Here is a 115,343-nt window from a genome sequence, read left to right on the forward strand (position 1 = left end):
CGCCAAGGTCTTCATCGTCGACGCGGCGGGTCTCGAGGGGCTGCTGCGGATCGCCAGCTTCATGGCGCTGGGCTTCAGCCTGATCGGCATCGGCTGGGTCTATTCGCGCCAACTGCGGGCAAAGCCTGCCGCGGTGTCGAATAGTTAACGGCCCGGTGATAGGATGCGCGCCATGACCGCGGTCTATATCACCATCGACACCGAATACTCGGCAGGTCTGGCCGTGCGCCTCGGCACGCATGCGCGCGCGGAGATTTTCGACCGCTCGATCACCTGCCGCACGAGCGAAGGCGACGTCGGCATCGTTCACCAGATGGAAGTGATGGATTCGCACGGCTTGAAGGGCGTATTCTTCGTCGACCCGATGCCGGCACTGATCTGGGGAACGGGCGCGGTCGCCGCGGTCGTCGAACCGATCCTCGAGCGCGGGCACGAAGTGCAATTGCACCTTCACCCCGAATGGCTCGAGATCGCCGGAGATGCCAATCCGCTCGGCAAGCGGACCGGAAACAATCTGTACCAGTTCACCGAAGCTGAGCAGGTCGAACTGCTCGGACTGGCACGCGACCACCTGGTTGCCGCCGGGGCCCCTCCCCCGACCGCGTTTCGCGCAGGCAATTACGGGGCCGACGATGCGACCTTGCGCGCGCTGCGCACGGTCGGCATCCGCTACGACAGCAGCCATGTGCCGGGGATCGCAGCGTCCGACTGCCGCATTTCGCTGTCGCAGGCCGACCAGAGCGTGGTGCGCCACGAAGGCGCGATCGAAGTTCCGGTCGGCTCGATCCCCAGTGTCGGCGGTCCACGCCACGCGCAGATTACCGCGCTATCGCATTGGGAGCTCGAGGCTGCGCTGCGCTACTGCGTGAGCGAGAAGGTGGAATCCTTCAACCTCGTCAGCCATAGTTTCGAGCTGATGAGCCGCGACCGAACCCGACCAAACAGGATTTTGACCCGGCGCTTTGCCGCTTTTTGCCGCAGTCTCGCCAATATGACGGGGGCAGACAGCGCCACCTTCCGCAGTCGTCCGCCACAGGTGGGGGACGAGACGGGCGCTGGCGCGATGCGGCAGAACCCGGTTCGCAGCATTGCGCGAATGGCGGAACAATTCGTCGCGAACCGGCTTTACGGGGCGAAGTGAAAGCCCAAAGCTCATTGTCCGCGCCTTACGAAGTCGCCTTCACCATTGGCTCGCGACGGCTGCTGACGGTCAAGCGCGATGTCGCCACGCTGGCATTCTCGCTGCACGACATCTTCGACGGACGCGTGCCCGCGGTTCCTCAGCTCACCTCGGTCGAAGGGTTGCGCATCCTCTCGGCACCCGTCAGCGCCGAAACCCGGCTGCTCGAGGTGATGCCGGGATTTCTGGTCGGAGCGCGCGAAACCTACGAGCGCAGCTACATCGACATGGCCGGAACCTACGATGCCTATATGGCGCGTTTTTCGGGCAAGACCCGGTCGACACTGAGGCGCAAGCGACGCAAGTTCGAGGAGGCGGAGGGCGGAACCCTCGATCTGCGCTTGTATCGCACCCCGGACGAGATCGAGCGCTTCCTGCAACTGGCCCTGCCGCTGTCCCGCCTGACCTATCAGGCGCGGCTGCTCGATGCCGGACTGCCGGACGACGAACAGGCCCGTGCCGCCATGTACCGGCTCGCGGAGGCAGATCGCCTGCGCGCCTTCCTGCTGTTTCTGCATGGCGAACCTGTCGCCTATCTCTACCTTCCGATCGAGCGTGACACGCTGGTCTATGCCCATCTCGGCTACGACCCGCGTCATGCGGATTTTTCGCCCGGCACGGTCCTCCAGCTGGCGGCGCTCGAACAGCTCTTTGCCGAACGGCGCTTCCGCTATTTCGACTTCACCGAGGGCGACGGGGCGCACAAGGCGCAATTCCGCACTGACAGCGTCCGCTGCGCCAGCTTCCTCATGTTGCGTCCCAGCGTTGCGAACGGCGCGCTGCTCGCCAGCCTCGCAGCCTTCGATCGCGTAGTTGCGTGGACCAAGTCTCTGGCGGAGAGGACCGGCGCCGATGCCTTGGTCCGGCGAGCGCTGAGGGCATGAAAAAGGCCGGCGGGTTGTACCCGCCGGCCCCATTTTCCGGTTCTGGCGCTGTGCTGACCGGGAACGATATTCGCACTCAATCAGCCAGCGACAGTGTGCGAATTCAGGCGCCTTCGACTTCGGTCAGGTCGACCTTGAGGCCCGGGCCCATCGACGAGCTCAGCGTGACCTTGCGGACATACTTGCCCTTGGCACCCGAGGGCTTCGCCTTGACGATCGCGTCGGTCAGCGCCTTGAAGTTCTTCTTCAGGTCTTCATCCTTGAACGACAGCTTGCCGATGCCGCTGTGGATGATGCCCTGCTTCTCGACGCGGAATTCGACCTGGCCGCCCTTGGCGTCCTTCACGGCCTGCTCCACGTTCGGCGTGACGGTGCCGAGCTTCGGGTTCGGCATCAGGCCCTTGGGGCCGAGCACCTTACCGAGACGGCCGACGACACCCATCATGTCGGGGGTCGCGATCACGCGGTCGTAGTCGAGATTGCCGGCCTGCATGTCTTCCATGAGATCTTCCGCACCGACCTTGTCGGCGCCGGCGGCGAGTGCCTTCTCGGCATTGTCGCCCTTGGCGAAGACCGCGACGCGGACGTCCTTGCCAGTGCCGCTCGGGAGCGAGACCATGCCGCGGACCATCTGGTCGGCGTGGCGCGGATCGACGCCGAGGTTCATCGCGACTTCGACAGTCTCGTCGAACTTCGCCTTGTGTTCGCGCAGCGTGGCGATTGCTTCGTCAACGCTGTAGAGCTTTTCACCGTCGAGCTTGGCGACGAGCTGCTGCTTCTTGGTCTGCTTTGCCATGGTCTTAGCCCTCCACCACGTCGAGGCCCATCGAACGCGCGCTGCCTTCGATGATCTTGGTGGCCTGTTCGATGTCGTTCGCGTTCAGGTCGGCCATCTTCTGCTCGGCGATTTCGGCGAGCGCCGAACGCTTGATGGTTCCGGCCGAAACCTTACCCGGCTCCTTCGAGCCCGACTTGAGCTTGGCGGCCTTCTTGATGAGGAAGCTGGCGGGCGGGCTCTTGGTGACGAAGGTGAACGAGCGGTCAGCATAGACGGTGATCGTCGTCGGGATCGGCATGCCCTTTTCGAGGCTGTCGGTCGCGGCGTTGAACGCCTTGCAGAATTCCATGATGTTCACGCCGCGCTGACCCAGCGCAGGGCCGATGGGCGGCGAGGGATTGGCGATGCCCGCGGGCACCTGCAGCTTGATATAGCCGTCGATCTTCTTGGCCATGAATGGCCTCCTTTCTCACTGTTGCCGAACCTCTTTCGACGTTCGGCTCATGGTAAGCGGTCAAGCGGTCTGCCCCATGCGATGGGGTGCGGACCTTCCGCGCGGTTTCCCGAAGCTGGCTTGGGAAGGCGCGCACATAGCGATTTGGCGTGGGAATGCAAGCGATTCGCGGTCCGGACGGTGTATCGGGGCATTACTTGGGAAGCTGGCTGTCGCTCCACTTGCAAGGTGCTGGATCGAGGCTCTCAAGGGGAGTGCCCCTGCAGAACTTTGTCGATGTCTGGCAATATATGCCGCATGGTATGTGCTGGCAGAACCGGTCGAGGGCAAGGCCGGCTTCGGCACCACGCTGCTCACCCGCATCGTCCCGCAGATGCTCCGCGGAACGGCGACGCGCTCGTTCGCCGATGGCGAGCTGACCTACCACCTCGAAGTTCCCGCCTCCGCCGTTTTGGCGAACCCGCAGGATACAGACTCGGCGGCGCTGGCCGCCCGCCTCGTCGATGAAGGGTTCGGTTCGGACTAGGCCCACGACGCCCTCGGGTCGACCGGGTTGGCTCCGCATTGCCCGTTCCCCGATCGACCGCAGTGCCACGCCTGTCGAAGGCCCATGGCATTCGGTTTTCTTGTGGTATAGTCACACCCTTATGTGGAGAGGTATCAGCTCGATCGTAATCGCCGCACTGATGTGCGGTGGTTTGTCAGTCTCTGCTCAAGGGCAGAAGCCGCCGGAATCGAGCGACTTGCGCATGCCCGGCCTCCCAGCGGCGGAATTCGACGAAACGCTGGCAATCGGCGGCGAGGAGATCGGCGCGCGCAAGTTGCGCAGCCGGATGACGGTGGACGTCATGGTGAACGGGACCGGGCCGCACAAATTCGTCGTCGATAGCGGCGCGGATTCCTCGGTCGTCGGCGAGAGGCTTGCCGGCAGGCTGGCCATGCCAGCGGGCACGCCGGCGATGTTGCACGGCGTTACCGAAAGCAAGCTGGTCAATCGCGTGATGGTCGACGAGATCGTCCTCGGCCCCACCGCCACGACCGACCTCGAGCTTCCCGTCCTCGACGAGCGCGACCTTGGCGGAGACGGGATGATCGGGCTCGATGCACTGGTCGAACAACGTTTGCTGATCGATTTCGAGAACCGCCACATCAGCGTCGACGATGGCTTCACTCAGGGCCTGGTGATGGATGGCCTGATCGTGGTGAAGGGTCGCCTTCAGAAAGGCCAGCTGATCCTGACCGAAGTGAAGGTCGGCAAACAGAAGGTCGACGCGGTGGTCGATACGGGGTCCGAAATCACCATCGGCAACCGCGCCCTGCGCGACAGGCTGGCACTCAAACGGGTCGGCAATTTCAGCAAGATCAAGGTCTACGGCGTCACCGGCAACGAGATGGAGCTCGATTTCCTGCTGGTGAAGGAATTGAAACTGGGCCCGATCCTTCTGCACAATGTGCCGATCGCCTTTGCCGACATCCCGCCCTTCGAAGTCTTCGGACTGGACGAAAAGCCCTCGCTCCTGCTCGGCACCGACCTGATGGAAAACTTCCGCCGCGTCTCGCTCGACTTCAAGGATCGCAAGGTGCGTTTCCAGCTCAAGAAGTGCGACAACACTTCGCTCGTCCTGCGAACCACGACCATCGCATCGCGGCTCGCGGCCGATCGTTCGACCGCCTGCAGCTGACTGCATCGTCGATGCCTACCGTGCCGAAGCGACCAGAGGACTGGCGCGCCTCGATTTCGCTGAGCCGCGCCTTCTGAATCGAAAGGCCCCGCCAGGCAAAGCCGTGCGGGGCCTCATTCAAACCATCAAATGCATGATGTTTATTTGACCAGTTCGACCTGTTCGAAGTCGAGTTCGACCGGCGTCGCGCGGCCGAAGATCGAGACCGAGACCTTGACCTTCTGCTTGTCGAAATCGAGTTCCTCGACGAGGCCGTTGAAGCTGGCGAAGGGCCCGTCGAGCACCTTGACCTGATCGCCGATCTCGTAATCAACGCTGATGTCCTTCTTGGGCGCCGCGCGGGCTTCTTCGACACCACCGAAATAGCGCGCCGCTTCGCGTTCGGAAATCGGCTGCGGCTTGTTGTTGTTGCCGAGGAAGCCGGTCACCTTCGGGGTGTTCTTGACCAGGTGGTAGACATCGTCGGTCATGTTCAGCTTGGCGAGCACGTAGCCGGGCATGAACTTGCGTTCGACCTGGACCTTCTTGCCGCGCTTGACCTCGGTGACCGTCTCGGTCGGGACTTCGACCGCCTCGACGCCCTCGGACAGGCCCAGGCGCTCGGCCTCCGAAATGATCGCGTCGCGAACCTTGTTCTCGAAACCCGAATAGGCGTGGATGATGTACCAGCGTGCCATGTTCTAACTACCCTGTCGAAATGCGGCTCAGGCGAGCGTCAGCAGCCAGCGCACGACCGCGCTGAACAGCGTGTCCACGCCGAGGAAGAAGACCGAGAGGATGACCATCATGATAAACACGAAGATCGCCGTGCGCACCGTTTCCTCGCGCGTCGGCCATACGACCTTGCGCCCCTCGGCCTGCACCTGCCGGAGGAATTCCGCCGGGCTGGTCTTCTTCTGCTCTGCCATTGCTCACGTCTCTCGTAAAAATCGTGCCGCCTTCCGTCACGTCCCTTTCAGGTAGGGTCTCTCGCCGCCCCGATGCAAGACCGGGAGGGGCTTTTTCGATTCCCAATGTCGGAAGACAGCGCCGCACTAGTCGCGCGCGGCGGAAAAGGCAAGCGGGTGGACACACGGAAATCGGCCCTTTCCAAGCCGCGTCCGCGCCTCTAGCTTCCCCTCGATCCACCCACACGGGACGCATGAGGGGATAATCCATAATGTCTGCAGCCGAACCAGCCAGCCTGGGCGAGCGACTGATTCAACCGGTCACCAATATTTCCGACTTCATCTGGGGCGGGACCTGGAATGGCGAAAGCGTGATTCCGATCCCGCCGCTCGCCGTGGTCCTGCTCGGCGTTGGCCTATGGTTCATGGTGGGGCTGAAGTTCTACCCGATCACGCGCTTCGGCAGCGCGGTGAAGGGGCTCTTCGCAGGCCGCAAGCAGGCGGGCGAAGGCGAGATCTCGCCTTTCGCGGCGCTGTCGACTGCGCTGTCGGGCCAGGTCGGCACCGGCAATCTTGCCGGCGTCGCCACCGCGATCGCGCTGGGCGGCCCGGGTGCGGTCTTCTGGATGTGGATCACCGCTTTGTTCGGCATGGCGCTCGCCTTTGCCGAGGGCAGCCTCGCCATCCGCTATCGCGAAACGACCAGCGACGGGATCAAGCGCGGCGGTCCGATGAGCTATATCGTCATGGGCCTCGGGCCCAAGTGGACCTGGCTCGCCATAGTCTTCGCGCTCGGCACCCTGTTCTCGGGCCTGGTCACGGGTAATTCGATCCAGGCCAACGCCATGGCCGACGGGATGAACGAGCTGTTCGGCATCCCCGAATGGATCGGCGGCCTGCTGACCGCCGCCGTGGTCTTCGTCGTCATCATCGGCGGCATCAAGTCGATCGGCAATGTCGCCGAGAAGGTCGTCCCGTTCATGGCGGCGACTTACATCGTCATGGCGCTGATCGCGCTGGCGCTCAATTTCCAGGATCTGGGCGAAACCTTCGGGCTCATCTTCCACGGGGCCTTCAACCCGCAGAGCGCGGTGGGCGGCTTCACCGGTGCGGCGATCATCATGGCGATCCGCGCAGGCGTGGCGCGCGGCCTGTTCTCGAACGAGGCCGGCCAGGGTTCGACCCCGATCGCGCACGCCGTCGCCCAGACAGACGATCCCGAACAGCAGGGTCGCATGGCGATGCTGGGCACCTTCATCGACACGATCGTCATCTGCACCATGACCGCACTGGTCATCCTGACAGTCGAAGGCAACTTCACCGCCAATGGCCAGCCGGTGATCCACGCGTGGCAATCGGATCGTGTCGGCTTCGAGATGACCAGCGGCGCCTTCGCCGCGGCCTTCCCGTTCGAAATCGGCTCCATCCCGCTCGGAACGCTGATCGCCTCGATCGCGCTGATCCTGTTCGTCTTCACCACGCTGCTGACGTGGAGCTATTACGGCGAGCGGGCGATCACCTTCCTCTACGACCGGGTCAAGGGATCGAACCGTGAAGGCGAGAAGAAACTGCACATGGCCTGGCGCGTACTGTGGTGTGTCGTGATCTTCATCGGCGCCGCGCAGCCGAGCGAGCTGGTTTGGCGCCTCGGCGATATCTCCAATGCCGCGATGGCGCTGCCCAACCTGCTGGCGCTGGCCCTGCTCAGCGGCGTTGTCTTCGCGCTCGCTCGGGGTGACCGGAGTGCCGGACCGACGTACACCGCCGAAACGCCCGAGGAACCCAAGGAATACTGACCGGGTTCTCGCGTGCATAAAGAAAGGGGCCGGAAGTCGCAGCGACTTCCGGCCCCTTTTCTTAGATCCAGCGCCTGCAATCCAGACGCTGGCAACACCTCAGCGCAGGCCGAACAGCCGAGCGAGGAAACCCGGCTCCTCCATCGGCTGGATCCGCCCATGTGCCTGATAGCGCAGCGAGCTGTCGCTATAGGGCTTGGGCTGCACCCAGCGGTCGGGGCGGCTGCTGTGGAAAGACAAGCTCGACATGGTTTTCTCCATGAATCTCTTCCCACCGTCCTGCCGATAAAAACCCTAGGCTGCGTCTGCGGTTCCCGCACCTGCCCCGCCGCGGCTCCACACGAGCGCCAGCAGGGCCAGCGCGGCGAGCGGCATGAGATTGATTCCAAGGGGAAAGGCGAGCGCGCGCGTCGCGTATGGCGCGAAGTACAGCAGTATCAGCGCGAGCTTCTCATAGGGGCGGAACCCCGTCGCCAGCCCCTCGGCGACCAGCCACAGCGTGGGAAACAGCAGGAAGGGCAGGTCGTAGTTGAAGAGATAGGGTGATGCGAGCGCGCTCGCCGCAAGCACTGCCGCGCCTACTCCGCGTGGATCGCCTGCAAACCGGCGATGGGCGAGTACTGCGGCCGCCACTGCGACCACCGCCGAGAGCGTGCCTGCCGCGAGCCCCACACCCTCTCCGCCAAGCAACCTCGCCTGCGAAAACAGAGTGCTCATCCGCAGCAGGAAATCGGGGTTGGTCCCTTCCAGCAACAACCCGCTCGCGTGCCAGCTGCTCGTATAGGCGATCAGCGTCGCGCTTCCGAAAGTAAGCCATGAGAGGGCGAGGAGGCCGAGCGTCACGGCGCCCGCAGCAAGAAAGGCGCGCCAGCGTTTCCCCGCAGCAAACCACACCGGCGCGAGCACCGCCAGATGCGGCTTGATCACCAGCGCTCCGATTGCGGCGCCTGCCGCCGCCGGACGCCTGTCCAATCGGTCGGCAGCCACGATCAGCAAGGCGCCCGTGAGCAATCCCGTCTGGCCGTGCCCCGCGGCAATCAGCGCGCCGGGATAGGCGATGACGAGTGGCCACAGGCGGGGAAAGGCGCGAATGCCCGCCCACGCCCACAGCGACCATGTGCCCACAACCCAGACGATCCAGGCAATCGGGAACGGCAGTACCCCCAGCGGGGCAACGGCAAAAAGGAAGGGAGGCGGATTGACGAAGGCGAACCAACCCTCGCTCCCGGTCGCCGTCTGGACGCGCTGCTGCACCGCGAGATCGTAGGCTGCCGCCGGATCGCCCGCCACGGTCGCCTTTCCCGCGCCCCAAAAGGCGAGGAAATCGGTGCCCTCGGGTCCCATCGCCTTGAGATAGGAATTGACCAGCAACGCCATGCTGGCGAGCGCGAGCAGCAGCGCGTAGCCGCGCACCCGCTCGCGCGTCAGCCAGTCTGCCCGGCGCAGCCAATCCATCGGCGTGTCCCCTTCCCTCGCAGCAAGTCGTGCAAGGGGTAGCGCGCCAATCTCCCACTAGCCAGTTGGGGTGGACGGCAATCCCCGCCCGCGCCTTCCGTCACCCGGCCTTTGACGCGATCCAGCGGTCGATCTTGGCCTCCAGCACCGGCAAGGGCAGGCTTCCGGTATCGAGCACCTCCGCATGGAATTCGCGGATGTCGAAATCATCGCCCAGCTGCGCTTCGGCCTTCTTGCGCAGTTCCTGGATCTTCAGCGCACCGACCTTGTAGGCCAGCGCCTGGCTGGGGATGGCGATATAGCGTTCGACCTCGGCCACCACTTCGGTGCGCGTCATGCCCGAATTCTCGAGCATGAAATCGATTGCCTGCTCGCGCGTCCAGCCCTTGGCGTGGAGCCCGGTGTCTACGACGAGACGCATGGCTCGCAGCTGCTCGTCCTGCAGCGTGCCGTAGCGGTTCCACGGATCCTCGAAGAAACCCATCTCGTACCCCAAGGTCTCGGAATAGAGTGCCCAGCCCTCGACATAGGCGGTATTTCCTCCGAAGCGCATGAATGCGGGCAGCTTTTCGTTCTCGCGCGCAAGGCTGATCTGGAAGTGGTGACCGGGAGCGCCCTCGTGCAGATAGAGCGTGACATTGCCCGTCGTCAGCCGGCTCGGTAGGTCGTAGGCGTTGAAGTAGAAGGTGCCGGGGCGCGAACCGTCGGGAGCACCCGACTGGTAGGACCCACCGGCCTGGAACTGTTCGATCGACGGATCATAGGGCTTGATATCGAGCGGCGTCTTGGGGACGAGCGAGAAATAGTCGCCGATCTTCGCATCGACGTGTTTGCCGATATCGTAGTACGTCTGCGTCAGCGCCTCGCGGCTCTCGGGCTTGAATTTTGCGTCGGTGCGCACGTAGTCGAAGAATTCGTTGAGCGTGCCCTTGAAGCCGACCTCTTCCTTGATCGCTTCGAGGCCCTGCTTGATCCGCGCGACTTCGGACAGGCCGAGATTGTGCAGATAGTCGGCGGTGAGCGGCAGCGTCGTCGTTTGCTCGATCATCTGCGCGTAGAGCTTGTCGCCGCCCTTCATCTGGCTGAGGCCGACGCTTTCGCGAGCCACGGCCAGGTATTCGTCGCGGAGGAAGTCGCGCATACGCGCATCCGCGGCGTAGATTTCCTTGGTCTTCGCCTCATAGGCTGCGGTCAGCCGTGCCTTGTCCTCTGCCGAGAAATCCTCGGGGAAGTTCTTGACCGGCTTCATGTACTGCGAATCCGCGATCGGGATCGCCAGCATGGTGTCGAATTGCTCGACCACATTGCCCATGGTCAGCTTCGTCTCGAGGACCCCGCTCTCCATGCCCTCGCGGAACTTCTCGATCGCGCGGCCCGAGATGGCGATGTAATCGTCGTGGCGCGAGAGGTTGTCCTCGTAATTCGCCAGCGTCTTGAACTGCGCCGCCGAATCGCCGCTGGCGAAGTTGGGATAGAAAGTGTGGAAGCCCGAGAAATGGTTGACCGGGCGCACTTCGGTGAGCGCTCGGATCTCGTCGGTCTGGCCGCGGAGTGCGGATTCTTCCTGATACTTGAAGACGTCGTAGGCCAGCTGGTCGGTTTCGCTCAGCTTGCTGCGATCGATCAGCTCGAGCTTGGCGAGGTTGAGCTGGGTATCGAGACGGCCCGCATAGAAAGAGGAATCGGTCAGGAAATCGCCCAGCCGGTCCGCATCCTTATCATCGCCGCGGAACAGGCGGCCCAGCGGGTTGAGTTCCAAGCTGCGCTTGTCGGCATCGGCAAACAGAGCGAACAGCTTGTCATGCTCGCTCGCCGGCGCGGTGGCTTCCTCGCCCTCGTGGTGATCGCGCGCAAGGGCCGGACCGGCAGCAAGGACGAGCGCGAGAGCGGCACCCGAAGCGAGGGCGTGACGAACGAGTTTCATGCAAATTACCCCTGTATTGCGTATTGCACCGGCAATACAGGGGCTGCACTCACTCGCAAGCACGGCCCCATGACCGTGCAATGTCACTCGATGGGCGTCTTCTTCCGATCAGCCTCTCGGTTTACGCCGCGACCTCTTCCTCACGCCGACTGGTGCCGATCGGACGATCGCCCGAATAGGCGAATTCGGGAGCATCGTAGGCGATGGCAGGGATTTCCTCGCGCTCGCGCCAGTAGTCCTGGTTGTGCCGCCATTCGGCCTTGTCGCCGCGGCGCGGCATCGCATCGAGCCCGCGCATGAGATAGCCCGGATTGAAGTTCTCGCTCTCGATCCACGGCAGGATGTCCATGCCCTCGTCCTCTGGGCGCATCTGCACTTCGACTCTGTCGACACCCCGGTCGCGCATATGGTTGAGCAGGCCGCAGACGAAATCGCCCATCATGTCGACACGCAACGTCCAGCTCGCGCGGAAATAGCCCATCACCCAGGCCATGTTGGGCACGCCGGTGAACATCATCCCGCGATAGGTGACGGTGTCGGCCCAATCGACCGCATCCCCGTCGACGGTGAAGGGAATGCCGCCCATCACCAGCAGGTTAAAGCCGGTACAGGCGACGATCAGATCGGCTTGGATCTCCTCGCCCGACGAGGTTCGGACGCCGGTTTCGGTGAAACGGTCGATCGTGTCGGTCACGACGGTCAGCTTGCCCGCGACCGCCGCCTTGAAGACATCGCCTTCGGGACAGAAGGCCAGCCGCTGCTGCCAGACGCGATATTTGGGCGTGAAATGCGGCTCGAACTCGAAATCGGGCTTGCCGGTGAAGGCGCGCACCAGCTCCTTGAGCTCCTCGAACACGACTTCGGGCTCGTCCTGGCAGCGCCGGGTAAGCTGGTCCTGATCGTACATGATCTGCTGGCGCACGATACGATGCACGGTCGGCTCGTCGACGCCGATCTCGCGCAGGCGGTCTGCGAGTTCGTTCTTGTTTTCACTGCAGAAGAAATAGGTCGGCGAGCGCTGGAGCATGGTCACATGTGCCGCTTTCTCGGCGAAGGCCGGGACGACTGTCGCAGCGGTCGCGCCCGAACCAATCACCAGCACGCGTTTACCACTGAAATCATAGTCGGGGACCCAGTTCTGCGCATGGACGAAATCTCCCTTGAAATCGCCCAGCCCCTTCGCCTCCCATTCGGGCGGGACATAGGGGTTCTCATGGTCGTAATAGCCCTGGCACATCCACAGGAAGTTGCAGGTGAAGGTCAGCTCCGCCCTGTCGTCGAGCCGGGTGGCGGCGACGGTCCACAGGCCGGTGTCGCGCGAATAGGCGCAGGAGGTGATCTGGTGACCGTAGCGGATGTGTTCGCCGATCCCGTTCTCGTCGATCACTTCGCCCATATATTTGAGGATTTCCTCGGCGCTCGCGATCGGCGCGCCGACCCACGGCTTGAAGCGATAGCCGAAAGTGTAGAGGTCACTGTCGGATCGCACGCCGGGGTATTTATGCGTGTCCCACGTCCCTCCAAACGTGTCCTTCATCTCAAGGACTGCATAGCTCGCCCAAGGGCATTGCTCCTGCAGGTGATAGGCAGAACCGATGCCCGAAATCCCAGCTCCGACGATCAGCACATCCACATGGGTGGCTGCTTCATCGCCCTCGATCGCGCCGACAACATTCATTCACCTCTCCTCTCGCACAGGTGTTTATCACACCTGAGAGCAGGGCACTGCATTGATCCGCGTCAAATCGTGGCAAAGACCGCCGACTATTCGATCACCCGGCCACGGACCATGACCCATTCGACGTTCTCGAGGCTGGACGTGTCCTCGATCGGGTTGGCATCGACGGCGATGATGTCCGCTGAATAGCCAGGGGCGATGCGGCCGATCTCGCCTTCCATGCCGAGCACCTTGGCGGCTTCGGTCGTCGCGCTGGCGAAGGCCTGCCGATGGCTCATGCCCTGCGCGACCATCAGCGCGAACTCACCCGCATTGTTTCCGTGGCTATAGACCCCGGCATCGGTGCCGAAGGCGATCGGGACGCCCCAGCGCAGCGCCTTGCCCATGAACACGCGGGCGGTTTCGGCCACCGCCTCGATCTTGGCTTCAACCACCGGCGTGTAGATGCCCTTGCCGAGCCGATCGGTGACGCCCTTGAAGGCCATCAGCGTCGGGACGAGCACGGTGCCGTTCTTCTTCATCTCGCGCGCGGCTGCCTCGTCGAGATAGGTGCCGTGCTCGATCGTATCGATCCCTGCGCGGCTCGCCGCCTCTATTCCCCGCGCGCCATGCGCATGCGCCATGACCTTGAGGCCGAGCGAATGCGCGGTATCGGCGATGCTTTTCATCTCGGCATCAGTGAAATGCGCCTCGAGCCCCCGGCCCTGCTGGCTCAGCACACCACCTGTCGCGGTGATCTTGATGACGTCGGACCCGTTCTGGCTTGCAAGGCGGACCTTCTCGGCGCATTCGACCGCGCCGGTGCAGGTGAAGCCGGTATCCAGCACTTCGTTGACCTCGGGCCGGAAGCCGCTGACGTCGCCATGGCCGCCGATGATCGACAGGGGCACGCCCGCCGCGACGATGCGCGGGCCTGGGATGTAGCCTTCCGCCGTCCCACGCCTCAGGGCGAAGCCGTTCTCCGGCCCGCTCCCCGCTTCGCGCACGGTGGTGAAGCCGGCGAGCGCGGTCAGTCGGGCGTTCTTGGCGCCGACGATCGCGCCCCATTCGTCGGGCTCGACCGCTTCCTTCCAGAAATCTCCGCCCGGATCGCCGGTCAGGTGAACGTGGAGGTCGATCATGCCGGGCGCCAGGATCTTGCCCGCGAGGTGCACCATGGTCGCGCCGTCGGGCACGCCGGTGAAGCCGTCTTCGATGCTGACGATCCGCCCGTCGGTGACGGTCACCGTCGACTGCCCCAGCGGTGGGCTGTCGGCATCGACGATCACGCCATCGGCGTGGATGATGGTGGTGTCTGCCAGCGCGGGCGTGGCAACCAGCGCCCCGGCGAGCGCAAGAACGGTGGCGAACTTCATGGTATCTCTCCCTCGGAAGCGAGAGATGCATGCCTGCGATGTCGAGGGCAAGCGAAAGCGGGACCTAGAAGGTGTAGCCGATCCCCAGCGCGCCCATCCACTGGTCGGCATCGCCACGGATCGAGGTGAAGGGCGAGCGCTTGGCATCGCCCAGCATGCGCGAGTAGCCGCCGAGGACGATCAGGGCGAGACCGCCGTTGGCAAGATCGCCGTCGAGGTCGATGGCGCCGAGCAGGTTGACACCCGCGCTTTCGAAGCCGCCTTCGGCCTGAAACGCAGGCAACGGCCCCCCGGCGGGCACAGAGTAGTAGTAATCGGCATAATCGTCATCGACATGCGTCGCGCTGACCGAAAGCGAGATCGCTGCGCCGCGGCTGACTGGCGTAAAATAGGTGATGGTCGGCGACACGGTCATCCCGTCATGGGCGCCCGCGACATCCCAGAGCGCATCGAGATTGAAGCTGAGGCTATCGTAGGGGTTGAGGAGCCCGGGAAAGCTCACGCCGACGGTGGGCCCGACCTCGAACGCCGTATCGAGCTCGCCGTAGCTCTCGACCACGGGATCCTCGATCTGCGTCGCGCGGTTGCGGTTGAGCTTCGCCGCGACGCCGGCGGAAAAGGCAACCTCGCCATCGGCATCGGGGATGAAGTCGAGCGCCAGCCCGCCCGGTCGCGGATTGATGCCGACACCGCCGAGACTGCCCTGGATGATCGGCAGCGGCGAGACCACGTGATCGTCGGACCCCTTGTAGCTGGGCGAATAGACCGCCCCCGCCCCGATGCTGAGCCAGTCTCCGTCGAACACAGAGCCTTCATAGGCATCCGCTGCCGTTTCGCTGTCTCCGGCCTCCTGTGCATATGCGGGCGAAGCAATGACAAGCACGGCGGAAAGCGCGGCGGCGGAGATGATTTTCATCGATTTTCCCTGAGTTCCCTGTTTGCTGACCAACACCCGTCGCGAGGGCGTGTTCCCGATGGCGCCGGTCTAGACGATTGCCGCGCCCATGCTTCACGCCTAAGCCCTGCCCTCGATGAACGGGCGCGCGATAGACTTGGCAGTGGTCGGCGGTGGGCTGGCGGGCGGATTGTCCGCGCTCGCCGTGCACCGCGCGCATCCCGAAATGCAGATCGCCCTGTTCGAGGCGGGGGAAACACTTGGCGGCAACCATCGCTGGAGCTGGTTCGGCAGCGATCTCGACCCCGCAGGCGCGGAACTGCTGTCGCTGTACCGCCGGACCGAATGGAACCAAGGCTACGACGTCGCCTTCCCGGGCTATCAGAGGACTCTGGGCGCCGGCTACCGTTCGCTCGCCAGCAGCGATTTCGACGAGACGATGCGGCGCGAGCTTCCGCCGCAGGCAATCCGCCTGCGCAGCCGGGTTTCGCAGCTCTCCCCCGACGGCGTGACGCTCGAGAGCGGCGAGCGCATCGCGGCGCGCGTTGTGGTCGACTGCCGCGATTTCGAACCGTCGCCGCATCTGCGCGGCGGATGGCAGCTGTTCATGGGACGCCATCTGCGATCCCGCGAACCGCATGGCCTCACCCGGCCGATCATCATGGACGCGCGCGTGCACCAGCACGGCGCCTATCGCTTCGTCTATACCTTGCCGCTTTCGCCCGACGAGCTGTTCGTCGAGGACACCTACTACGCCGACAGCCCGGAACTCGACCGCGACGCGCTTTCGCAGCGGATCGATCGCTATTGCGAGGCGATGGGCTGGCGGGGCGAAACCATCGGCGGCGAGACCGGCGTGCTGCCCGTCATCACCGGGGGCGATTTCGCTGCCTATCACACCGGCCTCGGCGAGCCCGGCATCGTGCGCAGCGGCGCGCGCGCCGGGTTCACCCATCCGCTGACCAGCTACACACTGCCCTTCGCCATCGCCAATGCGCTGGAACTGGCGCGTCATGCCCATCTGCCGGGCGACCGGATCGCCAACCTGTTCGATCACCGCGCCCGCGACCACTGGCGCGCGACGGGTTTCTACCGCAGTCTCGGCCGCATGCTGTTCGACGCGGCCCGGCCCGAGGAACGATACCGGGTGTTCGGGCGCTTCTATCGCCTGCGCGAACCGCTGGTCGAGCGCTTCTACGCCGGACGCTCCACGGCCGCAGACAGGCTGCGCGTCCTCTCGGGAAAGCCGCCGGTGCCCGTATTCGCCGCCATCCGGGCGCTGCTTGGCAAGGGCAGCCCGCTCGTCCATGAAAGGTCGCAATGAACGCCGAGATGACTACCCCCGTTACCCCGAGCGACGCGACGATGCCCGATGCCTCCTCCGCCGGGGACAAGAGCGCCTGTGTCATCGGCGCCGGCTTCGGCGGCCTCGCGCTGGCGATCCGGCTGCAGTCAGCAGGTATCCGGACAACGGTAGTCGAGGCCCGCGACAAGCCCGGCGGGCGCGCCTATTTCTGGGAGAGGGACGGCTTCACCTTCGATGCCGGGCCGACCGTCATCACCGATCCCGATTGCCTGAAGGAACTCTGGGCGCTGTCGGGGCACGACATCGCCGAGGATGTCGAGCTGATGCCGGTCATGCCCTTCTACCGCCTCGCCTGGCCCGACGGCACACAATTCGACTATTCGAACGACGAGGAGCAGCTGTTCCGCGAGATCGCGCAACTCAATCCGGCCGACGTCGCCGGCTACCAGCGCTTTCTCGACTACTCCGAGGCAGTCTATCAGGAAGGCTACGTCAAGCTCGGCCACGTTCCCTTCCTCGATTTCAAGTCGATGCTCAAGGCGGCCCCCGCACTGGCCAAGCAGCGCGCCTGGCGCAGCGTCTATGCGACCGTGGCGAGCTATGTCGAAAACGAGAAGCTGCGCGAGGCGCTGAGCTTCCACACCCTGCTGGTCGGCGGCAACCCGATGAAGACCAGCAGCATCTATGCGTTGATCCACAAGCTCGAGGTCGACGGCGGCGTGTGGTGGGCCAAGGGCGGCACCAACCAGCTGATCGCGGGCATGGTGCGCCATTTCGAACGGCTCGGCGGGACGCTCCGCCTGCACGATCCGGTGGTCCATATCCACACGCTGGGCAAGCAGGTGACCGAAGTGGAAACGCATTCGGGCTGGCGCCAGCGCTTCGATGCGATCGCCAGCAATGCCGACATCATGCACAGCTACAAGGACCTGCTCGCAGGGTCCAAGCGCGGCGCGGACTATTCGCGCAGCCTCGCGCGCAAGAGCTTCAGCCCGAGCCTGTTCGTGGTCCATTTCGGGATCGAGGGCAGCTGGCCGGGCATTCCGCACCACATGATCCTGTTCGGACCGCGCTACAAAGGGCTGCTCGAAGACATTTACGACCACGGCGTGCTGCCGCAGGATTTCTCGATCTACCTGCACCACCCGACCGTCACCGATCCGTCGATGGCGCCCGAGGGCATGAGCACCTTCTATGCGCTCATCCCGGTGGCGCACATGGGCAAGCTGGCCCTCGACTGGGAAGAGATGGGACCGTTGCTCGAGAAGCGCATCCTCGAAGAGCTCGAGCACCGGCTGATCCCCGGCCTGCAGGATCGCATCGTGACCAAGTTCCACTATGCCCCGCGCGATTTCGCGATGGACCTCAACGCGCATATGGGGAGTGCCTTCAGTCTCGAGCCTCTGCTCACCCAGAGCGCCTGGTTCCGTGGGCACAACCGGGACGACGTGCTTGACAATTTCTACCTCGTCGGCGCTGGGACGCACCCCGGCGCCGGAATCCCCGGTGTGGTCGGCAGCGCCAAGGCGACTGCCGGATTGATGCTGGAGGATTTGGCGGGATGAGCCGCGAGATGAAACGACTTGCCGTCTATTGCGGATCGGCCTCGCCCGAGGATCCGCGCTTTATCCAACTGGCCTACGACGTCGGCAAAGGCCTGGCGGAGCGCGAAATCGGCCTCGTCTATGGCGGCGGTCGGCTGGGCCTGATGGGCGCGGTGGCACGCGGCGCGCTGGAATCGGGCGGCGAGGTGATCGGCGTCATCCCCGATGCGTTGGCTAATTCCGAAGTGGCCAACCACGACTGCACCGAACTCTACACCGTCTCGGGCATGCACGAACGCAAGCAGCGTTTCACCGATCTGTCCGATGGCTTCGTGACCATCCCCGGCGGCGTCGGCACGATGGACGAGCTGTGGGAGGCGGTCAGCTGGGCACAGCTGGGCTACCACACCAAACCCGTGGGCCTGTTGAACGCTTTCGGCTTCTACGACCACCTCATCGCCTTCAACCGCCACATGGCGGACGTCGGCTTCGTGCGCCCGGCACACCAGGGGATCATCCTCGATGCCGAAACGCTCGATGCACTGCTCGGCAAGATGGCCGGCTACGAGGCGCATACGCCGATCTTCCAGATGAAGGCCGACGACCTCTGAACAAGCCGCGCCCCCTCGTGCCTTCGCGCTACATGCGGCCCACGCCGGCGCGGGCGGGGGGCGGGCGCGATCGCGCGATGCTGGTCGAGAAATCGCTCGAATCGATCGAGCAGGGCTCGCACAGTTTCGCCGCCGCCTCAAAGCTGTTCGACAAGGCGACGCGCGAGCGCAGCTGGCTGCTCTATGCCTGGTGCCGCCGCTGCGACGACATTGCCGACAACCAGGACAAGGGCGGGCCATTGGGCGACCAGGGTACGCCGAAGGATGCCGAGGATCGTGTCCAGGCACTTCGCATCCTCACCAAGCGCGCCTTCGAGGAACAGCCGACCGCCGACGCCGCCTTCGACGCCTTTGGCCTCGTCGCCGACGAATGCGGGCTGACGCTGGCGGAGGCGAACGACGTGATCGCCGGATTCGCGCTCGACGCCACGCGCTGGAGACCAAAGACCGAAAAGGATATGCTGCGCTATTGCTACCATGTCGCCGGCGCGGTCGGCATCATGATGGCGCGGATCATGGGTGTGCATCCCGACGACGGCGAGACGCTGGATCGCGCCTGCGATCTCGGCCTCGCCTTCCAGCTCGCCAACATTGCGCGCGACATCGTCGAGGACGACGCTGCCGGCCGGTGCTACCTCCCCAAGAGCTGGCTCGACGAGATGGGCTGGGAAGAGGGCGAGCATGCCCTGCCCGAGAACCGTTTCCGCCTTGCCTGGTTGATGCCGCGGCTCGTCGCGTTGATGGAAAGGCACGAGGCGGCGGCCAGGCTGGGCACGAAGCGACTGCGCTTCCGCCAGCGCTGGGCTGTGCTCTCCGCCGCGCGCATCTACGGCGCGATCGGACGCAAGGTTCTCACCCGCGGCCAGCTCGCCTGGGACAGCCGCACGCGCGTCGGCTCGGTCGAGAAGCTGTGGCACATGACCGCCGCCTTCTTCGAGGCGGTCTGGAATCGTCCGAGGGGCCCGCGCGAGCCGATCATCTGGTCGCGCCACGATTTCAAGCCCGTCGCGGGCTGGTAGCTTGATGCGCAGCGACGCTACGGCTAGCGCGCTCGCATGATCAGCAAACTCCTCATCGCCAATCGCGGCGAGATCGCCTGCCGCATCATCCGCACCGCGCGCGAGATGGGCATCGCCACCGTGGCGGTCTATTCGGACGCCGACGCAAGGGCGTTGCACGTACGCAGCGCCGACGAGGCGGTGCATATCGGTCCCTCGGCCGCTGCCGAAAGCTATCTCGTCGGCGAGAAGATCATCGCCGCAGCGAAGCAGACCGGAGCGCAAGCCATCCACCCCGGCTATGGCTTCCTGTCGGAGAATGCGGGCTTCGCGCAGGCAGTGATCGATGCCGGGCTGACCTGGGTCGGACCGAAGCCCGGCAGCATCGAAGCGATGGGCCTCAAGGACGCCGCCAAAAAGCTGATGCGTGAGGCGGGTGTTCCGGTCACCCCCGGCTACGAAGGCGAGGACCAGTCGGTCGAGCGCTTGCAGAAAGAAGCCGACGCGATCGGCTATCCCGTGCTGATCAAGGCCGTCGCGGGCGGCGGCGGCAAGGGCATGCGCAAGGTCGATGCTGCGCAGCAATTCGTTGAAATGCTTGAGTCTTGCAGACGCGAGGCGAAGGCGAGTTTCTCCAACGACGAGGTCCTGCTCGAGAAGTGGATCACCTCGCCCCGGCATATCGAGGTGCAGGTCTTCGGCGACAGCCATGGCAATGTCGTCCACCTGTTCGAGCGCGACTGTTCGCTCCAGCGCCGCCACCAGAAAGTGATCGAAGAAGCGCCCGCGCCGGGCATGGACGAGGAAACGCGTGCTGCAATATGCGGTGCAGCAATTCGTGCAGCAAAGGCGGTCGACTACGAAGGTGCCGGCACGATCGAATTCATCGCCGATGCGAGCGAGGGCCTGCGCGCCGACCGCATCTTCTTCATGGAGATGAATACCCGCCTGCAGGTCGAGCACCCGGTGACCGAGGAGATCACCGGCGTCGACCTGGTCGAATGGCAGCTTCGCGTGGCGAGCGGCGAGCCGATCCCGCTGCAGCAGGACGAGCTCTTCATCGACGGCCATTCGATCGAGGCACGCCTCTATGCTGAAGACCCGGCGGGCGGCTTCCTGCCCTCGACCGGCGCGCTCGACCATTTCGACCTCGGCGTCGAAGGCCGCATCGAGACCGGTGTCGAGGAAGGCGACATGATCTCGCCCTTCTACGACCCGATGGTGGCCAAGCTGGTCGTCTGGGGCGAGAGCCGCGGCGACGCCATCGACCAACTCGCCGAGATCGCCGAAGGCGTCGAGATCTGGCCGGTGAAGACTAATGCAGCCTTCATCGCAAATTGCCTGCGCGACGAGGATTTCGAGGACGCCAAGCTCGACACCGGCTTCATCGAATCGAAGCTCGACAGCCTCGTTTCCTCAGACGAGGCGGATGACGCCATCTGGCAGAGCGCAGCCGACTTCATCGCCCTCGCCGAAGTCGAGGAGCATGAGGACTTGCCCATCGGCCTGCGCCTCAACGCCCCCGGCGTGCTGGCGACCACGCTCACGCACAAGGGCGAGACACGAAAGGTGTCGGCGGCTCGTTCGGGTCCCGATCTCGCAACAACCGGTTTCGTAGACGCGGCGCGCGCTGTGGTCTTCGTCGACGGGCAGAGCTTCACCTTCGAACGCCAGTCGCGCGGCTCGGGCGCCGCCGCAGCCGGCGATGGCGCGATCGTCGCGCCCATGCCGGGCAAGGTCATTGCGGTCGACGTGGCTCAGGGCGACACCGTCACCGCCGGCCAGCGATTGATGGTGCTCGAGGCGATGAAGATGGAGCACGCGCTCACCGCGCCCTTCGACGGCACGGTGACCGAGCTGTCGGTCAGCGAGGGCGGCCAGGTGCAGGTGGAGGCCGTGCTCGCCGTGGTGGAGCCGAGCGAAGAATAAGGCTTCACAAACCTTCCAGTCATTGCGAGCGTAGCGAAGCAATCCAGAGGCGGATCATTCTGGATTGCCGCGGCGCCTGCGGCGCCTCGCAATGACGGGAGAGCCGGGTGAGTTGGGAGCGTGAACTAGAGGAACTGCGCCATCGCGAAGCGCTGGCGGAGGCGATGGGCGGCGACGAGAAGGTCTCTCGCCAGCACGGTCGCGGCAAGATGGACGCGCGCGCGCGGCTCGCGGCCTTGGTCGACGACGGTTCCTTCCGCGAGATCGGCAAGATCGCCGGGCGTGGCTCCTATGACGAGGAGGGCAACCTCACGGGCGTCCTCCCCGCCCCCTTCCTGTTCGGCAAGGCCGAGATCAACGGACGCCCCGTCGTCGCCACGGCGGACGACTTCACCATTCGCGGCGGCGCGGCCGATGCCGGGATCAGCCGCAAGATGGTGCAGGCCGAAAAGATGGCGCACGAGCTGAAGCTCCCCATCATCCGCATGATCGACGGCACCGGCGGCGGAGGCAGCGTCAAGACGCTCGAGATGATCGGCGCGACCTATATCCCGGCCGTGCCCGGATGGTCCGATGTCGTGACCAATCTCGACACCGTGCCGGTGGTGGCGCTAGCGCTCGGCCCGACTGCCGGGCTCGGCGCCGCGCGGGTCGCGGCCAGCCACTATTCGATCATGGTCCGCGGCCTCAGCCAGATCTTCGCCGCCGGACCCGCCGTGGTCGACGGGCTCGGCGAAGCCTACAAGGGGTCCGAGGATCACCAGCAGGCCAAGGAGGACCTCGGCGGCAGCGGCATCCACACGCGCAACGGCGTGGTCGACGACGAGGTCGGCTCCGAGGCCGAGGCCTTCGCCCGGGCGCGCCACTTCCTGTCCTTCATGCCCGAACATGTCGGCCAGCTCGCCCGCCGCTCCAACTGCACCGATCCGGTCCACCGCCGCGAGGAAGCGCTGCTGAGCCTCGTCCCGCGCGAGGAGAAGCAGGTCTATTCGATGCGGCGCTGCATGGAGATGGTCTTCGACCAGGGCACGGTGTTCGAGATCGGCCGCATGTGGGGCCGCGCCTGCATCACCGCGCTCGCCCGGCTAGACGGCTGGCCGGTGATGGTGCTGGCGAGCGACCCGTCCTATCTGGGCGGGAGCTGGGACGCGAAGACCAGCGAAAAGGTCGAGCGCTTCGTCAAGCTCGCCGACCTGTTCCGCCTTCCGATCGTCCATCTGGTCGACAACCCCGGCTTCATGATCGGGCGCGAGGCCGAGATGGCGGGTACGATCCGCTACGGCGTCCAGGCGATGAATGCGATCTACAAGGCTACGGTCCCGCTTGCCTCGGTGGTGCTGCGGCGCGCCTATGGCATCGCCGGCAGCGCGATGAGCAATGCCGAGACCTATCAGTACCGCTTTTGCTGGCCTTCAGGCGACTGGGGCAGCCTGCCGATCGCGGGCGGGCTCGAGGTCGCCTACAAGTCGGAGCTCGAAGCAGCCGAGGACCCGGCGGCAGAGCTTGCGGCGATCCGCGAGCGGCTCGACAAGGTCACCTCGCCCTTCCGCAGCGCCGAGCGCTTCAACGTCGAGGACATCATCGACCCGCGCGACACACGCCCATTGCTATGCGAATTCGCGGGACTTGCATGGAGGCGCCTGGGAAGCGAGTAAGCGGTCGGGGGGAATTCATGACAGAGACCGCAATCGCCGCGCCGTCGCACCGCAAGGTGATCATCGCATCGTCCCTGGGGACCGTGTTCGAGTGGTACGATTTTTACCTCTACGGCCTGCTCGCGACGATCATCTCCGCGCAGTTCTTCTCGGGCGTCAACGACACCACCGCCTTCATCCTCGCGCTCGGTGCCTTCGCGGCTGGCTTTGCCGTGCGGCCCTTCGGTGCACTGGTCTTCGGGCGGGTGGGCGATCTCGTGGGGCGCAAATACACCTTCCTCGTGACGATGGGATTGATGGGCCTGTCTACCTTCGCAGTCGGCCTGCTGCCGAGCTATACCAGCATCGGCGTGGCTGCGCCGCTTCTGCTCGTCGGCCTGCGCCTGCTGCAAGGCCTCGCGCTCGGCGGCGAATACGGGGGTGCGGCGATCTATGTCGCCGAACACGCACCCGAGGGGAAGCGCGGGTTTTACACCAGCTTCATTCAGACCACCGCCACGCTCGGCCTGTTCGCCGCGCTGCTGGTGGTCATCGGACTGAGGAGCTGGATGGGCGAGGAGGCCTTCGCCGACTGGGGCTGGCGCGTGCCCTTCCTGCTGTCGGCGATTCTGCTCGGCGTATCATTGTGGATCCGCCTGCAGCTCGCCGAAAGCCCGGTCTACCAGGCGATGAAGGAGGAAGGCGAAACCTCGAAGGCGCCCCTGTCCGAGGCCTTCGGTCGCTGGGGCAACCTCAAGTGGGTGCTTGTCGCGCTGCTCGGCGCCGTCGCGGGGCAGGCGGTGGTCTGGTACACGGGCCAGTTCTACGCGCTGTTCTACCTCGAGAAGGTACTCAAGGTCGATGGCGGCACGGCCAACATACTGATCGCCATCGCGCTCGCCATAGGCACACCGTTCTTCCTCGTCTTCGGCTGGCTGTCCGACCGCATCGGGCGCAAACCGATCATCATGAGCGGGCTGGCACTGGCCGCACTGACCTATTTCCCGCTGTTCGGCGCGCTCACCGGGGCGGCCAATCCCGCACTGGCCGATGCGCAGGCGCGCGCGCCGGTCGTCGTCAGCACCGCGCTCGACGAATGTTCGGTCCAGTTCGATCCGATCGGCAAGACCGCCTTCGACACCAATGGCTGCGATATCGCCAAATCGGCGCTGGCCAAGGCGGGTGTGCCCTATACCGACGGCTCGCTCAGCGACGCGCCGGGGCTCGCGAGAGTCAGCATCGGGACCCGCACTGTCCACATCCGTCCTGGCTCGGGGACCGACGAGCTCACCGCGGCGCTGGCCGAAGCAGGCTATCCCGCCAGGGCCGACCCGGCGCGGATCGACAAGCCGATGGTCGTCGCCATCCTCACCGCACTCGTGCTGCTGGTGACCATGGTCTACGGGCCGATCGCGGCACTGCTGGTCGAGCTCTTCTCCGCGCGCATCCGCTACACTGCGATGAGCCTGCCTTACCATATCGGCAATGGCTGGTTCGGCGGCTTCCTGCCGACCATCGCCTTCGCCATGGTCGCGGCAACGGGCGATATCTATGCCGGACTTTGGTACCCGGTCGGGGTGGCCTTGCTGAGCCTGGTGGTGGGGCTGCTGTTTCTGCCCGAGACCTTCCGGCGTTCGGTCCATCACAGGACCGAGGACGCGAACTAGTCTTCCTCGTCGGGCTCGGGCGGTCCGAACAGCGAACCATTTTCCGAATAGAGCACGAAGAGGAGGCTGGTCGTAGCGGTCACCAGCAGCGCCAGCGCGAGCGGCCGGGCCGTGCCGTCATAGGCATAGCCAATCCCGGCGCCCAGCAGTGCCCCCGTGGTCATCCGCAGGAAGCTCTGCGCCGAGGAGGCGGCACCCGCGATATGCTTGAACGGCTGCATTGCGATCGAGCCGAAGTTCGCCCCGATGAAACCGAGTAGGCTCATATTGGCGGCCATCAGCGGGACGAAAGTCCACAGCGTTTCATCGGGCTGATTGGCGAACCACAACTGCAGACCCGCGACCAGGATGAACAGGAACAGCGCCGTATGGCTCACGCGGCGTGCGCCCACGTGTTCCACGATGCGGCTGTTCGACCAGTTGGCGATCGCCATGCACCCCGCGCAGATGGCGAACAGCAGCGGGAACTTCTCGCCCGCACCGAATGCCTCGCCGATCAACTGCTGCGAGGAATTGATGAAGCCGAACAGGCCGCCGAAGACCAGTGCGCTCGCCAGCGTGTAGCCAATGGTCGAGCGAAGCGTGACCGCGCTGCGCATGTTGCGCGCGATCACCGAGACATTGATCTCCTGCCGGTCTTCCTCGTGCAGCGTCTCGGGCAGGCGGACATAGACCCAGGCGCTCATCACGCAGCCGAGCACAGCCATGGCCACAAAGATCCACCGCCAGTCGCCGAGCAACAGGAGCACGCCTTGGCCGATACTCGGCGCGACCGCCGGCACGAGCAGGAATATCACGAAGATCAGGCTCATCATCCGCGCCATCTTGTCCCCGCCTACGCGGTCGCGGATGATAGCCGGCGGAAGCGCGATGATCCCGGCGGCGAAGAACCCCTGCAGCGCTCGCAGCGCGATCATCTGCGGGAAAGTGGTGGCCGCGGCGCAGGCCAGCGACAGCACGATGTAGAAGCCCAGCGCGGTGAACAGCACGGGCCGCCTGCCATAGCGATCAGCGAAGGCGCCTGGAACCAGAGTCCCGAAGCCGGCCGCGAGCAGGTAGACGCCGACCACGAACTGGCGCGAATTGCCCTGGGCCCCGAGGCTGGTCGCCAGATGGTCGAGCGCAGGCAGGATCGAGTCGATGCCGAAGGCATTGCAGGCCATCAGCAGCGCCATCATCCAGATCAGCTCGCGCTCGCCGATCCGCTGGCCGTGGGCGGCTTCGGCAATCGGGCGTTCGCCGCCGGCAAGGGGTTCGCTTCGCATCTGCACAAAAAGGCAGGTGACGGACAAGGTTCCGCTTTGCAACCCGCCCGACTATCGTGAGCTGCAATGAGTGACGCGAAAGACACGGATGGCGACGGCGAGGCCGACGGCCTGCGCAAGATCATCCATGTCGACATGGACGCGTTTTTCGCCAGCGTCGAACAGCGCGACAATCCCGATCTGCGCGGCAAGCCGGTTGCCGTCGGCGGGTCGGGCGGGCGCGGAGTCGTGGCGGCGGCGAGCTACGAAGCGCGCAAGTTCGGCGTGCGCAGCGCCATGCCCTCGGTCACGGCCAAGCGGTTGTGCCCCGACCTCATCTTCGTGCGCCACCGCTTCGACGCCTACAAGGAAGCGAGCCGGCAGATACGGACGATCTTCCATCACCATACGGAACTGGTCGAACCGCTGAGCCTCGACGAAGCCTATCTCGACGTGACCGAGGACAAGCTCGGAATCGGCAGCGCCACGCGCATCGCCGAGCTGATCCGGCAGGAAATCCGCGCCAAGACCAATCTGACCGCTAGCGCGGGCGTCTCGTACAACAAGTTCCTCGCCAAGATCGCCAGCGACCAGAACAAGCCCGACGGAATGTGCGTCATCCGTCCGGGCGAGGGCGCGCAATTCGTCGCCAAGCTGCCGATCCGCCGCTTCCACGGCGTCGGGCCCAAGGGCGCGGAAAAGATGGCACGACTGGGAATCGAGACTGGCGGCGACCTGGCGGCCAAGGATATCGCGTGGCTGCGTGCGCATTTCGGCAGCTTCGCCGATTATCTCTACCGGGCCGCGCGCGGAATCGATCTGAGGCCCGTGCGTTCGAGCCGCATTCGCAAGTCGGTGGGGGGCGAGCGCACCTTCAGCCGCGACCTCTCCTCGGGCAGCGAGTTGCGTGAGACGATGGAAGACATCATCGATATCGTCTGGGGCTATATTGAGCGCGCCGAGGCGAAGGGCCGCACGGTCACGCTCAAGATGAAGTATACCGACTTCCAGATATTCAGCCGCGCGAAAACGGTCGACCGGCCGATCGCGGACAAGCAGGAATTCGCCGCTATCGGCCGTGCGCTGCTCGAGGAAGTGCTTCCGCTGCCGATGCCGATCCGGCTGATGGGGCTGACGCTTTCTAAGCTCGAGGGCGATACGAGCGAGGAGCCGCGCCCCGACGCGCAGCTATCGCTGCTCTAGAACCTGCGTGCGCGCCACAGATCGAGCCGCGCCCTTGTCCGCGGGCTGAGCGGCTCTGGCAGCGAATGGGTCGGGAAGAATCTCGCTTCGACGACTTCGCGGCCGTCCGCCTGCGGCATGCAATTGACCGTCCCGTCGAAGATATGGGCGCGATGCGGCGCACCCGACAGCTCCTCCACGATCACGCCGACCAGCGTGAGCCCTTCGATCTCGCAGCCTGCTTCTTCCAGAAGTTCGCGGCGGGCCGCATCCTCGGGACTTTCGCGACGACCGACGCCGCCCCCTGGAAAATACCAACCGGGCGGGCCGTAGCTGTGCCGTACGAGGAGAATCTGGCCATCGAAATCGCGCCCGATCACGCTCACACCGTCGCCGGCCCTGCCGCTCCGCTGCCGCCAGTGATGGCGCAGACGATGGGCGACCCTCAACGCTAGATGGTGCAACCTCTTGGGGATCAGGCGAAGCATGTCACCGGTTGTGTAGCCGCGCCGAGCAGCCGTGCAACCGGAAGATCGTGTTTTCCCGCAACCGCTTGGTTGAACACCGCGCGCTTGTCCTCTCCGCGGATCACGAAGACCAGCGCATCGCTCGACAGCAGCGCCGGGATCGTCAGGCTGATCCGGTCGAAGGGCGCCTCGGGCGGCAGCGGGTCGGGCGTCAACCGAAGGATGCTGCGCGGCTCATCAATCCGCGGATCGGTATTGGGAAACAGCGAAGCGATGTGGCCGTCCGCGCCCATGCCAAGCCAGGCCAGCGCGAAATGCGGCACCGCCTCCATCTCGGTCAGCGTGACGACCTCCACCCCCACGGGCTCGAACAAGTCGCGCAGCTTGCCGGTATTCGATGCCGGGTGATCCTCGGGCACAACACGGTCGTCACCCGGCCACACGACCAGGCGGGTCCAGTCGATGTCGTGATCGAGCAGCGCCTCGATAATCGGGAAGGGCGTCGATCCGCCGGGAACGGTGATGGTCACCGGCCCCTCGTGCGTGCCCATCTGCTCGCTCAGCCGCGCCGCGAGCCAATCGGCAATCGCGGAATCGCTGCATTTCTCGACGATCGTGACGTTGTCCATCGTCCCTAGATACACCAGGGCCGCCCTTCCCCAAGAGGAAAGGCGGCCCCAGCGCTGGTACGCATAGCTATGCGCTCATTTGCTGGTCTGGTTGAGGAACCAGACGCGCTCCTCGCACTGGTCGATCCAGTCGTCGACCACGCCGCTGGTGGCGTTGTCTCCGGCCTCTTCCGCGGCGTCCTTCACCTCGACCAGCCGCTCGTGCAGCTTGCGGTTGTCGTCGCGCAGTTCGGCCACCATCGCATCGGCGGTCAGCGTGACGTCGTCCTGATCCTTGATCCGCGTCTGCTTGCCGACGCTGCCGATCGACGTGAGCGTATATTCGTCGTTCTTGCGCACGCGCTCGCCGATCGCATCGACCGTGCCGAGCAGCTGGGCCGCCTGCTCGTCGAACAGCAGGTGCAGGTCGCGGAAGCGCGGACCTGCGACATGCCAATGAAAGTTCTTGGTCTTGAAATAGAGCGCCACCGTATCCGCCAGCGCACCGTTGAGCGCCTCGACAAGAGCAGCTTTCGAATTGTCGCCGACTTCGGCCATGGGATTCCCCTTTCGTCAAACTTGGATTTATCCAACCAACGAAAGGACGGGATGTCGGTTTCCCGATGAAAAGATCTCGCTGTGATCGGATTATCCGATGATACCGCGAGCGCTCAGGCCCGTCACTGCCGCGAGGAGGAACAGGATCGCCGCCAACGCGAGCCGCAGCCCCCGCAACGGCAGCTTCCGTTCGAGTGCGCCCGCCATGGTCCAGCCAAGCGCCAGGGCAGCGCTGCCGCCGATGGCGCCTCCGAGGCCCGCCAGCGGCCATCCGGCGAAGACCACGGCGAAGGCGGCGACGAGGAAGCGCGAAGCGTCGGTCAGTTGCCTCGCAAACAGCACGATCGCGATCGCGCCGAGCGATCGGGTTGGCTCCTGCGGGACCTTTTCGCGATTGGGCCAGGCACATTCGAAGGCTGCCAGCAGCAGCGCGATGGCCACAAACATGCTCGCGGCGCTTTCCGACATGGTCTGCGCGAGCCATGCGCCGACCCAGGCGGCGGCGAAGGCCGAGAGTGCCGAGCTTGCAAGCCCCACGACCAGCAAGCCGCCCGATGCCCCCAGCCTCTCCGCGAGACGCGCCACCAGCAACTGGTCGCGCGCACCAAGCGCCGTGAGGAAGGTGGCGACCATCGTAAATAACAGTGAAGTCACGCTATTCCCGTCCCCGCTTCGTATCTGTTGTCTCGACCCTGCAGCCTGCGATAGCAGGGACGCAAGGAAAACGCACAGGGGAGGCGGGAATGAAGCTTGAACAGGGCATGGCGGCGGTCGTCACCGGCGGCGCATCGGGGCTAGGCAAGGCGAGCGCGCAGGCGCTGGCGGATGCCGGGCTCAAGGTCACCATCTTCGACGTCAACGAGGAAGCGGGCGAAGCGCATGCCAAGGCGATCGGCGGGACCTTCGCGCGCGTCGACATCACCGATGAGCAATCCGTCGTCGACGGCTTCGAGACGGCGCGCGCGGCGCACGGCCAGGAACGTGTGACGGTGCATTGCGCCATGACCAGTCGCCGCGGCAAGACGCTCGGCTGGGACAAGGAGAGCGGCGGCTACAGGCGGCTTTCGACCGAGGATTACGCCTTCGGGGCCGAGGGCATCCTCGTCGCCTCTTACCGCATCGCCAGCCACTCGGCGCTCGGCATGGCCAATTCCGAACCGCTGAACGAGGATGGCGAGCGCGGCTGCATCACGCTCACCGCCAGCGTTGCTGCGCAGGACGGCCAGATCGGCCAGGTCATCTACGGCAGCTGCAAGGCGGGCGTGAACGGCCTCGTCCTGCCGATGGCGCGCGACCTGATGGACATCGGGATCCGCGTGAATTCGGTCATGCCGGGGATCTTCGCCACCCCGCTCATGCTCGGCATGAAGGACCGCAACCCGCAGATGTGGGACCAGCTCAACGCCTCGGTCCCCTTCCCCAAGCGGCTCGGCCATCCAGAGGAATTCGCTTCGCTGATCCTCGAAATCGCACGCAACTCCTACATCAACGGCCACCAGTTCCGCCTCGACGGCGCGATCCGGATGCCACCCAAATAGCCGCAGCGGAGGATAGCCCGCCCCCCGGGTCTTCCCCTCTCCCGTCGGCGCGATAGAAGGGCGGCATGACGACGAAACGCGAATGGGTGAGTTGGGCGATCGGGCGGATCGAGGCGGACTTCAACCGGTCCGCCGATACGCATCTGCTGCCCCTACCGGTGCCAGCGCTGCCCGACATCGCCATATACCTGAAGGACGAATCGAGCCATCCGACCGGCAGCCTCAAGCACCGGCTGGCGCGCTCGCTGTTCCTTTACGGATTGTGCAACGGCTGGATTTGCGAAGACACGCCTGTGGTCGAGGCCTCCAGTGGATCGACCGCGGTTTCGGAAGCCTATTTCGCGCGCATGCTCGGGCTGCGTTTCATCGCGGTCGTCCCCAAGTCCACCGCGCAGGCGAAGATCGACGCGATCGCCTTCTATGGCGGCGAGTGCCATTTCGTCGACGGCCCGGCCGAAGTCTACGAGGCGGCGCAATCGCTCGCCGACGATCTCGGCGGGCATTACGTCGACCAGTTCACCTATGCCGAACGCGCGACCGACTGGCGCGCCAACAACAACATCGCCGAATCGATCTTCACCCAGATGGCGCGCGAACCCCATCCGGTGCCGCACTGGATCGTCTGCGGTGCGGGAACGGGGGGCACATCGGCCACAATCGGCCGCTACGCGCGCTACAATCGATTTAATACGCGCGTCTGCGTGGCCGACCCCGATGGCTCGGTTTTTCACCGCCATTGGGCCGATCGTTCGGTCGAGCGGGTCGAGCACCCATCGGGCTGTATCGAAGGGATCGGCAGGCAGCGGGTCGAGCCGAGCTTCCTGCCCGATGTGGTCGACCGGATGGAGGCAATTCCCGACGCCTGTTCGATCGCTGCCGCGCACGAAGTTAGCGAACGGTTGGGGCGGCGCTGCGGCGGATCGACCGGGACCAATGTCTGGGCCTGCGCGATGATCGCCGCAGACATGGCCGAACGCGGCCTCAGGGGCTCGATCGTATCGATCCTGTGCGACGATGGCGCGCGCTATGCCGACACGATCTTCGACGAAGGCTGGCTCGCGGCCAAGGGCCTCGACATCGCGCGCGAGCGCAGGAAGATCGCCCATTTCTTCGACACCGGCACCTTCGCCGCCGGCTGATGCGGAACGACCGGGCGCGGCGCTGGAGCGGGTGAAGGGAATCGAACCCTCGTCGTCAGCTTGGGAAGCTGCTGCTCTACCATTGAGCTACACCCGCGGAGCGCAGGCGCGCTTGCCCGACCTTGCCCGTCCGGTCAATATGGCGCGTCGCGTGCAGGCCTCCTGGGCAGGGTCGCACATGCACCTCCCCCGACCGCTCCTCAGGAACGCTTGAGCCACAGAAACGCTTTCTCGGGCGAAGGGAAGGTTCATGGCTGCACGCGCTTACTGGCAGGGACAAATCAGGCTGGCGCTGGTCTCGATCCCGGTCGAAATCTATTCGGCCACCAAATCGGGGGCCAAGATCCGCTTCAACCAGATCCACGAGCCGAGTGGGAAGCGGATTTCCTACGAGAAGGTCGTCCCCGGGATCGGCCCGGTCGACCGCGACGAGATCATCAAGGGCTACGAGGTCTCGAAGGGCAATTACGTCCTCCTCGACGACGAGGAGATCGAGGCGGTCAGGATCGAGAGCAAGAAGACGCTCGAGCTGGTCCAGTTCGTCGATGCCTGCGAGATCGACCCGCTCTATTTCGAGAAGCCCTATTACATCGCGCCGCAGGACGAGCTGGCCGAGGAAGCCTTCGTCGTGCTGCGCGACGCGCTGCGCAAGGCGAAGAAGGTGGCGCTCGGCCAGCTCTCGGTCCGCGGCAGCGAGAAGCTGGTCGCGATCAAACCCTGCGGCAAGGGGCTGCTGCTCGAGACTTTGCGCTATGCCGACGAAGTACGGCAGGGGCAGGCCTTCTTCGACAATATCGACGATACCAAGCCGAAGAAGGAACTGCTCGATCTCGCCGCCAAGCTGATCGAAGACAAGAGTGCGCCCTTCGATGCCGGGGAGTTCGAGGACCGCTACGGCGCCGCGCTGAAGAAGCTGATCGACAAGAAGGCCAAGTCGAAGGGCAAGCGGGCCGTCATCGAGGATGTCGACGAGCCAGAGAGCGGCGGAGGGAACGTCATCGACCTGATGGCGGCATTGAAGAAGTCGGTCGGGGACACGTCGCCTCCCGCGAAGTCGGCCCCCAAGCGCAAGAAGAGCGCTTGAACGGATGGAACTCAACGACCCCGTCCTTATACACTGGCTCGACCTCGACATGCTCACCCGGCTTGGTGTGGCTGCCGCGCTCGGTCTGTTGCTCGGCCTCGACCGTGAATGGCAGGGGCATGCTGCCGGCCTGCGGACGCATGGCCTGATCTGCTTCGCCAGCGCCGCGATGACCGTCGCGATCATTGCGCTCTCCTACCAGTTGAACGGCACGCGAATGGACCCTTTGCGCATCTTCGAGGCGACCGGCGCATTCATCGGAATCATTGGCGCTGGCTTGATCGTGTTCGGCAAGGGCGAGGTGAAGAACCTCACCACTGCGGCGCATCTGTGGCTGACAGCGGTTGTCGGCATCGCCTGCGGTGCCGCGCTGTGGCCATTGGTCGGGATTGCCGCGGTGATATCGGTCGTCATGCTTACGCTGCTCGGCTTCGTCGAGAAGCGCTGGTTCCCGGAGGCGGAGGCGGAGAGCGATGGCGAGCGCTAACCTCCTTGCCGAATATAACGCGAAGCGAGATTTCGGGAAGACGCCCGAACCCTCGGGCGAGGCACGGGCGAGCCAAGGCGGCGACCTGTTCATCGTCCAGAAGCACGATGCCACACGCCTTCACTGGGACTTGCGGCTGGAAGTCGACGGAGTGCTCAAGAGTTGGGCGGTGACGAAAGGACCCTCGCCCGATCCCGAGATCAAGCGCCTCGCCGTGCGCACCGAGGACCACCCGCTGTCCTATGCAGAGTTCGAAGGCACCATCCCCAAGGGCGAATATGGCGGCGGCACGGTGATGCTGTGGGATCGGGGCAGCTGGGCCCCGGTCGAAGGCAAGAGCGCCAAGGACCTAGACAAGGGCCACCTCCATTTCACGCTCGAGGGCGAGCGGATGAAGGGCGAATGGTTGCTCATCCGGCTCAAGCAGAAGCCCGGAGAGAAGCGCGAGAACTGGCTGCTGCGCAAATTGCAGGACGATCACGCGCAGGCGGGCGACGCGCTGGTCGAGCGCGAGTTGACGAGCGTGCTCACCGGACGCTCGATGGCCGAGATCGCGGCCGACAAGCGGGGCGAATATCCGCTCGCGGGCAAAAAGGACGAGGCCTTCATGGCGCAGATGCGCAAGGCATCCTCGCACAATGCCAAAGAGGTGAAGCCGAAGCGCCGGAAAGCCGCCCCGCTGCCCAAATTCCGCAAACCGCAGCTGGCGACCCTGGTCGACGAGGTCCCTGCCGGAAACGGCTGGATGCACGAGATCAAGTTCGACGGCTATCGCGCCCTGCTCGCCGTCAAGGGCGAGGAGGTGCGCGTCTATACCCGCAGCGGCAAGGACTGGACCGACAAGTTCGGCCCGCTGGTCGAGGCCGTCGCCGCGCTCGACCTGCCGGCCTGCCTGATCGATGGCGAGATCGTCGCCACCGATGCCAAGGGCAACCCGGATTTCTCGACGCTGCAGCAGGTGCTGAAACGCGGGCACGGCAGCCAGACGGCATCCGACCGGCTGGCCTTCCATGCCTTCGACCTGCTCGAACTCGATGGCGAGGATCTGGCGCCGCTGCCCAATATCGAGCGCAAGGAGCGGCTCGAGGCGCTGCTATCCGGGGCCGAGCCGCCGATCCATCTCGCCGACCATGTCCTCGGCGCGGGGGAGCAGCTTTACGCGACGATGTGCAAGGCGGGGCAGGAAGGCATCATCGCCAAGAAGATCGACGCCCCCTATCGCCAGGCGCGCAGCCGCGCCTGGGTGAAGGTGAAATGCACGCGGCGGCAGGAGTTCGTCGTGGTCGGGTGGAAGAAGAGTTCGGCGAAGGGGCGCCCTTTCGCATCGCTCCTGCTGGCCCAGCACGAGGGCTCAAAAGGCAAGGAGGAACTTGTCTACAAGGGCAATGTCGGGACCGGCTTCACCGCCGACGAGCTCGACGATCTCGCCGCAAAAATGAAGCGGCTCGAGCGCAAGACCGCGCCGGTGGAGGCCGACAGGGCCAGCGCGCGCGGCGTCACCTGGCTGACCCCCAAGCTGGTCGCCGAGATCGCCTTCGCCGAGTTCACCGCAGAGGGGAATGTGCGCCATGCGAGCTATCTCGGCCTGCGCGACGACAAGGAGGCCCAAGCGGTCAAACCCGAGGCCGCCGCCGCGGCTCCCAAGGTCGAAGAAGAGGTCGCGATATCGAGCCGCGACCGCGTGGTCTTTCCGGATGGCGGCCAGACCAAGGGCCAGCTCGCCGACTACTACGTCGCGGTCGCGCCGCTCATGCTGGCCCATGCCGCGCGGCGCCCGATCAGCCTGGTCCGCTGCCCGCAGGGGCGCGCGAAGAAATGCTTCTTCCAGAAGCACGACAGCGGCGGCCTGGGCGATGCGGTCCATCATGTGCCGATTCGCGAAAAAGACGGCGGTACGGAGGATTACCTCTATCTCGATAGCGCGCGTGGCATCCTCCAATGCGTCCAGATGGGGACGATCGAATTCCATGGCTGGGCATCGCGCAGCGACGATGTCGAACTGCCCGACCGGATGGTGTTCGATCTCGATCCCGACGAGGGACTCGGTTTCGACGAGGTCGGGCAGGCCGCGCGCGACATCCGCGCGCGCCTATCGGATCTCGGCCTCGTCAGCTTCGCCATGCTCTCGGGCGGCAAGGGCGTGCACGTCGTCGTCCCGCTCGAACGCGGGCATTCGTGGGACGCGCACAAGGATTTCGCGCGCCGCTTCGCCGAAGCCCTGAGCCTCGCCGAGCCCGACCGCTTCACTGCCACGATGAGCAAGGCCAAGCGCAAGGGGAAGATCTTCATCGACTGGCTGCGCAACCAGCGCGGATCGACCGCGGTGCTGCCTTATTCCGCCCGCGCGCGCAGCGGCGCCCCCGTGGCAGTGCCGATCGCCTGGAACGAGCTGAAGGAGATGGAGCACGCCCACCCCTATTCGATCGACCAGGCCGAGGCTCTGATCCGCCGCGCGCGCTCGAAATCGCTACAGGGCTGGGGTTTCGCCGAGCAGCGCCTGCCAGACCTCTGACCAGCGGGGGGGGGGGGGGGGCTGCAATGCCAGTCCCCATCCTTTGCGGTTGATTTCGGACCTCTCGTGCGTATGGGCCGTTGCCAACAAAAGAGAGGATTTTTTCGATGCGCCAGGTTGACCATTTCATCGTCGGCGGAGCGGGCGGCTCCGCCACCAGTTCTTCGGGCCGCACCCACAAGATCTGGAACCCCTCGACCGGCGAAGTGCAGGCCGAAGTCGCGCTGGGCGATGCCGCGCTGCTCGAACGCGCGGTCGCCAATGCGAAGAAGGTCCAGCCCGAATGGGCGGCGACCAACCCGCAGCGCCGCGCGCGCATCATGTTCGCGTTCAAGGAACTGGTCGAAAAACACAAGCAGGAGCTCGCTGAACTGCTGTCGAGCGAGCACGGCAAGGTGGTCGACGATGCACATGGCGACGTCCAGCGCGGGCTCGAGGTGATAGAATTCGCCTGCGGCATCCCACAGGCACTGAAGGGCGAGTACACGCAGGGCGCAGGCCCGGGCATCGATGTCTATTCGATGCGCCAGCCGCTCGGCATCGGTGCGGGCATCACCCCGTTCAACTTCCCGGCGATGATCCCGATGTGGATGTTCGGCATGGCGATCGCGGCGGGCAACGCCTTCATCCTCAAACCCTCCGAGCGCGACCCCAGCGTGCCGGTGCGCCTCGCCGAATTGTTCCTCGAAGCGGGCGCGCCCGAGGGCCTGCTGCAGGTCGTCCACGGCGACAAGGAAATGGTCGACGCGATCCTCGACCATCCCGACATTCCCGCGATCAGCTTCGTCGGCTCCTCGGACATCGCGCAGTATATCTACGCGCGCGGCAGCGCGAATGCGAAGCGCGTGCAGGCCTTCGGCGGTGCGAAGAACCACGGCATCGTCATGCCCGACGCCGATCTCGACCAGGTGGTGAACGATCTCGCCGGGGCGGCCTTCGGCTCGGCGGGTGAGCGCTGCATGGCGCTTCCGGTGGTCGTGCCGGTGGGCGAGGACACGGCCGACAGGCTGCGCGAAAAGCTGATCCCCGCGATCGAGGGCCTGCGCGTCGGGATCTCGACCGACAAGGACGCGCATTACGGCCCCGTCGTCACCCCCGAGCACAAGGCGCGCGTCGAAGGCTGGATCGACACCGCCGAGAAGGAAGGCGCCGAAGTCGTCATCGATGGACGCGGCTTCACGCTGCAGGGTTACGAGAAGGGCTTCTTCGTCGGCCCGACGCTGCTCGACCGCGTGACGACCGACATGGAAAGCTACAAGGAAGAAATCTTCGGGCCGGTCCTCCAGATCGTCCGCGCGAAGGATTTCGAGGAGGCGGTTCGCCTGCCGAGCGAGCACCAATATGGCAACGGCGTCGCCATCTTCACCCGCAACGGCCACGCCGCGCGCGAATTCGCGTCCCGGGTCAATGTCGGCATGGTCGGCATCAACGTGCCGATCCCGGTCCCGGTGAGCTATCACAGCTTCGGCGGGTGGAAGCGTTCGGGCTTCGGCGACATCGACCAGTACGGCATGGAAGGCCTGCGTTTCTGGACCAAGTCCAAGAAGGTCACCCAGCGCTGGCCCGACGGCGGCGGCGACGGATCCAACGCCTTCGTCATCCCGACGATGGGATAAGAGAGGCTGCGAGCGCGTTGGGGAGGGATGATGACACGCAGATTTCTCTCCCCCGCCCTGCCCTTCGCCCTGCTGCTTGCCGCCTGCTCGGGAGGTAGCGACGATGGCGACCAGGCGGATGCATCCGATGCCATGCCGGTCGAAGCCGACGGAGGGATCGGCGATGGCGCCGTTCCACCGCAGCCGGTCCGGAGCGACACCATTCCGGCCGCCTTCGTCGGCGTCTGGGACCATGCGAAGGGAGCCTGCGATCCCAACTCCGAAGCGCGGATGGAAATAGGCCCCAAGACGGTCGGCTTCTACGAATCGCACGGTGAGGTCACGGGCGTCGAGGTAGACAGCCCGGAGCAGATCGTCGTCAGCCTGGCCATGGAGGGCGAGGGCGAGACGTGGCAGAACGCAACGATGTACACGCTGGGAGCCGATGGCAAACAGCTGACGACATCCTCGGTGAACGGGGAACAATACGAGCCGCTGACACTCAGGAAATGCGAATGAGGAGCCGGATCATGCGAACCGCAATTTTCGCCGTCCTAGCCCTGCCGCTCGCGGCCTGTGCGGGAAATGTCGGACCTGCCGATCCGGACACGGGCGCGCCTCCGCCATCCTTGGACGGAAGCTGCGATGCCGAGGCGGCCCAATACCATGTCGGCCATGACGCGACGGCGGAGATGGGCGCGGCGATCCTCAAGGACAGCGGTGCCGCCACGCTGCGCTGGGGGCCGCCCAACTCTGCCTGGACGATGGATTACCGTACCGATCGCGTGAACGTGCGTTACGACGAGGCGCAGGTCATCACCGAAATCACCTGCGGATGAGCCGCGAGCACGCCTTCACCGGTTCGCCCTACGAGGCGCAGTTCGGCTTCGCCCGCGCGGTACGGGAGGGCAACCGCATCGTCGTCGCCGGGACTGGCCCGGTCGAGGACGACGGCTCCTCCACTCCCGGCGGTGCCGCCGCGCAGGCCGAGCGCTGCTTCGTCCTGATCCTTCGCGCTATCGAGCAGCTCGGCGGGACCGCGCAAGACGTGGTGCGCACGCGCATGCTGCTGACCGACCCGGCGGACCAGGACGCAGTGGGCGCAGTCCACGCCAGCTTCTTCGGCGAGGCCTGCCCTGCCGCAACCATGGCCGGCGTCGCCTGGCTGTGCCGCGAGGAATGGAAGGTCGAGATCGAGGCCGAGGCGATTGTCCCCGAATGACCGCCTCACCCCTTCCCTAGCGTCACCGGCAAGGCTAGAGCGCGCGCCATGACTACGAATGCAGGACAATTCCAGCTCACCGAAGAGCAGCTCGCGATCCAGGAAATGGCGCAGCGCTTCACCGCCGACAACATCACCCCGCACGCCGCCGAGTGGGACGAGAAAAGCCACTTCCCGCGCGACGTCATCAAGCAGAGCGCCGAGCTCGGCTTCGGGGCAATCTACGTCTCCGAAGAGAGCGGCGGGATCGGCCTCGGCCGGCTCGAGGCGGCGCTGATCATGGAGGCCATGGCCTATGGCTGCCCCGCGACCAGCGCCTATGTCTCGATCCACAACATGGCCGCATGGATGATCGACCGCTTCGGCGGGCAGGAGGTCAAGGACAAGTACCTGCCCGACCTCGTGACGATGGAAAAGATCGCCAGCTACGCGCTGACCGAGCCGGGCAGCGGTTCGGATGCGGCGGGCCTCAAGACCAGCGCCAGGCTCGACGGCGACCACTACGTTCTCAACGGCACCAAGCAGTTCATCTCTGGCGGTGGCTTCAACGACGTATACGTCACCATGGTCCGCACCTCGGACCACAAGACCAAGGGCATCACCTGCCTGGTGATCGACAAGGACACGCCGGGCGTGTCCTTCGGCAAGCCCGAGAAGAAGCTCGGCTGGAACGCCAGCCCCACCGCACAGGTGATCTTCGAGGACGCGCGCGTCCCCGTGGCCAATCGCGTCGGCGACGAGGGCGAAGGCTTCCGCTTCGCCATGATGGGCCTCGACGGCGGCCGCCTCAACATCGGCGCCTGCTCATTGGGCGGGGCGCAGCGCTGCCTCGACGAGGCGGTCAAGTACACCAAGGAGCGCCAGCAGTTCGGCACGCCGATCGCCGACTTCCAGAACACGCAGTTCATGCTCGCCGACATGGCCACCGACCTCGAGGCGGCGCGTGCGCTGCTTTATCTCGCCGCGGCCAAGGTCACCGACAACGCGCCCGACAAGAGCAAGTTCTCCGCCATGGCCAAGCGCCTTGCCACCGACAACGGCAGCAAGGTGGTCAACGACGCGCTCCAGCTGTTCGGCGGCTACGGCTATCTCAGGGAGTATCCGATCGAGCGCTTCTGGCGCGACCTGCGCGTGCATTCGATCCTCGAAGGCACCAACCAGGTCATGCGCATGATCGTCGGCCGGGAGATGCTCCGCCAGTGACCGGCCTCGCGATGACAGCCCTGGTGGTGCCCGATTACGACGAGGCGATCGCCTTCTTCCGCGACGCCCTGGGCTTCGCTCTGGAGGAAGACAGCGATCTCGGAGGGGGCAAGCGCTGGGTGGTCGTGGCAGGTTCGCACGGCGCCAAGCTGCTGCTGGCCCGCGCGGCGGACGAGCGACAGCGCGCCGCCATCGGCAACCAGACCGGCGGGCGCGTCGGCTGGTTCCTCGACACCACCGACTTCGCCGGCGACCATGCGCGAATGGCCGCATGGGGCGTCGAATTCACCGACGGACCGCGCGAGGAGCCCTATGGCACGGTCGCGGTCTTCAACGATCCCTGGGGCAACCGCTGGGATCTGATCGAACGCAAGGAAGCTGCATGACCGACCAGGTCCATATCCACACCCACGGCGGCGCCGGCCATATTTCGCTCGACCGCCCCAAGGCGCTGCATGCGCTGACGCTCGACATGTGCCACGCGATGAGCGCGGCGCTGACCGATTGGGCGGGCGACGATGCGATCAAGGCCGTCGTCCTCGACCACGCCGAGGGCCGCGGTTTCTGCGCCGGCGGCGATATCAACCTGCTGCGTCACTCGGCGCTGAACGATAGCGGCGCGTCAGGCCGCGCCTTCTTCCACGACGAATACCAGCTCAACCACCAGATGATGACCTACGCCAAGCCCATCGTGGCTTTCATGGACGGCATCACCATGGGCGGTGGCGTGGGCATCGCGCTGCCCTGCAAATACCGCGTCGCGACCGAGCACACGCGCTTCGCCATGCCCGAAACGGGCATCGGCCTGTTTCCCGACGTCGGCGGCGGCTGGCACCTTGCCCGACTTGGCGGCCGGCTCGGCCAGTTCCTCGCGTTGACCGGCGCTCGGCTCGACGGCGCGGAATGCCTGTGGGCGGGTATCGCGACGCATTACCTGCCGAGCGAAAAACTCGCCGAAGCCAAGGCGCGAATCATCGAGCATCCCGAACGCATCGCCGGGATCCTGTCCGAGCTTTCGGTCACCCCGCCGCCTGCGCGGATCGAGGCCAATGCCGAGCGGATCAAGAAGCATTTCGCCTCCGATCGCTACGAGGACATCCTCGCCAGCCTTGAGGCAGATGACAGCGAATGGGCGGCCAAGGAACTCGCCACATTGCACAGCAAGAGCCCGCAGACCTGCAAGATCGCGCTGCGCCAGCTGGCGGAGAGCGCCGAGCTCGACGACTTCGCCGACAATATGGCGATGGAATACCGCATCGCGAGCCGCGTGCTGACCCGCCCCGATTTCGCCGAGGGCGTGCGCGCGGTGATCGTCGACAAGACCAACGACCCCCAATGGGATCCGGCGACGCCCGAGGGCGTGAGCGAGGAGCTGCTCGACAGCATCTTCGCCCCGCTTCCCGCAGACGAGGAATGGAAACCCTTATGAGCTTCGAAACCATCACCGTCGAACAGCGCGACGCGGTCACGCTGATCACCCTGAACCGCCCGCAGGCATTGAATGCGCTCAACAGCAAGGTGCTGGAAGAGCTGATCGAGGCCTTCGCCGCCTACCAGGCCGACGCCAGCCAGCTTTGCGCGGTCCTGACCGGTTCGGGCGACAAGGCCTTCGCCGCGGGCGCCGACATCAAGGAAATGAGCGAGAAGGCGGCGGCCGACTTCTACCTCGAGGATTTCTTTGCGCCCTGGACCAGCGAGATCGTCAAGAAAACCCGCAAGCCGTGGATCGCCGCGGTCAACGGCTTCGCGCTTGGCGGCGGCTGCGAACTCGCGATGATGGCGGACTTCATCATCGCCAGCGAGAACGCCAAATTCGGCCAGCCCGAAATCAAGCTCGGCGTCGCCCCCGGAATGGGCGGCAGCCAGCGCCTGACCAAGGCCGTCGGCAAGTCGAAGGCGATGGAAATGTGCCTCACCGGTCGCATGATGGGCGCCGAGGAAGCCGAGCGCAGCAATCTCGTCGCGCGCGTCGTGCCGCATGACAGCCTGCTCGACGAAGCGATGAAGACCGCCGCCCAGATCGCCTCGATGCCCCCGATGGCCGCGATCGCGAACAAGGAAATGGTCAACGCCGCCTTCGAGACCAGCCTCGACCAGGGGCTGGTGATCGAGCGCCGGATTTTCCAGATCCTCACCGCGAGCGAGGACAAGAAGGAGGGCATGGCCGCCTTCGTCGAAAAGCGCGAGGGCAAGTGGACTGGGAGGTAATCCTCAAAGGTCTGGGTCTTGTACTATTCGGCCTGCTGTTCGTCCTCGTCGGACTGGATGGCTGGCGACATCGCCGCCAGGAGCGCATCAGCTTGATCGAGGCAGCGATCCTCAGGGCAGGTGACGACGAAGAGCCCCTGCCTCTCGATCGATGGGACCGGACAATGGCATATGTCCAGCCGGTCCTCATGCTAATTTTCGGACCGCTCATGATCCTAGGTGGCGTGGCGATCCTTTCACTTCTGGGAGAGTGACATGAAAATCGCCTTCATCGGCCTCGGCAATATGGGCGGCGGGATGGCCGCGAACCTCGTCAAGGCGGGGCATTCGGTCAACGCCTTCGACCTCTCCGAAGAGGCGCTGGCGGCTGCCAAGGGAAACGGTTGCGAGACCTTCACCGATGCGGCCGAGGCCTGCGCTGGCGTCGACGCGGTCGTCACCATGCTGCCCAACGGGGCAATCGTGAAATCGGTCTACGAAGGCAGCGTGATCGGCAAGGCACCCGCGGGCGCCGTTCTGCTCGACTGTTCGACCATCGACGTCGCCACCGCCAAGGACGTGATCGCGAAGGCCGAGGGCGCCGGGTACGACATGGTCGACGCCCCCGTCTCTGGCGGCATCGCGGCGGCCAATGGCGGCACGCTGACCTTCATGGTCGGCGGCACCGACAAGGCCTTCGCGCGCGCCGAGGAGGTGCTGAAGGCGATGGGCAAGGCGGTGATCCACGCGGGCGATGCCGGCGCGGGCCAGACCGCCAAGATCTGCAACAACATGCTGCTCGCCATCACCATGATCGGCACCGCCGAGGCCATGACCATGGCCAAGAAGCTCGGGCTCGATCCGCAGAAATTCTACGAAATCTCGAGCCAGTCCTCGGGCTACAACTGGTCGCTCAACGCCTATACGCCGCTCCCCGGCGTCGGCGTCGAGAGTCCGGCCGACAAGAATTACCAGGGCGGTTTCGCCACCGCGCTGATGCTCAAGGACCTGCGGCTCGCGATGGAAGCGGCGGGCAGCGTCCACGCGACCACCGTGCTCGGATCGACCGCGGCGGAGCTCTACGAGAAATTCGCCGAGGACAATGGCGGGCTCGACTTCAGCGCGATCATCAAGACGCTCTGATCTCGTCCAGCACCCGCGCGAGCCATTCGCGCGGGGCCTTCCGCCGGCCGATGTCGGCGACGAATTCCTGACCGCGCGCGACGCTCTTCAGCCTGCCGCCGCGCAGCCAGCGCTCGGGCCGGTCGTGATAGCTGAGCCCGCCTCGATCGAGCCATGCGGGCCGGTTCCAGAGCGAGGGCGGCCCGCCGGCTATGGTCAGTCGCAAGGCATCGCTGGCGCTGTTCGCCTGCACCCCGCGCCCGGCATAGACAACGTCGTTGGCGGCATGGAGCGCGAGCGCATGCGGATGGCCGCGCTCGACCAGGTGCCCGGGCACCGCGCGGGTCAGGTCGATCACCTCCTCGACCTCGAGATAGCCGTAGATGCGGTGGTGCGGATCACTCCCGTCCTCGCGGAACAGGCCGAAGAAGAGAAACACGTCCCCCACCCCGACCCCGCGATTGGCGAGATGCGTCTGCGCCGCGCCGCACTGGCCGAACAGGCAGGTCCCGTCGGCGAGGAACATGGGGTCGTGATGGCACAGGTCCCCTGCGCCGAGCCGCCCCCGGCTCGCCTTGTGCGCATGTTCGCCCAGACCGAGATCGCCATAGGTCGTGCGCGATGCCGCGCCGGCCGGGATCGGCAGGCTGACCGGACGCCCCGCGACGATCGGCGAGGGCCCGCCTCCCGAAGAGCTGTCGAACCCCTTGCGAGAAAAGATAATCCGCATGGCCGCATGCCGTGCCCGAGCGGCAGGAGAGTGACAACCGCCGCATTCGTCCCTATTTGCGCGGCCATGACTACCGAAAACGATGGCAAGGTGACCGCGCTCATCATGGCGGGCAAGCGCTCGGGTGCACTCGATCCGCTCGCAGAGCGCGCAGGCGTGGCGCAGAAATGCGTGGTTCCGGTCGGTGGAATGCCGATGATCGAGCGGGTGGTGATGAATGTCGCCGCGAGCCCGCGCATCGGCGAAATCCGCGTGGTCGCACACGAGGCGGACGAAATCGCGGCGATTCCCTCGATCGCGAAACTGGTCGCCGAGGGTCGGCTGGTGTTCAAGCCGGGCGCCTTCAACCTCGTCGACAGCGTCTTCGCCGGGGCCGAGGGCGCCAGCTATCCGATCCTCATTACCACCGCCGACAACTGCCTGTGGCTGCCCGAGGATTTCACCGAATTCGCCGACAAGGCGATCGCCAGCCGTGCCGGAGCTGCCGCGGCATTGGCGCGCAAGGAAGACGTGAAGGCCGCCGACCCGCAGGGCCAGGCCAAGTTCTACGAATTTTCCGACGGCGGCTATTCGAACTGCAACGCCTACTGGATCGGCGATCCCAAGGCGTTGTCGGCGGCCGAGATCATGCGCGGTGGCGGGCAGTTCGTGAAATTCCCCAGCCGCATCGCCAAGGCCTTCGGCGTGGTCAACCTGATCCGCTTCTTCCTGGGCTGGGGGACCAAGGAGAAGCTCTTCGCCCAGGTCTCTCGGCGCTTCGGCTTCACCATGGTGCCGCTCGAGATGGACCACGGCTATTGCGCCATCGATGTCGACAACGAACGCACCTTCCAGGTGACAGAAAAGCTGCTGACGAAGCGGCTCGCCACGGCCTGACGCCGGTCGCCGAGCGATGGGACGCCTGATCCGCAACATCGGCTGGCTGCTGACCGGGCGCGGCGTGAATGCCGTGCTCAGCCTGGTCTACCTCGCCTTGGCGACGCGGACACTCGGCCTCGACGGCTTCGGCTATTTCGCGCTGATCGTCGCCATGGGGCAGACGGTGGTCGGCATCGCCAATTTCCAGACCTGGCAATTCGTCGTCCGCTGGGGCGCGGGCGCCGAAGGCCCGGGCGAGGCGACCGGCTTCGCCATCGCCCTCGACCTGATGTCGATCGCGCTGGGCGCCGTGCTGGCGGCGGGACTGTGCTGGTCGGCGCAATTCTGGCTGCCATTGCCCGCCGAGCTGCTGTGGGTGGCTTTCGGCTATTGCCTGGTGTCGCTGCTCGCGATCCGCACCACCCCGACCGGACTGCTGCGCCTGCGCTTCGAATACGGCAAGGCAACTGCCGCCGAGGCCGTCCAGCCCGTCGTCCGCGCGCTGGGCGCGGTTCTCGCCGCAATCCTGTTGCCCACCGTGTTCGGCTTCATCCTCGCCTGGGCCGCAGCCGAGATCGCGGTGGCGGCCACGCTGTGGATCGTCGCCGGCAGGGCCGACCGGATCGACCTGTCGCAGATCAGCTTCTGGCGCATTCCGCGCGACCACCCCGGCGCCTGGAAGTTCGTCTGGTCGACCAATCTGACGGGCAGCCTCAACGTCGGTTCGAAGCAGGTCCTGATTCTGCTCGTCGGCGCCATCGGGGGCGAGGCCTTCGCGGGCGGTTTCCGCGTCGCCAGCCAGCTTGGCCAGGCACTGGTCAGCCTCGCGCAGACCGTGTCCAAGGCAATCTATCCCGAACTCGTCCACGCGCAAGATGCCGCGCACGACATGGCGCGGAGGATGGCCAATATCGCTTTGATCGGCGGGGGGATCGCGGTGCTGGTCGCACTGTTCTTCGGTCGCCCGGGGCTTGTCCTCATTGCCGGGCCTGAGTTCAGCGTGGTCTACTGGACGATGGTCATTTTGGCGATCGCCGGCGCAATAGAACTGGTCGGCGCCAGCCTCGAATCGCTGCTCGTCAGCGCCGGCCGCGCCGGAACGGCCTTCGCCATGCGCGCCGTGCCGACGGTGCTCGGCCTCGCACTGCTGCAGGTTGCGATGGACTGGAACGGGCTCAAGGGTGCCGCCTTCACCGTGCTCGGCGCGAGCGCGCTGTCGGTCATCGGCTTCTGGGTCGCGGTGATCTCGCTCAGCCAGATCGCAATTACCGTCACCGCCAGGCCCGGCGAGGACGAAACGGCCTAGCGTACCCCGAGAACCTCGGCCTCGGCACGCAGGCGCTCGGCAGAGGCGGGATTGGCCGCGATCGCATCGGCCAAGGCCTTGCGCGCCCGGTCGGGCTGGCCGAGCGTCATGCGCGAGCGCATCAACATCACCCAGCCGTCGAGATTGGACGGATCGGCGGCCAGCTTGCTCTCGAGCCGGGCGACCATGCCCTCGGCCATCTGGCGCTGCTCGCCCGGCGGAATGGACGAGGCCGCGGCGATCTGCGTGGCATCGGGGCCAGGGATTGCATCGGTCGCGACCATGCCCTGCGCGCCGTCGGGCGCCGCCTGGCGCGCTGCCTGCGCGCTGCGCAGCCGCGCCGCGACGTCGATCTTGTTGATCGCGGCAACCTGTTCGATCGTCCGCGCGAGATCGGCTTCCCACGGCGCCCCCTGCGGCGTCTCCTCGAGCAGCGCCAGCCAGTCGTCGATCGCGCCCTTGTGATCGCCCTCGAGATCACGCTTCACGGCGAGGAAATAGCGCGCCCGCGGATCGGCCGGGTCGAGCTCGATCGCCCGCCGGAAGGCGTCCTGCGCCGCCTCCGGCAGCGGTTCGCGCTGGCTGTCCATCACGAGCGCTTCGCCAAGCGCCGACCATAGGACAGCCCGCTCCGGTTCGAGTTCGGTAGCGCGGCGATAGGCCTCGGCCGCAGCCCCGAAATCGCCTTCGTCGAAATGCGCGAAGCCGAGCTCCTGCCAGGCCGCCGCATCGCGCGGATCGTCGGCCACCCGCGCTTCGAGCGCCGCGATCGCTGTCGTCGCTTCGGGTTCCGCGCCCCCTTCGCCTTGGTCGAGCGAGCGATAGCCGAGCGCGACCACCACGCTCGCCATCGCCAGGCCCAGCAGCAGCACGCCGCCCCGCACGCGATTGCCTGTCGTATTCTCGGCCATCCCATCCCCCTCGCCATGTTGGCTATCGCCTCGGCGCCATACAGGCAATTGCCACCGCCCGCGTTTGCCTTATGATACCCACACATAACCAGAACAATGGGTTCGCAAGCCTCCGGGGGGGATTGCGGTTTGGGCGATAAGGTTCGTGTTGCGATTGTTGGGTCCGGCCCGGCTGGCCTGAGCGCGGCCGCTCATGCGGCGGCGCGGGGGATGAGTCATGTGCTGCTCGAAAAGACCGATCATCTCTCCGACACCATCTACAAGTACCAGAAGGGCAAGCATGTCATGGCGACGCCCAGCAGTCTGGTGCTGCGCAGCGACCTCGGCTTCGAGGCTGGAAAGCGCGAGGCGATCCTGGATACGTGGGACCGGCAGATCGCCGATGGCAAGGTAACGGTCCGCCTGAATGCCGAAGTGACCGGCATCGCGGGACAGAGCGGCGCTTTCGCCCTGACGCTCAAGGACGGATCGACCATCGACGCGGAGGCGGTGGTGCTGGCCATCGGCACGCAGGGCAATCCCAATTTGCTGAAGCTGCCCGGCGCGGAGCTGCCGCACGTCCAGTACCAGCTCGACGATCCGACCGCCTATGTCGACGAGCACATCACCGTGATCGGCTCGGGTGACGCGGGCATCGAGAACGCCCTGGGCCTCGCCGCCGACGCAGCGCAGGGCAATATCGTCACCATCCTCAACCGCGGGACCGAATTCGCCCGCGCCAAGGGCGCAAACGTCAAGCTGCTCGAGGAAGCAGAGGCCGACGGGCGCATCTTCGTGCGACGCGAGACCAGCCCTCTCGAAGTGCGCGAGCGCGAGATCGTCCTCGAAACGCGCGACGGACAGCAGGCGATTCGCTGCGATCGGATCATCGCGCGGACCGGTTCGCAGCCGCCGCGGGCCTTCATCGAAGGCTGCGGCGTCGAATTCACCAGCGCCGATCGCGCGGCCTTTCCAAAGCTGTCCCCCAGCTTCGAAACTACCCAGGCTGGCATCCACGTGATCGGCGCCCTCGCAGGCTATCCGCTGATCAAGCATTGCATGAACCAGGGCTACGACGTCATCGAGTTCCTCGATGGCAACACCGGGTTGAAGCCCGCCGACGAGCCCATCCTAGCGGAGAAATTCGCCGGCCTGCCGGGCCGTCACACGGTCGACGAATGGCTCGAGATCTTCCGGACGCGAGTCATCATCCTGCAGGAGCTGAGCCCGCTGCAGATGCGCGAACTGATGCTCGACAGCACGGTCCACGCCTACGCGCGCGGGGAGGTGATCTTCACCCGCAACGAGCCCGGCTCGTCGATGTTCGCCATCGCCGAAGGATCGGTGCTGGTCGAAGTGGACCCAGACGATCCATCGGTCACCGTGCCGATCGAGACCGGCTCGATCTTCGGCGAGGTCGGGCTGATTTCGGGGCGCAAGCGCGGCTCCACCATCCGCGCCGCCGAGCCCACGGTGGTGGTCGAATTCTCGCGCCTCGCCGCGCTCAAGCTGCTCGCCACCGCGCCTTCGGCCAACCGCGCGGTCAACCGCATCTCGATCGAGCGGCAGGTGCTGCAGATCTTCGGCGCCGGCCTCACGCCGGCGGACATTGCCGACCTCGTCGAGGAAGCGGAGGTGGTTTCGGTTCCCGCCGGCGAAGTGGTGATCGAGGAAGGCGCCGAGGACAAGGACATCTACATTGTCCGCGTCGGCTCGATGGTGGTGGAGAAGGACTTGGGCGGCAAGCCGGTGTTCCTCTCCTACCTCCCCGCCGGGTCCTATTTCGGGGAAATGGCGGTGATCGACGGTTCGAAGCGCAGCGCCAGCGTTCGCGCCGCGATCAAGAGCGAGGTGATCCGGTTCCCCGGCGAGGCATTCAACGCTTTGCTCGACGCCAAGCCCGAAATTCGCGAGCGTGCGCTGGCCGACATGGCCTCGCGGCGCGAGATCAACGACTTCATCGAGAGCCGCAAGGCAAGCTTCGGCGGGGCGGTCGACATGTATTCCCAGACCGCGCAGTTCCTCGTCGACAACGGCCTGGGCGAAGCAACCGACGTGCTGCTGATCGACGAGCAATTATGCGTCGGCTGCGACAATTGCGAAAAGGCCTGCGCCGACAGCCATGACGGGCTTAGCCGGCTCGACCGCGAGGCGGGGCGAACCTACGCGCACCTCCACGTGCCGACCTCGTGCCGCCACTGCGAACATCCCCATTGCATGGCCGATTGTCCGCCCAACGCGATCCACCGGGGCCCCGATGGCGAGGTGGTGATCGACGAGACCTGCATCGGTTGCGGCAATTGCCAGCGCAATTGCCCCTATGGAGTCATCCGCATGGACGCCAAGCCGCCAGCCAAGCCGGGCTTGCTGAGCTGGCTGTTGTTCGGCGCCGGCCCCGGCCCCGGCGAGGCGAGCTATGCCTGGCGCAAGCGCAAGGCCGCTGAGGCGGGCGAGAGCGCCAAGCTGGCGATCAAATGCGACATGTGCAGCGGGATCGAGGGCGGTCCGGCCTGTGTCCGCGCCTGCCCCACGGGCGCGGCCATCCGCGTCAGCCCCGAACGCTTCCTCACCGTTGCGCGGCTCGAAGAGGAGGTCGACTGATGGCCTCGCTGTTTTCGCGCCGGGAAGGTTCGGCCCACGCCGAAATCGAGGAGCGGCGTTCCGCCACCCACGAGAGCTTCCTCTCCCACCGAGCCTATTTCTGGGCCCGCGTCTCCGGTTTCCTGAGCCTGTTCGTGGTGCTGACCTATGTCCTCGTCGACGTCGAACCGCGCCACAATGGGGGCAGCTGGTACGGCTATACGCTGGGCACGGTCGGCGCGGGGCTGATCGTATGGCTTTCCTGGCTCGGCGTCCGCAAGCGCCGCCCCACGCCGGGCAGCTGGAGCCTCAAAGGCTGGACCAGTGCGCATGTCTATCTCGGCATGTCGCTGGTGGTCATCGGCACGATGCACACCGGCTTCCAGCTCGGCTGGAACGTCCATACGCTCGCCTGGGTGCTGATGATGCTGGTGATCCTTTCGGGTGCCTATGGCATCACCGTCTATGCCACGCTGCCGCAGGCCTTGTCGGAAAACCGCCGCGAAATGACGCGCGAGCAGATGATCGAAAGTCTCGCCACGATCGACCGGCAGCTCGAGGCCGCCGCGCAGCCGCTGGCGCGCAAGGATGCCGACATGGTCATCGCCACGCTCGAACAGGATGTCTTCGCTGCGGGCATCATCGCACGATTTCGCGGGCCCGGCGGCCGCGATGCCACGCGCAGGGCGCTGGATCACATTTCCACCGACCGGGCCTACGACGACGATGCCGACGACCTCGCGCAGCAGAAGGTTCGCGCGCTGCTCGGCAAGCGCGCCGCGCAGATCGACCAGATCCGCCGCCAGATGCAGATCAAGGCGCTGCTCGAGGTCTGGCTCTACATCCATGTGCCGCTGACCATCGCGCTGCTGGCGGCGCTGACCGCGCATGTCGTCAGCGTGTTCTACTATTGGTGAGGGGCGGATCGTGAGCTTCCTCATCCGCACGATCGACCATACCGCCACGGGCCGCGAGATCGTGCGCGACCGCGAGGTCGAGGGCGACAGGCTCGCCATCGGCCGGGCGACCACCAACGATGTGGTGGTCGCCGATCTTTCCGTCGAGCAGCATCATGTCGTCGTCACGCCGACCAAGCGTGGCCTGCTCTCGCTCGAGGCCGCGGGCAATCGCGATTTCATCTTCGACGGGCATCGCCACAAGGCGGTGACCGCCGATCCCGCGCGGGGCGGAGCGCTGACGCTCGGCCTCTACACGCTGACCTTCGCGCGCGAAGCCGACGGGCGGACGCTCGTCACGGTGACGCAGGAGGAGCGCGAGTTCGGCGATCGCGACGCGGTGCGCGGCTTCGATCTCGCGAGCGCCATGCCCGGCAAGCGCGCTGCCGCATGGATCGGCGTCCTCTTGATCCTCGGCGCGTTTCTGGCGGTCCCGATCTGGAGCGGCCTGGCGCGCTCTGACAAGCAGCCCGGGGCGGACGGGCCCGACCAGGTCGCCTGGGATACGAGCTGGAGCACGGGCAAGCTCAGCCTCGCGCACCATTCGCTCGAGAACAATTGCGAGGCCTGCCACGTCGAGCCCTTCGTCTCGGTGCGCGACGAGACTTGCCTCTCGTGCCACAAGGACATCGGCGATCATGCCAAGCGCGACCGTCTGGCCGGCGCGCGCGGGCCGATGGGCACGGGCGAGGCACTGTTGTGGCAGGTGGCCGAGACCTTCGGCAAGGAGGGTCCCGAAGCCTGCACGACATGTCATACCGAGCATGAAGGCGCGGGCCGGATGGAACCGGCAGCGCAGCAATTCTGTTCGAACTGCCATGACGCCATGGATACGCGGCTGAGCGACACCGCGCTGGGCAACGCACATGATTTCGGCACCGCGCACCCTGAACTGCAGGCGGTGGTTTTCGCCGAAGTCGGCAGCGACGAGACGCGCCGCGTGACGCTCGACGGCAAGGCACGGGAGGCCAGCGGTCTGCGCTTTCCTCACGCCATGCATCTGTCGGAGACCAACGGCGTGGCGCGCATGGCGGGGAACCTGCCCGGCTACGGCGAGGCGCTCGTCTGTTCCGATTGCCACAGCCCCACCGCCGATCGCAACGGCTTCCTCCCGGTCGAGATGGAAAGCGCCTGCGAGGATTGCCACAGCCTCGTCTACGACAAGGTCGGTTCGACCTTCCGCACCCTCCGCCACGGCGACGTCGCGCAGATGCGTGCCGATCTGATCGCGATGGACCGCGCCCCGCGCGCACCCTTTACACGCGGGCTGCGGCGGCCGGGCGAATTCAAGCGGGGAGGGCGCTATTTCCAGGACTTCGGCAGGCCGACGCGCAATTATCTCGGGATCGCGCAGGCACTGTCTGAAGACGGGGTCTGCGGCGAATGCCATATCCCGACAACCGTGGCGGGCGAGGCTTCGGTGATGCCGGTGTTCCAGCGCGACCACTACTTCCTCAATGCCCGTTTCGACCACGAGGCGCACGAGCAGGAAGACTGCACCAGCTGCCATGCCGCGGATACATCGAGCAAGGCCACCGACCTGCTGATGCCGACCCTGGCTACCTGCCGCGAATGCCACATGGGCGCCGAGGCGGTGAAGGCCGAAGTGCCCTCCACCTGCGCCATGTGCCACAGCTATCACCCGCCGGATTTCCGGCGCCGGAAGGACGGGCCGCTGAGTCCGAAGCCTGGCCGGATCGCCGGCCTGCTATCGATTGCCCGAGGAAGAGAATGAAGCCCGGTCGCGAGACACGAGGAGAGATCTATTGCTGATTGCGCAGCTGACCGATGTGCATATCGGATTCGATCCCGACGCGCGGCCCGAGGAGCTCAACCGCATCCGCTTTCGCGCGGTGCTCGAACGACTCGAACAGGCGCCGCACAAGCTCGATTTCCTCGTACTGTCGGGCGACCTCACCGATCACGGCGATCGCGACAGCTTTACCAAGATCGCGGCGGTTCTGGGGGACATGCCGTGCCCGTTGCTGCCGCTGGTCGGCAATCACGACGATCGCGAGGAATTGCGCCGCGCCTTTCCGGACACGCCCTGTGAGGACGAGTTCCTCCACTATGTCGTCGAACAGGACGGTCTCCGGATCATCTGCCTCGACACTTTCGAAGAAGGGCGCCACGGCGGAGCTTTCTGCTCCCGTCGGCGCGACTGGCTGAAGCGCCAGCTCGCGGCGGGCGGCGACAGGCCCTGCGTGATCTTCATGCACCATCCGCCGATTGTCAGCGGGATCGACTGGATGGACCCGGCCCCCGACGAACAATGGATCGCGCATTTCGCCGAGGCGGTGGAGGGTCACCAGCACGCCGTCCGCGCGATCCATTGCGGGCATCTGCATCGCCGCGTCACCGCGCGCTTCCGGGGTATCCCGCTGGGCATCACTCCCTCGGTCGCGCCGCTGGTCGCGCTCGACCTGCGTCCGATCGACGAGAACCGCGCCGACAGCCGCGCGCTGATCACCACCGAGCCGCCGAGCTACGCGCTGCATTACTGGGACGGCGAGGACCTGGTGACGCATTACGAGAGCTGCGGCGAATGGGAAGTGCTCGCGCATTTCGGCGAGCATCTGAAGCCGATGGTGCGCGAGATGAAGGCCGAACGGCGCTAGTCGCCCGCCGCCGCCCGGTCACGGTCGAGCCAAGGGCCGCGCCCTCCGACCCAGGCGTGCATGTCTGGCTCGTCGCTCACCTTCCACGGTACGCCGGCGCGGGTGAGGAAGAGCCGTTCCATTTCCTCGCGATTGAACGGCCGTGATCCGAGCCGGCCGAATACCGCCATCTGCCCGCCGGTCTCGTCGACCCCGCGATCGCGATCGAGACCCTTGCTCAGCGCCAGCGCCGCCCCCTTGGTCTTGGCCCAGGCGATCAGTTCGGGCTTGGGCGCGGGGCTGAAGCCGTAAAAATTGGGCTGGCTGTCGGGGCTGGTGAGCTGGAGCACCTTGAGCCCGTTCTTCCCGTCGGCGACATAGGCGAACAGCGTCGCATTGGTCGAACCGACGATGACGTCCTCGGCATCGTTTAGCGTACCGTCGAGCGTCACGCGCTGGTAGATTTTCGGCGCCAGCGGATTCTTGACGTCAAGGATCACGAGCCCGTCGCGCTTGGCGGCGACATAGGCATAGGTGCGCGCAACATAGACTCGTCGGGCGTCGGCCAGCGGCACCGTGGCCTGCGGCAGCGCGACCGGGTTGCGCATGTCGGTGACGTCGAACAGCTTCACGCCTTCGGCATCGGTGACCCAGAGATAGCGGAACTGGATGGTCGAGGCGCGCGCGTCGGTGAGCTCGCGCACCGCCATCAGCTGCGGGCTGGTCGGATCCGAAAGGTCAACGGTCACCAGCCCCGCCCTCGCCGAGATATAGGCGATGTCACCGGCGAGCGTGATGTGCCGGGCGCCGGTCAGGACACCATCGGGGTTCCATGATGTGTGGCCGTCGGCGAACTTGGTTCGCTTGAGCCTGTTGTTGCGGAACTCGCCGTCGGCCATGGTTTCCACATTGACCAGCACGAGGCCCTCCACGGCGTCGGTGATCACCGCATAATCGTAGATCGGCTTCATCGCCTGCTCCTGATTGACCTGGAGCAGGGTCATCGGCGTGCCGTCGGGGTTGAGAACCGGGTTGCCCTCCGCATCCTTCACTTCGGTCGCGGCCATCGCCTTGTTGCGATCGGGTCGGACGGGCTGGGTGGTGGCGAGCGCCATGCAGGTGGCGTTGCTGGTCTTCACATGCGTGTCGTGGCCCAGCGCGCTGAAGGGCGCCGTGAGGATGCGCTCCGAGACTCCCTTGTTGGCGATCGAAGCGACGTCGTAGACGCGGAAGCCGCCCTTGCCTTCGGCGACGAACATGTATTCGCCGCGCAGTTGCAGGCAGCCAACGCCATCGCGCGTCCCCTCGTGGACATTGGCGAACTGTTCGAAGGCATGCGTCTCGCCGCCGACGTCCTTGTCGAAGGTCTTGCCGCGGATCCAGTCCTTCAGCTCGCGGCCGTTGTCCTCGACATGCATGCGCCAGTAGTCGGGATAGGCGTAACGGTGGAGGTAGCTGCCGATCACCGCCTGCGGTTCGTCCCATTCGGTGACGCGCACCGCCTCGAAGCCCGTGTCAAGCCCGACCCAGGCGTTGAGGCCGACGAAATTGACGAAATTTGTGCCGAGCAGGAGCAGCTGGCTCATGATCGCATTGTTGTCGTCCCCGGCCGAGAGGTGGCAGTCGGTGCAGGTCTTGGTCTCGGTCAGCCGGACCGTGTGCGGGAAGTGCGGCGCGAAGGCCTGGCTCGAATAGCCCGAAGCCGCGACCGGCGGCTGCTGGACGTAAATTCGTTCGCGATTGATATTGGTCGAGGACAGCACCAGCGCGCTGGTCGAGCGGATCGGCGCGATCTGGTTGCCCTTGGTGGTCTGGTGGCGCCCCAACTGGAACATCTGGTCGCGCGCGACCTGCGGATTGTAAGTGGCGAAATTGCGCGTCTCCTCGCCGCCGTAGCGATGCGACTTGGTCTTCCAGTTGGCCTCGATCGGCAGGTGGCACCCGCCGCAGCTGGTGGTCCAGGAAAGGTGGCAGGTGAAGCAGGCCATCTCCTCGGTGCCGTGCGCGCGATCTTCGGGCGCGATCCCGGTGCCGAATTCGAACAGGCCGGTTTCCGCGCCCTGCTTGCTCATCAGCTTGGCACGCGCTGCCTTGGCGTTGAAGTGGCTCGAGGCGGGATCGACGCTGTCCCTGACGAGGCTGACCTCCCACTCGAGCCGGGGATCGACGATCGAGCGCTGGACGAGCACCCGCCTTCCGTCGTCGCCATAGGTCCATTCGAAGCGCCGCTGGCCGTCGGGATTGCGCAGCAACGACAGGTCGGTACCCTTGGGCGGCGCAGCGGGCCCGCTGGTCAGCAGCGTGGGATAGGCATCGGGCGTGCCGTGGCAGTCCTTGCAGCCGATCTCGACCGCATTGGCGACCTCGCCGTAGATGAGGCCATTGCCGTGGCTGTCCTGCCCAAAGTGACAGTCGGCGCATTGCAAACCCTTCTCGGCATGGATGTCCATCATGTGGACCGTCTTGCCGGGGTTGGTGCCGGGCTCGACGAACTTGCCCTCGCCCTGCTTGCGCCATTTCTCGGGATCGTCGGGGGCGACGATCTGGCCGTCCTTGTCGAGCAGATTGCCGTCGCGGTCGCGCTTCAGGATCGCGCGGAAGTTCCAGCCGTGCCCGTGATAGTCGGCGAACTGGGTGTCCTTTAGCTCGGGATTGAGATCGTAGACGTTGCGTAGGAAATCGAGATCGGCCCATTTGCCCTTGGGCGCGGCGCCTTCGGGATTGCGGTCGAGCACTTCGCGAACCTCGGCGGCGGTCGGGTATTTCTGCTCCTTCGGCCACATATGCGGCGCGTCGCTCTCGTAATCCCACATCGTGTAGCCGAGATAGGAATTCAGGAAGATGTTGGGCTGGTGCATGTGGCAGTTCATGCACTGCGCGGTCGGAATCGAGCGCGTGAAGCTGTGCCTTAGCGGGTGCCCCCTTTCCTTCTCCGCGGCGGCAGCTTCCTCGTCATGCCCCGGCTCCTTCACCGCCCCATGATCGCCGCCATGCGCATCGCCGCGCGCGCCTTCGTAGAGCGAGGCGATGGTCGGATCGACCGTCACGCTCTGCCCGTCGCGGCCATATTGCGCGTATATCAGCGAATGGCGCGGTTCGCGGTCATTGGCATAGACCACGTGGCATCCCGCACAGCCCGAATGGCGATAGTCGCCCGGCTGGTCATTGGTGCCCATGAACCACATGAAGGGATCGTTGAGGCGCGTCTTGTGGATGTTGAGCACGGGGATCGCGACGCGCAGCCCCGTGGCGGGGCCACGGTTCGACTGCTTGAGGTCGGGCCGGCCCGGCTCCTCTAGCCGCTGGATGCTGCCGGTCGGGTTGGGCAGGCCGATCTCGGGGAACTGGCTGGCGATGTTGCGTCCGCCGCGTTCGAACACGCGGAAGATATCGCCGGGCGGGATGACGTGCCAGGTAGGCAGCGGGTAAAGCGCCGCCAAGGCACCGCGCGCCTCCTGCTTCTTGGTCACGCTGGCGACGGGCGCGCCGGGGCTCTCGATCTTCGCCGCCTCGCCCTCGCGCGTGTAAGCCTCGCCGACGATGTAGCGTTTGAACGGCAAGATGCCGTTGTTGTAGGCCGCCCCGCCCCACAGCATCGCGCCTGTCGCCATGATCGAGCGTTCGGCCGCCTCGATCGTCTCGATGTGGCAGGCACCGCAGGCCTCGCGCACCACGCGATAGTCGCTGGGATTGACGAAGCGGATGAAGACCGGGTCTTCCTTGTTGAGCAGCGCATAGCTTTGCTTGGGATTGGCCGAGGAGGGCCAGTGCCAGCTTTCGGGATATTTCGGCAGGACATGCGCGGCATTGCGCGCGGCGACATAGGCCGGGTCGTCATGCGGCAGTTCGCTGTTGCCCATGACGCTCGCATTGCCGCCGTGGCAGTCGACACAGCCGAGCCGGACCGCGGGCGTTTCGTGCATGGTCGGCTGGTCGGTGCGGATGTGGCAGGAGAAGCAGCCTTCGGACTTGGCCGCCATCTCCTCCTCGGTCTGGACCCGGGGCGCAGCCGCTGCGGTAACGAGGCTGTAGTCGCGCTCGACCGGCTTTTCCTCTTCCGCCGCGCGTAGTCCCACCGCTCCCGCGAGGAGCATGAAGGCGAGCCCAAGGAGGAGGCGGGAGAAGCCGCGCATCAGTAGCTCAGGATCACGTTGGCGAGCACCGAGTAGTAGGTGCCCGGATTACCGAGTGACGTGAACAGGTCGTCGAAGCCCTTGCCCGAGACCAGCGCCGCGCCAGACAGGCGGAAGACGATGTTCTGCGTCGCCTTGGGGCGCCAGATCGCCGCGGCGGAAAGGTCCCAGCCGATCGATTTGGGGATCGAGCCCTCGTTGCGCAGCGCCTGCAGCGTGGCGGTGTTCTCGAACCACAGATGGTTGGCATTGGCCGAGAGGCGAAGCTCGGGGGTGAGGTCGAAATCGGCACCTGCGCCGAGCAGCATCAGCCCGGGATTGTTGAAATTCGACTGCCCCTGCTCCTTCGAGCTGCGCAGCGAATTGAGGATGCCGTTGCGCCCGTTCACGCTGATCACTCGCCCGCCGCCGGCAAAGGGGATCGTCTGGCGGATCCAGTACGAGGTGTCGGCGCCGGCGAAGACGGGATTCTCGAAAATCGCGTCGTAGCCGGTTTCGGTGTCGTCATAGGGATCGCCGTCGCCGCTGGCATAGGCGGCCGACAGGCGGAAACGCATCCAGTCCTTGTCGTAGCTCGCCTCCACCGCGGCGAAATAGGCGCTGATGTCGGCGGGCCGGTCGGTGAAGAAGGAATTGCGGTCCTCGCCGAAGACGTAATAGGCGCTGCCCGTCAGGTTCACGCGCCCGATCCGCCCGTCAGCATTGTAGCCGATGTAGAAGGCATCGTAGTCGCGCCCGCGCAGCGTCCCGAGCAGGGCCGGGCGAACGGGGAAGCCGTTATCGTCGATCTGGATGTCGTCGGCTTCGCGATTGGCGTTCCATACAAAGGTCAGCTGGCTGGTCAGCGCGGGGATCAGGAAATCCTGCCGATAAGCGTTGGCGAAGAACACGAAATCGTCGCGCGGCGTCTGTAGCACCGCGTTGAGCCCGCTGTTGGTGTCCTTCTCCAGCCTCCAGAAACCGCCGAAATTATACTGGAAACGGTTGTTGTCGCGCGTTCCGAAGAAGCGCACGCCGAGCTGGTTGTCGTTGAACAGGAAACCGCGGAAATCGGCCTGGAACGGCTGGATGCCGATCCGTACGCTGTCGAAATCGTAGCGGTCGGAGACGTTGCGGAAGTGATAGTCGACGAAGGCTTCCTGCACGCCCACGAAATGATCGAAGCGATGCGTAGGCTTGCTTGGCTCGACGAAGAGCACGCGCCGCTCGGGCACGTCGACATAATTGAAGTTTGCCGCCAGCGTGACGCGATATTCGATATTGGGCGGCTTGTAGGCGGTGCTGCCCTTGAGCAGCGCCGCACCGACGATGAAGGTCTGCGAGAGGACATAGCTCGCATCCTTGCCGAAGACGTCGAGGCTCCCGGGCCGCTCGGTCGTCTGCACGCCCACGGGGATCGGGAAGGTGCGTGGCTCGAATACTGTGTCGCTGACCCCGTTGACGACGAAGAACCAGTCGTCACCGGTGATCGGCAGCCATTTCACCTTCTCGGGATTGATCGGCCGGTCGCCCTTGTAGGTGTTCTGGTTGTAGGGATCCCACCAGCGTTCCTTGACCACGCCGAGGCTCTCGATCAGCCGCCAGCGGTCGGGAATCGGTACCTGGTCGACCGGGAAGGCCTCGGGCGGCGGCGCGCGCACTGCGCCCTCGTTGGTCTGGGTGACCTCCTCGGGCAACGGCTCGGTATAGTCGGGGCGCCGGCGCCCTTCTATGATCTCGTTGTCGACCGGCGGCGGTTCGGCCGGTTCGGGTTCGACCACCGGCGCCTCGGGGGCAGGCACGGGCGGCAGTTCCGCCTGCGCGGCGAGGACGAGGGCTAGTGGTGCGAAGGCGAGAAAGGCCATCAGAGCCCCTCGCAGACGTTCTGCTTCGGATCGTCGAGGAATGGCGCGAAGGGGCAGTTGACGAACCGCAGCCGGACGTTGCGCCCATTGACCGCGACCACGATCCGGTCGGCCCTTATCTCGACCCTGGCATTGCCGATGCCGCCCGCCCGCTGCCCGCCATTGTGGAGCCCGAGGAAGCTGACCATGTCGTCCTGGTCGATCCCGTCGCCCGAGACGCCGATCCCGCCCACCAGCTGGTTACCGCGGTAGATCGGCACCGAGCCGGGGAAGATCTGCATGCCGTTGGCGAGGCGCTTCTGCCCGCCCGGCGCGGGCGGCAGCTCGGTACAGCCGCGGGGGACGTCGGGACCCGCCCCGCCCGAGAAGATGAAACCCACCTGTGCCCCGATCGCGGGGGCGACCAGGTCGGTCTGCAGCCCGGTGGCGAAGGGGCTGAACTGCTCGGGTCGCTCGACCGACAGTGGCCCGGAGATGCTTCCGACCTCGCCATCCGGGAAATAGGGACGCGACAGATTGCCGCCCGAGCGGTCAGCGAAGGCAAACGTGCCGGTCAGCGCGGTCGGATCGCCGAGAAAACTGCGTACCCGCGGCACATAGCGCGCGATGATCGGCGGCCCGGCGGACAATTGCTGCCCGGCCACCGGGTTGGAGAAGAAGGCCGCCGTGCGGGCCTTCTGGAGCGAGACGTCGGTCCCGAAGATCGGACCGTCGGGAGAGCGCACGATGCCGAGCACCGCGCCATGCGTATCGACGAGGCTGATCGAGGCCTGCATGCGGCTGTCGAGCGGGCGGCGGATTTGCGCGCGCGCACGGCTCATCACCGCGAAGGCCTCTTCGAGGATCGCGCGCACCTCGGCCGCGGTCAGCGGCGCGGCATTGCTCGCCGCATCGGTGCCAGCGCGGATCGGATAGCGCCCCGCGCCAGCGCCATTGGTCAGCACATAGGCATCGCGATTGGCGAATTCGCCGGCGCTGCTGGGGCGGATGCCCGAGGCCTCGCTGCCATAGGCGGTGCCGCCGCGCAGCGCGCCGTCGAAATAGCCCGGCACGGGGACGAGCGTCCCGGCGGGGCCGTTGATCGCCCCGAAATTGGTCTGCAGCGGGCCGAGCGTGGCGGATTCGCTGTCCGAATAGCGCAGCGTGGTGCCATCGACCGGGATCCGGTCCGCCTGGATCGCGCGCGGCGCAACGAAGCCCTGCGTCCCCGCGCGCGCTGCGATCTCCTCGACATCGTCATCACGATCGAGGATGTTCGGGTCGAAACCGTAGATGCCGTCGCCCTCGACCGCGATCCCGCCGACGACGACGCCATCCTTGTAGAGCGGGAACCCTCCGGCGTCGGCCGCGAGGCCGAGCGGCGAGCGCTGCGGGCCGATCATGCCCTGCATCGCGCGGGTCGAGAGGTCGGAACAGGGCAACTGGCTGAACTGCACTCCGAACAGCGGCCCGCTTTCGAGCCCCGCCGTGCTCGGCGCAGGCGGGAAATGCTCCAGCACGATCTGGCTCGCGGTGCGGGTCGAGAAGGCATTGCCGCCGCTCGAGAGATAGGCCCCGGTAATCGCCTTGGCGATCGCTGCCGCGGTGGTCGGCACCTCGACCCCCTGCAGGCCCACCTGCGTCGTCGCGCTCGCGCTGCCGCCCAGCGTCCGCCGCGACACGCGCGTGCGGTCGGGGGCGCCGTTCATCGAGAACACCGCCAGCACATTGCCCACCCGATCGACCACCGCGACGGTCGCAGAAAGGCCACGCGCCTGCGCCTCGCCGACCGCCTGGGCGACGACCCGCTGGACATCGCCGGCCGACAGCGCGCGCTGCGCGGGATCGGCATAGAGTCGGCCCGAGGGTGGGGGTGCGGGCGTTGGTGTCGGCGTCGAGCTCCCGCCACCTCCACCGCCGCCGGGAGAACCGCCACCTCCGCCACAGGCTGCCAGTGCCAGCGCCAGTACACCGGGTAGGCAGGCGAACGCCCTGCGCCGCGTCATTGCAGGCTCCCGATGGCACCGGCTGCGCTCGCGAGCGCGCTGCGGAATTCGGCAGGGCGATAGGTTTCGGGCGCCGCCACCGCGGCATAGGCACGGTTGACGTTGGCGCGGATCCCGGCCGCCGCGCCCACTGTCACGCGTCGCTCGCGCACCAGGGCGTTGAGCAGCGTGTCGACCGCCATCACGGCCTGCACCGACCCCGCGTAGTCGGTGAACCGAGGCGCCGTCGCCTTCGAGGCAATGGCCGCGATCACCCGATAGGTGTCGTCACCGGCATAGGAGCGCGCCGCGAGCGCGTTCGACAACGCCTGCGCGCGTTCGCGCAGCGTCACCGCGGCCTGCTGCGCGCTTGCCCGGTCGCGCCCCATCGCGCGGTGGAACTCGAGGCTTGCGGAGGAGAAGCTCGCGCCCGCTTCGGGTGCCAGCGTACCGGAGACGGTCGACAGCATGATGATGTTTTCATCGTTGAACGGCGGGTTGCCGAAGGGGATCGGGCGCCCCGGATTGGTCTCGAAGGTCAGCCGCCGCGCAGGACCGTCGGTGATCTGGCGGTGGCAGGAATGGCAGTCGTAGAAATAGAACTCCGGGAACATGCCGCGCATCCCGAATCCGGGACGGGCGAAGAGGTCGGTCGCGCGGGCGACCGCTTCGGCCTGCCCGACGGCCCACAGCCGCACGCTGTCGGTGCGCGGCTTGCGGCGGATATAGTCGGCATCCTCGTCGTGGTGCTGCTGGAGCGAGGAGAAGAGGTCGAGCTCGAAGGATATCCGCGGATGGCCCGCGGCCATCATCGAATGGGTGACGAACTGGCCGGTATCGCTGCTACCGTAGTGGCAATCGAGACAGACCTTCGCGCGGACCTGCGGGTTCTCGAGCGGAACCAGGCCCGCGCGTATGTTCGAGGCGTGGCTCGCCGCCTTCTCGTAGTGGAGCTGCAGCCAGCCCTGGGCCGCGCCGTGGCAGCTCTCGCAGCCGACGCCGTCGCTGGTGTGGAACCGCGCGCCGCGCTGCCCCTGCGGGACGAAAGTCGCGTGGCAGCCGAGGCAGACGGGCGCGGAGGTGGCGGCGCCCAGCCCCAGCGTCTCGGCGATCTGCCGCCCGCGGCGGCTGGCGAGGACCGAATAAGCCCGGCTATGCGCGCCGCTGGCGGACGACGGATCCTGCCAACTGGCGATTTCGTCCTGCCGCACGACCGCGCCATTCCCTTCCGAGCGTCCGTGGCAGGTCGAACCGGCGCAGGTCGCCACGCCTTCGTAGCGCGCGCCAGAGGAACTGGCCTGTGCGGAGGTGGAGCCGGAGGGGACGACTGCAAGCATGCCGGACACCAGCAGCAATGCGATAGCCAGCAGGCGAAGCGCCTGGCCCCGCCTCCCATGCCAGCCTGCTGCCCGGCGTTCCATCGGCCTTCCCCCGTCGCGTGCTCCGCGCCGCCGCCCCCTGCGACAGCCCCCTGCCCCGTATCCGCGGGGCCACCGGTTGCCGGCTAGCTTGCCAGCTTGTCGCTCAGCAGGTCGAGTTGGCCGGTGCAGCCGTTGTCGGCCAGCATCACCGCCAGGTCCTCCGCATTGTCGGGCGTGCTTGTCAGAGCGACGAATTCCATTCGCTGCTTGGCGCCGCCCGCCGGCCCCGAAAGATCGTAAAGGCGGTTCTGCGACAGCGGCAGTTCTTCGGCATTGAGCGATGCGGTGGAGTCGCCGTCGTCGAACTTCACATGGACATGGAAATCGGACACCGCCGACCCGAGCACCCAAGTCTCCTCGCCCTCGACTGCGGGACGCCAGAAGGTGATCGTATCGCCTGCGGGCAAGCAGACCTTGCCCGGCTTGCTGGTGTCGACGTTCCACAAATTGGGGTTGCTGGCAGTGCCCGCCGGGCCGCCGCGAACCGCACCCGTCCGCACCCGGGCGCCCGATCGCTGGCGAGTGAGCATGGCGAAGGCCGTCCGCTTGCTCGCCCCCCGTTCGCCCACGCGGTGCGTGCCCGGTCCGGTGATGACTCGCGTCCCGCTATCGGTCAGCACGGTGATGCTGTCACCGTTCTTGAGCGTGACGCTGGCCGCATCGTCGAGCTTCTTGCCGACAGGGTAGCTTCCCGCCGAGGGGCCGCTCGACTTGACCACGACCCCGGCCTGCGCCGCCGTCGTGCCCAGAAAGCCGATGGCGGCGATCGCGATCGCACCCCTTGCGAAAAGTGCCTTAACCGAGGACATATACCGCTCCCTCACCCAGATTCTGCATTCGATATAACAGGTTTTGCAGCGCGCGGTCAGCCGGATGACGACTGGCCACTTCGCTGACGATGTCGACAGAGCTAGCATCGCCTTCGCGCGACAGCTTGTATGCTTGCGCCAGACGCTCGCGGTCTTCGGCGGGAAAATCGGGCGCGGGCTCCATCAGTTCGACCGGCTTCGCCCGCCCACGCAAGACCACGCGCCCCATCGGCCGCCACCAATCGAGCGTCGAGCGTTCGGCGAATTCGCGACTGGCCATGACGCTCGATTCGAGCGCCTTGTTGGCCGCCTCGAGCCGCGCGGCGGTGTTCATGCTGTCGCCCAGCGCGGTATACTGGATGCGGTTGTCGCCGCCGAAATTGCCGACCACCGCCTCGCCCCAGTGCAGCCCGACGCGCGTCTTGCCGATCTTGGGCAGGCCTGCGTCCATCGCCGCAACCTCCTCGCGGAAGGCCTCGCCCGCCTGCCAGAGCGCATAGCCGGCGCGCGCCGCGCGCTCGCCATCGTCGGGGCGGGCGATCGGCGCGCCCCAGAATGCGACCACGGCGTCTCCGACGAACTTGTCGATCACGCCGCCGTGGTCGAGCACGACATCGGACAGCAGGTCGAGATAGCGATTGAGCAGCTTGGCGACCATTTCCGGCTCGATCGCATGGCTCATCTTGGTGAAGCCTTCGAGGTCTGAGAACAGGACGAACAGCTCCTTTTTTTCGCCATGGAGCGAGAGGAGCTTCGGGTGCTCGAGGATTTCCTGCGCCATTTCGCGCGGCAGGTACTTGCCCAAAGCGCCTTGCGCGAAATTGCGCTGCACCGCGCCGCTCGCCCGCGCGGCCGAGACCACCGCTGAGAAGGCGATGATCCAGCCGAGCAGCCATCCGGCCGCGGGCACGCCGAGCGTGTCGACACCCCGCCATTCGAGCACGAAGGGCACCCCGATGAAGGTGGCGAACTGCCCCGTCAGCAGGAGGTAGATGCGCCAGCTGCCCCATTCGAGCAGACCGGTGAGTACGGCTGTCGTCACCACCAACACCGCCATCAGCCACAGTGTGAGGTCGGACACCTGCGGGCGCCGGTCGCCATCGAGCATCTGCGCGATCATGTCGGCATGGACGCGCAGCCCGGCGGGGTTCTCGCCGATCACGCTCGACAGCGTTGTCTGGACGCGGTCGTAGTCGATGATGTCTCCACCGACGAGGACATAGCGGCCTTCGATCTGCTCGCGCAGCATGGCACGGACCTCGGGGATCTCCATCAGGACAGGGTCGAGGAAATTGTCGATCTGCAGGCGCCCGTACATGGGCTCGTTCTCGAACGCCGGGTGGCGGTAACGCAGCGAGCCTTCGTAGCCTGGGAAGCTCTTGTCGCCTTCCCCCGCCGCGCGCAGCATTGCCCGGCCGAGCACCGGCGGCAGGTCGGGTTCGATGCTGGGCCACTTGCGCGTCACGCCGTGGGTATTGTCGAGGCGGATGCTCGCGGGCCTCGCATTGCTGCCTTCGAGCTGTGCGAGGAATTGCTCGAGATAGACCTGCTGGTCGTAGACGATGTCGTTCTCGTTGGTGGCGAAATTGGCATAGCCGACCAGCGTCGGCGTCTTCATCGCGCGCAGCGTGGCGAGCAGTTCGGCATCCTCGTCCTGCGGCTGGTCGAACAGGATATCGAGGCCGATCGCCTTGGGGTGCATGTCGTCGATCACGCGCAGCGCCCGCGCCAGCATGCCGCGATCGAGCGGCGAGCGCTTGCGTGCATTGATCAGCGTCTGGTCGTCATAGACGACCATGGTGATGCGATCGTCCTGTTCGATCTTCTGAGCCAGCAGCGAACTGCGCAGATCGTATAGGGCGCGCTCGGCATCGCCGGTGCCGGGCGTCTTGAGCGCAACATCCTCCGCCCCCTCGGTACGCATGTCGTGGGGCACGACGTCGGCAGGAATGTCCCAGCTGTAGCGCGCCACAAGCAGTGCAGCGAGCACAAGCAACGCAGTCAGGGCGAGACGACGCGGTCCGGCCTCGCGCACATTGCGCCAGCCGCGAATCAACAGATTGTCGCCCTTACCCTCGTCCAACTCCCGCCTCCCCGCGGTGCATCGAACGACCCTTTTTTCTTGTGTTATCCGGTGCTTCTAGAGCAGTCGCGCAAGCTCGCAACCCCTGTTCGCGTCACGCCATGCTGGGATCGTTCCATGCCAGCACCGGCCTTCTCGCCGCCTGCGTTTCGTCGAGTCGGCGGCGCGGCGCGTAATGCGGCGCAGTCTTGAGGCTCTCGTCGCCCGCCTTGGCCCGTTCGGCAACGCTGCGCAGCGCGACTATGAACTGGTCGAGCGCGGCCTTGCTCTCGGTTTCGGTCGGTTCGACCAGCATCGCGCCGTGGACGACCAGCGGGAAATACATGGTCATCGGGTGGTATCCCTCGTCGATCATCGCCTTGGCGAGATCGAGTGTCGAGAGCCCTTCGGCGAAACCCTTATCGCTGAACAGTGCCTCATGCATGCAGGGCCCGCTCGGCCCGAAGGGCGCATCGAGCATATCCTCCAGGCTGCGCAACACATAGTTGGCATTGAGCACGGCATCCTCGGCGACCTGCTTCAGCCCGTCGGCGCCGTGGCTGAGGATATAGGCGAGCGCGCGGGTGAACATGCCCATCTGGCCGTGGAACGCGGTCATCCGGCCGAAGGCCTTGGTGTGCTCGAATTCGGCAGCGTTCTCTTCCTCGACGAGGTGGACGATGCCATCCCCGTCGCGCGCGGTGAAGGGCAGCGGGCCATAGGGGCTGAGCGCTTCGGACAGCACCACCGGCCCCGAACCCGGTCCGCCGCCGCCATGCGGGGTGGAGAAGGTCTTGTGCAGATTGATGTGCATCGCATCGACGCCGAGGTCGCCGGGGCGGACCTTGCCGACGATGGCGTTGAAGTTCGCGCCGTCGCAATAAACGAAGCCGCCCGCCGCATGGACCGCGTCGGAAATCGCCTTCATGTCGCGCTCGAACAGCCCGCATGTGTTCGGATTGGTGATCATCACGCCGGCGACGTCGGGGCCGAGGCGGGCCTTCAGGGCTTCGAGATCGACGCGTCCCTCGGGCGTCGCGGGAATATCCTCGACCTTGTAGCCGGCGAAGGCGGCGGTGGCGGGATTGGTGCCATGCGCGCTCTCCGGCACCAGGATCACCTCGCGCGCATCGCCGCGCGCTTCGAGCGCGGCGCGAATGCACAGGATACCGCACAGTTCGCCATGCGCGCCCGCCTTGGGGCTCATCGCGACGCCGTGCATGCCGGTGAGGTCGAGCAGCCAGAAAGCGAGTTCGTTGATCACTTCCAAAGCGCCGCGGACGGTGTCGACCGGCTGCAGCGGGTGCACGTCGGCGAAGCCGGGCATGCGCGCGATCTTCTCGTTGAGACGCGGGTTGTGCTTCATCGTGCACGAGCCCAGCGGGAAGAGTCCGAGGTCGATCGCGTAGTTCTGGCGGCTTAGCCGGGTGTAGTGCCGGATCGTTTCGGGCTCGGAAAGGCCAGGAAGGCCGATCGCAGCCTCGCGGTCGAAGCCGCCGAGGCGGTTGGTCCCGCCCTTCGGCTCGGGCAGGTCGACGCCGGTCGTCTCGACATGGCCGATTTCGAACAGCAGCGGTTCTTCGAGCATCAGCGCGCGGTTGCCGGTGGCGGTGTCGGGACCACTCATTGCGTTGTGGCCTTCGACCGGCGTGCCGGGCTTCCAGCCCGATGCGTTGGGCGTGCTCATGCCAGCACCTCCTCGAGTGCGGAGGCAAGCGTTTCCACATCCTCCTCGGTGGTGGTTTCGGTGACCGCGACGAGCAGGCCGTTGGCGAGGCCGTCATTGCCCGGGAACAGGCGGCCGAGCGAAACGCCCGCGAGGATGTCGCGTTTGGTCAGGTCGCGCACGATGCCGCGAGCGTCGCCCTCGAGCAGAAGGGTGAACTCGTTGAAAAAGCTGTCGTTGAGCACCGTGACGCCGGGCACCTTGGCCAGCCGGTCGGCGGCGAGGCAGGCGAGGCGGTGGTTCTCCATCGCCAGCCGGCGGAGGCCCTTTTCGCCCAGCAGCGTCATGTGGACGCTGAAGGCGAGCGCGCAGAGGCCCGAATTGGTGCAGATGTTCGAGGTCGCCTTCTCGCGGCGGATATGCTGCTCGCGGGTCGAGAGCGTCAGCACGAAACCGCGCTTGCCTTCGGCATCCTGCGTCTCGCCGCACAGACGGCCCGGCATCATGCGAACGTGCTTCTCGTCGCGCACTGCGAAGAGCCCGAGATAGGGGCCGCCGAATTGCAGGCCGACGCCGATCGCCTGACCCTCGCCGACGACGATGTCGGCGCCCAACTCGCCTGGCGAGGCGACCGCGCCCAGCGCAACCGGTTCGGTGTTGACGGCGATCAGCAATGCACCCTTCTCATGCGCCGCCTTGGCGATCTTCGCGAGGTCGGGCAGGCGGCCGAGAATGTCGGGATATTGCACCACGACGCAGCTCGTATCCTCGTCGATCCGGGCGATGAGGCCGTCGTCGTCGGGCTTGGGCGTCAGGCTCGGCGGGCCGCCGGCGATCTCGTCGTCGGTGAACTTGGCCATGGTCCTGACGACCTCGGCATAGTGCGGGTGCAGCGCGCCCGAGAGCACGACCTTGCGCTTCTTGCCGCGCGCCACGCGCCCGGCCATCGCCACCGCTTCCCAGCAGGCGGTCGAGCCGTCGTACATCGAGGCGTTCGCCACCGCGCAGCCATAGAGCCGCGCGACCTGCGTCTGGAACTCGAACAGCATCTGCAGCGTGCCCTGCGCGATCTCGGGCTGGTAGGGCGTATAGGCGGTCAGGAACTCGCCGCGCTGGATGATGTGGTCGACGGAGGCCGGGATGTGATGCTTGTAGGCGCCTGCCCCGAGGAAGAAGGCCGCATCTGCCGCCGCGAGGTTCTTCTTCGACAGCCGCCGCATGTGCTTTTCGACCGCCATCTCGCTGGCGTGCATCGGCAGCCCCTCGATCGGGCCGTTGAGCCGGGCCTCCTCGGGCACATCGACGAACAGCGCGTCCACATCGGGCGCGCCGATCACATCGAGCATCGCCGAACGGTCGGTATCGGTCAGGGGTAGGTAGCGCATTTCAGTCCCTTGTGCGTCCCAGCAAAGGCTGGGGCCTCATGCAGTTTGGCGCTCGGCCGAAAGAGACCCCAGCCTACGCCGGGGTTCGGGTGCCTAGAGCCCGTCGCAGAAACTCTTGTAGGCGGTCTCGTCCATCAGTCCTTCGAACTGCGACTTGTCGCCGATCGTCATCTTGAAGAACCAGCCGTCTTCCTCGGGCGAGGTGTTGACCAGCGCTGGATCGTCTTCGAGCGCACCGTTGGTTTCCACCACCTCGCCGCTGATCGGCGCGTAGACGTCGCTCGCCGCCTTTACGCTTTCGACCACGGCGGCATCCTTGCCCTTGTCGATCACGGTGCCGACGTCAGGCAGTTCGACGAAGACGATGTCACCCAGCTGGCCTTGTGCGTAATCGGTGATGCCGACGGTGGCGGTGTCGCCCTCGACGTCGATCCATTCATGCTCGTCGGTGAAGTATCGGGCCATTTCGATCATTTCCCTCTGTGATAGCGATGGGGGACGAAGGGCAGCTTGGCGACCTTCGCGGGCAGTCTCTTGTTACGAACCTCGACCTCGAGATCGGTTCCCTCTTCGGCCAGCGCGGTGTCGACGTAACCCATGGCGATGGGCCGTTCGAGCGTAGGCGAGAAGCCGCCCGAGGTGACGCGACCGACCTGCTTGTCGCCCGAGTAGATGAGAGCGCCTTCGCGGGCGGGCATGCGGCCTTCGATGGCGAGGCCGACGCGCTTCTGCGCGGGGCCGTCGGCGAGCACCTTCATCACCTTCTCGTGGCCCATCCAGCCACCTTCCTCGCGACGCTTCCTGGTCAGCGCGAAACCGAGATCGGCGGACACCGGGTCGGTCTCGGTGGTGATATCGTGGCCGTAGAGCGGCAGGCCCGCCTCGAGGCGCAGGCTGTCGCGCGCGCCGAGGCCGATCGGGCGCACTTCGATTTCGGCGCAGAGCCGGTCGGCGAGAGCCTCGGCGAATTCGGCCGGGACCGAGATCTCGAAGCCGTCTTCGCCGGTGTACCCCGAGCGCGTGATGCGCAGCGGCCATTCGCCGAAATCGTGGGTCACGCTTTCCATGAAGACCATGTCGTCGATGACGTTGCGCATGACGCGGTTGAGCGCGGTTGCCGCATTTGGGCCCTGCAGCGCGACCAGCGCCTGGTCGTCCATGTGGGTGAGCGTCACAGCGTCGTCGAGATGCTCGCGCAGGTGGCCGATGTCGTCCCACTTGGTCGCGCCGTTGACGACGAGGTAGTAGGCCGGCTCGCCCCAATGCCCTTCCGTGCCTTGCTCTTCGTCACCCTCGATCCACGGAGTGGCGTTGGTGACCATGAGATCGTCGCGGATGCCGCCATCCTCGTCGACCAGCAGCGAATAGCGCACCTTGCCCGGCTTGAGCGAGGCGATCGCGCCGGGGAGCAGCTTTTCGAGCTCCTCGGCCGCCTTGTCGCCAGTGACCATCAGCTGGCCCATGTGGCTGACGTCGAACAGGCCCGCCTGGTTGCGCGTCCAGTTGTGCTCGGCGACGATGCCCTCGAACTGGATCGGCATGTGGTAGCCCGCAAAGGCCACCATGCGCGCACCCTTGCGGCGGTGCCACGCATCGAGCGGCAACGTCTCGATTTCCGGCTCTTCGAAGTCTTCCTGGTCGCTCATCAACAATCCCGACAGCATGGCGGCCCCGTTGCCGGAGCGGCGAAAATCCATGCCCCCTCTGTCGGGAAACCTGAGAGACTGGCACGCAGATGAGCGCGCTTACCCCTTCGGTGGCCCCGGGCGCGAATTGCTCGGGACGCTTTCCAGAGTGTCGATGGCAACGCACGGTCCTGAGGCCTGAGAGTTTCCGGGGCGGTTGCTCCTTCGGCGCCGGATGGACATCGCCAGCCGGTCTCTCCCGTGCGCGCCCGCGGCAGAATCGCTTCCACCGCCGACGCGAAATGCCCTGCGCGAAAGCGATGAGGGCGTCAATCCGCCTGCCCCCGGTTTTTAGCGCCAACGCTGGTGGATCACCATGTCGGGCGAATAGAAGTTGAGATATTGCGCCAGGCGCGGCCGGTCGGAGCGATTGGGGCTGGCGCCGTGCGGCAGGTCCTGCCGCCAGACGACCAGATCGCCCGCGCGGCCGGCCACGTGGTGCTGACCGGCATGGAGGTCGACCGCGCGCGGGTCGGAATCCGGTCCCATTTCGTCCAGCCAGTCCTCGATCCGCTTGTGGAAGCCGGGCACGCAGCGAAAGGCACCCATGTCGGCGCTCGTGTCCACGAGGTAGAGTACGGCCTGCGTCCCGAAGGGGATCGGCTGCGCAAGGCTGACGTCCCAGTGCAGGTCGGACCCAGCAAATTCGTGACCCGGCCGCTCGGGCGGATTGAAGCCTATGCGATCGATCGTGCACCACAGGTTCTCGGTCTCCCACAATTGCGCGAAGGCCTTCATGATGCGGGGAGAGCGACGCGCTGCCTCCAGCACGGGATGCTGGAAACGGGCGACCATGATCCCGTCCTCGCGCGGGGAGTACCAGCTGTCGGGATCGTCCGGCGTACCACCCACTTCCGCCCAGACGAGGTCGCGGACGGCAGCGATTTCGTCGGGTCCGATGGCGTCGGGCAGCACGACATAGCCATGCTCGTCCCAGTGGCGCAGCGCCGCTTCGTCGAATACTGCTTCGGCGTTCTTGATCGCGGCGAGCCGGGCCTTCGCTTCCTCGCCGGGCTCGATCTCGTAGAGCCAGGCATGGAAGCGGTCGACCAGCACGGGGTCGGGCAGGCCCGCCGTCTCGACAATCCAGCGGGTGAACTCGGGAAAGGAAGGCCGTTCGAGGATCAGCTTGCGATAGGCCTGCTGGTTGCCGAGGCCGAGTGTGTCGAGCAGCAGTTTGACGACCTTCTCGTCGAGCTTCATCGCTCCTTCGACGTGGCTCGCCCAGAACTCCTCGAGGCACGCCACGTCGAGTTCGGCGCCGACCTCGCTCATCGATCGGACGCCGCCAGTGCACGGCGCACGAGCGCAACCTCTTCGGGGGCGAACCCGCCGCTGTCTTCCTCGACGGGCTCGGGCACGGCGGTGACGAAATAGGCCATGCCGCGACCACCCTCCACGTCCATCCACAGGCCCGAGCGCAGGCCGTAGGCTTCGCCCGCGTGGCCGATGCGGGGGCGCCCGTCGCCGAACAGCGTATCGTTGCAACCGTGCCCCGGTACCTCGATCATCTGGATGCCGGCGCCATAGCCGCAGAAGAAATCCGCATCTGTCGGCGTCGCCATCATCGAGAAAATGAGTTCGGCCAGCACGCGTCCGGAAAATACGCCCGGCCGCGACGTCTGGATCAATGCTTGCCCGAGCTTCGCCAGATCCATCATGCCGATGCGTACCCCGCCCTGGGGCGAGAAGATCGAGGCATTGGTGCCGGGGACATAGTCCTCAAGGGAACAGGCCTCGCCATCCGCGACGGGGATCGTGCAATGCGGGGGGCGGTCGGCGGCATGGTCGCGCGCCACCTCGCCGGTGCTGCGGTAGAGGATGACGGCCCTCTCGGCCATTTCTTCCGAACAGCCGATCCAGTTGAGGCATGCCTCGATGCCGAGCGGTGCGAACACCGCGCGCTCGACCAGCCGGTCGTAGCGCTCTCCGCTCGCCGCCTCGAGCACCGTCGCCACCACGGGCGAGCCGAGATTGGCATATTCGAACGGCGCCTCGCCGGGAGGCGCATCGGCGTACCAGGCGCGCGGATTGGCAAGCTTCGCCTGCAGGCTCTCACCCAGCGGGATCACGTAACCTGCATCGTCGCGCAGTCCCGACCGGTGCCGGAGCAGTTGACCCAGTGTGACACGCGCCTCCGGAAAACGCGGATTGCGCAGCGGCCAGCCGAGATAGTTCGACACGTCGGTGCCGAGATCGACTTTGCCTTCCTCGACCAGCCGCAGCGTCGCCAAGGCCATGACCAGCTTGGAAATGCTGGCGATCCGCACCGGATCGTTGGCCTCGACGGCTCGCCCGGTTTCGCGGTCCGCCAGTCCCTCGACGATTGTGGGTGTCGCAGTCTCGCGATCGAACACGACGGCGACCGCGGCCGGCTTCGCGCGATCAGGCCCAGCCACGGTGGTGCATCCGGCGAGCGAGAGAGCGGCGGCGAGCAGGGCTTTGCGCATCGCGCTTGGATGCCCTGCCCCCGTGCGCCAAGTCAATCAGCGCCAGTTGAGCCAGACGAGGTAGAGGGCGGAGAACACGATCCATGCCCCGCCAGCCGTCTTCAGTCTCCGTGCGCCGAGCCAGAGCGCGATCGGGCGCGCGAGGAAGGCCCCGAGCATGGCGCCGGGCGCGGCAAGCAGGACCACCTCCCACTGCACCGTGCCCTCCTCGACATGCCAGACCAGCCCGGTGATACAGCTGATCGAGGAGATAACGCAGGCCGTGCCCACGCACAGCACCATCGGGTAATGCCGCAGGAAGAGGTAGAAGGCGACCAGCTCGCCGATCCCGACCGAGAACAGCGCGGTGATTGCCCCGCCGGGGATCGCGATCAGGAGCAGCACGACAAGGTCGATTTTTGCTAGCTCGATGCGTTCGGGCGCGGTGCGGTTCACGGTCCAGGTGGCGACGATCAGCGCCAGGCCGAGCAGGATCGAGAAGCTCTTGTAGCCGAGCAGGACCGCATGCGCATCGAAGGCCAAGAGGCGCTGCGTCGCCAGCATCGCCGGCAGCGAGAGCGCCAGCACTGCACCGCAGACCAGCCAGTAGTCGCGCGGCCTCGCGCGCGCCTCGAGCGCGGCGGGCACATGCTGGTGATAGAGCCGGTCGGTCCATCGCAGCCCCCCGAGGCTCATTCCGAAGGCCTGGATGCCCATCGACACCGCGACCACTTGCAGCGGGTCGAGCGCCATGGTGCCAAGCTCGCGCAGCGCGTTGAACACCGGCACGAAGACAACTCCGCCGCCCGTTCCGCTGGCATTGGCGATGATCGCGCCGACGACGCCGACACCGGGCAGGAACCGCAACCGCTCGAGCAGAGCCGGGTCGCGTGGAACCAGCCACCACAGCGACGCATAGGCGGCAAGCAGCACCGCCCCGCCGATCAGGGCAAGGCGCGAGCTGTGCGCCAGGGTCGGCTGGACGCGGTTCAGTCTAGGTTGGGGCGAAGCCATCGTTCGGCGGTCGCCATATCGACCCCGCGCCGTCGCGCATAGTCTTCGAGCTGGTCGCGCCCGATCCGCGCGACGCCGAAATACTGCGCTTCGGGATGGCCGAAATAGAAGCCGCTGACCGCCGCGGTGGGATACATGGCGAAATTCTCGGTCAGCTTGATGCCGGTGTTCGCTTCGGCATCGAGCAGCTCGAAGAGAATCGGCTTGAGACTGTGGTCGGGGCAGGCAGGGTATCCGGGCGCCGGGCGGATGCCGCGATACTGTTCCTTGATCAGCGCTTCGTTGGTGAGCTGTTCCTGCGGCGCATAACCCCACAGATCGGTGCGGACATGCTGGTGGAGCCGCTCGGCGAAGGCCTCCGCGAAACGGTCGGCCAGCGCCTTCAGCAAGATGTCCGAATAATCGTCCTTGTCGGCGAGGAAGGCTTGCGAATGAGTCTCGATGCCGTGGATGCCGACCGCGAAACCGCCGATCCAATCACCCGCCGGGTCGATGAAATCGGCGAGACACATATTCGCCCGGTCGCGGCTTTTCTTCACCTGCTGGCGCAGGAAGGGCAGCACGGTATGCGTTTCGCCCTCGGCATCGTGGATGGTCACGTCGTCGCCATCGCGCGCGCAGGGCCAGAAGCCCGCAACGCCCTTGGCGGTGAGCCATTTCTCACCGACGATCCGGTCGAGCATGGCATCGGCATCGGCCTTCAGCTGGCGCGCGGTCTCCCCGACCACTTCGTCGTCGAGGATCTTGGGATAGGTGCCATGGAGTTCCCAAGCGCGGAAGAACGGCGTCCAGTCGATATACTCGCGCAGGTCGGCAAGATCCCAGTCGTCGAAAGCGTGGAGACCTGGCTTGAGCGGCGGCGCGGCCTTGTCGCTTAGATAGGCGTCGAAGAAATTCGCCCGCGCCTCCTCCAGGCTGAGCAGAACGCTCTGGGCTTTGCCTTCACGCGCCTCGCGGACCTTGACGTATTCTGTGGCGGTGCTCTCGACGAACTCGTCGCGCTGCGTGTCCGACAACAGACGGCTGGCCACGCCGACCGCGCGGCTCGCGTCTAGGACGTGGATTACCGGTCCGTCATAGGCCGGGTCGATCCGCAGCGCGGTGTGGACCTTGCTGGTCGTCGCCCCGCCAATCAGCAGCGGCATGGTGAGACCCGCCGCCTGCATTTCCTGTGCCACCGTGACCATCTCGTCGAGCGAAGGCGTGATGAGGCCCGACAGGCCGATCATGTCGGCGCCGTTCTCGTTCGCCGCCTGCAGGATCTGCGCCCAGGGCACCATGACGCCGAGGTCGATCACCTCGTAGCCATTGCACTGCAGCACCACGCCGACGATGTTCTTGCCGATATCGTGGACGTCGCCCTTGACCGTAGCCATCACGATCTTGCCCTTCGACTGGTCTGCCAGCCCGCTCGCTTCCTTCTCCGCCTCGATGAAGGGGATGAGATGCGCGACCGCCTTCTTCATCACGCGCGCCGATTTCACCACTTGGGGCAGGAACATCTTGCCGCTGCCGAACAGGTCGCCGACGACGTTCATGCCGTCCATCAGCGGGCCCTCGATGACCTCGATCGGGCGCCCTCCAGAGGCCGCGACCAGTTCGCGCGCTTCCTCGGTATCGTCGACCACATACGCGTCGATGCCCTTGACCAGCGCGTGTTCGAGACGGCGCTTCACGTCCCAGCCGCGCCATTCCTCGGCGGCCTTCTCGTCCGCCGCGCTCTTGCCGCGATAGCTTTCTGCAAGTTCGATCAGCCGCTCGGTCGCGTCCGGGCGGCGCATGAGGATCACGTCCTCGCAAGCCTCGCGCAGTTGCGGGTCGATCTGGTCGTAAACGTCGAGCTGGCCGGCGTTGACGATCGCCATGTCGAGCCCGGCGGGAATCGCGTGGTAGAGGAACACCGAGTGCATCGCGCGGCGCACGGTCTCGTTGCCGCGGAAGCTGAAGCTGAGGTTCGACAGGCCGCCGCTGGTCTTGGCATGCGGGCAGCGCTGCTTGATCTCCGCCACCGCCTCGATGAAGTCGAGCCCGTAGCGGTCGTGTTCCTCGATCCCCGTCGCGACGGCGAAGATGTTGGGGTCGAAGATGATGTCTTCTGGCGGGAAGCCGATCCCGGTCAGCAATTCGTAGGCGCGCGCGCAGATTTCGACCTTGCGCTCCTTGGTGTCGGCCTGGCCGGTCTCGTCGAAGGCCATGACGACCACCGCGGCGCCGTAATCCATGCATGTGCGGGCATGCTCGAGGAAGGGCTCCTCGCCTTCCTTCATGCTGATCGAATTGACGATCGGCTTGCCCGAGACGCATTTGAGCCCCGCCTCGATAACCTCGAATTTCGAGCTGTCGATCATCACCGGCACCCGCGCGATATCGGGTTCGGCAGCGATCAGCTTGAGGAAGGTGGTCATCGCCTTTTCGGCGTCGAGCAGACCCTCGTCCATATTGACGTCGATCACCTGCGCGCCGTTCTCCACCTGGTCGCGCGCGACCTCGACGGCCGATTCGTAGTCATCGTTGAGGATCAGCTTCTTGAACCGGGCCGAGCCGGTAACATTGGTGCGTTCGCCGATATTGACGAAACGGGCAGTGGTCAGGTCGGACATAAATCAGGCAGCAATCGTAAAGGGTTCAAGACCGGCAAGGCGCATATCGGGGGCGATGTTCGGCACTTTGCGCGGGGGCACACCGGCAACCTTTTTCGCAATGGCCGCGATATGTGCGGGCGTAGAGCCGCAGCAGCCGCCAAGTGCGTTGACACGGCCATTGTCGGCCCAGACGCGGATCAGCGCCGCAGTGGTCTCGGGGAGTTCGTCATACTCGCCGAGATCGTTGGGCAGCCCCGCATTGGGATAGGCCATCAGATAGGTGTCGGCTATGTCCGACAGGATCTGGACATGCGGCCGCAGCTGCTCCGCCCCGAAGCTGCAATTGAGCCCGATCGTCAGCGGCTGGGCATGGCGCACCGTGTACCAGAAGGCCTCGACCGTATGGCCTGACAAGTTGCGGCCCGACAGGTCGGTGAGGGTCAGCGAGATCATCAGCGGGATGTCGCGACCGAGTTCGCGCTCAAGCTGCTTGACCGCCATGATCGCAGCCTTGCAGTTGAGCGTGTCGAAAACGGTCTCGATGAGGATGAAATCGGCTCCGCCCTCTACCAGCGCGCGCGCCTGTTCGACATAGACTTCCACGATCTCGTCATAGGTGACCTCGCGAAAACCCGGGTCCTCGACATCGGGCGAGAGCGAGAGAGTCTTGTTGGTCGGGCCCATCGCGCCCGCGACGAAGCGCGGCACGTCATCCTTCGCCGTTGCTTCGTCGATCGCCTCGCGGATGATGCGAGCGGCGGCGACATTGATCTCGTGGACGAGGTGTTCCGCGCCGTAATCGGCCTGGCTGATGCGGTTGGCGTTGAAGGTGTTGGTCGCCAGAATATGCGCACCGGCATCGATATAGCTGTCGCAGATGGCCCGGATGACCTGTGGCTGGGTCAGATTGACGAGGTCGTTGTTACCCTTCTGGTCCCGCTCCAGCCCGGTATCGCCAGCATAGTCTTGCGGCGCGAGTTTGGCGCGCTGGATCTCGGTGCCGTAGGGCCCATCCTTGATCAGTATCCGCCGCCCCGCGGCGGCTTCGAACTCTTGTCGCTTGGACATGTGCATCACGCTTTCGGGCGCAGGCCGAGCATATGGCAGATCGCATAGCTCAGCTCGGCGCGGTTGAGAGTGTAGAAGTGGAACTGGCGCACCCCGCCCGCATAGAGGCGGCGGCACAGTTCGGCGGCGATGGTCGCGCTCACCAGCTGGCGCGCCTCGGGCTTCTCGTCGAGCCCTTCGAACAATCCTTCCATCCATGACGGGATGGCGGTGCCGCATAGGCCGCTCATCCGCTGGACCGCGGCGAAACTCAGCACGGGCATCACACCGGGGACGATTTCGCCCGCGATGCCCGCCGCGGCCGCCTTGTCGCGGAAATCGAAGAAACACTGCGGGTCGAAGAAGAACTGCGTGATGGCCCGCGTCGCCCCGGCATCGAACTTGGCCTTGAGATTGTCGAGATCGGCCTGGCGGTCGGGCGAATCCGGATGCACCTCGGGATAGGCGGCGACCGAAATCTCGAAATCGGCGATCCGCTTCAATCCGGCGATCAGTTCGACAGCATTGGCATAGCCGCCGGGATGCGGGGTGTATTGCCCGCCGCCGTCGGGCGCATCGCCGCGCAGAGCGACGATGTGGCGGATGCCCTCGTCCCAATAGTGGCGCGCAATTTCATCGATCTGTTCGCGGGTCGCCTCGACGCAGGTCAGATGGGCCGCAGCGGGAATATGCGCCTCGTTCTGAATCCGGACGACCTGCTGGTGCGTGCGCTCGCGTGTCGTCCCACCCGCACCATAGGTGACGCTGGCAAAGCGCGGACCAAGCGGAGCGAGCGTTTCGACGCTGTGCCACAGCGTCTCGTTCATCTTTTCGTTCTTGGGCGGGAAGAACTCGAAACTCACCTCGATATCGCCCGGCAAGCCGGAGAAGAGCGGTGTCTCAAGCGCGCGGTGCGCTTCGCGCATCTGGTCCAACGTGGGGCTCACGAGGCTTCCTCTCTGTTTTCGCTGCGCCGCTGGGCCACCCATATCTTCACGACGAGTTCGCCATCGTCGAGGGCCACCGGTTCGTCGCCCGCAAAGCCGGCATCGGCCAACAACTCCGTCATCTGCCGATTTTCGAAACCAAGCCGGGCATGCGCGTGACGATCGCGCAGCTCTTCGTGCTGATGGGCCGCAAAATCGACGATCGCGATCCGCCCCTCGGGCCGCGTCACCCGGGCTGCCTCGGCGAGCGCCGAGCCCGGGTTCTGCGCGAAATGCAGTACCTGGTGGAACAGCACCGTATCAAAGCTGCCCGCCGCGAAGGGCAGCGAGGTGAAGTCGCCCTGCACCAGTTCGACCCGCTCGGTCGGCAGGTGTTGCAGCTTGGCCCGGGCCACCCGGAGCATGGCGAGGCTCTTGTCGAGCGCGACAATGCGCTCGGCACGTTCGGCGAAGAGTTCGGCCATCCGCCCGGTCCCGGTGCCTATGTCGAGCAGTCGACCGAGCGGCTGGCGCCCGAGAGCGTGGGCCAGTGCCGTCTCGACGGCCTCATCGGAGGAGTGCAATCGGCGCAATTCGTCCCAGTCATCCGCATGCTCGGCGAAATAGGCCTGCGCCTCGCTTTCGCGGTGCCGGCGGATTTCGGCGAGCTTCCGGCGATCCTGTTCGCATTCCTCAGCAAATTCGGGATCAGCGGCTTCGGCCTCGACCAACAGCGTCGCGAGCGCGGCGCAGATCGGCGGCGCCTCGCTGGCGTTGGCGCGCGCGCGAAGGAACACCCAGCTGCCCTCGCGCCGACGTTCGGCGAGGCCGGCGTCGCACAGGATGCCGATATGGCGCGAGACGCGCGGCTGGCTCTGCCCGAGCACCTGCGCCACCTCGCCCACCGCGAGCTCCATCGAGCCGAGCAGGCGCATGATCCTGAGGCGCGTCGGATCGGCCAGCGAGCGGAAAACGGTCTCGGTACGCATCGTGGGGAGAGCATATAAAGATATTTTTATATCTGTAAATCCATCTCGAACGCGTCCGGACGGCCTGCCCGCGCGACGAAAAACGCAGTCCAAACCGGATATTTACCAATCTGCGGAAAACTCGCCGCTTGATGGTCCGTCATCCGCCCGATCACGCCGCCGAGCGCGAGCGTTTTACCGAAGACCTGCTCGCCATCATGACGGTGGAGGAGAAGGTCGGCCAGATCGCGCTCGTCCCGGCTCCCGAAGGTGAGACCGCAGACGAGGCCCTGCACGACCGGGTGCGCCGCGGCCTCGTGGGCGGCCTTACCGGCACCTGCCCGGCCGACGAACTGGCCACGCTCCAGCGCCTCGCGATCGAGGAATCGCGGCTCGGCATCCCCCTGTTGGTGGTCGATGCGCCGGGACGCGGAAGCGCCGTCGTCATGCCCAGCCCCTTCGCGCTGGCAACCAGCTGGTCGCCCGAAATGGTCGAACGCACCGCGCGGCAGATCGCCGCCGAGGCCCGCGACCGGGGCAAGACCTGGCTGCTCGGTCCCGAGGTGGTGCTGAGCGGCGGAAGCAGCGAGGACGATCTCGCGTCCAGCTGGGGCGCCTCGGCAATGCTCGCTAGCCATCTTGCCTCGGCCATGGTGCGCGGACTGCAATTCTGGAACCAGGACGAAATCGGGGTACTCGCGTGCTTGCGAGTGGACGATCCCTCGTGGATCACGCGGCGCATCGACGAGCGATTTACGCAGAAGCTGCGGCTCGCGGCGCAGGTGCTGCGCGAAGCGGCCCCCGCCAGCGTCGCGCTCGGCTCCTTTCCCGCGACCGCGCCGGACAGTGGCGAAGCCGGCGAAGGCCCCAAACGGTCGATCGGTTGGCCGGGAGGCTTCGAAGGGATCGATCTCGCCGAATGGGCCGACATCGCCCGGGCGACCGGCCAGGACTCGGTCGAGGCGCCCTACGGTGGCCTCGCGGTGGAGCCCGTTCTCGAAGCTGTTGCGGATGGCCGGATTACCCCTCGGCAGCTCGACGATGTCGTCCGCCGGGTGATCGGGGCCAAATACGATCTCGGCCTGTTCCACACCGAGGCACCCCGCTCACCGCTCACTTCGACCGCCTCGGTCGAGGAAGCGCGCGTCGTTGCGCTCGACGCCGCACGCCATTCGATAGCCCTGCTGCGCAACGAGCCGGCGCTGCTGCCCCTCGACAGGGCCTTGGGCGAGATCCTGGTCGTCGGCCAGGCTGCGGCCGACCGCACCCTGCCCGTCGCCGGGGCGCAGGCCGAAGCAATCAGCCTGATCGACGGACTCGACGCGCTCGATGTGGCGCATCGCTATGTCGCCGGCCTCTCCCTGCACCATGATCAGAGCCAGCCGCGCAGCGACAAGCTCGTCGATGCGGACCGTATGGCGATCGGCATGGCAAGCGAGGCCGCGCGCCGCGCAGGGACAGTCATCGTCGTTCTTGGCGAGGTGGGGAAGCGCTGCGAGGCCGAGCGGACACTGATCGAGGCGCTGCAGGCGACCAATCCCAACATCGTCCTGGTGACGCTCGGCTCGCGCCCCGTAGATCCGGTGATCCGCGATTCGAAACTGCCCTGCATCCTGCATGCCGGCGGGCTCGGCAGCATGTCGGGCAAGGCCATCGCCGAGGTGCTCACAGGTGCCTTCGCACCGTGCGCTCGCCTACCGCTGGCGCTGCTCGACGATGCGGGCGTGGGCCTCTCGTTCGGCCATGGCCTCGGCTATTCGGACTTCGGCCTCGGCGAAACCACGGTGGAGCTGAGCCACGACCGCGTGGTCGTGAGCACCGTGCTCCACAATGTGGGACGCTGCGCGGGCACGGAAACGGTCCAGATCTATCTGCGCCGTCCGAGGGGCCGCGGCCAGGCGGCGTCCGAACTGGCCGATTTCCAGCGCATCACGCTCGCGGCGAGCGAAAGTCGCCGTCTGATGTTCGAAATCGGGGGTAGCCAGCTCGGCCGCTTCGAGCGCCACGGAGGTTTCGTCATCGATACCGGCGTCTACGAGGTTGCGGTCGGACTTAGCGAAGCGCGCGCGCATGCCTCGAGGCTCTCGCTTCCGCGCGCAGTCGCCGAAGCCATGAGCCGCAGTCTCACATCGGGCCCCCTCCCCGCACTGTTCGGCAAGATGCGCCACGCCGGATAGGGCGGACCGGCGCACGGCGCAGATTTCCGCGCAAGGCCATCCTCGATCTCGCCGAACGCCCTGGCAGGCTGCGGCATCGGGGGCTCGACGAGCTGACCCTCAAAGCGCGCCTGCGCTCGCCGGCACATGAGCGTGACCGGCGGCTAGAGCGGGACGAAACGCACCGCGAAGCCCCCGCCCGGCGCCATCCGGAGGTCGAGCGTTTCGCCCGCCCTTACCTCGCGCTGCTCGATCACGATGTCGAACCGCGTCGGCCCCTCGAAGTTCGACGTCGCGGCATCGCGATAGATCTCGGCGCGATAACGCTTACCCGGATCGAGGAAGTCGAGCTTGATCGGCGTCTCGCGCGCCTCGGCATCGGTGCCGCCGCCGAGATACCATTCCTCGCTGCCCCGATCCTTGCGCGCCGTGACGACGTAATCGCCCACTTCGGCAGCGAGAATCCGACTTTCCGCCCAGTCGGTCGGTACGTCCTTGATGAACTGGAAGGCGCCAGCATGCTCGGCATAGTGTTCGGGCAGGTCGGCGGCCATCTGGATCGGCGAATAGACGAGAACGTATTCGGCAAGCGCGCGCGCCATCGTCATCTGCAGCGGCTGGCCACGCCCCTCGAGGCTGAGGATACCCGGCGTATAGTCCATCGGGCCCGACAGCAGGCGGGTGAAGACCATCGTCGGCACATGGTCCGGCCCGTTGGGCGGCGAACCCCAGGCGTTGAATTCCATGCCCCGCGCACCTTCGCGGGCGACCCAATTGGGATAGGTGCGGCGCAGGCCGGTATCCTTGACCGGCTCGTGCGGGTTGATCGCGATGTGCCGCTTGGCCGCCTCGGTCACGACCTTGAGGTGGTGGCGCTGCATCACCTGGCTTTCGGTGCATTCGCGCGTCTCGCTGCCGTCCTCATGAACGTAGCGCAGGTTGCACGCATCGGTGACATAGCCGCTCTTGATCGTCTTCACGCCGCGCGCGGCCATCAGGTCGAGCCCGGCTTCGAGCTGGGTCTCGTAATTGCCGACATCGCCGCTGGTCTCATGGTGGCCGATGATCGGCACGCCCTTTTCGGCGGCGTAACGCGCCAGTTCTTCGAAATCGTAGTCGGGATAGGCCTCGGTGAAGCTGAATTCATTGCCGTTGAAGAACCAGTTGCCGTCCCAGCCGATATTCCAGCCTTCGACCAGCACGCCTTCGAAGCCGTTCTCCGCGGCGAAATCGATATAGCGCTTCACATTGGCGGTGTTGGCACCGTGCTTCGGCCCCGAACCCCAGCTCTCTTCATCGAGGTGGAGCGACCACCAGACGCCGACATATTTGTGCGGCTTGAACCAGCTGACGTCGCCAAGCTTGTTGGGCTCGTTGAGATTGAGCTCGACAAGGCTCTCTGCCAGTCCCGCCGCATCGTCCGAGACCCGAATCGTGCGCCACGGCGTGGCGAAGGGCACCTCGCGCGTGGCGCGTGCGGCGCCCGATCCGGTGGGCGCGAGCGTGGCCCGGAAATGCGTGCCCGTCGTCCGCTTGACCCACATGCCCGCGAAATCGACCAGCTCCGCCTCGTGGATCGCGACATGCGTGCCGTTCTCCAAGCGGAAGGTCAGCGGCGTGTGTGCGACCGAGACCGCATCGATCGGCGTTTCTTCGTAGAGATATTCGTAGCGGTTCCACTCGCCGCCCGGAATCCACCATGCAGTGCCGTTCTGCGCCAGGTTGAATTCGGTGAGCTCGTCGGCGACGTTAATCGTCTCGCCCATGCTTTTGTCGTCGAACACGTAGCGGAAGGCCACGGCGTCGTCGAAGACGCGGAAGACGACGCCGAAGCGGCGATGCACCTCGCTGTCCTCTTCGAAGCGGACCGTCAGCTCGTTGTGATGATCGCGGACGTAGCGCTGCTCGCCCCAGGGCTGTTCCCAGGTCTCGTCATGACTTTCGCGCTTGGCGCCGACGACCTTCAGGCGCCGCTCGAGCTTGTCCTGGTCGGTCAGCAGGAAACCGAGACGGCTCTCGGTCAGCACCGCTTCGCCGCGCTTGTCGACACGGTAGAAGGGGCGCCCCTCGCCATTGACGTCGACCGTGACCGTGATCGCTCCGTCAGGCGAGGTGACGGTTTCCTCGGCGAGCGCCGGCGCGGCGGAGAACAGCGCGAGGGCGGCAAGAATGCGGGCAGGTTTCACAGTTCGATCACCAGAGCACTGAAGGGGGGCAGGCTTGACGGCGTGGCAGCGTTGGTCGCGGCGAGGACGTTGCCGGTTGCAAGGTCGGCGGGCGGTGTCACCTCGAAGGAGCCGAGATTGAACAGGCAGCGGACATGCTGTCCCTCGCCCGCGCGTTCGATCACGAAGAGATCGCCGACGCTTTCGCAACGCGCCACCGCGCCGTGATGCAGCGCCGGATTGGCACGCCGCAGAGCGATCATGGCGCGGGTGTGGTGGAGCAGGGATTCCGCGCCGCCCTCCTGCGCCTCGACCGAACGTTCGGCGTTCTCTTCACCTACCGGGAGCCATGGCTCGCCAGACGTAAAGCCACAGTGCCGGGCGTCCGCTTCCCACGGCATCGGGGTGCGCGCACCGTCGCGGCTTAACGTGAGAGGCCAATTGGCGATCGCCTCGGGATCGTGGAGCTGGTCGAAGGGAATATCGACCTGCGTCAGGCCCAGTTCCTCGCCGTAATAGAGAATGATGTTGCCGCGCAGGCAGGCAAGCAGCGTCATCTTCATCCGCGCGGCGCGGTCGCGGTGCTCGGGCAGCCACCAGCGGCTCACCGCACGCGGTGCATCGTGGTTCTCGAAGGCCCAGCTCGGCCAGCCCACGCCGTCCTCGTCGGGCCATTCGGCAAGCGCAGCGCAGATCGCGCCGGGGGTCAGCCTTTCGGCATAGAGAAAATTGAAACCATAGGCCGAATTGAGATGCGTCTCGCCCGCGGTGAAGGCTTTCATTTCGGCCTCAGCCTCGTCGCCGCCCACTTCGGCGACGGTGAAGACGCCGTCGTATTCGTCGGTCAGCGCGCGGATCCGCTCGATGAAAGCCGGGATGTCGGGATGCGACATGTTGTATTTCTTGAGCTGGAAATCGAACGGCCGCGTGCGCAGCCTGTCGGTCGCCGGCGCGGGCGGATTGTCGCGCAATTCGGGGTCGTGCATCGCGAAGTTCAGCGCGTCGATGCGGAAGCCGTCGACGCCGCGATCGAGCCAGAAGCGCATAACGTCCAGAATGGCGTCCTGCACGGCGCGATTGTGCATGTTGAGCTGCGGCTGCGAGCTGAGGAAGTTGTGCAGGTAATACTGCCCGCGCCTCGCATCCCACGTCCACGCGGGGCCGCCGAATACGGACTGCCAGTTCGACGGTGGCGACCCGTCAGGCTTGGCGTCGGCCCAGACATACCAATCGCTTTTCGGATTGCTCCTGTCGGAGCGGCTTTCGGCAAACCACGGATGCTCGTCCGAGGTGTGCGAATAGACCTGGTCGATGAGAACCTTGAGGCCGAGTTCGTGCGCGCGGGCAACCAGTGCGTCGAAATCGGCCAGCGTCCCGAAGATCGGATCGACGTCGCAATAGTCCGACACGTCGTAGCCGAAATCCTTCATCGGCGAGGTGAAGAATGGCGAGATCCAGATCGCATCGACGCCTAGGCTTGCGACGTGCGGCAGGCGCCGGGTGATGCCCGGCAGGTCGCCGATCCCGTCGCCGTTCGAGTCCTGGAAGCTGCGCGGATAGATCTGGTAGATCGCCGCGCCCTTCCACCAGGGGCTCGCGACTGTGACACCGGTACGCTTCGTCTGTGGATCGGCGCGGTTCATTCGGCCGTCTCCGAGACGCGGCACAGCGCCCAGCCGAAGGCGGGCAGCGTGAAGGCCGCGCTGCCCGGTGCCGTCACCGCCGCCGGGCAGGTGCCGGCGAGCGTCTCGAAGCTGCGCGCGTCGTAGCCCAGCGCGACATTCGCGGCGCGCTCCTCGCCCAAAGTGTTGAACACGGCGAGATATTCGGCGCCGCTTTCGGGATCGAAACGGCTCACCGCGAAGATGCCCGCTTCCTGTTCGTAGTGACGGACCACCTGGCGTCCGCGGGTCAGTGCCGGATGCTCCCGGCGGATGGCGCTGAACTCGGCGATCAGCCGGAACAGCGGATGGTTCTCGTCGAAATTGCTCGCTGCCGTGGTCGCATCGGTGCCGATCAGCGCGTTGTCGTTGTAGACCGCGGTCCTCGAGGGCATCATGTCCTCGCGCGCCAGCTGGTCGCCGCCGTCGCCGACGAAGCCTTGCTCGTCGCCGTAATAGATCACCGGGCTGCCGCGCAGCGTCAGCATCATGGCATGGCCGAGCATGACCCGGGCGAGCAGTTCCTCCTGCGAGATGTCGGGCTTGTCGGCTTTGATCAGCGTCGAAAAGCGCCCCATGTCGTGATTGCCGAGGAAGGTCGGCAGCGCTCGCGCCGCATCCTCGCCGCCCTCATAGAGCACATCCCCGTCGAACATATGCGCGAGGACCACCGTACCCTGGTCGCGCCCCAGCAAGTCGCGCATCGCCGCCTGGAAGGCGAAATCGAGCACCGCGGGCAGCATATCGCGGCGGGTGTATTGCGCGATGTAGCCGCTGTCGGGCACGTCCTTGTAGACCTCGCCGAACATGTGGAAGTTCGGGATTCCGTTCTCGTGCGCGACCTCTTCCAGCGCCGGGACGAAGGCCTGCCAGAAGCCCGGATCGACATGCCGCGCGGTATCGATGCGGAAGCCGTCGACGCCGAAATCGCGCACCCAGCTGGCAAAGATATCGATCATCCCGGCGCGCACGCGCGGGTGCTCGGTGAAAAGGTCGTCGAGCCCGGAGAAGTCGCCGAAACGGCTGTCCTCTCCGGTGAAGCTGCTGTTGCCGCGATTGTGGTAATAGATCGGATCGTTGAGCCAGGCGGGGACCTTGACGTCCTTCTCTGCCGCCGGAACGACCGGCTCGTAGGCATAGTTCGGATCGACCAGCCCGGCGAAATTCTCCACCGAACTGTCCTCGTCGCCCCTGAAGTCCGGATTGATCGGCGCGCCATCGGGAGTGCCGCGGGTCGAATAGGGATAGTCGCCCTTGCTGCGGTACTCGTAATTGGTCGCGTCGCCATCGGCGTAGGTAATCACGTCGGCGGTGTGGTTGGTGATGATGTCCATATAGACCTTCATCCCCCGCGCATGCGCCGCATCGACGAAGGCCTTGAACTCCGCGCGCGTGCCGAAATGGCTGTCGGGACGCGTGAAATCGGTCACCCAATAGCCGTGATAGCCCGCGCTCTCCTGTCCGTCCGGGCCCTGCACCGGCTTGTTCTGGAAGATCGGCGCGAACCAGATCGCGGTAACGCCGAGGCGTTCGAGATAGTCGAGCCGCTCGGTCAGCCCCTTGAGGTCGCCGCCGTGGAAGAAGCCCTTGGCAGCAGGGTCGTAGCCCGTCTTCAGACGATCGCCCTTGAAGCCGCCCTTGTCGTTCGCCTTGTCGCCGTTCTCGAAACGGTCCGGGAGGACGAAATAGACGATCTCCTCGGACGGTTCGCGGGCGCGGAAGCTGGTGTCGCCCGCCCCCTTCTGCGCATGCGCACATGTGGCGATCGCCATGGCGGCGAGCGGCATGGCCAGCAGGGCGGACTTCAGTTTACTCACGTTTCTACTCCTTCGGGCTCGGCCATCGCGCGGGCCAGGATATCCATGTGCGAAGGCAGGCGTCTGACATCGTCGAGCGCCGCCTGTTCGAGCACGGCCAGGAATTCGCGCAGCTTCGTTTCGGGCAGCGCGTCGGCCATCGCGTTCCAATTGTCTGGTTCGATCCCCTGCCCGACGAACACTTGGAGCCAGCCGTCCTCGGTGAAGAGCTCTTCGTGCACCTGGCGGAAGACGCCATTGCCGCGGAACTGGTCGATCTTGGCCGCCAGCGTGTCGGGAATCTCCATCGCCCGGCAACGGTCCCAGAAGGGTTCGCCGGTGCGGCCGTTCGCCTTGTAGTGGAGGATCAGGAAGTCGCGGATGCGCTCCTGCTCGAAATTGGCGGCGCGGTTGAATTCGTCGCGCACGGCAGGATCGACATCGCCGCGCGGCAGCATGGTCAGGAACCGCGTGATGCTCGCCTGGATCATGTGGATGCTGGTCGATTCGAGCGGCTCCATGAACCCGCTCGACAGGCCCACCGCGAGGCAATTTGCGACCCATTGCTTGCGCCGCTTGCCGGTCACGAAGCGCAAGGGGCGCGGGTCGCCCAGCGCCTCGCCATCGAGATGGGCAAGCAGCATGTGAGCGGCGTCCTCGTCCGACAGGAATTCGCTGCAATAGACGAGGCCGTTGCCGATGCGGTGTTGCAGGGGGATGCGCCATTGCCAGCCCGCCTCGCGCGCGATCGATCGCGTATAAGGGGTCAGCCCGCCAGCGGGCGCGCAAGGCACCGCCATTGCCCGGTCGCAAGGCAACCAGTGGCTCCAATCGTCGTAGCCTGCGGCCAGTTCCTGCTCGATCAGCAGCCCGCGAAAGCCGGTGCAGTCGATGAAGAAATCGCCCGCGACTTCGGTGCCGTCGCCCAGAACGATCGCGGCAATGTCGCCGCTCTCGCCATGGCGCGTGACGCGTTCGACCGTGCCTTCGCGGCGGGTCACGCCGCGTGCCTCGGCATAGCGCCGGAGGAAACCGGCATAGAGGCCCGCATCGAAGTGATAGGCGTAGGGCACCGCCGGGCCGCGCCCGCCGTCCGGCGCGCGCATCGTCCGCGCGGCAATCTCGTTGACCGAATAATGCGCGAGCGGCTTGGCGAAACCCGCGCTCCAGGCACGCGCCCAGTGGTCCTTGAAATGCACCAGGCCGAGCGGTCGACCGATCGGGCCGAAGGCATGCATATATTGCCCATCGGGCGTGCCCCAGCCTTCGAAGGCAATCCCGAGCTTGAGCGATCCTCGGGTCTCGCGCAGGAACTCGGTCTCGTCGATGCCCAGCGCGTCGTTGAAGGTGCGGATCGCGGGAATGGTCGCCTCGCCGACACCGATGGTGCGAATAGCGTCGCTTTCGACCAGCGCTATGCGATGGCCCGGCGGGACGAAGCGGGCCAGCGCGGCCGCGCTCATCCAGCCGGCGGTCCCGCCGCCGACGATGACGATTGTATAGCCGTTCTCGTCAGCCATGCTTGCTGTCTCCTCGCGGGTCGGACCGCTTCTGTGCGGTCGGGCGAGTGAAGCCGGTCCCGTTCTTCGGATCAATCCGCGAGAGCGGGGAGGCCACAGTGGCGTCCCCGCTCCCCCGGCACATCGTCAGAACTTGTAGTTGAACCCGGCCATGAAGCGGCGGCCATAGGTCTGATAGTCGATCACCTGACGCGGGTCGCCCGGGTTGGTGGTCACGAAGGGCTCGTCGGTCAGGTTCTGGCCCTGAAGGAAGAGCGACAGACCTTCGAGCGGCGACCCGTCCTGGAAATCATAGCCGATCTGCGCATCGATGATGGTTTCCGGCGCCGCGCGACGACGCACGCGGTTCGCCGCGAAGCCTGAAACCTCGCCGACGAAGGTCGAGCGGTAGCGGATCGAGGCGCGGGCGTTGAAGCCCCATTTCTCGAAGAAGGCGGTGCCGTTGGCGACCCACTTCGAATAGCCCGGAAGGTCTTCCGAGGGCGCACCCGGCGTCGGCGAGATCTTGGTCTTGGTGTAGGAGACACCGCCGGTGATGCCGAAGCCGTCGAGCGCAGCCGTGAAGGTTTCGAAGGGCAGCGTGCCCGCCACTTCGACACCGTAGAGGCTGCCGCCTTCGCCGTTGATCGGAATGTTCAGGACCGCGGTCGGCGCGATGACGATGTCCTCGCCCGGCGAAGCCAGTGCCAGATCCGAAGTCGGGATGACCACGTCCTGGTTGTAGATGTAGCTCTTGAGGTCCTTGTAGAAGAACTGCGCGGCAAGGTAGCCCTTGTTGCCGAAGTACTTCTCGAAGGTCAGGTCGAATGCATTGGCGAGCCACGGGCGCAGGTTCGGATTGCCCGAACTTCCGGTAACCGCCGCCACCGTCGTGCCGTTGGGCAGCGTGACGAACTGGTAGCCGAAGCTCAGCGAGTTGCGCATGTCGTCCATCCGCGGGCGGATGATCTCGCGCGCCGCGGCGGCGCGGACCACGAAACCGCTGTCGAAACGCAGCGACAGGTTCAGGCTGGGCAGCCAGTTGGTGTAGCTCGTGCTGAACTTCTGGAACTGCGCGCCGATGTTGGGTGCACAGGGTTCGCCCGCCGCCGCACAGCCTTCGGGGACATCCAGCTGGCCAAGGTAGACGGCGGTTGCGCCGCTCGAGTTCTGGTCGGTGATGGCGGCCTGGACGCCGATGTTGCCGGTCAGTTCGGCCCCGCCCAGCTGCGACGCGATGTTGAGCTGCACATAGGGCGTCAGCAGCTTTTCGTTCACCGAATAGCTTTTCACGACCACGTCGCCATAGGCGTTGGGCACCAGCTTGTAGATACCCGCATCCAGCAGATCGAGCGGGTTGTAGCTGATCACCGGACCGAGACCGAGGTAGGTCAGGTCGGTGGTCCCGAGGCGGAACTGCTCGGGCACCTGGACGCTGGTCAGCCCGTCGGTATTGGCGACGAGGCCGAGGAAATATTCGTCGGGTACCAGCGACTTGCTGCGATCGGTGAAGTTGACGCCGGCCTGCAGGCTGCGGAAGAAATTGCCGTTGAATTCCTTCTCGACCTCCATCCGGGCCTGCCAGATCGTGTCCTTGATGATGCGGTTGTTGTAGTAGCCGTCCTGCCCGCCGAGGATCGAATCCCCGTTCGGCGCGATCTGGTTGCCGCCCCAGCCCTGCGGCGAGGTGAGCAGCATGGTGTTGAAATTGCCGTAGTCGAGCATCGGGCTGAAGACCGTGCCCTGCGGCCCGCTCTGGAAGCCGATATTGTCGGTCGCGCCGATGCTGCCCCGACCCGTGCCCCAGTTGCTTTCGAGGCTCAGCTCGTTGCGGTCGGTCTTCGAGTAGCTGAGGTCGAGCATGGCGTTCCAGCCGTCGTCGCCTTCGTATTCGGTGTTCCAGCCGAACGAATAGAGCTTCGCCTTGCGCTGGAAGACGTCGCTGCGGCCGACGCCCTTGACGCCGTTGAACTGGCCGGCGGTGACGAAGCCATTCTCGACCGTGGTGTCGGGCTGGAGCACCGCGCCCGACCAATAGAGCGGCAGCTCGATGCCGCGCTTGATCTGGTCGTCCTTGAAGTCCGAATAGAACGCGTCGAGCGTCGAGGTGACGGTCGGCGAGATCTCGAACTGCAGCGTGCCGTTGAGGCCGAGGCGGGTCAGCTGGGTCGAGGTGACGTAGGACTTCGAGCCGCCGATGACGAAATCGCCATCGCCCGTGGTCGGATAGCCCCAGGCGTTGAATTCCTGGATCTGGTAAGGCTCATCGACATAGCTCGCGCCGAGCGAGAGACCGATCTTGTTGTCGGCGAACTGGGTCACGATGAGGCCGTTGACGCGGTAGCCCATGTCGTTGGATTCGACGTTCAGCTTGCCCAGATCGGCATAGCTTCCGCGCGCGCCGATCGAGAAGATCGTCTTGCCCGCATCGAGCGGGCGGATCGTACGCAGGTCGACCGTGCCCGAGAGGCCCTGGCCGACAAGGCTCGCCATCGGGGTCTTGTAGACATTGACCTGGTTGATGACTTCGGCTGGGTACTGGTCGTATTCGACCGCGCGGTTGTCGCCGGTGGTGGTCTGTTCGCGGCCGTTGAGCAGCGTGGTCGAGAAGTCGGGCGAGAAGCCGCGAATGCTGATCGAGTTCGAACGGCCCGAGAGGCGCTGCGAGGTCAGGCCCGGCAGGCGTGCGATCGATTCCGCGATCGAGGCGTCGGGCAGCTTGCCGATGTCCTCGGCCGAAACCGACTCGACGACCAGGTCCGACCGGCGCTTCTCGGCAACGGCGTTTTCGAGCGAGGCGCGATAGCCCGACACGATGATGACATTGCCGTCGGTGGTTTCGGCGGTCTCCGTCGCCTCGTCGGTATCCTCGTCCTGCGCGAAGGCAGGGGTGGCCATGCTGCCCAGCGCCACGGCGAAGGCCGACAGGCTGATGGTAGCAGAAAAGGTCTTGCGAATTGCCATTTCAGTTCACTCCCCGAGAGGCCCGACTCCTTCGCTGGTCGCCTGGGCCGCAGTCCTAATCCCCACAGGCGACGACCGCGTCGATGCGCCTGTATTGCGCGCTGCATAAGTCCCGATCGGGAAGTCGCGGAAGAGAGCATACGTATGTGATTGCGCGGCAACGCCTGGCGCGGCAATTTTGCCATACTAGCCCGAAAAGCGCGGAATCCCTCGCCGAACAGGGGCTTGGCGTTGCCTAACTGCCCACGCGTTCCTATGCAGGGGGCGAGAGAGCACGGGCTTGCCCGAGCGGGAGAGAGTGATGGGTCGAAAGCCGACGGGTCGGCCGACCAGTTTCGATATCGCCTATGCGGCCGGGGTTTCGCAGCCGACCGTCAGCCGCGCGCTCCGCGGCGACAAGTCGGTCAGCGCCAAGACCCGCGCGCGGATCGAGGAAATCGCCCGCGATCTCAACTACACGGTCGACAAGAACGCTTCCTCGCTGCGCAGCCAGCGCTCGAACACCATCGCCCTGCTGTTCTTCGAGGACCCGACGCCCGACGAGAGCATGATCAACCCCTTCTTCCTCGCCATGCTCGGCTCGATCACGCGCGCCTGTGCCGACCGGGGGCTCGACCTGCTGATCTCGTTCCAGCGGATGGAGGACGACTGGCACGTCCAGTACCAGGACAGCCACCGCGCCGATGGGCTCATCCTGCTCGGCTATGGCGACTACACCAAATATCGCGAGCGGATGGAGCAGCTCGTGCGACAGGGCACGCATTTCGCCCGCTGGGGATCGGTCTCGAGCGACGCGAGCGGGGTGACGATCGGCACCGACAACGTCGCCGCGGGCCGCCTCGCCGGCGAGCATCTGATCGACCGTGGCCGGCGGCGGATCGCCTTCCTCGGCCATGCCGACGATCACTATCCCGAATTCGCCGGGCGCTATCGCGGGCTGGTCGAGGCGCTCGATAACGCCGGCATCAAAGCCGATCCGAAACTCCGCTTCAACGCCCTGACGACCGAGGAGGAAGGCCATGCCGCGGCCCGCGCGCTGATCGACAGCGGACAGGCCTTCGATGCCATCTTCGCCGCCAGCGACCTCATCGCGATCGGCGCGATGCGCGCGCTCGCCGAAGCGGGCCGGGCCGTACCGCAAGACGTCGCGGTGGTCGGGTTCGACGACATTCCCGCCGCCAGCCTGACCACCCCGCCGCTGACCACGGTGATGCAGGATATCCGCCGCGCCGGCGAGGCGCTGGTCGAGACGCTCATGGCGCAGATCGAGGGCGGCGAGTTGCCGCCGCGCAAGCTCCCCGGCCGCCTCATCGTGCGCGGCTCCACCGGCCCGGCGCGCTAAAAGGGCGTATTCGTATGCGCACTTGGCGAAGGCGCGCGAGCATGCGAGCGTCGGCCACTTGCAAGACCTGACCGGGCGCAAAGACCCGCACAGGCTGGGACGAGGAATTTCGCATGAGTGAGGCGCTGCGGCAGAAACCGCGCCAGAATTTCGCCGGGCTGGCCAATATCAGCTTCGGCTTCTTCGGCATCCAGATCGGCTTCGTGCTGCAGAATTCGAATATGAGCCGGATCTTCCAGACGGTCGGCGCCTCGCTCGACGACCTGCCCGCGCTGTGGGTCGCGGCGCCGCTGACGGGCCTGATCGTCCAGCCGATCATCGGCCATCTGTCCGACCGGACCTGGAACCGCTTCGGCCGCCGGCGGCCCTATTTCATGACCGGCGCGGTGCTCGCTGCGATCGCGCTGCTGCTGATGCCGCTCGCCCCCGCCTTCGGCGCCCCGCTCATCTTCGCAGCGGCGCTGCTGTGGATGCTCGATGCGAGCCTCAACATCTCGATGGAGCCCTTCCGCGCCTTCGTTGGCGACATGCTCGACAAGTCGCAGCACGCGACGGGCTACGCGGTGCAGACCGCCTTCATCGGTGCGGGCGCGGTCGTCGCGGCGATCTTCCCCTGGCTGCTCGAGCACTTCGGGGTGAGCAATGTCGCCCCGGCGGGCGAGATACCCGACACCGTCCGCTGGAGCTTCTGGGCCGGCGCCGCCGCGCTGTTCGCCGCGATCGGCTGGACCGTGGTCACCACGAAGGAATACAGCCCCGAGGACATGGCCGCCTTCGAGGCCGAGCGCAAAACCGAAGAGGGCCACAGCGTCCGCGCGCTGGCGGCCAAGACCTATCTCTCCGCCGGCATCTGGATGGTGCTCGGCCTGGCGGTGATCCTCTCGGTCGCCCCGCTCGGGCTGGAGAAGGAAATCCTCCTGCTCGGCGGCCTGCTCCTCGCCTACGGCCTCCTCAGTGCGCTGGCGATTGCGATGGCGAAACAGGGACGCCACGCCAACATGCTCTCCAGCATCGTCGGCGATTTCAGCGGCATGCCCGACACGATGAAGCGGCTGGCGCTGGTCCAGTTCTTCAGTTGGTCCTCGCTGTTCATCATGTGGATCTATTCGGGCCCGATCGTCTCGCAATATTTCTACGGCAGCGCCGATCCGACCACCCCCGCCTACAACGCCGGCGCCAATTGGTGGAACCTCATCTACACGGTCCAGAACGGCGTTGCGGCGGTCGCGGCGCTGGTACTGCTGCCGTTCCTGTCACGGCGGATCGGCAAGGCGCGCACGCACATGACCTGCCTGCTGCTCGGCGCGCTCGGCTTCCTCGGCTATTTCGTGCTGCGCGATCCGCAGCTGCTGATCCTGTGCGAAGTGCTCAAGGGCATCGCCTGGGCCAGCATCCTGGCCATGCCCTACGCCATCCTCGCCAGCAGCCTGCCGCAGGCGAAGCTCGGCATCTACATGGGCCTGTTCAACATCTTCATCGTCGTCCCGCAGCTGCTGGTGGCGACGGTCATGGGCAGCGTGATGAACGCCTTCTTCCCGGCCGATCCGATCTGGACGATGCTGTTCGCCGCGGCGAGCTGGGCGCTGGCGGGCCTCGCCATGCTGCGCGTGACGATACCGGGAGAAACCGCCGATGCGTAAGATCCTCGCCGGGCTGGCAGGCGCCGCCCTCATCGCCAGCGCCTCACCGGTCGTCGCCAAAGAAACCGTCACAACGGGCTGGGAACCGCGCGACAAGGTCATCATCACCCATCCCGAATGGTCGCGCGACGCGGTGCTCTACCAGATCAACACCCGCCAGTTCACTGCGGAAGGGACATTCAAGGCCGCGCAGGCGCAGCTTCCGCGCCTGAAGGCGCTGGGCGTCGACGTGCTCTGGCTGATGCCGATCCATCCGATCGGCAAGGAGAACCGCAAGGGTAGCCTCGGCAGCCCTTATTCGGTGCAGGACTATTACGCGGTGAACCCCGAATTCGGCACGAAGGAGGACTTCCGCGCCTTCGTCCAGGCCGCGCATGCCCAAGGCTTCCACGTCATCCTCGACCTCGTCGCCAACCACACCGCCTGGGACAACGCCCTCGCGAAGCAGCACCCCGACTGGTACGAGAAGGACTGGAAGGGCAACTTCCGCCCCACCCCTTGGTGGGACTGGTCGGACATCATCGATCTCGACTGGTCGCAGCCCGGCGTGCGCGCGCATGTCGGCGGGGCGATGGAATATTGGGTGCGCGAATTCGGCGTCGACGGCTACCGCGCCGATGTCGCCGGCTATGTTCCACTCGATTTCTGGGAAACCGCTCGCGAACGCCTGGAGAAGATCCGGCCAGTCTTCATGCTCGGCGAAGTGCAGCAGACGGCCTACCATTTCGCCGCCTTCGACGCGACCTATGCCTGGGACTGGCACAACACGTCCAAGAACGTCGCGCATGGCCAAGGCGATGCGACCAGCTTCTACGGCTATTACGCCGAGAACGAGAGCCTGTGGCCGAGGAAGGCCATGCGCCTGACCTATATCGAGAACCACGATTCGAACGCCTGGGAAGGCACGATGGCGGAGAATTACGGCCCCGCGCTCGATGCGATGACCGCGCTCGCCTTCACTGGCGAGGGCCTGCCTCTGGTCCACAACGGGATGGAAGCGTGCAATGCCAAACGGCTCGCCTTCTTCGAGAAGGACCCGATCGACTGGAGCCAGGGCGAAGATTGCACCTACGGCACGCTGCTCAAGGATTTGATCGCTTTCCGCAAGGCCAACCCCGCTCTCGCCAACGGGCAATGGGGCGCGGTGATGCAGAAGCTCGAAACCGACAAACCGCAACAGGTCCTCGCCTGGACGCGTGCGAAAGGCGACGACAAGGTCGTGGGCCTGTTCAACTTCTCTGACCGGCCGGTCAGCGTAACGCCGACCAGCGCGCTGGCCGACGGCAGCTATACCGAATTCGCCAGCGGAGAGCCGGTCACCATCGCCAAGGGTACCGCCGTCGCGCTGCCCGCCTGGGGCTATCTGCTGCTGTCTTCCGGGAAATAGCGCAAGGTCAGCCGACCAGCCGCCCATCCTCGAAATTGAGCACCCGGTCGCACCAGGCGATGGTCGACGAGCGGTGCGCGATCACCAGAATCGTCACCGCAGGATCGATCTTCCGGATCGCTTCGACAACCTCGGTCTCGGTCTGGCTGTCGAGCGCGCTGGTTGCCTCGTCGAAGACCAATACATCGGCCTGTTTGTAGAGCGCACGGGCGATGCCGATACGCTGCTTCTGCCCGCCCGACAGGCGCACGCCGTCCTCCCCCACATGCGTATCGAGACCTTCGGGGAGTTCGGCGATGAACGCTGCGAGCGAGGCCCCTTCGACGGCACGCGCAAGCCGATCCTCGTCGACATCGGCGGGTGTGGCGCAGAAGGCGATGTTCTCGCGGATCGAACTGTCGGCCAGGTAGGGCTGCTGCGCCACATGTCCCACGCGCAACCGCCAGGCGGGAAGATTGTCCGCATCGAGCGCAACCCCATCGACCAGTATCCGGCCGGCGGACGGATCGAGCAGGCCGAGCACGAGATCGGCGAAGGTGCTCTTCCCGCCACCGCTCTTGCCGGCAATGCCGATCCTGGCCCCTTTGGCGATGGTCAGATCGATCCCGGCGAGGGCGGGCCTGCCGCGCCCCGGATAGGCGAAGGCAACACCGGTGAAGCGGATTTCACGATCGAACGGCAGCGGGGCGGCCGGCGGTGGCGCCGCATCAACCGGCAGTTTTAGCTTGTCGATGACATCCTGTAGCGAATGGTGATCGCCGCGGATTCCGGCCCAGCCCGAATAGCTGGCCTGAACCGCGGGAAGCAGTTTCTGGATGCCGAGGATCATCCCTCCGAGAACCGGGATCGTCGCTGTCAGGCCAGGCCCTGCGCTGGCGAGATAATAGGTCAAGCCGACAATCACGAGGATAACTGCCGTTTCGACGATGTAGCGCGGCACCATGCCGATGATCGAGGCATGCGCGCGAGCATCGAGAATGGTCCGATCGAGTTCGCGGAACCGTTGCACGAAATGCGCCTGGGTGCGGCCGAGCAGGACATCGCGCACCGATCCGAGTGCTTCCTGCAATGTCTGGACCCGTCGCGCCTGCAAGCCCGCGATCTGAGCGCTCTTGTGACGCAGCGCCCCCGTCACGAACGCCGCGATGGCGAGATAGGCGGCACAGATTCCGCCGAGCGCGATCAGCGCGATGAATGGCTGGATTGCCACCAGCGTGACCAACACCGCCATTGCAGTGATCACATGCGAGACGATCTGGATGACTGGTGCGATCGTTCGTATTGTGATCGACTTGACCTTGTTGACCGTGGCGATCAGCTCGCTGCCGCTCTTCTGCAGATGGTAGGAATAGGGCTGTGCCAGCGTGTTGGCGAACACCTGGGCCGCCAGATCCTGCGAGGTGCGGAACACGAAGCGCTGGCTCAGCCAGTAGAGTACGACCTTCACCGCCGCAGCCACGATTGCCGATCCCACAACGGCCGCCGAGGCGATGGCAAAACGGTCAGGTCCTGCTAGGTGCGAAAGTCGCTCGAGCGCAAAACGGACAAGATAATGGCCCGACTGGCCGGCATCGCCGGAAATGAGGGCGAGGAAGGGAAGTAGCGCGCCGATGGTCACGATGTCGGCCAGCGCGACCACTCCGCTGAGCAGCAGGATCAGCCGGAGCTCGCGTTTGCGCACGGGCGGCAGAAACCGATGGAGTTCGCGCAGATCGCGATAGATCGTCCGCCCACGGCGCGACCCGGACCTGGCAACGGGGCCTCGATTGGCTGAGAAATCGTCCATCTGGCCGAGGGTTCTAGGTCGGAACCCGTGCGGGTTGAATACCCCAGACCGAGGGGGTCACCTTGAAGTTGAGGAGGAAGTCGAGCCACAGGCCGATCTGGCCGGTGAAGCTGGTGCGATAGAGGCCCGCTCTATGCAGGACTTTCATCCGGGTCAGGACATTGGGGCAGGTGTCGAGCACTCGGCACTGGTCGACGACCTCCTTCGCCTCGTCGGTCAGCAGGTCGCGCCACTCGTCGAGCAGCGCGATGCTCGCCATCATCCGTCCGCGAAGCTTGCCCCGGCGCAGGCGCTCGAACCTGCTCCGACGAGGCCTGTAGAAGGGCGGGATTCGCGCGCCGATCGCATTGTCCTGGTGCTGCCGCCAATCGACCGTGGGTTCACTGCTCAGGTGGAAGCGACCGCCCGTGCCTTCGATGATGAGATACAGCCAGTGATCGTGCGGGAATGGGCCGATGCTGGCTGCCGTATCCGCGAGCAGGGCGAAACCCTCCCGGTTCGTCACCATGGTGTGACCCGACGCGATGTTCTGGATCACCGCATTGCGAATGCCCGGACCGCCGCGACGGCGTGGCGCCTGCCCAAGCGAGCGGCCCTGCGCGTCGATCAGCGCCGAAGCGCTGCCGAAGGCGAAGGGTCGGGTCGCATCGCCGAGCGCACAGGCCTCGACGGCGCGTTGCAGCTTGTCGGCGTGCCAGATGTCGTCCTGATCGCAAAAGGCGTAGAAGTCGGCATCGCGCGGCGCCTGCTCGATGAGGTGACGGAAGTTCCTCGCAAAGCCCATTCCGGGCCCGGAAATGATCTCGAACCGCCCCTTGGTCCACCGGCTCCGCGCCCGCTCGAGCAGGATCAGCGTATCGTCGTCCGAGCCGTCGTCCGAGGCGAGGATGTGGATTTGCCCGAGGGTCTGCCGTTCGAGCGACTCGATCTGCTCCTCGAGGAAGCGCGCGCCGTTGAGCGTGGCCAGCAATATCTGGAATGAACCCCTACCTGCACGCACTGTGGCACCGCCTCCCCTCACAACACCATCTTTCGCTACGAATGGGTTTTTTGGCAACTGGGCAAACACCTCGTGCACACTGTCTCGGCAGAAATTTGTCTTGCTTCACGGATGATTGGCAGGGCGCTCAATGCGGATTAGGGTCCGGGCAACCTCCATCCGGATTGCGAAAGCCAGACCTTCTTGCCGACCATATCATTCATTTCGGGACCGGCATTGGGACACTTCGGCCGCATTGCCCTAGTCGCGCGCAGCCTGCGCGATCTGGTCGACTGCACCATCGAGATCGTCATTCCCGCGACTGCGAAATTCGATATCGCGCGCTTCGACGACGAGTTCTCGATCCGGCGCGTGCCGATCGCGGAGCGCGACCTCGACTATCCCGCCCCTGCCTTCGCCGAGGCGCTGGACGCGGTCTTCGAGGAAATCAGGCCGGACCTCGTCGTCCACGACTGCTGCCCGGTACGATGGCTCGCGACCACGCGCTTCCCCGATTGCCCACGTGCGATCGTCACCAATGGCTTCCTCACGCGCCTCGCGGCCAGGGAGACTGTCCAGACCAGGCTGTTCCGCCGGCGCGCGAGGCTGATCCGGCGCGAGCGCGCAAGGCGGGGACTGCCTCGCTTGGCAAGCGGTTTCGATCTTTACGAGGCTGACCGCGTGCTACTGGCCGATCCCGCCTGGCTGGTCCCCGATACGGGGCCGCTGCCCGAGACCTATCGCGCCTGCGGAGCGGTGTGGTGGGAAGCGGGGGGCGAGCTTGGCGAGGCCATGGCCGGTGCGCAGGATACCCTGCTGTGCTCGATGGGCTCGACGGGAAAGCTCGTCGACGACCGCTTCTGCGCGCTTGCCGCCGAGCGGTTCGCCTGCGAGGACATCGTGCGCGTGCACAGCAAGGGCGAGGGAGAGACCGTGCGCAGGGTCGGGGATCACAGGCTGTTCGAGTCGGGCATCCTGCCGCTCGGCCGCCTCCTGCCGCAGGCGCGAGCGGTGATGACGCAGGGCGGTGCGGGATCGAGCTACCAGGCGCTCGCCGCGGGCAAGCCGCTGATGGTCGTGCCCTCGCACCCCAACCAGCGCATTCTCGGCGAGTTGCTCGAGCAGCGCGGGGTCGCCATCACCGTGGAGAGCCGACGTTCGCTCGCGCGGGTCCCGGCCGACCGCATCGCCCGGATCGCCGCCCGCGCCGCCGAGGCAGGGCCCGCCCATATCGCCAACGACGGCGCCCCAAGCATCGCGAGGCATCTTGTCGAACTCCTCCCGCACTGAGCGGCAGCCGTGCCTCGTCATCGTCACCGGCTGCCAGCGCAGCGGGACTTCGCTCGTCGGGCAGATCGTCGGCGCGCATCCGCAGGCGCTGCTGCTCGACGAGGACGAGGGGATGATGCGCTGGGCGCGCGCGCTGCTGGCGGGCGATCCGCGGCGGCACCTGCTGCTGCCGGGACTGCTCGCCCGCGCGGCGGAGAAATACCGCGACGGCAATCCGAAGATCGTCCGGCGCCCGCTGCGCCCGACCGCGCTTCACCCGGACATCACCCATCTGGTGCTCAAGGCGCCCAATCTGACCTATAGCCACGCGGCGATCGCGCGGCTCCCCGGGCCGGTTAAGATCATCCACCCAGTGCGTGACGTGCGCGCGGTCGTGGCCTCGATGGACCGGCTGAGAGGCACCGACATCGCCGCCAACCAGCTGCGTCTCCTCCGCCAGGATCCGGGGGCCGCCGCGACCTATGCCCAGGAGATCGCCATGCTCGGGGATCCCGGCGTCGCGAAGCATCTCAAGCGCGCGCTGGTGTGGCGGATCAAGTCGTGCGCACATGCTCGTTTCGCCGATGCCGGGCTCGATCCGCTGGTGTTTCGCTACGAGGATTGCGTCGCCGATCCGCGCGCCTTTGCCGAGCGCATCGCGACGCATGTCGGCCTGCCCTCCGCTGAAGCGATGGTCGGGCATGCTGAGGTCCTGCAGGGCGATGGTCCCGGCGCGCTCGACCGCGAACGTCCGATCGACCGCGGCTCGCTCGGCAAGTGGCAGCAAGTGCTGACCCTGCGCGAGGAGCGCGAAATCCTCGACCTGGTCGGCGACGCGATGGAGGAGCTGGGCTACGACCGCGGCCCGCAGCTTTCGGAAGAGCAGCGACCCGCAACGAGTGGCCAGACCGACCTGCGCGACGCGCCCGTCATCGTCACCGGCCGCGGGGGCAGTGGAACACGGCTCATCTCGGGCATCGTCCAGCAGTGCGGCGTGTTCCTCGGCAACGAGCTCAACGTGTCGGCGGATTCGCTCGAATGGGTCGACACGATCTACCCGATCGCGATCGAGAAGCATGCGACGGGCGACGATCCCCCGCCCGAACGGCGCGCCAGCTGGACCGCTGCGCTGCGCAGCACGGCGGAGCGCATCCGCAGCGACGGCAAGCTGGCCGACGATGCACTCTGGGGCTTCAAGCTGCCCGAGGCGATGCTCATCGCGCCCGAACTGCTCGAGGCCTTTCCCGAGGCCAAGGTTGTCCACCTGGTCCGTCATCCGGTGACCAGCAGCTTGCGCCGCACGCATGTGACCTCGCGCACCGACAACATGGTCGGCAAGGCGGTCTGCGCCGCCGCCTATCGTGCGGTCGGTCGTGATCCGGCACTGGCCGAGAGCGATCCCGACTGGCGGCGCAATGCGATCACCTGGCGCTACCAGGTCGATCCCGTGGCGCGCCTCGGTAAGGCGTTGGGCCCCGAACGTTACCTCGAGATCAGTTTCGAGGAGCTCTGCGCCGACCCGACCGCCACACGGCAGCGCGTGCTCGCCTTCCTCGGCCGGGAGGCGGGCGACATGCCGCCGATCCCCGTCAGCAAGCGCCGCGCCGCGACGCGGCTGTGGCTGCGCCCGCAGAAGAAGTGGATCTGGCGTTTGTGCGGCGAGACCGCGCGGATGCTAGGCTACGGCCCGGTCTGATCAGGCAGCGCCGCGGCGCAGGAGGAGGGCGATGGCCGGCTGCGGGTGCCCGGCATGGCCGAGATCCGCATCGCCCGCTTCGATCATCGCGAAGGCCGCGCCGAAGAGGCGACGCAAATCCGCTTCGAGGCCTTCGCGCGACTGGCCCGGCTCGAGCTTGTGCAGCAGCAGGAAGGTCGCGCCTTCTTCAAGCAGCACGGCGAGATTGCGCGCATAGGCATCCCGTTCGCTGCCCGGCATGGCGTGCAGGCAGCCGCAATCGAAAGCGCAGTCGAAGGACCCTTCTACAGCGTGGGGACGAGTAATGTCTGCCACGCGATAGTCGAGCAGCAAACCCGATTGCCCATGCTTCTCGCGGGCGCGACGAATAGCTGCCTCGGCGAAATCGACCGCCACCACATCGAGACCCTGCTGTGCTGCGAAGAAGGCGTTTTCCCCCTGACCGCAGCCCACTTCGAGCAGGCGCATTCCGGGGCGGAAATGGCCATCGGCGACTGCCCCGACGAGCGGCGCGGGAACACCGGCGGACAACCAGAAGGGCGCATAGTCGCGGCGGGCCCAGCGGGCGTTCCAGCGATCGCGGCGCGAGGGCGGCTTGCGGATCGGGACAAGCCTGCCGAGTAAGCCCTTGCGCGCAGGAGCAGGCGCGTTGGGCTTCTGCCAGCCATTGCGCATCAGCTGGAGCGATCGGAGCGGCACATTGCCGAAATCGCTCCGCCAGCGATGTTCGAGGCGGGTGACATAATCGCGCGCCAGCGCGGCCGTGTCCGCTGCGCTCGCCCCGCCCTCGATGTCCCCACCCAGGGCATGCTCGATTTCGAGCGCGAGCTGCCCCTCCCCATCGCTGCGGATAAAGACGGGGTGGCACGGAACCCCGGCGCTCAGTGCGAGAAAGGCATAGCTGGTGGTGAAATCCCGCGGCGCCCCGAGGAAGGAAAACGTCTGTTTCGCACCGCCGCGCAGCCCGTCGCCAGTACTGTGCACCACACGGCCCCGGCGCAGGTCGCGCTGGGCTTCGGCGAGGATGCGCAGGTCGCTCGATTGCGTGAGTTCGAGCATGCGCAGACCCTGGGGATGTTCGATCGCGAGCAGATCCTGGAAATCGATCGGCGCTATCGCGGTCAACTCCACGCCCATGATGGCGAGTATCGGTGGGACCAGACGGGCTGGCCCGAAATGGCTGCCGACCAGCATGACGCCGCCGGACCCGGCGAGACGGTCCAACCCCTCGATACGCACGACATCCGCCAGCTCGCCTCGCGAGAGCCGCACCAGCTTCTGCATCAGCAGGAACTGAACCAATTGCTCGGAAATGAGCCGCTGGAAGGCATAGCCCGCGTCCTCCGGCGCGGCGCCGACCGCCACCGCCGCTTCGCCGGTGCCCTCACTCGGACCTAGCAACGCAGCGAAACGGGTATCCTTCCCCTTTGCCACCTGCCGCAGCGTGGCCAGGAATTCGGACACTCCCATTGCTGCCAGCGCGTCGAACGCAGCTTGGGACAGCCCCATGCGGTCGAGCTTGCGCTGCAGCGGATCGACGATCGTCGCACGCCGGCTAAGGCCCAGTCGGGCGGCGAATGCCGCCAGCAGCTTTCTCATGCAGCGATCTGACCGGTTCGGTGGAGCATCTCGCGCATCAGCCGGACCGCCTCGATCTCCATGACTTCGGGCGTGTAGAGGCGTCCCGAGAAGATTTCCGCGATGTCGCTCTGGTGGGTGAAATGCGCGAGCCGGAGAAAGGCGAAGGGATAGTCCCAAAAGGTTCGGATGACATATTCGACCACGCGTTGCGCGCGCATCGACGCCTCGACGAAGCCGTCGAACTGGTCGGGGTGCGCGGGGTCGGCGAGGCTGCGATCTATGACCTGCGCGGCGAGCCTGGCTTCCTGCAGCGCAATCAGCACACCGAAGGAGAAGATCGGATCGAAAAAGCGGTGTGAATCCCCAACGCAAAGGAAACCTGGCCCCGTGAAATTTTCGATCGAGTAGGAATAGTTCGAGATTGTTTCGACCTCGCCGCAAAGCTCGACATCGCGGCTGCGCTCAATCAGCTCGCCATTCACCTTGCCCAGCGCATCGCGAAAAATCTGTTGGAGATCACGTCCGTCGCGGCGCAGCGCGCCTTTTGGCAGCACGATCCCGAGGCTGGTGACGTCCTTGCTGAGCGGGATCGACCACGCCCAGTGGTGGCGTTCGCCGTAGAAGATATGCGTGCTGCCGTCGCGCTCGCCCGGATCGCGTACCAGGCCGCGCACCTGCGCGAACACGGCGGTCTGGTTTTCGTAGCCTGTCCGGCTTTTCGGCCCGGTCAGGCCCTTGCCAGCGAGGAAGGTCTTCTGACCCGAGCAATCGGCCACATAGTGGCTCGCGATTGCGTGCCGATCGCCTGCCTCCCCGCGCACCACGATCCCTGTGACCCGGCCGTCATCACGCGTGACGTCGCGGCACGTGCCGCGCACCAGCTCGGCCCCCATGGCAACCGCCTTGTCGAGCAGCGCAGCATCGAATTCGTCGCGCCGCACCTGCCATGTCGTCGCCGGTCGGCGCGAACTGCCTTCGCAGGCTTCGACCGGCACCCAGAAACGCGCACGGCTATTGGCTCCGGTCACCGTGACGCCGCGTTTGACCGGATAGGCCGCTGTCCGGAGATGGTCGCTCATGCCCAACTCGTCGAGTAGGCCGACACATTCACCGGTGAGCGATTCGCCTATGTGATGACGGGGGAAACTCTCCTTCTCGACGAGGACAACACTGCGCCCGGCTTTGCGTAGATGGATCGCCAGCGCGGCACCCGCGGGGCCGGCGCCGATGATCGCGACATCGCAGTCTGGCGCGATCACCGTTCAGGCGCCCTGCCGCCCAGGTGCCGGCAGACCAGCCTGGCAAGCGCGCCAATGTCAGCGAAATTCTCGGGTGCCAGCTCCTCCAGCGGGATTTCGATGCCATAGGCTTTCTCGAGCTCCATCACGAGTTGGAGCAGTTCGATCGAGTCGAGCAACTGCTCCTCGATCAGCGCCGTATCTCGCGTCAATGCGGTATCGCGATCAACCAGCTTGGCGACCTTGCGGATCGCCTCCACAACCACGCTTTCAATGTCCCTCGTCATGAAGTTTCGCCCTGATCGTACAGCAAGCTGCGATGGTTCGCGTCCAGCCGCGCCATGTCACACTTTCCCGAACTCGTTGTGGGCCAATCTTCGTAGAAAATAAAGCAACTTGGCACCTCGTTCTGCGGCAGGACGAGCGACAGTGCTCGGCGCAATCCGGCCTGCGAAAGCGGCTCCCCTGGTTGCGCGGCGACATGCAGGCACAGGCTTTGTCCCGCGTCGCACACGGTCGCCGCGGCCCCCGCCACGCCGTCGAGCGCGAGCGCCCGCGCCTCGATCGCGCCGAGTTCGACCCGATGCCCGCGCAGCTTGGTCTGGCGATCCCTGCGGCCGACGAAGCGGATATCGCCCGCCGCGTCGCGAAAGCCGAAGTCGCCGGTGCGGAAGAGATCGTCGCGATCCGCAAAATAGCGCTGCCGGGTCAGTTCGGGCCGGTTCCAGTAGCCCTGCATCACTGTGGGTCCGGCGACGCAGATCTCCCCGGTCTCACCGGGTTCTACCGGCGCGCCATACGCATCGCAGATCTCGATCCGCGAATGGGCACAGGCGCGTCCGATATTGGGCGCTCCCGCGGTTGCCGGGGCCCGCTCGACTTCAGTCCAGGCGATGACATTGGTCTCGGTCGGTCCGAAGAGATTGGCGAAGCGCGCCTGCGGCACCGCCGCAATCAGCTGCGCGAGCGCCGGCGGCGGATAGACTTCGCCCGCGAACAGCACCCAGCGCAAGTCGGGCAGCGCGCGCGCCGCGAGCCCTCCGCGCGCGACCATGGCCTGGAGGATGGTCGGCACGGTGTAGAGCACGCTGATCCGGTGTTCCTCGGCCAACTGGCAGAGGCGCGCCGGAAACAGCGCGTCGCCCTCCTCGGCCAGCACGACCTGCGCCCCGATCCGCAGGCCGGTGAGGATGTCGAGCAGCGAGAGGTCGAAGTGCAGCGGGGCGATGTTGAGGAAACGATCGCCCGGACCGAAGCCGAAAGTCTCCAGCGCCCAGTCCGAAAACGTGGCGATATTGCCGTGGCTCAACACGATGCCCTTGGGATCGCCCGTAGTCCCCGAGGTCATCAGGATCATCGCGGGATCGCCGGCCGTGAGCCGCGGCCCTGCGAAGCGCTCCACTTCGCAGCCGGGCGGCATCTCCAGCGTTTCGGAGAGAACCAGCTGCCCCGTATCGGGCAAGTGTCCGCCGCCGTCCTCGAAGCGGGCGAACGTCGGCGCATCAAACAGAGCCATGGTGGGTTCGAGGTCGGCGAGCAGCGCCGTCAATCGCGAAGCCGGCGCACGCCGGTCGAGCGGTACCGCGACCGCGCCGCACAGCAGGCTCGCGAAGAGCCATGCGACCGCCTCGGGGCACTTGCGCAGCGCGAGGGTCACACGGTCGCCCGGGGCGACACCCCGCTCCTGCAGCCGACCAGCGCAAAAGTGGACCGCATCCCAGAATTCCCGTCCTGACCAGGTCTGCCCGGCACAGGCTATAACGGGTTCATTGCCGGCCTCGGCGAAGCGCGCGGCGAAGTCGCGCAGGACGCTGGTCACAGGCCGCTGCCGATCTGGGAGGCTATCGTATTGAGCTGCACCTCGCTGGTCCCCGAGGCGGACAGCAGCGCCAGCGCATCATCGAGCGCATCGGCGAGCCCGAGTTCGCCGCGCCAGGCTGCACCGGCCACCAGCCGGCGCAGTTCGCCGGTACATTCGGCGATCGCTTCACTGACGAAAAGCTTGCTCATCGACGGCTGGAGCAGATCGCTGCCACTCTGGTCGAGGCGCCACGCCGCCTGCAGCATGAGCCACCGCGCCGCCTCGATCCGCGTCCGGATTCGTGCGAGCGCATGGTCGGTCGCCTGATGCCGCCCGCGTTCGGAGAGGTGTCGCATCACGCGTTCGAAATCCGCCTGCAGCGCACCGAGCGATCCGGCGAGAATGCAGCTGCGCTCCCAGCGCATGATGTCGAGCATTTGCGCCATGCCGAGATCGCCGCGGCGCAGCAGGTCGCTTTCGGCGACCGGACAGTCATCGAAGACCACTTCGGCCGGCGCGGTCGCGGCGAGCCCACGCACGCCCTCGATCGGAGTCACGGACAGTCCCGGCGTGTCGCGCGGCAGCAGCACCATCGAATAGGCGAAAGGAGAGCGCTGTTCGCGCGAGCGCGCAAGGACCACGAACAGGTCCGCGATTGAACCATTTGTGACGCAGGTCTTGGCTCCCGAAAGGCGGTAGCCGGTGCCCTCTGCGACGAGTTCGGACCCGCAAGCGTCGAGATCGGATCCCCCAGAGGCTTCGGAAAATGCCAACGCCCCGACCGCTGCGCCGCTCGCCAGCCGCGGCAGCCAGGCGGCCTTCTGCTCCGCCAACCCGTGATTCGCGACGGCCATCGAACAGCCGAACAGATGTGCCCCAAGCGCGAACAGCGCGCCGCGATCGATTCCGCCCCTGCCCAGCGCCTCGAAAGCCAGCACGCTCGCCAGGGCGGGATACCCGCCGCCGCCGAATTCCCCGGGCAGGCAGAGCCCGGTCCAGCCGCCATCGCCCCACTGGTCCCACGAAGGCGTCCCACCGGTTTCACTGAATTGCCTCGCGAAACCGGTAGCGCGCGCGACGACGCCGCTATCGCCTTCGGTCAGTCCGAAATCCATCGCTCAGCCACCCGCTCCCTGATGCACCGTCGTTCCTTGCCCCTCCCTGCCGCGATCAGCAAGGCACCGAACGCCGACGGTCGCCGAATTTCGCTCGATGACTCCCGTGCGATTGCGCAATTTTTTCAGAATGTCGGGCCTATGGGGAAACATGATCGGAGGGCGCTTGCGTCCATGGCTTCGCTCGCGACGCGGCCGTTCGTACGAGATCGCCAGCGATTTCATCAAGCTGGAATCGGATATCCTGGCGTGCTGCAGGCTGGCACTTGCCGCCCCCGAGCTGAATGCCGCCGCCAATCTGCGCAATTTGCCGAAGAAGCCCGACAATGCGCGGCTCGGCGGGCGCAATCGCCACAAATGGGCGCTCCGCCTGCCCGACCGGGGCGACCGCGATATCTTGCGCCGCTGGCCCGAGATGACCGCCTTTCTCGAGGCGTTCCCCGGCGAGTGCATCTATGCGCATGTCGCGGAAATGCTCCCATCGGCCAAGCTGGGAATCCATCGTGACGGTGTGGACGCGCAGGGCAAGGTCCAGGAGCACTACGACCTGTTCAACGCCACGCTCCGCTTCCACCTTCCCTTGCAGACGAGCGACAACGTCCATGTCTATTCGGATGGGCAGCTCTACAACATGCGCGTGGGCGAAGTCTGGATGCTCGACAACATGAAGCCGCATGCCCTCGTCAACGACGATGCCAGCGTCGTCCGGCTCCATCTCATTTTCGACGTCGTGCCGAATGCGGAGGCCTTGGCACTGATCGCGCAGGCCGATGCCTCGCTCGGCTCTGCCGACTTGGAGCGAATCGCGCATTTCTGGACCGAGCGACAAGCCGCCTGATCGCGCCAAAGTCGACCGAGAGGAGGAATGCCTCTTCCGGACAACACGACTGGACCGGAAAACCCACGGGACCTAAGGCAAGCTCCAATTCCAAGTCGCGGACATCGCCTGGGGACATCGAAGACTTTTATGATCGCCCGCCCGTCCGAGCCCGATGGCAACCAATCGACCAGATTCCTGCTACTCTATGCGTTGGCCGCTGCGGGCGGTTCTGCATCCTATGCGCCCTTCCTGACGCTCATCCTGCCGCTTCGCGCCACCGATCTCGCAGGGACGAATGCCGTTCACTTGCTGTCTACCGTAGCCTTCGTCGGCGCCATCGCCGCCAGCCTGGCGAACATCGCCTTCGGCTGGGCAAGCGACCGGACGCGCAACCGGCGCGGGTGGATCGTCGCCGGGCTCATCGCCTCGAGCCTCCTCTTGCTGTTCATGGGGCAGGTGCGGTCGATCCTGCATCTCGTCGTGCTGATCGCAGCGTGGCAGGTTGCGCTCAACATGATGCTCAATCCGCTGGCGGCGCTCGCCGGCGACTATGTTCCCGACCACCAGAAGGGCACGCTCGGCGGCTTGCTCTCCTTCGCACCCGGGCTGGGCGCGCTCGTCGGGGCGATCGTGACGATCCCCGGGCTGGCCGACGGACAGGCGCGCCTCGCTTTGATAGCCGCGATAGTGATGGGGATGGTCCTGCCGGTCGTTTTGCTCGGCTCGCCGCGACCGATGCCGCACCTGATGCAATCATCGGCAGCGCCGCCGCCTGACCTTGCGAGGGCGGAGACGCAGGAGCCGGAACCAAAACATGCTTCACCCCAGGTCTGGCGCATGTGGCTCGCGCGGCTGCTGGTCCAGGTCGCGGAATCCGCGCTGTTCGCCTTCCTCCTGCTCTGGCTGCACGGCCTCGACGCGCGGTCGAGCGACAACACCGTCGCCACGCTCTTCACCGCCGTCCTGATCCTCGCCTCGCCGCTGGCAATCGTCGTGGGCCGCTGGTCCGACCGGATGGCCCGCCCCATGCTCCCGCTGGTGGTGTTTGCATTCTGCGGCGCCTTCGGCCTGCTCGTCATGGCGCTGTCGGAGGGCGCGCTCGGCGGTATCGCAGGCTACGTGATCTTCGGCATCGCGGCAGGGGTGTTCCTCGCACTGCACAGCAGCCAGACGCTCCGCGTCCTGCCACGACCCGAAAATCGCGGACGCGACCTCGGTTTCTTCAACCTGACCAACACCATCCCCTCGCTGATCATGCCCAGTATCGCGCTCGCCATGATCCCGCTGTTCGGCTTCCAGGCGCTGTTCCTCCTGCTCGCCGCGCTGGTCGGGGTAGCGGGGGTGCTCCTCGCGCTCGGACGCGCGCGGTGAGGCGGCGTACGGCTCCGGTTGGCGATCCAGTCCGGTTCGGCTACGGTGCGCAGGTGGCGGGAAAATGGTAACTATCAGGGACGTGGCGAAGGCCGCCGGGGTCTCGGTCGCGACCGCGTCGCGGGCGCTCAATGGCCTGTCCAATGTGACCCGCGAGACCCGCGAGAAGATCGAGGGCGTTGCTGCCGAGCTCAACTACGTTCCGCATAGCGGCGCACGCAATCTGACGCGGCGCACCACCGACACGATCGGTGTGATCCTGCCCGATCTGTTCGGCGAGTTCTTTTCCGAGATCATTCGCGGGATCGACCTGGTGGTGCATGGCGCGGGCAAGAGCCTGCTACTCGGCAATATGCATGGAAGTGCCGACGAGACAGGGCAGGCGATCCGGTCGATGCGCGGACGGGTCGACGGGCTGCTTGTCATGCCCCCCAACTCGAGCGCCGATTCGATCGGCGGCGCGCTGACGCAGCACATACCCACCGTGCTCCTCAACGCACGCGCGGTCGATGGTGCGACCCCCTTCGTGACGGTCGACAATTACGGCGGCGCGCGGCTCGTTACCGAACATCTGATCGATCGCGGAGCGCGCAAGATCGTCCATCTCGCCGGCCCGGCCAGCAACCACGATGCGAGCGAGCGCCTGCGCGGCTATCGCGACGTGCTGAGCGAGCGCCTGGGCGACAAGCATCCGATCATCCTGCCCGGCAATTTCCGCGAGGACGACGGGCGCGCGGCAGCCAGGCTTCTGTTGACCGGAGAGCAGGCCTTCGATGCCGTCTTCGCCGCCAACGACCTGATGGCGGTCGATGTCATGTCCGAAATGCGCGAGGCGGGGGTCGACGTCGGTCGGGAAGTCCTCGTCGCCGGTTTCGACGACATTCCGCTGGCCCGTTACGTGACCCCGCAACTCACCACGGTGCATTCGGACATCACCCGCCTCGGCTCGGCCGCAGCGCTGATGCTGCTGCGGATGCTGAAGGGCGAAACACTCGGGGCGGAGCACGGGCTAACAATCCCGCCGACGCTCGCCATTCGTGGATCGACGGCCGGAAGCGGATAAGCGCGCGGCTGGCCGGTTTCCTTTCCCGCGCAATCATGCCAGACAAAATGTAACCGTTTTCTTTTACGGCGGCAGAACAAGGGACGTAGCGATGTACCGGCACTTTTCCCGATGGTTGGTGATGATCTGTGCAGCGCTGGCGCTGCCTGCCTGCGCGCATGGCCAGGCACTCGAAATGGCCCCGGCCCCAGCGGCCGGGCAGCACCCGCAGGCGGCGCTCGATGCGGACGGCTATCGCTACCAGCTGTTCGTGCCCCGCGGGGCCAGGAGCGATGCGCAAGGCTGGCCACTGATGATCTTCCTCCACGGCTCGGGCGAGCGCGGCGGCGACATCGACAAGGTGAAAGTGCACGGCCCGCCCAAGCACGCCGAAACCGATCCCGATTTCCCCTTCATCCTGATCTCCCCGCTCCTTCCCGCCGAAGAGGACTGGGACCTGACCAAGCTGAACCGCATCCTCGACCATGCCGTCAGGACACTGCCGGTCGACCCCGACCGGATCTACCTGACCGGACTCAGCCGCGGAGGCCACGCGACATGGCGCTGGGCCGCCGCCGAGCCGGAGCGCTTCGCAGCCATCGCGTCGGTGGCGGGACGCGGCGATCCGGCCACGGCCTGCGCGCTCAAGGACCTGCCCGTCTGGGCCTTCCACGGCGATCGCGACGACGTGGTGCCGCCCGAGGGAAGCTTTGCCATGGTGCGCGCGATCCGCGCCTGCGGCGGCCGGATCAGCCGGCTGACGATCTATCCCGACCTGGGTCACAACGCCTGGGACCCGGCCTATGCCGACCCGGCGCTGTACCTCTGGCTGCTGGCGCACCGCCGCGACGATGGCCGTGAATAGCCGGATGCGCGCGATGCACCGCCCTCTGCGTCGACGCGGTCTGCACTATCGAGGATGTGACTTTGGAGCAGGGGGTGAACCGGGCGGTAGCCGCCGCGAAGTTTGCGGGCGGTGAGCAATTGCGCGATGAGGTCGAATGGAACCTCGCCGGCAATAGAAGCTATTCGGACGCCTCGTTTTCAAGCCAGCCGCCGGTGAACCCGAGCTTCTCGAGGCCGCGACGGATGTGCGGGTTCTTGCGCATGGTCTCCCATACGATGCCGCTGCGGTGATTTTCCATCATCGCGAGGATCGGGCCTTGGTCGATGCCGAGATGATCACTGGCCACCCAGCCCATTTCGGGATCGGTCTCGCCGCTACGTGAGCCCGCCTCGACGAAGGTGAAGCTGGGGTTGATCGCGTCCTTGAATCCGTACTGCCCGTAAATGCGCCCGCCATAGCGTTCCTTCATCGCCATCAGCGCGGTGATGGTGGCGTGCGGCGCGAAAGGAATCGATCCGCCGGCGGCGGTGGGAACGATGGTCCCGTCGTCGCGCACTCGGATCGCGCTGACGCCGCGCGCCGTATAGGTGAAGAAGGTCCGCGGCTGGCCGTTGACCGAATATTCGCCCTTCGAATCCTGCGGACCATCCGAGGCCGTCCAGCCCCAGATTTCGCCGCTGTAGTCCTTCCAGTCGTTCGGATTGTCCGCGCCATAGGCGCGCTGGCTCAGCGTCGCGCGGCGGCTGTTCTCGAAATAGTCGATCCCCTTCCCGCGCATGAAATCGTCCTGGATTCCGCGGAAGTCGATCCAGACATGGCTGTACTGGTGGCCGAACAGCGGCTCGAACTGGAGGTGTTCGTAGCCGTAGTAGGTCCCCCAGTCGTTCTCGAGCTGGGCCGCCCAGCCCTTGTCCCAGGCATCCTTGCCCACCGGATGCGTCGGTGACGCGGCGGCGAGGACATAGACCAGCATGCCTTCGTTGTACCCGATCCAGTCGGACTTCTCCCAGCCATCCTCGGGCTTCCAGCCCATTGCGATGCCGTGCGAATTCTCGAGGTTGATGGCCTGCGTGCCGGTGGTGTTGCGCTGGGCCCAATCCCACTCGACACGCCGGTAGATCTTTTCCGCCAGATCGCGGATCTCTGCCTCGACCGGATCTGCGCGATCGAAATAGCTCTGCGCGAACAGCGCTCCGCCGAGGAACAGCGTGGTATCGACGGTAGAGAGTTCTACCGTCTTGAAGCGGGTGCCATCCTCATATTTCAGGAAGTGGTAGAAGAAGCCCTTGTACCCCGTCACGCCGCTTTCGGCGGGGCCTTGCGGGGCGTTCCAGTAGAAGGACAGGCAATCGCGGGTACGCTCGGCCGCCTCCTCGCGCGAGACATAGCCGCGTTCGGCACCGATGCCGTAAGCCGTGAGGGCAAAGCCCGTCGCCGCGATCGACGAGAAAGTTCGCGACGGCCAGCGGTCGGGCGCAAGGCATCGCTCGGTATCGGTCGTGTCCCAGAAGTAGCGGAAGGTGCGCCGCGTCAGATCTTCGGAAAACACTTCCTGCGCCGAAGCGCTTGCAACGTTGAAACGAGGTTCCGCTCCATTTTCGAGAGCTTGAGGCATGCAGCCCGAGGCCGCCAGCCCGAGACCCAACGGCGCGAGGATGTTCGAGGTCTTCATCGGATATCGGCTCGTCACATTTTTAACTTATTGCTCGGCAGGGCGTCCCCTGCCGAGCGCGACCCAAAGGGCAAGGATGCCCGAGGATATCAGAAGCGCACTGCCGCGCGGAACTGAATACGGCGAGGAAGCGTCAGGATGCTGTTCCCTTCGATGGCCGGATCCAGAGGATCCGTGGCGTTGAAGAACCCGTCGAAACCCGAATAGTTGGTGTTGTCGAAGGCATTGAGCAGATCGACGGCAAGTTCGATCTCTCGATCTTCACCGAAATTGATGAACTTGGCGAGAGTGAGGTTCACTTCGCAGAACTGGAAGATGCCATCGACACAGGTCTTTTCGGGATAGGCGGAGGTGATCCGCAATTGCCCGTTATCGAAACCATTGGTCGCATCGGTCACCTGGTAGGCGCGGCCGCTGCCGAACGTGCTCAGCGTCGAGAAACGGAAACCCCACGGCAGGTCGACCAAGCCTGAAAGCACCACGCGGTGACGCTCGTCGCCCGGACGAGGACGCCAGCCATAGGAATCGGGAACGGTGCCATCGAGGCTGAAGAGATCGTTTCCGTTCTGCTCGCCCTTCGAAAGCGTGTAGGCAATGTTCAGGCCCCAGCCGGATCGCGGAGTGTAGTTCTTGTCGAGCGTGAAATAGAGCGCCTTGTAGCGCGTATCGAGCCCGTCGTAACCGATCAGCACGTTGGCATAGCCGAAGGGCACCACCGGGGAGGTGTCACAACAGTTCCCGAGTCCTTCGTCCCGGCGGGTGGCGAAGAGATGGGTATAACCGTTGCGTCCACGCTGATAGGAAGCGGTCACCGAAGCTTCCCAGTCGCCGAAACGATGACGGACACCTAGGCTGAACTGGTCATTCACCGGCGGCTTGGCATTTTCCGGCACGGCAAAGAGTTCGGGAAGGCCGGATGTCGACGTCTCACGCAGCGTGATAAGGCCTTCGCGCGTCAGGTAGCTCGGGTCCCAGGCGACCGTCGGCAGGCCGTTGCGAGGGGAGCCGTCTTCCGAGAAGCGGAAGACGCCGACCGGATTGCGCTGACGGGCAATCTCGTCGACCGTGTTGCTGAAGGTGTTGCGGTCGTAATAGCGCCCCGCTCCACCGAAGATCACCCACGTCCGGTCGCCGGTGAGATCGTAGGAAAATCCGATGCGCGGGGCGATGGCGCCCGTGAAGGGGTCGCGCTCGGTTCCATCGGTGATGTAGTCCTCCGGATCGAAGTAGAAGGTCGATGGGAGTGCTCGCAAGGCCGCCGCTGCCGAGGCCGGCGTGACGTAGTCGTTGTTGAACCCGTTGGTCTCGTAGTCCCACCGAACGCCGAGATTGAGTTCGAGCCGGTCGGTGACTTGCCAGTCGTCCTGAATATACACGCCAAACGACGTATTGGACGCGGTAATCAGCGAGTTCCCGAGGCCCAGACGCGCTTCTCCCGGGAAGCTGAAATCGAGGTTGTTCGCTTCGTCGACGAAGAAGGTATAGCGCGGCTGGACGAAGGCGCGATTGTCGAATTCGATATCGAGCACCTCGACGCGCGCGCCGATCTTGATCGTATGATCGTCCAACGCGGAATAGGTGAAGTCGTCCCGGATCGTATAGCTCTGCTGCTCCTCACGACGGGTGGAATCCTTGCCGCCGAAGGTCAGCACGCCGATGTACTGAAACTGGGGAAGATCGGGGTTGATCGACGTCGGATTGAACACGTAGTCGATCATGCTCGTGCTGAATTCGTTCACGAAATCGTCGCCGTTATAGGTCCACTTGAACAAGGCGGAATCGACGCGATTCTTCTTGTTTTCGGCAGCTTCGAAGGATGTTTGGCCGCCAAAGTTCTGGATATCGGTTTCCTCGCGGCGACTGAACGACAGATCGAATACCTGACGATCGTCTGGCGTCAGCGTCAGCTTGCCAAAATAGAAGTCTCCGCGAAACGGGCTGACGAAAGCGCCTTCGAATTCGTCGATGGAACGGCCCGAACTCGCTTCGAACTGGGACCTAAGCTCGGGGGAGCCGCCCGCGATGACGTTGAAGGCGCGATCCTGATCATTGCCTTCATAGGCAGCGAAGAAGAACAGCCTATCCTTGACGATCGGGCCACCGAGCGAAACGCCATACTGCTTGCGCTTGAATGGCGGCTCGGGAAGGTTGTTCCGTTCGTTGATGGCGTCGATCTCTGTGAGACTGCGGTCGGTATACTGACCGAACGCCTCGCCGTGGAATTCATTGGTGCCCGACTTGGTCACCGCGGTGACGATGGCGGACCCGGCCTCCTCGTATTCGGCCTTGTAGTTTTGCGTGAGGACGCGGAATTCCTGCACGGCCAGCTGCCCGAACGGGTTCCCGCGACTGTTCTGCTGGCCGGCGATGCCGCCTTCGCGCAGCTTGTTCTTCAGGCTCACGCCATCAACGAAAACATTGACCTGGCTGCGCGTGGCAGCACCCGACTGGATGCCCTTGTCGGTCTCGCTGTCGAGATAGACCACGCCGGGCGAAAGGGCTGCGAAAGAGAGGAAATTGCGATCGGTCTGGGGAAGCGACTTGATCTGCTCCTGCGAAACGCTGGCGCTTACCTCCCCGCCCTGTGCGGATCGGACACGGCCGCCGGTCACGATGATCACATTCTCGCCAACCGCGGCGGTGTCAGCATCGGCGGCCTGGCCCTCGGCAAGGTCGAAATCGAACACTGCATCCTGAGCGACGCGCACGTCGAACTGGTCGGTCCGACGGGTGCCGTCGACCGTCGTCACTTCAAGCCGGTAGGTGCCTGGACGCAACGATGCGAAAAAGTAGCTGCCGCCCGGACCAACCGGTACGGTGCGGCTCGTTCCGGTACCGACCTCAATGGCTGTTACGGTG

At 65.7% G+C, this 115,343-nt stretch carries 92 protein-coding genes, 1 tRNA gene and 2 riboswitches (2 of these 95 running past the window's edge); of the genes, 44 read left to right on the forward strand and 49 right to left on the reverse strand.

Going from position 1 to position 115,343, the window contains the following annotated elements:
• The 3 genes in view from K3181_RS12375 to K3181_RS12385 are tightly spaced (at most 24 nt apart) and all read left to right on the forward strand, a layout consistent with a single transcriptional unit that may run on beyond the window.
• On the forward strand, positions 1–148 hold the 3' portion of the coding sequence (locus tag K3181_RS12375; protein ID WP_221603396.1) for a DUF2339 domain-containing protein. Its footprint begins 2,801 nt before the window's first position; 148 of the gene's 2,949 nt are visible here — the last part of the coding sequence; its start codon lies beyond the left edge, outside the window; its stop codon occupies positions 146–148.
• Between the two features lie 24 nt (positions 149–172).
• On the forward strand, positions 173–1,141 hold the full coding sequence (locus K3181_RS12380) for a polysaccharide deacetylase family protein (RefSeq protein WP_221603397.1): 969 nt from the start codon (positions 173–175) through the stop codon (positions 1,139–1,141).
• On the forward strand, positions 1,138–2,064 hold the full coding sequence (locus K3181_RS12385; protein WP_345725498.1) for a GNAT family N-acetyltransferase: 927 nt from the start codon (positions 1,138–1,140) through the stop codon (positions 2,062–2,064). The genes K3181_RS12380 and K3181_RS12385 overlap by 4 nt, the downstream gene beginning before the upstream one ends.
• Positions 2,065–2,167: 103 nt before the next feature.
• Here K3181_RS12385 and rplA read toward each other — a convergent pair whose 3' ends face one another.
• Positions 2,168–2,860, reverse strand: coding sequence for a 50S ribosomal protein L1 (gene rplA, locus K3181_RS12390; protein ID WP_221603398.1), 693 nt, complete (start codon positions 2,858–2,860; stop codon positions 2,168–2,170).
• Between the two features lie 4 nt (positions 2,861–2,864).
• Complete coding sequence (gene rplK / locus K3181_RS12395; RefSeq protein ID WP_221603399.1) at positions 2,865–3,296, reverse strand: 50S ribosomal protein L11; 432 nt, start codon at positions 3,294–3,296, stop codon at positions 2,865–2,867.
• Between the two features lie 304 nt (positions 3,297–3,600).
• Here rplK and K3181_RS12400 point away from each other — a divergent pair, with 304 nt between their 5' ends.
• Both K3181_RS12400 and K3181_RS12405 read left to right on the forward strand, forming a co-directional pair.
• Positions 3,601–3,822, forward strand: a complete 222-nt coding sequence (locus K3181_RS12400) for a hypothetical protein (protein ID WP_221603400.1) — start codon at positions 3,601–3,603, stop codon at positions 3,820–3,822.
• Positions 3,823–4,045: 223 nt separating this feature from the next.
• Positions 4,046–4,978, forward strand: a complete 933-nt coding sequence (locus K3181_RS12405) for a retroviral-like aspartic protease family protein (RefSeq protein ID WP_221603401.1) — start codon at positions 4,046–4,048, stop codon at positions 4,976–4,978.
• A 140-nt stretch (positions 4,979–5,118) separates the two neighbouring features.
• Here K3181_RS12405 and nusG read toward each other — a convergent pair whose 3' ends face one another.
• Both nusG and secE read right to left on the reverse strand, forming a co-directional pair.
• A complete protein-coding gene (gene nusG / locus K3181_RS12410) occupies positions 5,119–5,655 on the reverse strand; it encodes a transcription termination/antitermination protein NusG (protein ID WP_221603402.1) in 537 nt (178 codons plus the stop codon).
• 27 nt (positions 5,656–5,682) lie between these two features.
• Complete coding sequence (gene secE / locus K3181_RS12415) at positions 5,683–5,886, reverse strand: preprotein translocase subunit SecE (RefSeq protein WP_221603403.1); 204 nt, start codon at positions 5,884–5,886, stop codon at positions 5,683–5,685.
• Positions 5,887–6,137: 251 nt separating this feature from the next.
• On the opposite strand from secE, the gene K3181_RS12420 reads away from it, so the two are divergent.
• On the forward strand, positions 6,138–7,661 hold the full coding sequence (locus K3181_RS12420) for an alanine/glycine:cation symporter family protein (RefSeq protein WP_221603404.1): 1,524 nt from the start codon (positions 6,138–6,140) through the stop codon (positions 7,659–7,661).
• 99 nt (positions 7,662–7,760) lie between these two features.
• On the opposite strand, the gene K3181_RS12425 is transcribed toward K3181_RS12420, so the two are convergent.
• The 6 genes from K3181_RS12425 to K3181_RS12450 all read right to left on the reverse strand — a co-directional run bounded on the left by K3181_RS12425 (position 7,761) and on the right by K3181_RS12450 (position 14,989).
• A complete protein-coding gene (locus K3181_RS12425; RefSeq protein ID WP_221603405.1) occupies positions 7,761–7,910 on the reverse strand; it encodes a hypothetical protein in 150 nt (49 codons plus the stop codon).
• 45 nt (positions 7,911–7,955) lie between these two features.
• The gene (locus K3181_RS12430) at positions 7,956–9,116 is read right to left on the reverse strand and encodes a glycosyltransferase family 87 protein (RefSeq protein ID WP_221603406.1); all 1,161 of its coding nucleotides are present in this window, start codon (positions 9,114–9,116) and stop codon (positions 7,956–7,958) included.
• Between the two features lie 100 nt (positions 9,117–9,216).
• Positions 9,217–11,040: a DUF885 domain-containing protein gene (locus K3181_RS12435; RefSeq protein WP_221603407.1), complete on the reverse strand. Its 1,824-nt coding sequence runs from the start codon at positions 11,038–11,040 to the stop codon at positions 9,217–9,219.
• Positions 11,041–11,161: 121 nt separating this feature from the next.
• Positions 11,162–12,718, reverse strand: coding sequence for a flavin-containing monooxygenase (locus K3181_RS12440; RefSeq protein WP_221603408.1), 1,557 nt, complete (start codon positions 12,716–12,718; stop codon positions 11,162–11,164).
• A gap of 86 nt (positions 12,719–12,804) precedes the next feature.
• Positions 12,805–14,073 carry a metal-dependent hydrolase family protein gene (locus tag K3181_RS12445; protein WP_221603409.1) on the reverse strand — a complete coding sequence of 423 codons (1,269 nt, stop codon included), beginning with the start codon at positions 14,071–14,073 and terminating at the stop codon, positions 12,805–12,807.
• Between the two features lie 64 nt (positions 14,074–14,137).
• Positions 14,138–14,989, reverse strand: a complete 852-nt coding sequence (locus K3181_RS12450; RefSeq protein ID WP_221603410.1) for a MipA/OmpV family protein — start codon at positions 14,987–14,989, stop codon at positions 14,138–14,140.
• Positions 14,990–15,104: 115 nt separating this feature from the next.
• On the opposite strand from K3181_RS12450, the gene crtY reads away from it, so the two are divergent.
• The 7 genes from crtY to K3181_RS12485 all read left to right on the forward strand — a co-directional run bounded on the left by crtY (position 15,105) and on the right by K3181_RS12485 (position 24,657).
• Complete coding sequence (gene crtY / locus K3181_RS12455) at positions 15,105–16,292, forward strand: lycopene beta-cyclase CrtY (RefSeq protein ID WP_221603411.1); 1,188 nt, start codon at positions 15,105–15,107, stop codon at positions 16,290–16,292.
• Positions 16,293–16,333: 41 nt separating this feature from the next.
• On the forward strand, positions 16,334–17,839 hold the full coding sequence (locus tag K3181_RS12460; protein ID WP_221603526.1) for a phytoene desaturase: 1,506 nt from the start codon (positions 16,334–16,336) through the stop codon (positions 17,837–17,839).
• Positions 17,840–17,847: 8 nt separating this feature from the next.
• The gene (locus tag K3181_RS12465) at positions 17,848–18,429 is read left to right on the forward strand and encodes an LOG family protein (RefSeq protein ID WP_221603412.1); all 582 of its coding nucleotides are present in this window, start codon (positions 17,848–17,850) and stop codon (positions 18,427–18,429) included.
• Between the two features lie 32 nt (positions 18,430–18,461).
• Positions 18,462–19,448, forward strand: coding sequence for a phytoene/squalene synthase family protein (locus K3181_RS12470; protein WP_221603413.1), 987 nt, complete (start codon positions 18,462–18,464; stop codon positions 19,446–19,448).
• Positions 19,449–19,484: 36 nt separating this feature from the next.
• The gene (locus K3181_RS12475) at positions 19,485–21,356 is read left to right on the forward strand and encodes an acetyl/propionyl/methylcrotonyl-CoA carboxylase subunit alpha (protein ID WP_221603414.1); all 1,872 of its coding nucleotides are present in this window, start codon (positions 19,485–19,487) and stop codon (positions 21,354–21,356) included.
• Positions 21,357–21,463: 107 nt separating this feature from the next.
• The gene (locus K3181_RS12480; RefSeq protein ID WP_221603415.1) at positions 21,464–23,011 is read left to right on the forward strand and encodes an acyl-CoA carboxylase subunit beta; all 1,548 of its coding nucleotides are present in this window, start codon (positions 21,464–21,466) and stop codon (positions 23,009–23,011) included.
• Positions 23,012–23,028: 17 nt separating this feature from the next.
• Positions 23,029–24,657 carry an MFS transporter gene (locus tag K3181_RS12485; protein ID WP_221603416.1) on the forward strand — a complete coding sequence of 543 codons (1,629 nt, stop codon included), beginning with the start codon at positions 23,029–23,031 and terminating at the stop codon, positions 24,655–24,657.
• On the opposite strand, the gene K3181_RS12490 is transcribed toward K3181_RS12485, so the two are convergent.
• Complete coding sequence (locus K3181_RS12490; protein ID WP_221603527.1) at positions 24,654–25,922, reverse strand: multidrug effflux MFS transporter; 1,269 nt, start codon at positions 25,920–25,922, stop codon at positions 24,654–24,656. The two genes, K3181_RS12485 and K3181_RS12490, sit on opposite strands and share 4 nt — an antisense overlap.
• Positions 25,923–25,988: 66 nt before the next feature.
• Between K3181_RS12490 and dinB the strand changes: the two genes are divergently transcribed.
• Positions 25,989–27,104, forward strand: coding sequence for a DNA polymerase IV (dinB, locus tag K3181_RS12495; RefSeq protein ID WP_221603417.1), 1,116 nt, complete (start codon positions 25,989–25,991; stop codon positions 27,102–27,104).
• On the opposite strand, the gene K3181_RS12500 is transcribed toward dinB, so the two are convergent.
• The 4 genes from K3181_RS12500 to K3181_RS12515 all read right to left on the reverse strand — a co-directional run bounded on the left by K3181_RS12500 (position 27,101) and on the right by K3181_RS12515 (position 29,370).
• Positions 27,101–27,571 carry an NUDIX domain-containing protein gene (locus tag K3181_RS12500; RefSeq protein ID WP_221603418.1) on the reverse strand — a complete coding sequence of 157 codons (471 nt, stop codon included), beginning with the start codon at positions 27,569–27,571 and terminating at the stop codon, positions 27,101–27,103. The genes dinB and K3181_RS12500 overlap by 4 nt on opposite strands.
• Entirely contained in the window at positions 27,559–28,179 is a 621-nt protein-coding gene (locus K3181_RS12505; RefSeq protein ID WP_221603528.1) for a 6-phosphogluconolactonase, read from the reverse strand. Before K3181_RS12505 ends, K3181_RS12500 begins: the two co-directional genes overlap by 13 nt.
• 75 nt (positions 28,180–28,254) lie before the next feature.
• On the reverse strand, positions 28,255–28,716 hold the full coding sequence (locus K3181_RS12510; protein WP_221603419.1) for a Dps family protein: 462 nt from the start codon (positions 28,714–28,716) through the stop codon (positions 28,255–28,257).
• A gap of 90 nt (positions 28,717–28,806) precedes the next feature.
• Entirely contained in the window at positions 28,807–29,370 is a 564-nt protein-coding gene (locus K3181_RS12515; protein ID WP_345725499.1) for a hypothetical protein, read from the reverse strand.
• A gap of 89 nt (positions 29,371–29,459) precedes the next feature.
• On the opposite strand from K3181_RS12515, the gene K3181_RS12520 reads away from it, so the two are divergent.
• Both K3181_RS12520 and K3181_RS12525 read left to right on the forward strand, forming a co-directional pair.
• Positions 29,460–30,254: an SDR family oxidoreductase gene (locus tag K3181_RS12520; RefSeq protein WP_221603420.1), complete on the forward strand. Its 795-nt coding sequence runs from the start codon at positions 29,460–29,462 to the stop codon at positions 30,252–30,254.
• Between the two features lie 65 nt (positions 30,255–30,319).
• Positions 30,320–31,393, forward strand: coding sequence for a PLP-dependent cysteine synthase family protein (locus tag K3181_RS12525; RefSeq protein ID WP_221603421.1), 1,074 nt, complete (start codon positions 30,320–30,322; stop codon positions 31,391–31,393).
• Positions 31,394–31,416: 23 nt separating this feature from the next.
• Here the strand turns inward: K3181_RS12525 and K3181_RS12530 are convergent.
• Positions 31,417–31,490 (reverse strand) — tRNA-Gly (locus K3181_RS12530).
• Between the two features lie 153 nt (positions 31,491–31,643).
• On the opposite strand from K3181_RS12530, the gene ku reads away from it, so the two are divergent.
• From ku to mmsB, 12 genes are all read left to right on the forward strand, one after another.
• A complete protein-coding gene (gene ku, locus K3181_RS12535; RefSeq protein ID WP_221603422.1) occupies positions 31,644–32,477 on the forward strand; it encodes a non-homologous end joining protein Ku in 834 nt (277 codons plus the stop codon).
• Between the two features lie 4 nt (positions 32,478–32,481).
• A complete protein-coding gene (locus tag K3181_RS12540; protein ID WP_221603423.1) occupies positions 32,482–32,964 on the forward strand; it encodes an MgtC/SapB family protein in 483 nt (160 codons plus the stop codon).
• Positions 32,951–35,476, forward strand: a complete 2,526-nt coding sequence (ligD, locus tag K3181_RS12545; RefSeq protein WP_221603424.1) for a DNA ligase D — start codon at positions 32,951–32,953, stop codon at positions 35,474–35,476. Before K3181_RS12540 ends, ligD begins: the two co-directional genes overlap by 14 nt.
• 107 nt (positions 35,477–35,583) lie before the next feature.
• Positions 35,584–37,092 (forward strand): CoA-acylating methylmalonate-semialdehyde dehydrogenase, encoded by a 1,509-nt coding sequence (locus tag K3181_RS12550; protein ID WP_221603425.1) that lies wholly within the window; start codon positions 35,584–35,586, stop codon positions 37,090–37,092.
• Between the two features lie 30 nt (positions 37,093–37,122).
• Positions 37,123–37,590, forward strand: coding sequence for a hypothetical protein (locus K3181_RS12555; protein ID WP_221603426.1), 468 nt, complete (start codon positions 37,123–37,125; stop codon positions 37,588–37,590).
• Positions 37,591–37,601: 11 nt separating this feature from the next.
• Positions 37,602–37,910 (forward strand): I78 family peptidase inhibitor, encoded by a 309-nt coding sequence (locus tag K3181_RS12560; protein WP_221603427.1) that lies wholly within the window; start codon positions 37,602–37,604, stop codon positions 37,908–37,910.
• Complete coding sequence (locus K3181_RS12565) at positions 37,907–38,293, forward strand: RidA family protein (RefSeq protein ID WP_221603428.1); 387 nt, start codon at positions 37,907–37,909, stop codon at positions 38,291–38,293. The genes K3181_RS12560 and K3181_RS12565 overlap by 4 nt, the downstream gene beginning before the upstream one ends.
• A 48-nt stretch (positions 38,294–38,341) precedes the next feature.
• Positions 38,342–39,496 (forward strand): acyl-CoA dehydrogenase family protein, encoded by a 1,155-nt coding sequence (locus K3181_RS12570; RefSeq protein WP_221603429.1) that lies wholly within the window; start codon positions 38,342–38,344, stop codon positions 39,494–39,496.
• Positions 39,493–39,882, forward strand: coding sequence for a VOC family protein (locus K3181_RS12575; protein ID WP_425594549.1), 390 nt, complete (start codon positions 39,493–39,495; stop codon positions 39,880–39,882). The genes K3181_RS12570 and K3181_RS12575 overlap by 4 nt, the downstream gene beginning before the upstream one ends.
• Entirely contained in the window at positions 39,879–40,925 is a 1,047-nt protein-coding gene (locus K3181_RS12580) for an enoyl-CoA hydratase/isomerase family protein (protein ID WP_221603430.1), read from the forward strand. The genes K3181_RS12575 and K3181_RS12580 overlap by 4 nt, the downstream gene beginning before the upstream one ends.
• A complete protein-coding gene (locus tag K3181_RS12585) occupies positions 40,922–41,704 on the forward strand; it encodes an enoyl-CoA hydratase-related protein (RefSeq protein WP_221603431.1) in 783 nt (260 codons plus the stop codon). The genes K3181_RS12580 and K3181_RS12585 overlap by 4 nt, the downstream gene beginning before the upstream one ends.
• Before the next feature lie 255 nt (positions 41,705–41,959).
• Positions 41,960–42,826, forward strand: a complete 867-nt coding sequence (gene mmsB / locus K3181_RS12590) for a 3-hydroxyisobutyrate dehydrogenase (RefSeq protein WP_221603432.1) — start codon at positions 41,960–41,962, stop codon at positions 42,824–42,826.
• Here mmsB and K3181_RS12595 read toward each other — a convergent pair.
• Entirely contained in the window at positions 42,813–43,535 is a 723-nt protein-coding gene (locus K3181_RS12595; RefSeq protein WP_221603433.1) for an Nmad3 family putative nucleotide modification protein, read from the reverse strand. The two genes, mmsB and K3181_RS12595, sit on opposite strands and share 14 nt — an antisense overlap.
• Positions 43,536–43,601: 66 nt before the next feature.
• On the opposite strand from K3181_RS12595, the gene K3181_RS12600 reads away from it, so the two are divergent.
• Positions 43,602–44,411: an NTP transferase domain-containing protein gene (locus K3181_RS12600; RefSeq protein ID WP_221603434.1), complete on the forward strand. Its 810-nt coding sequence runs from the start codon at positions 43,602–43,604 to the stop codon at positions 44,409–44,411.
• Positions 44,412–44,427: 16 nt separating this feature from the next.
• Positions 44,428–45,699 carry a lipopolysaccharide biosynthesis protein gene (locus tag K3181_RS12605; protein WP_221603435.1) on the forward strand — a complete coding sequence of 424 codons (1,272 nt, stop codon included), beginning with the start codon at positions 44,428–44,430 and terminating at the stop codon, positions 45,697–45,699.
• Here the strand turns inward: K3181_RS12605 and K3181_RS12610 are convergent.
• On the reverse strand, positions 45,696–46,610 hold the full coding sequence (locus tag K3181_RS12610; protein ID WP_221603436.1) for a tetratricopeptide repeat protein: 915 nt from the start codon (positions 46,608–46,610) through the stop codon (positions 45,696–45,698). The genes K3181_RS12605 and K3181_RS12610 overlap by 4 nt on opposite strands.
• 96 nt (positions 46,611–46,706) lie before the next feature.
• On the opposite strand from K3181_RS12610, the gene K3181_RS12615 reads away from it, so the two are divergent.
• The 4 genes from K3181_RS12615 to K3181_RS12630 are packed head-to-tail and all read left to right on the forward strand — an operon-like array spanning position 46,707 to position 52,743.
• Positions 46,707–49,190 carry a cyclic nucleotide-binding domain-containing protein gene (locus K3181_RS12615; RefSeq protein ID WP_221603437.1) on the forward strand — a complete coding sequence of 828 codons (2,484 nt, stop codon included), beginning with the start codon at positions 46,707–46,709 and terminating at the stop codon, positions 49,188–49,190.
• Positions 49,190–50,086, forward strand: coding sequence for a hypothetical protein (locus K3181_RS12620; protein ID WP_221603438.1), 897 nt, complete (start codon positions 49,190–49,192; stop codon positions 50,084–50,086). Before K3181_RS12615 ends, K3181_RS12620 begins: the two co-directional genes overlap by 1 nt.
• A 10-nt stretch (positions 50,087–50,096) precedes the next feature.
• Complete coding sequence (locus K3181_RS12625; protein WP_221603439.1) at positions 50,097–51,860, forward strand: cytochrome c3 family protein; 1,764 nt, start codon at positions 50,097–50,099, stop codon at positions 51,858–51,860.
• 31 nt (positions 51,861–51,891) lie between these two features.
• Positions 51,892–52,743 (forward strand): phosphodiesterase, encoded by an 852-nt coding sequence (locus tag K3181_RS12630; protein ID WP_221603440.1) that lies wholly within the window; start codon positions 51,892–51,894, stop codon positions 52,741–52,743.
• On the opposite strand, the gene K3181_RS12635 is transcribed toward K3181_RS12630, so the two are convergent.
• The 17 genes from K3181_RS12635 to K3181_RS12715 all read right to left on the reverse strand — a co-directional run bounded on the left by K3181_RS12635 (position 52,740) and on the right by K3181_RS12715 (position 78,678).
• Positions 52,740–56,855 carry a hypothetical protein gene (locus K3181_RS12635; protein ID WP_221603441.1) on the reverse strand — a complete coding sequence of 1,372 codons (4,116 nt, stop codon included), beginning with the start codon at positions 56,853–56,855 and terminating at the stop codon, positions 52,740–52,742. The two genes, K3181_RS12630 and K3181_RS12635, sit on opposite strands and share 4 nt — an antisense overlap.
• Positions 56,855–58,699: a porin family protein gene (locus tag K3181_RS12640; RefSeq protein ID WP_247715099.1), complete on the reverse strand. Its 1,845-nt coding sequence runs from the start codon at positions 58,697–58,699 to the stop codon at positions 56,855–56,857. Before K3181_RS12640 ends, K3181_RS12635 begins: the two co-directional genes overlap by 1 nt.
• Positions 58,699–60,684: a heme-binding protein gene (locus K3181_RS12645; RefSeq protein WP_221603442.1), complete on the reverse strand. Its 1,986-nt coding sequence runs from the start codon at positions 60,682–60,684 to the stop codon at positions 58,699–58,701. Before K3181_RS12645 ends, K3181_RS12640 begins: the two co-directional genes overlap by 1 nt.
• Positions 60,681–62,084 (reverse strand): cytochrome c family protein, encoded by a 1,404-nt coding sequence (locus K3181_RS12650; RefSeq protein ID WP_247715100.1) that lies wholly within the window; start codon positions 62,082–62,084, stop codon positions 60,681–60,683. The genes K3181_RS12645 and K3181_RS12650 overlap by 4 nt, the downstream gene beginning before the upstream one ends.
• Before the next feature lie 83 nt (positions 62,085–62,167).
• Positions 62,168–62,893 carry a hypothetical protein gene (locus tag K3181_RS12655; protein WP_221603443.1) on the reverse strand — a complete coding sequence of 242 codons (726 nt, stop codon included), beginning with the start codon at positions 62,891–62,893 and terminating at the stop codon, positions 62,168–62,170.
• Complete coding sequence (locus K3181_RS12660) at positions 62,880–64,976, reverse strand: adenylate/guanylate cyclase domain-containing protein (RefSeq protein WP_221603444.1); 2,097 nt, start codon at positions 64,974–64,976, stop codon at positions 62,880–62,882. The genes K3181_RS12655 and K3181_RS12660 overlap by 14 nt, the downstream gene beginning before the upstream one ends.
• Before the next feature lie 94 nt (positions 64,977–65,070).
• Complete coding sequence (gcvPB, locus tag K3181_RS12665; RefSeq protein ID WP_221603445.1) at positions 65,071–66,642, reverse strand: aminomethyl-transferring glycine dehydrogenase subunit GcvPB; 1,572 nt, start codon at positions 66,640–66,642, stop codon at positions 65,071–65,073.
• Positions 66,639–68,006, reverse strand: coding sequence for an aminomethyl-transferring glycine dehydrogenase subunit GcvPA (gene gcvPA / locus K3181_RS12670; protein WP_221603446.1), 1,368 nt, complete (start codon positions 68,004–68,006; stop codon positions 66,639–66,641). Before gcvPA ends, gcvPB begins: the two co-directional genes overlap by 4 nt.
• A gap of 93 nt (positions 68,007–68,099) precedes the next feature.
• Positions 68,100–68,471, reverse strand: coding sequence for a glycine cleavage system protein GcvH (gcvH, locus tag K3181_RS12675; protein ID WP_221603447.1), 372 nt, complete (start codon positions 68,469–68,471; stop codon positions 68,100–68,102).
• Between the two features lie 5 nt (positions 68,472–68,476).
• A complete protein-coding gene (gene gcvT / locus K3181_RS12680) occupies positions 68,477–69,652 on the reverse strand; it encodes a glycine cleavage system aminomethyltransferase GcvT (protein ID WP_221603532.1) in 1,176 nt (391 codons plus the stop codon).
• 48 nt (positions 69,653–69,700) lie between these two features.
• A riboswitch (glycine riboswitch) is annotated at positions 69,701–69,807 on the reverse strand.
• Positions 69,808–69,903, reverse strand: a riboswitch (glycine riboswitch).
• 79 nt (positions 69,904–69,982) lie between these two features.
• Positions 69,983–70,966, reverse strand: coding sequence for a phytanoyl-CoA dioxygenase family protein (locus tag K3181_RS12685; RefSeq protein WP_221603448.1), 984 nt, complete (start codon positions 70,964–70,966; stop codon positions 69,983–69,985).
• Positions 70,963–72,141 (reverse strand): serine hydrolase domain-containing protein, encoded by a 1,179-nt coding sequence (locus tag K3181_RS12690; protein ID WP_221603449.1) that lies wholly within the window; start codon positions 72,139–72,141, stop codon positions 70,963–70,965. Before K3181_RS12690 ends, K3181_RS12685 begins: the two co-directional genes overlap by 4 nt.
• 36 nt (positions 72,142–72,177) lie before the next feature.
• Positions 72,178–73,134 (reverse strand): sulfite exporter TauE/SafE family protein, encoded by a 957-nt coding sequence (locus K3181_RS12695; RefSeq protein ID WP_221603450.1) that lies wholly within the window; start codon positions 73,132–73,134, stop codon positions 72,178–72,180.
• On the reverse strand, positions 73,110–75,734 hold the full coding sequence (gene metH, locus K3181_RS12700; protein ID WP_221603451.1) for a methionine synthase: 2,625 nt from the start codon (positions 75,732–75,734) through the stop codon (positions 73,110–73,112). Before metH ends, K3181_RS12695 begins: the two co-directional genes overlap by 25 nt.
• 3 nt (positions 75,735–75,737) lie before the next feature.
• On the reverse strand, positions 75,738–76,784 hold the full coding sequence (locus tag K3181_RS12705) for a homocysteine S-methyltransferase family protein (RefSeq protein ID WP_221603452.1): 1,047 nt from the start codon (positions 76,782–76,784) through the stop codon (positions 75,738–75,740).
• A gap of 5 nt (positions 76,785–76,789) precedes the next feature.
• Positions 76,790–77,689, reverse strand: coding sequence for a methylenetetrahydrofolate reductase [NAD(P)H] (gene metF, locus K3181_RS12710; protein ID WP_247715143.1), 900 nt, complete (start codon positions 77,687–77,689; stop codon positions 76,790–76,792).
• 17 nt (positions 77,690–77,706) lie between these two features.
• Positions 77,707–78,678, reverse strand: coding sequence for an ArsR/SmtB family transcription factor (locus K3181_RS12715; protein ID WP_221603454.1), 972 nt, complete (start codon positions 78,676–78,678; stop codon positions 77,707–77,709).
• A 131-nt stretch (positions 78,679–78,809) separates the two neighbouring features.
• Between K3181_RS12715 and K3181_RS12720 the strand changes: the two genes are divergently transcribed.
• Positions 78,810–80,834: a glycoside hydrolase family 3 C-terminal domain-containing protein gene (locus K3181_RS12720; RefSeq protein WP_221603455.1), complete on the forward strand. Its 2,025-nt coding sequence runs from the start codon at positions 78,810–78,812 to the stop codon at positions 80,832–80,834.
• Between the two features lie 143 nt (positions 80,835–80,977).
• Here K3181_RS12720 and K3181_RS12725 read toward each other — a convergent pair whose 3' ends face one another.
• The 5 genes from K3181_RS12725 to K3181_RS12745 all read right to left on the reverse strand — a co-directional run bounded on the left by K3181_RS12725 (position 80,978) and on the right by K3181_RS12745 (position 90,898).
• Entirely contained in the window at positions 80,978–82,999 is a 2,022-nt protein-coding gene (locus K3181_RS12725; protein WP_221603456.1) for a glycoside hydrolase family 97 protein, read from the reverse strand.
• Entirely contained in the window at positions 82,996–84,621 is a 1,626-nt protein-coding gene (locus K3181_RS12730) for an alpha-amylase family glycosyl hydrolase (RefSeq protein ID WP_221603457.1), read from the reverse strand. Before K3181_RS12730 ends, K3181_RS12725 begins: the two co-directional genes overlap by 4 nt.
• Positions 84,618–86,426 (reverse strand): alpha-amylase family glycosyl hydrolase, encoded by a 1,809-nt coding sequence (locus K3181_RS12735; protein ID WP_425594553.1) that lies wholly within the window; start codon positions 86,424–86,426, stop codon positions 84,618–84,620. The genes K3181_RS12730 and K3181_RS12735 overlap by 4 nt, the downstream gene beginning before the upstream one ends.
• Before the next feature lie 26 nt (positions 86,427–86,452).
• Positions 86,453–87,955, reverse strand: coding sequence for a tryptophan halogenase family protein (locus tag K3181_RS12740; RefSeq protein ID WP_221603458.1), 1,503 nt, complete (start codon positions 87,953–87,955; stop codon positions 86,453–86,455).
• Positions 87,956–88,081: 126 nt separating this feature from the next.
• Positions 88,082–90,898, reverse strand: a complete 2,817-nt coding sequence (locus K3181_RS12745; protein ID WP_221603459.1) for a TonB-dependent receptor — start codon at positions 90,896–90,898, stop codon at positions 88,082–88,084.
• Between the two features lie 301 nt (positions 90,899–91,199).
• Here K3181_RS12745 and K3181_RS12750 point away from each other — a divergent pair, with 301 nt between their 5' ends.
• The 3 genes from K3181_RS12750 to K3181_RS12760 all read left to right on the forward strand — a co-directional run bounded on the left by K3181_RS12750 (position 91,200) and on the right by K3181_RS12760 (position 95,267).
• Entirely contained in the window at positions 91,200–92,240 is a 1,041-nt protein-coding gene (locus tag K3181_RS12750) for a LacI family DNA-binding transcriptional regulator (protein ID WP_221603460.1), read from the forward strand.
• Positions 92,241–92,353: 113 nt separating this feature from the next.
• On the forward strand, positions 92,354–93,880 hold the full coding sequence (locus K3181_RS12755) for an MFS transporter (protein WP_221603461.1): 1,527 nt from the start codon (positions 92,354–92,356) through the stop codon (positions 93,878–93,880).
• On the forward strand, positions 93,873–95,267 hold the full coding sequence (locus tag K3181_RS12760; protein WP_221603462.1) for an alpha-amylase family glycosyl hydrolase: 1,395 nt from the start codon (positions 93,873–93,875) through the stop codon (positions 95,265–95,267). The genes K3181_RS12755 and K3181_RS12760 overlap by 8 nt, the downstream gene beginning before the upstream one ends.
• Positions 95,268–95,274: 7 nt before the next feature.
• On the opposite strand, the gene K3181_RS12765 is transcribed toward K3181_RS12760, so the two are convergent.
• Entirely contained in the window at positions 95,275–96,948 is a 1,674-nt protein-coding gene (locus K3181_RS12765) for an ABC transporter ATP-binding protein (RefSeq protein ID WP_221603463.1), read from the reverse strand.
• Positions 96,949–97,066: 118 nt separating this feature from the next.
• Positions 97,067–98,053 (reverse strand): glycosyltransferase, encoded by a 987-nt coding sequence (locus K3181_RS12770; RefSeq protein ID WP_221603464.1) that lies wholly within the window; start codon positions 98,051–98,053, stop codon positions 97,067–97,069.
• A gap of 183 nt (positions 98,054–98,236) precedes the next feature.
• On the opposite strand from K3181_RS12770, the gene K3181_RS12775 reads away from it, so the two are divergent.
• Complete coding sequence (locus tag K3181_RS12775) at positions 98,237–99,322, forward strand: glycosyltransferase (protein WP_221603465.1); 1,086 nt, start codon at positions 98,237–98,239, stop codon at positions 99,320–99,322.
• Positions 99,300–100,997: a sulfotransferase family protein gene (locus K3181_RS12780; protein ID WP_221603466.1), complete on the forward strand. Its 1,698-nt coding sequence runs from the start codon at positions 99,300–99,302 to the stop codon at positions 100,995–100,997. Before K3181_RS12775 ends, K3181_RS12780 begins: the two co-directional genes overlap by 23 nt.
• Here K3181_RS12780 and K3181_RS12785 read toward each other — a convergent pair whose 3' ends face one another.
• Genes K3181_RS12785 through K3181_RS12805 form a run of 5 tightly spaced genes read right to left on the reverse strand, consistent with a single transcriptional unit; the run spans position 100,998 to position 106,732 of the window.
• Positions 100,998–102,596: a methyltransferase domain-containing protein gene (locus tag K3181_RS12785; protein WP_221603467.1), complete on the reverse strand. Its 1,599-nt coding sequence runs from the start codon at positions 102,594–102,596 to the stop codon at positions 100,998–101,000.
• Positions 102,593–103,837 carry an NAD(P)/FAD-dependent oxidoreductase gene (locus K3181_RS12790; protein WP_221603468.1) on the reverse strand — a complete coding sequence of 415 codons (1,245 nt, stop codon included), beginning with the start codon at positions 103,835–103,837 and terminating at the stop codon, positions 102,593–102,595. Before K3181_RS12790 ends, K3181_RS12785 begins: the two co-directional genes overlap by 4 nt.
• Positions 103,834–104,103 (reverse strand): acyl carrier protein, encoded by a 270-nt coding sequence (locus tag K3181_RS12795; RefSeq protein WP_221603469.1) that lies wholly within the window; start codon positions 104,101–104,103, stop codon positions 103,834–103,836. Before K3181_RS12795 ends, K3181_RS12790 begins: the two co-directional genes overlap by 4 nt.
• Positions 104,100–105,635, reverse strand: coding sequence for an amino acid adenylation domain-containing protein (locus K3181_RS12800; RefSeq protein ID WP_221603470.1), 1,536 nt, complete (start codon positions 105,633–105,635; stop codon positions 104,100–104,102). The genes K3181_RS12795 and K3181_RS12800 overlap by 4 nt, the downstream gene beginning before the upstream one ends.
• Positions 105,632–106,732, reverse strand: a complete 1,101-nt coding sequence (locus K3181_RS12805; RefSeq protein ID WP_221603471.1) for an acyl-CoA dehydrogenase family protein — start codon at positions 106,730–106,732, stop codon at positions 105,632–105,634. Before K3181_RS12805 ends, K3181_RS12800 begins: the two co-directional genes overlap by 4 nt.
• A 166-nt stretch (positions 106,733–106,898) precedes the next feature.
• On the opposite strand from K3181_RS12805, the gene K3181_RS12810 reads away from it, so the two are divergent.
• The 4 genes from K3181_RS12810 to K3181_RS12825 all read left to right on the forward strand — a co-directional run bounded on the left by K3181_RS12810 (position 106,899) and on the right by K3181_RS12825 (position 110,830).
• Positions 106,899–107,570 carry an aspartyl/asparaginyl beta-hydroxylase domain-containing protein gene (locus tag K3181_RS12810; RefSeq protein WP_221603472.1) on the forward strand — a complete coding sequence of 224 codons (672 nt, stop codon included), beginning with the start codon at positions 106,899–106,901 and terminating at the stop codon, positions 107,568–107,570.
• Between the two features lie 129 nt (positions 107,571–107,699).
• Positions 107,700–108,923, forward strand: a complete 1,224-nt coding sequence (locus tag K3181_RS12815) for an MFS transporter (RefSeq protein WP_221603473.1) — start codon at positions 107,700–107,702, stop codon at positions 108,921–108,923.
• A gap of 64 nt (positions 108,924–108,987) precedes the next feature.
• Positions 108,988–109,986, forward strand: a complete 999-nt coding sequence (locus K3181_RS12820) for a LacI family DNA-binding transcriptional regulator (RefSeq protein WP_221603474.1) — start codon at positions 108,988–108,990, stop codon at positions 109,984–109,986.
• 121 nt (positions 109,987–110,107) lie between these two features.
• Positions 110,108–110,830, forward strand: a complete 723-nt coding sequence (locus K3181_RS12825; RefSeq protein WP_247715148.1) for a carboxylesterase family protein — start codon at positions 110,108–110,110, stop codon at positions 110,828–110,830.
• Positions 110,831–110,990: 160 nt separating this feature from the next.
• Here the strand turns inward: K3181_RS12825 and K3181_RS12830 are convergent, their stop codons facing one another.
• Together K3181_RS12830 and K3181_RS12835 are read right to left on the reverse strand one after the other, a co-directional pair.
• Complete coding sequence (locus K3181_RS12830; protein WP_345725501.1) at positions 110,991–112,502, reverse strand: glucoamylase family protein; 1,512 nt, start codon at positions 112,500–112,502, stop codon at positions 110,991–110,993.
• A 71-nt stretch (positions 112,503–112,573) separates the two neighbouring features.
• Positions 112,574–115,343 carry the 3' portion of a TonB-dependent receptor gene (locus K3181_RS12835; protein ID WP_221603476.1) on the reverse strand. 125 nt of this gene lie beyond the right edge of the window, so 2,770 of the gene's 2,895 nt are visible here — the last part of the coding sequence; its start codon lies off the right edge, out of view; the stop codon is at positions 112,574–112,576.

The organism is Qipengyuania mesophila (genome assembly GCF_019711655.1).
GTDB lineage: Bacteria > Pseudomonadota > Alphaproteobacteria > Sphingomonadales > Sphingomonadaceae > Qipengyuania > Qipengyuania mesophila.

Bases quoted from the DNA above. Each gene is read 5' to 3' on its own strand.
- K3181_RS12490 (WP_221603527.1), bottom strand. From the start codon at position 25,922: ATGCGAAGCGAACCCCTTGCCGGCGGCGAACGCCCGATTGCCGAAGCC.
- K3181_RS12405 (WP_221603401.1), top strand. From the start codon at position 4,046: ATGCCCGGCCTCCCAGCGGCGGAATTCGACGAAACGCTGGCAATCGGC.
- K3181_RS12550 (WP_221603425.1), top strand. From the start codon at position 35,584: ATGCGCCAGGTTGACCATTTCATCGTCGGCGGAGCGGGCGGCTCCGCC.
- K3181_RS12795 (WP_221603469.1), bottom strand. From the start codon at position 104,103: ATGACGAGGGACATTGAAAGCGTGGTTGTGGAGGCGATCCGCAAGGTC.
- nusG (WP_221603402.1), bottom strand. From the start codon at position 5,655: ATGGCACGCTGGTACATCATCCACGCCTATTCGGGTTTCGAGAACAAG.
- K3181_RS12555 (WP_221603426.1), top strand. From the start codon at position 37,123: ATGACACGCAGATTTCTCTCCCCCGCCCTGCCCTTCGCCCTGCTGCTT.
- K3181_RS12610 (WP_221603436.1), bottom strand. From the start codon at position 46,610: ATGGCCGAGAATACGACAGGCAATCGCGTGCGGGGCGGCGTGCTGCTG.
- K3181_RS12475 (WP_221603414.1), top strand. From the start codon at position 19,485: ATGATCAGCAAACTCCTCATCGCCAATCGCGGCGAGATCGCCTGCCGC.
- K3181_RS12785 (WP_221603467.1), bottom strand. From the start codon at position 102,596: ATGAGAAAGCTGCTGGCGGCATTCGCCGCCCGACTGGGCCTTAGCCGG.
- K3181_RS12820 (WP_221603474.1), top strand. From the start codon at position 108,988: ATGGTAACTATCAGGGACGTGGCGAAGGCCGCCGGGGTCTCGGTCGCG.
- gcvPA (WP_221603446.1), bottom strand. From the start codon at position 68,006: ATGCGCTACCTACCCCTGACCGATACCGACCGTTCGGCGATGCTCGAT.
- gcvH (WP_221603447.1), bottom strand. From the start codon at position 68,471: ATGGCCCGATACTTCACCGACGAGCATGAATGGATCGACGTCGAGGGC.
- K3181_RS12705 (WP_221603452.1), bottom strand. From the start codon at position 76,784: ATGTCCAAGCGACAAGAGTTCGAAGCCGCCGCGGGGCGGCGGATACTG.
- K3181_RS12815 (WP_221603473.1), top strand. From the start codon at position 107,700: ATGATCGCCCGCCCGTCCGAGCCCGATGGCAACCAATCGACCAGATTC.
- K3181_RS12825 (WP_247715148.1), top strand. From the start codon at position 110,108: ATGATCTGTGCAGCGCTGGCGCTGCCTGCCTGCGCGCATGGCCAGGCA.
- K3181_RS12525 (WP_221603421.1), top strand. From the start codon at position 30,320: ATGACGACGAAACGCGAATGGGTGAGTTGGGCGATCGGGCGGATCGAG.
- ku (WP_221603422.1), top strand. From the start codon at position 31,644: ATGGCTGCACGCGCTTACTGGCAGGGACAAATCAGGCTGGCGCTGGTC.
- K3181_RS12640 (WP_247715099.1), bottom strand. From the start codon at position 58,699: ATGGCCTTTCTCGCCTTCGCACCACTAGCCCTCGTCCTCGCCGCGCAG.
- rplA (WP_221603398.1), bottom strand. From the start codon at position 2,860: ATGGCAAAGCAGACCAAGAAGCAGCAGCTCGTCGCCAAGCTCGACGGT.
- K3181_RS12730 (WP_221603457.1), bottom strand. From the start codon at position 84,621: ATGAACCGCGCCGATCCACAGACGAAGCGTACCGGTGTCACAGTCGCG.
- K3181_RS12465 (WP_221603412.1), top strand. From the start codon at position 17,848: ATGAAACGACTTGCCGTCTATTGCGGATCGGCCTCGCCCGAGGATCCG.
- rplK (WP_221603399.1), bottom strand. From the start codon at position 3,296: ATGGCCAAGAAGATCGACGGCTATATCAAGCTGCAGGTGCCCGCGGGC.
- K3181_RS12735 (WP_425594553.1), bottom strand. From the start codon at position 86,426: ATGCCGCTCGCCGCCATGGCGATCGCCACATGTGCGCATGCGCAGAAG.
- K3181_RS12750 (WP_221603460.1), top strand. From the start codon at position 91,200: ATGGGTCGAAAGCCGACGGGTCGGCCGACCAGTTTCGATATCGCCTAT.
- K3181_RS12440 (WP_221603408.1), bottom strand. From the start codon at position 12,718: ATGAATGTTGTCGGCGCGATCGAGGGCGATGAAGCAGCCACCCATGTG.
- K3181_RS12580 (WP_221603430.1), top strand. From the start codon at position 39,879: ATGACCGACCAGGTCCATATCCACACCCACGGCGGCGCCGGCCATATT.
- mmsB (WP_221603432.1), top strand. From the start codon at position 41,960: ATGAAAATCGCCTTCATCGGCCTCGGCAATATGGGCGGCGGGATGGCC.
- K3181_RS12620 (WP_221603438.1), top strand. From the start codon at position 49,190: ATGGCCTCGCTGTTTTCGCGCCGGGAAGGTTCGGCCCACGCCGAAATC.
- K3181_RS12570 (WP_221603429.1), top strand. From the start codon at position 38,342: ATGACTACGAATGCAGGACAATTCCAGCTCACCGAAGAGCAGCTCGCG.
- K3181_RS12485 (WP_221603416.1), top strand. From the start codon at position 23,029: ATGACAGAGACCGCAATCGCCGCGCCGTCGCACCGCAAGGTGATCATC.
- K3181_RS12685 (WP_221603448.1), bottom strand. From the start codon at position 70,966: ATGAGCGAGGTCGGCGCCGAACTCGACGTGGCGTGCCTCGAGGAGTTC.
- K3181_RS12520 (WP_221603420.1), top strand. From the start codon at position 29,460: ATGAAGCTTGAACAGGGCATGGCGGCGGTCGTCACCGGCGGCGCATCG.
- K3181_RS12695 (WP_221603450.1), bottom strand. From the start codon at position 73,134: ATGGCTTCGCCCCAACCTAGACTGAACCGCGTCCAGCCGACCCTGGCG.
- K3181_RS12740 (WP_221603458.1), bottom strand. From the start codon at position 87,955: ATGGCTGACGAGAACGGCTATACAATCGTCATCGTCGGCGGCGGGACC.
- K3181_RS12500 (WP_221603418.1), bottom strand. From the start codon at position 27,571: ATGCTTCGCCTGATCCCCAAGAGGTTGCACCATCTAGCGTTGAGGGTC.
- ligD (WP_221603424.1), top strand. From the start codon at position 32,951: ATGGCGAGCGCTAACCTCCTTGCCGAATATAACGCGAAGCGAGATTTC.
- K3181_RS12420 (WP_221603404.1), top strand. From the start codon at position 6,138: ATGTCTGCAGCCGAACCAGCCAGCCTGGGCGAGCGACTGATTCAACCG.
- K3181_RS12425 (WP_221603405.1), bottom strand. From the start codon at position 7,910: ATGTCGAGCTTGTCTTTCCACAGCAGCCGCCCCGACCGCTGGGTGCAG.
- K3181_RS12445 (WP_221603409.1), bottom strand. From the start codon at position 14,073: ATGAAGTTCGCCACCGTTCTTGCGCTCGCCGGGGCGCTGGTTGCCACG.
- K3181_RS12560 (WP_221603427.1), top strand. From the start codon at position 37,602: ATGCGAACCGCAATTTTCGCCGTCCTAGCCCTGCCGCTCGCGGCCTGT.
- K3181_RS12805 (WP_221603471.1), bottom strand. From the start codon at position 106,732: ATGGATTTCGGACTGACCGAAGGCGATAGCGGCGTCGTCGCGCGCGCT.
- K3181_RS12720 (WP_221603455.1), top strand. From the start codon at position 78,810: ATGGTCCGTCATCCGCCCGATCACGCCGCCGAGCGCGAGCGTTTTACC.
- K3181_RS12605 (WP_221603435.1), top strand. From the start codon at position 44,428: ATGGGACGCCTGATCCGCAACATCGGCTGGCTGCTGACCGGGCGCGGC.
- K3181_RS12460 (WP_221603526.1), top strand. From the start codon at position 16,334: ATGCCCGATGCCTCCTCCGCCGGGGACAAGAGCGCCTGTGTCATCGGC.
- K3181_RS12470 (WP_221603413.1), top strand. From the start codon at position 18,462: ATGCGGCCCACGCCGGCGCGGGCGGGGGGCGGGCGCGATCGCGCGATG.
- K3181_RS12635 (WP_221603441.1), bottom strand. From the start codon at position 56,855: ATGCGCGGCTTCTCCCGCCTCCTCCTTGGGCTCGCCTTCATGCTCCTC.
- crtY (WP_221603411.1), top strand. From the start codon at position 15,105: ATGAACGGGCGCGCGATAGACTTGGCAGTGGTCGGCGGTGGGCTGGCG.
- K3181_RS12655 (WP_221603443.1), bottom strand. From the start codon at position 62,893: ATGTCCTCGGTTAAGGCACTTTTCGCAAGGGGTGCGATCGCGATCGCC.
- K3181_RS12540 (WP_221603423.1), top strand. From the start codon at position 32,482: ATGGAACTCAACGACCCCGTCCTTATACACTGGCTCGACCTCGACATG.
- K3181_RS12600 (WP_221603434.1), top strand. From the start codon at position 43,602: ATGACTACCGAAAACGATGGCAAGGTGACCGCGCTCATCATGGCGGGC.
- metF (WP_247715143.1), bottom strand. From the start codon at position 77,689: ATGCGCGAAGCGCACCGCGCGCTTGAGACACCGCTCTTCTCCGGCTTG.
- K3181_RS12380 (WP_221603397.1), top strand. From the start codon at position 173: ATGACCGCGGTCTATATCACCATCGACACCGAATACTCGGCAGGTCTG.
- K3181_RS12645 (WP_221603442.1), bottom strand. From the start codon at position 60,684: ATGACGCGGCGCAGGGCGTTCGCCTGCCTACCCGGTGTACTGGCGCTG.
- K3181_RS12760 (WP_221603462.1), top strand. From the start codon at position 93,873: ATGCGTAAGATCCTCGCCGGGCTGGCAGGCGCCGCCCTCATCGCCAGC.
- K3181_RS12450 (WP_221603410.1), bottom strand. From the start codon at position 14,989: ATGAAAATCATCTCCGCCGCCGCGCTTTCCGCCGTGCTTGTCATTGCT.
- K3181_RS12435 (WP_221603407.1), bottom strand. From the start codon at position 11,040: ATGAAACTCGTTCGTCACGCCCTCGCTTCGGGTGCCGCTCTCGCGCTC.
- K3181_RS12585 (WP_221603431.1), top strand. From the start codon at position 40,922: ATGAGCTTCGAAACCATCACCGTCGAACAGCGCGACGCGGTCACGCTG.
- gcvPB (WP_221603445.1), bottom strand. From the start codon at position 66,642: ATGAGCACGCCCAACGCATCGGGCTGGAAGCCCGGCACGCCGGTCGAA.
- K3181_RS12690 (WP_221603449.1), bottom strand. From the start codon at position 72,141: ATGCGCAAAGCCCTGCTCGCCGCCGCTCTCTCGCTCGCCGGATGCACC.
- gcvT (WP_221603532.1), bottom strand. From the start codon at position 69,652: ATGAGCGACCAGGAAGACTTCGAAGAGCCGGAAATCGAGACGTTGCCG.
- K3181_RS12505 (WP_221603528.1), bottom strand. From the start codon at position 28,179: ATGGACAACGTCACGATCGTCGAGAAATGCAGCGATTCCGCGATTGCC.
- dinB (WP_221603417.1), top strand. From the start codon at position 25,989: ATGAGTGACGCGAAAGACACGGATGGCGACGGCGAGGCCGACGGCCTG.
- K3181_RS12430 (WP_221603406.1), bottom strand. From the start codon at position 9,116: ATGGATTGGCTGCGCCGGGCAGACTGGCTGACGCGCGAGCGGGTGCGC.
- metH (WP_221603451.1), bottom strand. From the start codon at position 75,734: ATGTCCGACCTGACCACTGCCCGTTTCGTCAATATCGGCGAACGCACC.
- K3181_RS12615 (WP_221603437.1), top strand. From the start codon at position 46,707: ATGGGTTCGCAAGCCTCCGGGGGGGATTGCGGTTTGGGCGATAAGGTT.
- K3181_RS12565 (WP_221603428.1), top strand. From the start codon at position 37,907: ATGAGCCGCGAGCACGCCTTCACCGGTTCGCCCTACGAGGCGCAGTTC.
- K3181_RS12595 (WP_221603433.1), bottom strand. From the start codon at position 43,535: ATGCGGATTATCTTTTCTCGCAAGGGGTTCGACAGCTCTTCGGGAGGC.
- K3181_RS12755 (WP_221603461.1), top strand. From the start codon at position 92,354: ATGAGTGAGGCGCTGCGGCAGAAACCGCGCCAGAATTTCGCCGGGCTG.
- K3181_RS12715 (WP_221603454.1), bottom strand. From the start codon at position 78,678: ATGCGTACCGAGACCGTTTTCCGCTCGCTGGCCGATCCGACGCGCCTC.
- K3181_RS12650 (WP_247715100.1), bottom strand. From the start codon at position 62,084: ATGGAACGCCGGGCAGCAGGCTGGCATGGGAGGCGGGGCCAGGCGCTT.
- K3181_RS12510 (WP_221603419.1), bottom strand. From the start codon at position 28,716: ATGGCCGAAGTCGGCGACAATTCGAAAGCTGCTCTTGTCGAGGCGCTC.
- K3181_RS12745 (WP_221603459.1), bottom strand. From the start codon at position 90,898: ATGGCAATTCGCAAGACCTTTTCTGCTACCATCAGCCTGTCGGCCTTC.
- secE (WP_221603403.1), bottom strand. From the start codon at position 5,886: ATGGCAGAGCAGAAGAAGACCAGCCCGGCGGAATTCCTCCGGCAGGTG.